Origin of the sequence: Corynebacterium falsenii (assembly GCF_020099275.1) — a bacterium.
Classification (GTDB): Bacteria; Actinomycetota; Actinomycetes; order Mycobacteriales; family Mycobacteriaceae; genus Corynebacterium; species Corynebacterium falsenii.
In genome coordinates this window covers 2,478,824-2,592,215 of record NZ_CP083646.1, presented here as the reverse complement: position 1 = coordinate 2,592,215, position 113,392 = coordinate 2,478,824, and the positions used below count along the sequence as shown (strand labels likewise).

The window sequence follows — 113,392 nt, the reverse complement described above, 5'->3', positions numbered from 1 at the left end:
GGCCTGCTCGAGCCGGGGCAATCGAGCGATAAGCTCGTGCGGCGCACCCAGTCGCTCGGCCAGCAGTGGCAAGGGAGGGGCTTTCCGGTGGAGCTCATGCGTCTCGGCGGGGACAGCTCCACCACCCTCGTGGGCACTCCCATCCGCACGTCGGTGACGGATTTCGGCCCGCTCATGCTCTCGCGCGTGCTCGGCCTCAACGAAACCCAGGAATCCGCGCTGTCGCTGATCTTCCACTGGGCCGACACCCAAGGCCTAGAGCTCATCGACCTCAACGATATTCGCGCGACCGTCGACTTCCTCACTAGCGCCGAGGGCAAGGACGAACTGCGCACGATAGGTGGCATTTCCTCCGCAACGGCCGGCGTGATCCTCCGCGAGATCGCCGCGCTGCAGGCGCAGGGTGCCGACCAGTTCTTCGGCGACCCGGCATTCGATACCGTCGATCTGCTGCGGTCCAGCGCCGACGGCATGGGAGTCATCACCGCGCTGCAGCTCCCGGAACTCACCACGCGCCCGGAGTTGGCCACCACGCTGATCATGTGGTTGCTGGCGGACCTGTTCAGTGCCCTGCCGGAGGTCGGCGACCTAGACAAGCCAAAGCTCGTGTTCTTCTTTGACGAGGCCCACCTGCTCTTCCGCGGTGCCAGCAAAGCATTCCTTGACCAGGTGATCAACACCGTCCGCCTGATTCGCTCCAAGGGTGTGGGCATCGTCTTCGTCACGCAGTCGCCCACCGATCTGCCAGCCGAGGTGCTCGCCCAGCTCGGCGCCCGCGTCCAGCACGCCCTGCGTGCCTTCACCCCGAAGGACGCGAAGAATCTGAAGGCCACGGTGGAGACGTACCCGACGTCCCCACTGGACCTCGAAGCCGTGATTCGCGGGCTGGGAACCGGCGATGCCGTGGTGACCGTGCTCAGCGACGATGGCGCCCCCACCCCAGTCGCTCCCGTCCGGTTGCGCGCACCGCAATCGGTCATGGGCCCAGCTTCCGCTGATGCACTGCAGCAGGCAGTGGCATCCAGCAGCCTCGCGCCGAAGTACGCTAACGCCGTGGATCCCCGCAGTGCCTACGAAAAGCTCGCGGAACGCACGGCCGATGCGACCGCGCGGGCGGAGCAGGAGAAAGAGCAGCAGCGCCTCGCCAAGGAAATGCAGCAGCTCGAGCGCGAACAGGCGCGCGAGGAAGCTCGGCGTGCTAAGGAAGAAGCCCGGCGCGCCGAGCAGTTCGAGCGCGAGCGCAACAGGCTCATCGGAAGCGTGCTGCGCTCGGTGGGCGGGCAGCTGGGCCGCGAGATCACCCGTTCCGTGTTCGGCACCTCCCGGCGCCGGTAAACAGGGGACTCCAGAGGAGGAGCGGCCTTAGGGGTTCGTCGGGCTGTCGCGGAGAAATTCGTCCTCCGATGCCTGCCGCAACCGCGCGGCCACCCGTTCGATGTCGGCGTTATCCGGTTGGCTGTTCACCGCGCGCCGGATGTAGTCCTCGATCTCGTTATCGGGGATGAGGAATAGCTCGCACTCATCCTCCGGCGTGAGGGGGATATCGGCCTGCTTCTTGGCCTCGATGAGCGCCCGCTGGTCCCGCATGATGGCGTGAACGACCTGGGAGACTTCGGCGTCGGTAAAACGATGCTTGAGGACCAGCATGAGTGCTTCAGCCTGATTGGCGGGAACTCCATCCGGAAATCCCTTGTAGATCCAGCGCCGGATGCGCTCGATCCAGTCCAGCGATTCATTCGGCGACTTGGGAGACTTTGACGGCTCGTTGGTGGGGGAAAAATCTTCTGGCACGGGTCACGCTCCAAAGGTGTTGTGGTGAGGGGTTGGCGGTGAGGGGTTGGCTATGGCGGACTAGCCGTCAGACTTGTTGGCGGTTCCGAATAGATCGACGCCGGTGTAGTGGGCGATGGTCGAATCCATGAGCCACAGGATACCGATGACGATCACGACCAGGCAGAAGAGGAAGAGGCCTACGGCCAGGAACTTTTGGATCGGCCTGGGCGGGTTGTCCGGCGTACCGGCTTCCAGCCGAACGCCGATGGCGAAGAGCACGGGCAGGCCGGAGCCGAGGATGATGGCGACGATGAGCACGTTGAGGAGCGCGTGCCCCATCTGCACGTACGTCTCGGCGCTAGCGGCGAGGGTCATCATGGATTATGCCTTTCCACTCGGTACAGGGGCGGGGGTGGTGGAGTCGCTCGGCGGCTCGTCGTCGGCCTTGCCGACCTTGAGCTCGTCGTCCTGCCAATCGTCGTTGACGTTTTGCGAGGTGACGCGGCGGCGCAGCGAGCGAATGTAGATCATGGCGCTGAGGACAACGAGGATGAACAGGTCCACGAGGACACCGGTGATGGTGTTGGAGTACTTCGCCACTTCGTGAGCGAGGAACCAGGTGAGCATGCCCACGATGCCCGCGGCGGGCAGGGTGAGGATCCAACCAATGGCCATACGCCCGGCCACGCCCCACCGCACCTCGGCGCCCTTGCGACCCACGCCGGTGCCCATGATGGAACCGGTGGCGACCTGCGTGGTGGACAGGGCCATGCCCGCGTGCGAGGAGGTCAAAATGATGGCGGCGGAGGCGGCCTCGGCGGCCATGCCCTGCGGCGACTCGATCTCGACTAAGCCCTTGCCCAGGGTGCGGATCACACGCCAACCACCGGAGTAAGTGCCCAGGGCGATGGCGGAGGCACACATGAAGATCACCCAGGCGGGCATGCGTGCATCCGAGGAAAGCTCGCCGGCGGCGACGAGCGCCATGAAGACCACGCCCATGGTCTTCTGCGCGTCACCCGTGCCGTGGGCGAGTGAGACGAGCGAGGCGGTGGCGATCTGGCCGCGCCGGAAGTGTTTGTTCATCTTCTGCTCGTTCACCCCGGCGGTGAGCTTGTAAATGAGGAAGGTGGATAGTGCCGAGACCGCGCCGGCAACAAACGGCGAGGCCACGGCGGGGATGATGATTTTCTCCACGATGTTTTCCCACTGCACGCCACTGGTGCCCAGGGAGGCGAAGGCGGATCCGACTAATCCGCCGAACAGGGCGAGTGAGGAGCTGGAGGGGATGCCGAGCAACCAGGTCAAGAGGTTCCACAATATGGCACCGATGAGTCCGGCGAAGACGACGAGGAGGAGATTGCTGGATTGATCTCCGCTATGAAGATCGAACTTATCGAGGTTGACGATGCCTTTGCCGATGGTGGTTGCGACGGCCACCGACAGGAAGGCGCCAACGAGGTTGAGGATCGCTGAGATTCCCACGGCAATCTTTGGTTTGAGTGCACGCGTTGCGATGGATGTGGCCATGGCATTGGCGGTGTCGTGAAAACCATTGGTGAAGTCGAAGGATACGGCGGTCACGATGACAATGATCAGGATGATTGTATCTGCCACACTTCTGATACTTCTCCCGCCGAAAGTGCTCCTCAACCGCTGCAGCAAGTGTTCAGCTGCCGTTAACGTGCAGGCAAGCGAGATATTACATGTGATTCTTCGAACATAATGTCTAATTGTGCTAGAACGGAGAGTGTGAAACCCCGTGCCTCCCGAGACAGCTACCACTTCTCGCACGGCGCCCCGCTGAGCTGGTCGCAGCTCGAACAGATCCTGTCCGGCGGGCTGCGCCGTGGTAATGGCGCGCCCGGCACACCTCTGCACGCCATCGGTGTAGCCGAGGGGACGGGGGAGTACGCCCGAGCTCGCAGCCTCGAAGAACCTGCAGAACCTGCAGAAACTACCAGTCGCCGCCCAGCCTCCGCCACTCCCTTCGCCGAACTCCACGCCTGCACGGCCTACAACTTCCTCCGCGGCGCCAGCACACCCGAGGACATGGCAGAGCACGCCGCCGCGCTGGGGCTCCACGCCATGGCATGCCTCGACCGCGATGGGCTCTACGGCGCAGCCCGCTTCGCGATGGCCGCCGCGGAACACCAGATCGATACTGTGTTTGGGGCGGAATTGGGCGTCGACGGTCAAGGAGAACCACCATTAACCGTGCTGTGCCGCGGGCAGGAAGGCTACCGGCGGCTCAGCACCACCATCGCCCAGGCACGCATGGCCGACCGGGATAAGGACGCGGTGACCTACCCCGACCTGCATCACCTCGCCGCTGCCGCGGGTGGGCAGTGGATCATCGTCATTGATTGGCCGCAGCGCCACCGCGCGGGAGAACTCGTGGCGGAGTTCGGCGCGGACAATTGCGTGGTGCAGCTGCAGCACACGATGAACCCCATCGACGCGGACTGCAACGACCTGCTCCATTCCCTGGCCCAGGACCTGGGGCTGCGCAGCATCGTCAGCGCCGTGCCCACGTGCGCTACCCCGTCCGCCGCCCGGCTCGCGGGCGTGAAAGCCGCGCTGCACGACCGCCGCGATGTCGCCGCCGCGGGCCCCACGCTGCACCCCACCGGCGGCAGCTGGTTACGCTCCGGGGACGAGATGCTGCAGCTCGCCGGCGACTGCCCGTGGCTGGCCGAGGCCGTGCAGACCTCCGTGGACGTGGCGCGCGAATGCGCGTTCACCCTCAACCTCGTGGCGCCGAACCTGCCACACTTTCCCGTGCCGGAGGGCTACACGGAAATGTCCTGGCTCCGGGAGGTGACCTACCGCGGGGCCGCGCACCGCTACGGCCCCCGCTCCGCGCAAACCAGCGCCACCCAGCGGGCCTGGGCAACAATCGACAAGGAGCTGCAGACCATCGAGGAGCTGGGCTTTCCGGGATACTTCCTCATCGTCCACGACATCGTCTCCTTCTGCCACAGCAACAACATCTTCTGCCAGGGCCGCGGGTCGGCGGCGAACTCCGCGGTGTGCTTCGCCCTCGGCATCACCACCGTGGACGCCGTGGCGGCCGGGCTGCTGTTCGAACGCTTCCTCTCCCCAGAGCGCGATGGCCCGCCCGATATCGACTTGGATATTGAATCCGGCCGCCGCGAGGAAGCCATCCAGTACGTCTACTCCCGGTACGGCCGGGAGAATGCCGCGCAGGTCGCCAACGTCATCACCTACCGCCGCAAGGGCGCGCTCCGCGACGCCGCCCGCGCGCTCGGATACGCCCCGGGCCGCGTGGACGCTTGGACTCGAGGAACAGAGGACGCCCCAGAGATCGTCCACTCCGTCGCCGACCAGCTCCGCGATCATCCCCGGCACCTGGGCATTCACTCCGGCGGCATGGTCATCTGCGACCGCCCGATTGCGGACGTGGTGCCCACCGAGTGGGCGCGGATGAAGGACCGCTCCGTGGTGCAGTGGGACAAGGACGATTGCGCCGCCGTCGGTCTGGTGAAGTTCGACCTGCTGGGGCTGGGCATGCTCGAGGCCCTCCACCACGCGGTCGATCAGGTGCAGCGCCACCGCGGCCGCACGGTCGAGCTGTGGCGCCTGGATCCGGTGGAGAAGGAGGTGTACGCCATGCTTGCCCGCGCCGATGCCGTGGGTGTGTTCCAGGTGGAATCGCGTGCGCAGATGAACACCCTGCCCCGGTTGAAGCCGCGCACCTTCTTCGACTTGGTGGTGGAGGTCGCGCTCATCCGTCCCGGTCCGATCCAGGGCGGGTCGGTGCATCCGTACATCCGTCGCCGCAATGGCCTAGAGCCCGTGACGTTCGACCACCCGTGCCTGAAGCCGGCCCTCACCAAAACCCTGGGCATTCCGTTGTTCCAGGAGCAGCTCATGCAGGTTGTGGTGGACGCCGCCGGGTTTTCCGGAGCCGAGGCCGATTCACTGCGCCGAGCCATGGGGTCGAAGCGGTCGCCGGAGAAGATGGAGCGGCTGCGCCAGCGCTTCTACCAGGGGCTGCGCGACACTCAGGGGATTACCGGGGAGGTCGCGGATCGGCTGTGGGACAAGATCGTGGCCTTCGCCGCGTATGGGTTCCCGGAGTCGCACGCGCAGTCGTTCGCCTCGCTGGTGTACTACTCCGCGTGGTTTAAGTACCACTATCCGGCGGAGTTTTGCGTGGCGCTGCTGCGGGCTCAGCCGATGGGGTTCTACTCGCCGCAGTCGCTGATCGCCGATGCCCGGCGCCATGGGGTGGGCGTGTTGCCCGTGGATGTTAATGCTTCCGATGTACACCCTGACTGTTGTCTCTCGCCTCCGGCGGATGGGTCGACGCCACCAGCATCCCCCGCCCCCGGTGCCACCAACGAGCCGCGCGGGGTCCACGGCCTGGGACGGGGAAGCGCCGAGCCGCTCGGCGCGATCCGCTTGGGCCTGGCCGGCATCACTGGCATCGGGGAGGCTGTGGCCGCGCGCATCGTGGACGTCCGCGAGCGCCGGGGACGGTTCACCCGCGTCAGCGAGCTTTCCCGCGAGGTTGGGTTGACGGTGGCGCAGGTGGAGGCGCTGGCGCGCGCCGGGGCCTTGGACTCGCTGGGGTTGAGCAGGCGCCAGGCGGTGTGGGCGGCCGGGGTGGCGGCCACGGAGCGGGCGGGGATGCTGCCCGGAACGTCCGATATCGTGGCGCCTCCGTTGCCGGGGATGAACGCCTTTGAGCTCACCGCCGCGGACCTGGCAGCAACGGGGATCACCGTGGACGGGCACCCGGTGGAGCTGCTGCGGCAGTTCTTGGAGCAATGGCACACCCGCCCGGTGACCTCTGGGGCGCGGCGGGGCCAGCCGCGTGGCGGTGCGCCGGTGATCCCCGCCGGGGACTTGTTGCGCGTGCCGGATGGGCAGCGCATCCGGGTGGCCGGTGTGGTGACGCACCGGCAGGCACCGGTGACCGCCGGGGGCGTGGTGTTTGTCGGGTTGGAGGACGAGACGGGCCTGGCGAACATCATCATCCCCCAGGGGCTATGGCAGAAGCAGCGGGTGGAAGCGCTGGGTGCGAAGATCGTGGTGATTCGCGGCATTGTGCACAACGCGGAGGGCGCGGCTTCGGTCACCGCCGACCTCATCGAACCGGTCGAGCCCGCGCTGCGCCCGGCGGCGCAGATCGCGGATGCGCAGGGGCGCTCGCGCGACTTCCAGTAACTTGCAGCCACGCCACGCCGGGCGCGCTTTCTGTTGACAACCACCCCAGGGCGCAGAACAATCAACACAGTGCAACCTCGGCAACCTCGCCCCACCCCAGAGATCTTCTACCGTAGACGGCGCATCGCCGCTGCGGTTCTCATCGTTGGGGCGGTATTGTTCGCCGCAGGCATCGGAGCAGGTGCCCAATGGCTCACGGGCTGGTCAGAAGAAGACTGGGCGGCGCACACCAGCGTGCGCGAACCGGCCGATTACGCCCCCACCTCCGCCGTGGCAATCACGGAAACCCAGACCGCTCCGCTCGCAGCGGAACCGCAAGCCCGCGTGCCGGAACACGATCGTCCGCTGCACAACCCACCCGCACCCGGGCAAACGCGGGAGGTCACGATCAACTCTGGTGGCGTCGAACGAAAAATGCTGGTGGTCGTACCCGCTGGCGCGGTGCCCGCTCACAACCAGGCGGGCAAGCCCACCCCGCTTATCCTGAGCTTCCACGGCTACCGTGAAACGCCGGAATCGATGTCCCGGTACACCGGGTTTGAGGGGGACGGTGCCATTGTGGTGTACCCCCGAGGCCTCGGTGAATCGTGGGAAGGTGCGCCCTACTCGAAGGCCAAGGACGGCCAAGATGTGCAGTTTACGAAGGACATCCTCGACGCGATGTCTTCTACCTACAGCGTGGATGTGCACCGTATCTACGCCGCAGGCATGTCCAACGGTGGCGGGTTCGCGGCGAAGTTGGCGTGCGAGATTCCGGAGCAGTTCACGGCCATCGCTGCGGTGGCAGGTGCCTACTATCCCGGCACGTGGCGCGGCTGCTCAGAGCAGAAGTCGCAACCGGCTGGTGCCGCAAATGTCTCGTTTGCGCCGGGCCCCAGTGTGCCGTTCCTGGAGATCCACGGCCGCAAGGACGATACGATCGGCTACGACGGCGGAACCCGTCACGGCACCCCCTATCTCGGTGCGATGCAGTTTTCGAGCCTGTACGCCGGACGATCCGGATGCTTCGGCGCGCCCATCACCACCCGCGTGACGGATAAGATCCTGCGCGTGCAGTGGCCCAGCTGCTACGGAAACGGGGAGGTCACCCACCTAGCCATCGCAGATGCGGGCCACACGTGGCCTGGCGAAACGACGGGTGAGGCGGGCGTGACCTCTAAGGATAGCTTCGCCAAGCGCCGCTCTAACGCCGTGACGGCCACGAGCGAAATCACAGCGTTTTTCGACCGCCACCAGTCGGCATAGCAACCAGCACGGGGCAGGCCCAGGGGGCATTTCGCCACACAGGCGTATCTAAAATGCGTGAACTCGGGTAGATTTTTCTTTCATGACTGACGCTTCTCCTGCATCCTCTGGCTCTTCTGGCTCTTCATCCGCACGCACGCCGTCGCGGCAGCCCCGCCGCTCCCTGTCCTGGCGCGGCGTGGACATCATCACCGCCGCCGTATTGGGCGTGGCCTGCGGGCTGATCTTCTGGATCTGGAACGGCGTGGGCGGCGCCGGTTACTCCGCCTTCGACGCCATCACCCCAGGCTTCGGCGGCCTATTCAATGGTGGCTGGGTCCTCGCGGGCGTTGTCGGCGGACTGATCATCCGCAAGCCCGGCGCCGCCCTGTTCGTGGAACTGCTGGCGGCAACGGTGTCTGCCCTCATCGGTAACCAGTGGGGTGTAGAGACCCTCTACTCCGGCATCGTGGAGGGCCTCGGCGCGGAGCTCATCTTCGCGATCTTCGCCTACCGCCGCTTCTCCCTGTGGGTCGCCATGCTCGCCGGTGCCGTGGCAGGTGCCGCAGAATGGGCGCTCGAGCTGGTCACCAGCGGCAACTTCGCCATGAGCTTCAGCTACAACGCGATCTACCTGGTGTGCACCGCCCTGTCCGGCGCCGTGCTGGCGGGCATCGTGGGCTACTACCTTGTTCGTGGCCTGGCCGCCACGGGCGCGCTGGATCGCTTCGCGGCCGGCCGCGAACGCCGCGAACTGGTCTAGCCCACACTCCCGTGTACCCGGTAGAGATCAACCACTTCGGCTGGCGCCACGCCGGACGAAAGAACCCCGCGATCGAGGACATCACCCTCACCATCCCGCCGGGGCAGAAAGTGCTGCTGCTCGGGGCTTCCGGGGCGGGAAAATCCACCCTGCTGGCGGGTATCGCCGGGGTCTTGGGGGATGACGACGAGGGCGAGGCCACGGGCGAGATCCTCGTGGGCGGTATGCCACCGCAGCAAGCCCGGGGCCGCGTGGGCATGGTGCTGCAGGATCCGGATTCCCAGGTCATCGCAGCCCGGGTGGGGGACGACGTTGTTTTCGGCTGCGAGAACCTCGGCATCGCCCGCGAAGAAATGTGGGAGCGCGCCGCGGCTGCGCTGCGGCTCGTGGGGCTGGACACACTGAACAGTGATGACCCCACCGAGGACGTCATGGAGCGCTCCACCGCCCGGCTGTCCGGCGGACAGAAGCAGCGGCTGGCCCTGGCCGGGGTTCTGGCCATGCGCCCCGGCGTAATCGTGCTCGACGAGCCCACCGCGAACCTCGACCCCGAGGGCGTGGAAGAGGTGCGCGAGGCCGTCATCCGCGCCGCCACGGACACCGGCGCCACCCTCGTCATTGTCGAGCACAGGGTAGAGACCTGGCAGGACTACGTCGACCGAGTCATCGTGCTGGCCCCGCCCAGCGCACCCCGGCCCATCGTGGCCGATGGTGTCCCCGCCGCCATCCTCACCCGCTATGCCGACGACCTCGTCGCCGCGGGGATCTGGGTGCCCGGCGTGCCCCTCGACATTCCCCGCCTACCCAGCAGCGCTCACGACCGCGCGCTCGTGCGCACCGAGGATCTCACGATTGGCTGGGACGCCACCACGCCCGTCCGCCGCCACCTCAACATCGGGGTGAACCAGGGCTCCACCGTGCTGCGGGGGCATAACGGCGCGGGTAAGACCACGCTGGCACTCACCCTCGGCGGGCTGCTTGCGCCCCTGGCGGGACGGGTGGACGCCAGCGCGACGATGCGCACGACCCGCCGCATCAGTCCCGCCAAGGCGCAGCCGCACACGTGGTCCTCCCGCCACCTCGTGCAACGCATTGGCTACGTCTTCCAAGACCCCGAGCACCAATTCGCCGCCCGCACCGTGGAAGAAGAACTGTTGCTGGGACCCAAGGCCGCGGGCATGGATGCCGAGCACGCCCACGCCACTGCCGAGAGACTCCTCGGCGAACTCGGCCTAGTCCACGTGGCGCGGGCCAACCCGTTCACACTCTCCGGCGGGGAGAAGCGCCGCCTATCCGTGGCCACCATGCTGGCCACGAACCCGGCGCTGCTCATCCTCGACGAGCCCACCTTCGGCCAGGACCGGCGCACCTTCAGTACCCTCGTGCGGATGCTGCAAGACCTCGTTGCCGGTGGCACAGCACTGCTGTCGATCTCTCACAGTGCCGAGTACACCGAGCTCATGGGCCAACAGATCCTAGAGCTCGGCGACGGTTCCGGAAAGGAGCACTAGCCGTGAACGTGCTGCGCTACATCGACCCCACCACGCGCATCCTGGCGATGGTGCTGCTCACCACGCCGCTGCTGCTCAGCATCGACGTGGTCTCCGCGAGCGTCGCCCTCGCACTCACTATCCTCCTGGCACCGCTGTGCGGCGTGGGGCCGAAGGCACTGATTCGCCGCGGCTGGCCCCTGCTCGTCCTCGCGCCCCTCACCGGCATCAGCATGCTGTTCTACGGCCGCGCCGGGGGAGAAGAATACTTCAGCTTCTGGCTCATCCAGGTCACCCAGAACTCCGTGAGCCTCAGCATCGCGGTCATGGTCCGCGTGCTCGCCGTGGGCCTGCCCGCCGTGATCCTCACCAACCAGCTCGACCCCACCCGGTTGGGTGACGGTCTGGCACAACTATGGCGCCTACCTTCCCGATTCGTCATCGGCGCGGTGGCGGGCGTGCGGCTCGTCACGCTCTTCCGGCAAGATTGGAACGCCGTGGACCGCGCCCGCCGGGCCAGGGGGCTCGCCGAAGATTCCCGCTGGATCCGGCTACCCAAGCAAATGTTCGCGCTGCTCGTGCTGGCCCTGCGGCGCGGCTCCAAGCTCGCCACGGCCATGGAGGCCCGGGGCTTCGGCACCACCACCGGCCCCGATGGTGAGCCCGTGCAGCGCACCTGGGCCCGGCAGGCGCACTTCGGTTGGGCGGACCTCGCTGTGCTGGGCGTGTGCCTCGCCGTCAGCCTCACAGCACTCGCCGTGGCCATCTCCACTGGGGACTTTAGGCTGCTGGGAGTGGTGGGTAGTGGTGGCTAGAGTGACGTGCGCTAACCCAGCCACCATCCTCATCGACGGGCGCAGCGGATCAGGGAAGACAACACTTGCCGCGCAACTAGCCGCCGCGATGGCCGACGTGACAGGCAGCCAGCCCCAGATCGTCCATATGGATGATGTGTACCGGGGATGGTGGGGTTTGGCGTCGGCGAAAAAGATTCTCAGCGAGAACATCCTGGCGCGCACGGACGCGGGCTTTCGCACATGGGATTGGTACGCGGAGGCGGAGGGTGATTGGCAGGCAATCGACCCGCGCCGAGACCTCATCGTGGAGGGTTGCGGGGCGCTGAACCGAGACGCGCTCGCCGCGGCCGAACAGCGATCGGGCGAGCGTGTGCTGACTGTGCTGGTCCACGCCCCGGCCGACGTGCGCAGGCGCCGGGCGCTGGCGCGCGACCCGGAGTTCGCCAGTCACTGGGCCATGTGGGCTAGGCAAGAGGATGAGCACTTCGCAGAAATGCCTGCGGCCCACATTGAGGTTGATACGGCCGGGGATGCCGGCACCGATTAGGTGGAGAGATCGACCTGGTCGAAGGGAACATCCTGAACGGTCATCCAGGCGAAGGCGCGGTGGCGCTCCAGCAGGATCGAGGATTCCACCGGCTCGATGTGCACTGCCTGATTAGCGCCGACAGTGCCGTTAGCGCCGTCAGCGCTCGGGGCGCCCGAAACGTCCTGCTCCACCGCGTACCACCGCAGCGAGAACGTGCGCTCGAACAGGTCGCAGATCTCGCTGAGATCCCGCAGGCGCAGCGCATCCGCAACGTTATCCTGGCGACCCGCGGCGCGCAGAGCCCCGCGGAGCACCGATAGGTCGGCGGGGTACAGCTGGGCCGTATCGATCTCCACGAGCCCGACCGCCCAGGCCAGCAGCTCAGCGGCGATGAAGCCCCAGTGCAGTTGGAACGCGGCTTGGTTATCAGCCTCGGTGTAGCGCGGGGCACCGGCGGCGTCCTGAACGCTTTCGATGCGGGCGATGAACTCCTGTTCCGTCTCCGTGAAGGAATCGAAGGCGAAGCGGGAGCCGCCACGCAGTTCAACGAAGTCCACCGGGCGATCCTCCAGCACGAACCCGGCCACCGTGCCGACCACAGCCAACGTGGTCGCGCGGGTGAACATCTCCTCCGGGGTGCGCAGCAGGATCTCCTTTTCCGAACGCACCGGGGGCAGCAGCGGGGAAATGCGAATGCCGCTATTCCACAGCTCGCCACGGATGCGCTGCATGCGGTTAAACGACTCCGCAGTCACCGGAGGCAGCACCGGCGGGGTGCGGTCCGCCAATGCCGGATCCAGCAAGTCCACGCCATCGGCGTTGCGGACGGTGCCATCCGGGAAGAAGAAGATGCTATTGGTCTGCGCGGCCCACGGGGCGAACTCGCGGAGATCCTCCGGGCCGAACCCATCGGGGCGCTCGAAGGCGTAATTGCAGCACACGTGGCGGATGTGCTGGCCAACGGCGTGGGTCACGGTGGTGTATTCCCCGGCCCGCTCCACGCCCTGTTCCACGGCGTAGTTGTAAAAACCGTTGAGGTGATTCTTCAGCTCGGCGGCTTCCGAAATGAGATGCGGGTCGGCATCGGGACGCACCGGGAACGGCTTGTCCGCATCTAGGTCGGCGAGGGTCCGCAGGGCGATCGCTTCCCCGGAGGAGCCGGAGCCGTGGAAGGGAACCTCCTGGCGAATGGTGGAGTAGGCGTTAACGAAGATGCTCATGCCCCTAGCCTAAGGCGTATTTTTGTGTTCGCACGGATAACATCCCTGGTATTTCTTGGCTTTTTTGCCAACGTGTGCCATAACCATTGTTGCCCCGGCCAACCGTTAGACTTGCTACGTTATGCGCCATTCTTCCGCACCGTCCATCGCCCCCAACGGCACAGCCATCGCCTACATCGTCCGCGACGGCGGCTACCCCTATGTTGTCCAAGCCCAATTGACGGACTCCGGGGTGGCAGAAGAGCGGCCCGTGCAGCTTCCCGTGGAAGGACCGGCCCTGCGCGTGCTGCATTCGCCGGATGCCCAATGGATCGCCTGCGAAGTGTCGCCGAAGGGCTCCGAGAAGCTGGAAACGTTCACGGTCTCCACGGATCCTGCCGTGCCGGGAGCCACGGCGCTGCGCACCACCTTCGATGCGAAGACCACGCTGGTGGAGTGGGACGGGCAGAACCTCGCCATGGACGCCGTGGCTTCCGACGGCATGGCCGAAGCGCGCCTGGTGAACCCCAATTCCTCGCGGTATCAGGTGATGGATCGCCGGTTGGATTCCCTACTCGTGGCCTCCGAGGCCGGGTACTGCCTCATGCGCGTGGGGCCCCGTGGCAACCGCGAGCTGCTGCTGGTCACCCCGAGCGGCCGGTGGATCCCGCTGCTGCCCCCAGAGCCGGGAGCTGCCACGGAGGTGGGGCGCATCCTCCCCATCGTGGACGATCACCTCGTGGTCTTAGTGGTGACCGATCACGGCGGCGACCGCAAGCGCATCATGCGCTTGGTCGTGGAGCTGAACTCGGAGACGGGCGCGTACCCGGTGCGCACGGAATGCGAGGAGCTCATCAGCAGCCCGGAAGCGGACGTGGACGAGTTCGTCATCAGCGAGGATCTCTCCACCGCCGCAGTGCTGTGGAACCAGGGTGGCGTGTCGCAGCTGGAGTTGTTGAGCCTGGGGGAGAATCAGCGCGTGCAGGTGCGCCGGGCGGTCGAGTTGCCCGGCATGGTCGCCGCGCACCTCTCCATTACCGACGATGGCTCCCTGCTCGCGCTCACGGTCGAGGGGCCGAACCTGCCGCCGACGGTGGAGGTGCTGCGCATCGAGGCCGGACGGGTCGAGCCCGTGGACGCGGCCCGCTCGGAGCGCCTCGAGGAACGCTCGCGCCTGGGCGAGGTTCCCGAACTGGTGCGCTACACCGCCCGGGACGGCCTGGAGCTGTCCGGGTGGCTGTATTTGCCGCCGAAGCCCGCGCCGAAGCGCCCGGTGTATGTGCATCTGCATGGCGGGCCGGAGGGGCAATCGCGGCCGAGCAACCACGACGTGCTCTCGGCCCTCGTGGACGCCGGCATCACGGTCTTCACGCCCAACATTCGCGGCAGTAAGGGCAATGGCCGCAGTTTTTCCCACGCGGATGATCGCTACGGCCGTTTCGCCGCGGTCGATGATGTTGCCGACTCGGTTCATTTTTTGCTCGACGCCGACCTCACGTCGCCCGACCAGGTCGTAGTGGGTGGTCGGAGCTACGGGGGATTCCTGGCCGCATTGGTGGGGGTGCGCCATCCGCACGTGTGCACGGGCATTATCGACGCGTGTGGCATGACGAGCTTCGAGACGTATTTTGAGTCCACGGAGCCGTGGTTGGCCTCGGCCGCGTCCCCGAAGTACGGCTACCCGATGCACGATGCCGAATTGCTCATGGAAATCTCGCCGCTGTACAAGGCCGATCAGATCAAGGCGAAGATGCTTCTTATCCACGGCGAGAATGACACGAACGTGCCGGTGCAGGAATCTCTGCAGTTCCGGGAGGCCCTGGTGGCGTCGGGCAACGAGCCGGAGTTGCTGATCGTCCCGGGCGAGGGCCACCAGTTCGTCAAGCCGGAATCGCGGGAGTTGATCGCGGAGACGATGCTGAACTTCTTCGCTCGGCTGGGCTGCATTCCCGAGCGCGACAACTAGCTGCGGCAACTAGCGCGCAGACGGAATAACCCCCTGACCACGGAGGTCAGGGGGTATCGAACCCAAGTGTGGGTTCGGTTACTGAGCCGGAACGTTCAGGTGCTCTACGGCCAGGTGCTCACGGGTGCCGTCGAAGAGGTTGAACAGCAGCGGGGAGCCGCTGGACAGGGTGCCCACCGGGTGGCGCTTGCCGTCCGCACCGGCGACGTGCAGCATGGCGCCGCTGTCACCGCTGATGGCGGGAATGAGGGCTTCGATTTCCTGGGTCTCAACGTTGACGTTGAGCACGACACCGCAGGTGCGGCCGGTCGAGGAGCCGTCCTTGCACACCGGCTGGCCGACCATATCCTGGGTCACGGGAACCGGATCGCCGACGGGGAGAGCGAAGAAGCTGGAAGCATCGACCAAGAACTGGTCAACCGGCTGGATGCCCAGGGTCGGGGAGCTGTACACCAGGTTGGAGACCTCGGTGCCCTTGACGAGACGGAAGTAGGCGAAGTCGTTCAGTCCACCGTTGCTCTCGTCCAGCATGGCCTTGCCTGCTGCGATGTCATCCTGGTTCGCGATGACCTCACCGTTGACATCGGTGATGCGGGATACGTTGCCCTGCAGGCAGTGGCCGGCGGTCACGCCGTAGTCCACGCCGTCCTTGGAGGCAACGGCGGTGAGGGAGCAACGGCCCATGCCGCGGTCGCTCTGCATAAAGATGGCGGAGCCAGCGTGAGCGGAACCTGCGGCGGCAGCGATGCCTGCGCCGCCCACGGCGGTGACTGCGGTGAGAACGGTAGCGGAGGCCACCTTGGTCAGTGTGCGCATACGTGTAGTCCTTTGCTGATGGAGCACAATCGAGATGTGGGGGCTCCATCACAGAAAGCATTTCACTGCTGTGATGTACCTCCAGAAATTGTACACGCAACCTTGGAGTAGCACTAAAAATATCAGGGAAAGGTCCCAGACGCTTTTGCACTGGAGAGCTGCTGAGCGGGGTACCTTGGAGGGCGGTACACCTATCCATTCCTATCCCTCACAACGTTCCGAGGAGGACGCGCAGACATGGCAAAAATCCCACGCCAAGTTCCCAACCCCGCAGAGATCTTTGAACTCCTCCAGTTCAAAAAGCCCACGCTGAACCTCAAGCAGCGCCGCCTTGACGATGCCCAGACCATCTGGGACTTGCGAGACATCGCCAAGCGCCGCACGCCCTCCGCCGCGTTCGACTACACCGACGGGGCCGCAGACGATGAGATCTCCATGAACCGAGCTCGCCAGGCGTTCCGCGACATCGAGTTCCACCCGTCGATCCTCCGCGACGTTTCCCAGGTCGATACCACCTGCGAGATCTTCGGCGGATCCTCCGCGCTGCCGTTCGGCATCGCCCCGACCGGCTTCACCCGCCTCATGCAGACCGAGGGTGAGCACGCGGGAGCCTCAGCCGCCGGCCGCGCTGGGATCCCGTTCAGCCTCTCCACGCTGGGAACCGCCTCCATCGAGGACGTCAAGAAGGCCAACCCCCACGGGCGCAACTTCTTCCAGCTCTACGTGATGCGCGACCGCGATATTTCCTACGGCCTCGTGGAGCGCGCAGCCAAGGCGGGCTTCGATACCCTCCTGTTCACCGTGGACACCCCGGTCGCGGGTGCGCGCTTGCGCGATAAGCGCAACGGATTCTCCATCCCGCCGCAGATCTCCCTGGGCACTGTCCTCGATGCCATTCCGCGCCCCTGGTGGTGGTGGGACTTCCTGACGACCCCGCCGCTCGAGTTCGCCTCCTTAACCTCCACCGGCGGCACCGTGGGCGAGCTGGTCAACAAGGCCATGGATCCCACGATCCAGTTCAGCGATCTGACCACCATCCGGGACATGTGGCCCGGCAAGATCGTGGTCAAGGGCGTGCAGAACCTGCCGGACGCCGTGCAGCTCGCGGAGTCCGGTGTGGATGGCATCATCCTGTCCAACCACGGTGGCCGCCAGCTCGACCGCGCTCCCGTTCCGTTCCAGCTGCTCCCCGAGGTGGTCAAGGAACTCGGCCCCGATTTCGATGTGGCCATGGACACCGGCATCATGCATGGTGCGGACATTGTCGCGGCCATCGCCAAGGGTGCGAAGTTCACCTTCATTGGCCGCGCCTATCTTTACGGCCTCATGGCAGGTGGCGAAGCGGGTGTCATGCGCACCATTCAGATCCTCGAGGAACAGATCCGCCGCACCATGCAGCTCCTCCAGGTCTCCACGCTGGACGAACTCACCCCGGAGCACGTCACCCAGCTCAACACCCTCGACCTCAACCGGGTCAACGGCGTTCCCGCCCAGGAGCAGAACTCACTGCCACGGTAGGGGAGACATCCGCATCCCCGCCTCCGCCAAGCGGCGGGCGTAAGCGAGCCCCAGCCCCGTCGCCGGGGTGAGCACCCCACCACCCGTGGGGCCTTGGTGATCGGCCGCGCACTCGTGCGGCAGATCCTCCGTATCCACGGCCAAGGTCAGCGCCGCTTCCCCCAGCATCAGCGAGGTTCCCTTGTAGCCAGGGTCGGCATCCAAGCTCATCGTGGCGCTTAGCATCGTGCCGCCCGCCGTGGTGCCGTAGTGGGTTGTGGAGAAAAAGCCGTTGTCGCGATCCTCCACGGACGGCCCCTCGCCGGGTTCGGGCACCCACCGGGACAGCACCCCGCGCAGCTTCGGAGCATTCAATGCCACCATCGCCACACCCAGCCCACCGGCGAGGGCGTAGGAGCGCGCCCTTCCCTTAAGCCCCGTGCCCGTCGCCATATACTCGCTGTAGGTGAGCTGCGGCCCATACGCGTGTGACAGCAGCGCGTTCGAGCGCCGCACCACGCGGGTGTTCGCTCCGGCCATGACGAACGGCCCGGCCCAGCCATCGGCCCGGCCGCCCACGCTATCGGTCCGAATAATCCCAAAGTCCTCCTGCTTGCCCACATCCGGCTCAGACTCCGGATCGGGCGACAGGGTGTAGGGGCGGGCCACCGCCCGAGCCAGCTCCTTATCCGCCTTCGTGACCTTGAACTGCTCCCGCATGGAATCGACCGTGCCACCGGAAACCCCACCCTTCATGCGGACGATCATGGTGGCCGATTCCAACGGTTCCCCAACCTGCTGCGCGAGCTGGTGCAGCAACAACATTCCCATGTCAGACGGGACAGAGTCGAAGCCGCACGCGTGGACGATGCGGGCACCGGAGTTCTTGGCGGCGTCGTGATAAAGACGAATGCTCTCCCTCATGAATAGCACTTCGCCGGAGAGATCCACGTAGTGCGTGCCCGCCTTCGCGCAGGCCTCCACGAGGGGCAGGCCGTAGCGGAAATAGGGCCCCACCGTGCTGATGGCCACCCGCGCGGACCCCGCCAGCGCGCGCAGCGATTCCGCATCGGAGGAGTCCGCGATGACCAGGCCGAACCGTTCCGCGCGAGGATGCGAGGCCGCGAGGTTTCGGCGCGTGTCCTCCAACTTGGCCCGATTGCGCCCGGCCAGCGCGATGCGCAGATCCTGGGGAGCATGGCCTGCGAGGTATTCCGCGGTGAGCGCGCCGACGAAGCCGGTGGCCCCGAACAGCACAATGTCGTATGTGGTGTCGTAAGTGGTGTCGTATGTGGTGCCGTGATTAGTCATGCCCCATTCCTACAGCTTTAATGGATCCCGTGAGTCGAAACGTGGAAAACCCAGCCCCAGCCCTGCCCGTGCACGTGGTGTTCGACCGCCCGGAAATCCCACCGAACACCGGCAATGCCATTCGCATGTGCGCCGGAAGCGGCGCGCACCTGCACCTCGCCGGCCCGCTGGCCTTCAAATTCGACGATAAGCACGTCCGCAGGGCGGGTCTGGACTATCACGAGCTGGCCGATGTTCACCTTCATGACAACATCGACGCCGCACTGCGCACCGTCACCGACCCCGCCATCGGGTCGGGCCGGGTGTTCGCCTTCACCGCGCACACGGACGCCTGGTTTACCGACATTTCCTATCAACCCGGCGACGCCCTGCTCTTCGGGCCGGAACCGACCGGCCTGGCCGAGGACGTGCTCCACGACCCGCGCGTGACCCAATGGGTGCGCATACCGATGCTGCCGGGCCGCCGGTCCATGAATCTTTCCAACGCGGCCGCCGTGGCCACGTACGAGGCGTGGCGCCAACTCGGCTTCGGTGGGGGTGTGTAAGCGTGCAATAATGGCTGGTATGGCTGCATTGACCCTGGATGGAAAACTGTACCGCGACGAGATCTTCGCCGACCTCAAAGACCGAGTGGCAAAGCTCAAGGACAAGGGCGTGGTTCCCGGACTCGCCACCGTGCTAGTCGGCGATGACCCCGCCAGCCACTCCTATGTGCGCATGAAGCACAAGGACTGCGAGCAGATCGGCGTGAACTCCATCCGCAAGGACCTGCCGGCGGACGTCAGCCAGGAAGAACTCAACGCCGTCATCGACGAGCTCAACGCTGACGATTCCTGCACCGGCTACATCGTGCAGCTGCCCCTGCCGAAGCACCTCGATGAGAACGCCGTACTGGAGCGCATCGACCCGGCCAAGGACGCCGACGGACTGCACCCCGTCAACCTCGGCAAGCTCGTCCTCAACGAGCCCGCCCCGTTGCCGTGTACCCCTAACGGCGCGATCAGCTTGCTGCGCCGCTTCGGCGTGGAGCTCAACGGCGCCAAGGTCGTGGTGATCGGCCGCGGCGTGACCGTGGGCCGCCCCATTGGCCTGATGCTCACCCGCCGCTCCGAGAACTCCACCGTGACCCTGTGCCACACCGGCACCAAGGATCTGGCCGCGGAGACCAAGGCGGCGGACGTTATCGTTGCCGCCGCGGGCGTGCCGCACATGCTCACCGCAGACATGATCAAGCCGGGCGCGGCGATCCTCGACGTGGGTGTGTCCCGCGGCGAGGACGGCAAGCTGGCCGGCGACGTTGCCCCCGAAGTCTGGGACGTGGCCGGCGCGGTCTCGCCCAACCCCGGTGGTGTCGGCCCGCTGACCCGCGCATTCCTGGTGCGCAACGTTGTGGAGCGCGCCGAGCAGATGGCGGGCCTGGCCTGATCGGCGCCACTGTGTCATCGGAACTCCGCCCCGACCCCCTCGGCACCGCCCGCGAGCGGCTACTCGACAACCCGCACGACGCCCACGTAGCCCCCTCAGCTGTATCCCGCCCCATTCAGCGGGTGCTCGTGGCGCTGTTCGTGGGTCTGTTGATCGTGGTTGCCCTGTTCATCGGCATGGATCGCTGGCGCCGCGGCACGTTCACCCTCGGCGTGGCGATGCTCTGGCTGGCCAGCATCCGTTGGGTAGTGGACTCCGACATCCTCGGGGTGCTCTCTGTGCGCTCCCGGAAATTCGATTCAGCCTTCTGCGCCGCCGTCGGCGCCCTCATCGTCTGGCTCGCCGTGAGTGTGGACCCGCTCGGGTCCTAAATCACGCTAGGTCGCGCTAGCTGGCACTATCCTCGCCGTCCAGCAGATAGGCCTTCGTCAGGAACTTCTGCAGCACCTGCGCCATCTGCCGTTCCTCCGTGAGGAACCCATCGTGGCCCGTGGGGCTCGTGATCTTCGATAGCCCGATGAAGTCACCGAGGTTGCGCGATAGGTGTTCTTGCTGGTGGAAGGGATACAGAATATCGGTATCCACACCCGCCACCATCGTGGGCACCTGGCTGGACCCCAGCGCGGCATTCATACCACCCCGTCCCCGGCCCACGTCGTGCCTGTTCAGGGCATCGGTGAGTACCACGTAGCTGCCGGCGTCGAACCTCTCCACGAGCTTCTCCGCCTGCCGGTCCAGGTAGCTCTCCACGGCGAATCGTTGGCCCGGATCGCGGTACGGGCCGTACGGGTTTTCGCCATGTTGGGCCTCGACGCCAAAACGTTCATCGACCTCCAGCTCGCCCCGGTACGTCAAGTGCGCGATGCGCCGGGCTTGACCCATGCCGTGGCTGGGGGTCTCCCCAGTGCCGTAATAATCCCCGCCATGCCAGTGCGGGTCCGCCTCGATGAAGCGGATCTGGCTGGATTGCAGGCCGATCTGCCAGGCGCTGGCGCGGGCGCTCACCGCGATGGGCAGGGCGGTGGCCACCATCTCGGGGTACATCAACGTCCACTCCAAGGCGCGGGCACCACCCATCGAGGCGCCAATGACCGCGTGGACGCGCTCGATCCCCAGCGCATCCAGCATCTGCTTTTCGGCCACGACCATGTCGCGGATGGACAGCCCTGGGAAGCGCGACCCCCAGGCCTTGCCGTCTGGGTGGGGTGAGCACGGCCCCGTGGAGCCCTGGCACCCGCCCAGCACGTTGGCGCAGAGCACGAGGTAGCGCGTGGTGTCGATGGGCTTGGAGGGGCCCACCATGCCGCCCCACCAGTCGGTCGCGTTGCCATCGCCGGTGAGGGCGTGCTCGATGAGGATGATCGGCCGCTGCTCAACCGGCAGGCCGGGGACCGGCCCGGCCGAGAAATCGGGGTAATCATTGTCGCCCTTGGCGGCGTCGTAAAAAGCGTAGAGGCGAAGCTGCACATCCGGGATGTGCACGCCAGCTTCCGTGACGACCTCCCCGCATGGGACCTGGATGAACTCGCCCGATGCGGGCAGGCGGGTGGGGGTGACCATGATCGTGGGCTAGATGGCGTCGAATCCGGTGGCCAGGTCGGCCAGGATATCGTTGATGTCTTCGATGCCCACCGACAGGCGGATCGTGGCCTGGGAGATGCCTGCGCGGGTCAGGCCCTGCTCGTCGGACTGGGAGTGCGTGGTCGTGGCCGGGTGAACTACCAGGGAGCGTACGTCACCAACGTTGGCGAGGTCGGAGTGCAGCTTGAGAGCGTCGATAAACGCCCACGCCTTCGTGCGGGCTTCCTCGGAGTTCGGCTCGTCCACGGCGAGGTCGAAGCTCAGCACGGAGCCGGTGAACTCGTAGCCCAGCTTCTCCTTGACCTGGTGCCACGGGGAATCCGGCAGGCCTGCGTAGTTGACCTTCGCCACCTTCGGGTTGTCGGCGAGGAACTCGGCCACGGCCTTGGCATTCTCATTGTGCTGGCGCACGCGCAGGTTCAGGGTGTCCAGGCCCTGAGCCACGACCCATGCGTTGAGCGGGGACATCGTGGCGCCGGTATCGCGCAGCAGGCCCACGCGAACCTTGAGGCCGAAGGCGGGAGCGCCGAGGTCTGCGTACTTGAGGCCGTGGTAGGCCGGATCGGGGGTGACGAAGCCGGGGAAGAGGGGCTCGCCATCCTTTTCGACGGTCCAGTCGAAGGAGCCGCCGTCCACGATGATGCCGCCCAGGCCGGAGCCGTTGCCGGTGTAGAACTTGGTCAGCGACGCAACCACGATGTCTGCGCCGAGCTCCAGCGGGCGAACGAGGGCGGCGGTGGCAAGGGTGTTGTCCACGATCAGCGGCACGTTGTTGCGGTGCGCGATCTCCGCGACCTGGGGGATGTCCAGCACGTCGGCCTGGGGGTTGGCGAAGGTCTCGCCGAAGAATGCCTTGGTGTTGGGCTGTACTGCCTGCTGCCAGGATTCCGGATCGTCCGGGTTGTCTACGAAGGTGACGTTGATGCCGAACTTCGGAAGGGTGATCTGGAAGAGGGTCTCCGTACCGCCGTAGAGGCGGGGGGAGGTGACGATGTGGTCGCCGGCGCTGGCGAGGTTGAGGATCGCGGCGGTCTCGGCGGCCATGCCGGAGGCGAAGGCAACGGCGTGCACGCCGCCTTCCAGGGAGTTGATGCGGTTTTCGATAACTTCCAGCGTGGGGTTGGTGAGGCGGCTGTACACGGGGCCCGGATCTTCCAGGGCGAAGCGCTGCTTGGCGTGTTCCGCAGAGTTGAACACGTAGCTGGAGGTGAAGTGGATGGGGAGGTTGCGGGCGCCGGTGGCGTCTACGGTCTGGCCAGCGTGGATCTGGCGGGTGGCGAAGCCCCAGTTGTCTGCGGCGGAGTTATCGTACTTTGGCATGGTCGTGTTGATCCTTCGTTGTCGGTTGTTGGGTGCAACGATAATCGCCGACGTGCCAAAAGTAAACCGCTCTGTCTACTTTCGTGGGCAACGTTTTTTATATGCCCAGTTCAGAACGTATAAAACTGAGAAAAATTGACTGTACTGCTCTGTCTGTTATTGGCTGCGCGCTCGAGTCAGTACCCAAAGAAAAAGCCTTAGATAGCTCCCTGCGAGGGGGCCATCTAAGGCTTCAGGCCTGCTGGGCCTACTTCTTCAGATCGTCGATGACCTTGTTGAAGGTCTCGGACGGGCGCATGACGGACAGCATCTTGTCCTCATCCGGCCAGTAGTAGCCACCCAGATCCACCGGGGAGCCCTGAACGTCCAGCAGCTCCTTGGTGATGGCCTCTTCCTGAGACTCCAGGGCGTCGGCCACCGGGCCGAAGATCTCCGCCAGCTCGGAGTCCTTGTCCTGATCAGCCAGCTCGCGAGCCCAGTACATTGCCAGGTAGAAGTGCGAACCGCGGTTGTCGATCTCGCCCACCTTGCGGGACGGCGACTTGCCCTCGTTGAGCAGCTTCTCCGTGGCAGCGTCCAAGGCATCGCCGAGGATCGGGGTGCGCGGGTTGTTGTCGGTTTCCTGCAGCTTGCGCAGCGACTCGGCCAGAGCCAAGAACTCGCCCAGGGAGTCCCAGCGCAGGTGGTTTTCTTCCTGCAGCTGCTGCACGTGCTTCGGGGCGGAACCGCCAGCACCGGTTTCGAACAGGCCACCACCGGCGATCAGCGGAACCACGGAGAGCATCTTCGCGGAGGTGCCGAGCTCGAGGATGGGGAACAGGTCGGTGAGGTAGTCACGCAGCACGTTGCCGGACACGGAGATCGTGTCCTCGCCCTTGCGGATGCGATCCAGGGAGAACTGGCAGGCCTCGGTGGGGGACATGATGCGGATGTCCAGACCGTCGGTGTCGTGATCCTTCAGGTAGGTCTCCACCTGCTTGCGCATGTTCTCGTCGTGCGCACGCTCCGGATCCAGCCAGAAGACAGCCGGGGTGCCGGTTGCCGATGCACGGTTGACAGCCAGCTTCACCCAGTCCTGCACCGGGATGTCCTTGGTCTGGCAAGCGCGCCAGATGTCGCCCTCGCTGACCTCGTGCTCCATGAGCACTTCGCCCTCGGAGTTGAGAACCTGTACGCGACCCTCGGACTCGATGCGGAAGGTCTTGTCGTGGGAACCGTACTCCTCGGCCTTCTGAGCCATGAGGCCAACGTTGGGAACGGAGCCCATCGTGGTGGGGTCGTACGCACCGTTCTTACGGCAGTCGTCGATGACCACCTGGTACACGCCGGCGTAGGAGGAGTCTGGGAGCACGGCCAGGGTGTCCTCGGTCTCGTTGTTCTTGTTCCACATCTGGCCCGAGGTGCGGATCATTGCCGGCATGGAGGCATCCACGATGACGTCCGAAGGTACGTGCAGGTTGGTGATGCCCTTATCGGAGTTCACCATCGCCAGATCGGGACCGTTCTTGAGGCCCTTGTCGAACGCCTCGCGGATCTCTGCGCCGTTGTCCAGCTCGTCGAGGCCATCGAGGATGGCCTTCAGGCCGTTCTCGCCGTCCAGGCCAGCGGCCATGAGTTCGTCGCCGTACTCCTTGTAAACATCGGCGAAGTATGCGCGTACTGCGTGGCCGAAGATGATCGGGTCGGAGACCTTCATCATGGTGGCCTTGAGGTGTACGGAGAAGAGGATGCCCTCGGCAGATGCGCGGGAGACCTGGGCACGTAGGAAGGTATCCAGTGCGTCCGCGCGCATCACGGTCGCGTCCACGATTTCCTTCTCCAGAACCGGCAGGGATTCCTTGAGGACCTGGGTCTCGCCATTCGGCTTGACCAGCTGAATGGTCAGCGTGTCCTCGGCGGGCATGATCACGGACTGCTCGTTGTGGCGGAAGTCGTCTGCCTCCATCGTGGCCACGTTGGTCTTCGAGTCAGCGGACCATTCACCCATCGTGTGCGGGTGCTTGCGGGCGAAGTTCTTCACGGCCTTCGGTGCGCGGCGGTCAGAGTTGCCCTCGCGCAGCACCGGGTTCACGGCGGAGCCCTTCACGGAGTCGTAACGCTCGCGGGCGTCCTTCTCCTCGTCGGTGCTCGGCTCGTTTGGGTAATCCGGCAGGTCGTACCCAGCCTTCTGAAGCTCCGCCACGGCTGCCTTCAGCTGTGGCAGCGATGCCGAGATGTTGGGGAGCTTGATGATGTTCGCATCGGGCTCCTGGGTCAGTGCGCCCAGCTCGGCCAGTGCATCGTTGACCCTCTGATCCTCCGGCAGCTTGTCGGAGAACGCAGCGAGGATGCGGGCTGCCAGGGAGATGTCCCGGGTTTCCACGTCCACGCCAGAGGTAGAAGCAAAGGCCTCCACGATCGGCTTCAAGGAGTGTGTCGCCAAAAGTGGGGCTTCGTCAGTGCGGGTGTAAATGATCTTTGCCATGTGGCTTTCGTCTCCCAGCCTCTAGTTCGTTGTTTAACTTCGTCTTGGTTTACCATCCAACAATACGTCAATTGGCGAAACTGTGAATGTTACGGGCACTCGTTGCCCTCTGCACCCACAATCAGTAAATAAAATTAGAAAATCTTAATGACTCAACACCCTAATTCCCCTCACTCCACCTCGTCCCCCACCCCGTCTCGCGAAGGTTCGGCCCTCTCGCGCCTGCCTTCTCGCCGCCCCATCCCGCGCCAAACGGAGATGGGATCCCGCCGCCGCTACATCGCTATGTTCGCCATGGCGCTGGGCGGTTTTGGCATTGGCACCACGGAGTTCGTGGCCATGGGTCTGCTCAGCCTCATCGCCGCAGACTTCGGCATCTCCGAGGATCAGGCGGGCCACATCATCTCCGCGTATGCCTTGGGTGTGGTGGTAGGAGCTCCACTCATCACGACCCTCACGGGTTCTATTCCTCGCCGCCGACTCGCCCTGATTCTCATGGCCGCGTTTGTCATCGGCAACGGGTTGAGTGTTTTTGCTCACTCTTATGAGGTGCTCCTCGTTTCTCGCTTCATCGCGGGTCTCCCGCACGGTGCATATTTCTCCGTCACGGCGCTCATTGCCGCATCCATGGCTCCTAATGGGAAACGGGGCAAGTCTGTGGCTCTTGTGGGCATGGGCTTGTCTATCGCGACGGTCATTGGTGTGCCGGTAGCGCAGTGGTTGGGCACCACGTTTGGTTGGAACACGGCTTTCGAGATGGTGGCAGCCATCGGCATCGTCACGTTCGTGGCGTTGTGGTTCACGGTGCCGCACATGACTCTCATGCCGGCCACCAAGCCGCTCACTGAGCTCGGTGCGTTGGTGAACTCACAGGTGCTGTTCACCTTGGGTATTGGCACGGTGGGCTTCGGCGGCATGTTTGCGGTCTATACCTATATTTCTTGGACCCTCACCGAGAATGCGGGGTTCAACGAGTCGCTCATGTGGATTCCCCTCATGGTGTATGGCATCGGCATGGTCATCGGCACGTATGCCGGTGGTCTCCTGGCAGATCGCAATTTGGAGTTCACGATCGTGGGCACTCTGTTGACTCTCGTGGTGGTGTTGTCGCTGTTTTATGTCAGCTCGTACCACGTGGTGTTGGGGATTATTAATTTCGGTGCGATTGGCATGTTGGGCTCGATCTTGGTGCCGAGTCTGCAGACTCGCCTCATGGATGTCGCCGGAGATGCTCAATCCCTCGCCGCAGCCCTGAATCACTCGGCGTTGAACATGGCCAATGCCGCGGGTGCTGCTGTGGGTGGTGCGGTGATCGCGGCCGGTTACGGTTTTTCCACCCCGGCTCTGGCGGGCGCGGCAATGGCTCTTGCCGGCGCCGTGTTGTGGATCCCGGCGTTTCTTTTACGCCGACGCCACCACGCATCCCACCGCTCCTAGTGCCGCCATCGGGTGGCTATCATGGGCGCATGACTGAACGGGAAACAACGCCATTTACCGTGGCAACGATCAATGTCAACGGCATCCGCGCGGCCGTCAAGGTACGCCACGAGGGGAATCAGGGGATGTTGCCGTGGCTGGAGTCCACGCCTGCGGACGTGGTGCTCATGCAGGAAGTGCGGGCGGACGAGAAGCAAACCCAGCAGGCCCTGCAGCCCGCGCTGGAGGCCGGGTGGCACCTCGTCCAAGCCCCCGCCACAGCCAAGGGCCGCGCCGGGGTGGGTATCCTGTCCAAGATTCCGCTGGAGGACGTGACGATCGGGTTCGGGCACAGCAACCCGGAGATCCCCGAGGCCCGCGAGTTCGATGATTCCGGCCGCTACATCGAGGCGACCCTGGCGGGCCACGATGTACGGGTGGCCTCTTTGTACCTGCCCAGCGGCAGTGCCAACACTGCCAAGCAGGACGAGAAGTATCGCTTCCTGGATGCCTTCGCTGAGTACTTGAATAACCGTGCCGCCCTGGTGGCGTCGGAAAACAAGGAGCTTGTGATCGGGGGAGATTGGAACATCTGCCACCGACGTGCGGATCTGAAGAATTGGAAGACCAACCGCACGAAGTCTGGTTACTTGCCGGACGAACGCGCATTCTTGGATCACCTGCTTGGTACGTTCCCGGACGAGGCAACGCAGGTGGGAGATGCCGAGGACTCCGGCCGAACGGGCAATCCCGGCGGTGCGGCGGGTGATTTCTTCGGCGCCGTGGAGTACACCCCCGGAGAGACAGCGCGGCGCAGGTTGGAGGCGGGGGCAGCCAGCGACCCACACTACTTCGATGTGGTGCGGCAGCTTCATCCCGCGGAGGATGGTCCGTATTCCTGGTGGACCTACCGAGGGCAGGCCTTCGATACGGACGCAGGTTGGCGCATCGACCTGCAGGTAGCCACGGCGGGCATGTGCGAGCGGGCACGGCGCGCCAACAATGCCTGGGTAGACAAGGCGGCGGCGTATGACCAGCGCTGGTCTGATCATTCGCCGGTTGTGGTGGAGTACTCCTAGTTTAGGAGGCTAGTGCTGGTGGCCTGATCGGTTTGCGCGATGAGGGTGGACGTATCCTTGAAAGCATGAGCGCAACTGAACAGCCCGCCGCACAGCAAGAATCCACCACCAAGCAGCGCGTCGTTTCCGGCCTGCAGCCCACCAGCGACAGCTATCACCTGGGCAACTACCTGGGAGCAGTGAAACAGTTCATCCAGCTCCAGGAGAACTACGATGCGTTTTACTTCATCCCTGACCTGCACGCCATTACCGTGCCGGGGTACAAGCCCAAGGAACTGCGCGAGCGCACCCTGGCTGGTGTAGCCCAGCTGCTTGCCCTCGGTATCGACCCCGAGAAGTCCACCCTCTTCGTGCAGTCCCACGTTCCCGAACACGCAGAGCTGGCCTGGGTCATGATGTGCATCACCGGCGATGGGGAAGCCCGCCGCATGACCCAGTTCAAGGACAAATCCGCCAAGCAAGGCAGCGACAACACCACCGCCGGCCTGTACGCCTACCCCATGCTGATGGCAGCAGACATCCTCCTGTACCGCCCGCACCTCGTTCCCGTGGGGGAGGACCAGCGCCAACACCTGGAACTCACCCGCAACCTCGCGGAGCGCTTCAACAGCCGTTACAAGAAGACGTTCGTGGTGCCAGAAGGCTTTATCCCGGAGGGCGCGGCAAAGATCTACGACCTGCAGAACCCCACCGCGAAGATGAGCAAGTCCACCGACAACCCCAAGGGGCTCATCAACCTGCTCGACGATCCCAAGGTCTCCGCGAAGCGCATCCGTTCCGCCGTCACCGATAACGATGCCCACATTGCATACGACCCGGAGAACAAGCCCGGAGTCTCCAACCTGCTGACCATCCAATCCGCCCTGAGTAACGTGCCGGTGGAACAGTTGGTCGCCAACTACGAGACCGCCGGATCTGGCTACGGTGACCTCAAAAAGGACACCGCCGAGGCGCTCGAGGAATTCTGCGCACCCCTGCGCGATACCTTCGCTACCTACATGGATGACCGGGCGGAGCTCCAACGGGTACTGCAGCGCGGCGCAGAGCGGGCCCGCGAGGTGGCCTCCCGCACCCTCGAGCAGGTCTACGACCGCGTGGGCTTTCTTCCTGCCGGAGTTTAAACCGAGCGTGGTGGAAGCGGTAAAGTGTTACCGAACTTCACTATTTTTGAGCTGACGTTGCATACACTTGCCCTTACCGGAAGGACCGGCACCTGTGGCCACCACTGACCCAGACAAAGACAAGCTGGACTACTACGGAGTGGAACGCTCCCGCAAAGACGAACCAGGCTTCATCGACAAGTATCGCGAGAAGTTTCCCTGGTTCGACCACATCATGCGGATGCAGGAGCGCTACACGGAAGGTGGCGGAAACCAATTCGCCGCCGGCATCACTTACTTCTCCGTGATGACCATCTTCCCGCTGCTCATGCTGACCTTCGCCATCACCGCGATGGTCCTGGCCGGAAACCAAGAACTGCTGGACCGCACCCTCAAGCGAGCGTCCGAGCTGGGCGATGGGCAAATGGGCGACCTGGTGCAGACCATCATCGAACAGGCCATCGCACAGCGCGCCTCCGTGTTCTCCATCGGTCTGCTGTTGGCACTGTGGACCGGGTTGAGCTGGGTCCATCACCTGCGCATGGGCATGTCCTCGATGTGGAAGGTGCCCGGTACGGCGAACAACTTCGTGATGGGCAAGCTCAAGGACCTCGTGGGACTCATCGGCATCATCATTGCACTGCTGCTGGCCTTCTTCATCACCGCCGTGGGTAGCTCCGGATTCACCGAAGACTTCCTGCGCACCGTCGGGCTCGGCGGGCTCCCCGGCCTGCGCTTCCTCATCTTCGCAGTGGCTCTGGTCATTGCGCTGATCGCAAACTACTTGGTGTTCGCCTGGATGCTGGCATACCTGCCGCGCACCAAAACCCACCGCAAGTCGGTGTTCAAGGCTGCGCTGATCGGCGCGATCGCCTTCGAGATCTTCAAGCAATTCGCCACGGTGTTCTTCTCCAACGCGCTTTCCAACCCTGCGGGTGCGGTCTTCGGCCCGATCATCGGCCTGATGGTGCTCATGTACTTCACCTGGCGCATCATGCTGTACTGCTCCGCATGGGCGGCAACCACGTACGAGTCCATGGCACAGCAGGCTCCGGACGCTCCCCCCGCAGCAGTCATTCGCGTGCGTCAGGAAGTGCGCACTGGGGCGTCGGATGCAGGAAAGGCCGGCCTGCTGGGGACCGGTGCGGCCATTGGTGTGGTCGTGGGCGGCGCGATCACCTCGTTGTTCAAGCGCTAACTGAGCACACACGGCCGGGCTGATAGCCAGCCCGGTAGGATCGGTCACCATGATCGATGTTGAAGTACTCAAGACTCTGCCCAAGGTTGAACTCCACGACCACCTCGATGGCGGTATCCGCCCAGCCACCCTGGTGGAACTGTCCGAGAAGATTGGGCACGAGCTCCCCACCACAGATCCGCAAGAGCTGGAGCAGTGGTTTTACACCGCCGCGAACTCCGGCGACCTGCCCACCTACCTCACTACCTTTGACCACACCACCGCCGTGATGCAGACCGAGGAGGGGCTCATCCGCGTCACCCGCGAGGCTGTGGAAGACCTCGCCGCTGACAATGTGGTCTACGCCGAACTCCGCTACGCCCCAGAACAGCACCAGGCAGGGGGGCTGTCCCTACAGGAGGTCGTCAACGCCACTGTCCAGGGAGTCAAGGAAGGCGAAAAGCTGGTCGCCGACCGCGGCGGTCGTGTGCATGTTCGGCTCATCCTCTGCGCTATGCGTCACGCAGATCGCGCCACCGAGATCGCCCAGCTGACGGTGGATAATTACGGCCCGCACACCCCAGGCGAAGGCTACGTGGTGGGATTCGACATCGCCGGTGCCGAGGATGGTTTCCTGCCGTCGAAGCACAAGGAAGCCTTCGATCTGCTGCGCGCCAATCTGGTGCCGTTTACCATCCACGCCGGTGAAGCTGCGGGCGTGGAGTCCTTGCGCGATGCGCTCGCCCAGGGCGCGGTGCGTATCGGTCACGGCGTGCGAGTCTACGAAGACTTCGAGGCCACGATGAGCGGCATCGAGCTTGGCCCCGTGGCCCGCGCCCTGCGCGACCGGCAGATCCCGTTGGAGATTTGCCCCACCTCCAACACTCAGACCGGCATCGCCGATGACATCGCCGATCACCCCTTCAACCTGCTGTACGAGATGGGATTTACCTGCACGGTCAACACCGACAACCGCCTCGTCTCCGGCACCACCATGACGCGCGAATTCGAGGTTTTGGCGGAGAACTTCGACTTCGAGTACTGGCAGATCCTGGAGCTGACCACTAACGCGCTGCAGGTTGCTTTTTGCGACGCCGACCTGCGCACAGACCTGGAGCAGAACGTGATCTACCCGGCCTACGCCGCCCTGGGCGACGCCATGGATAGCGCACTCGAAGGCGAGCCCGTCTCCACAGGTATGCGCGGGCTCCATGAGACCGGGCATGAAGAGGTGGAGTTGTCGATGGAGAACCTCAAGGCCGAGCTGGAAGAGCTGGGCCTGAGCCTTGACGATGATGAGGACGATCGCTAACCACCCCGAGGCGGAGACAGTGGTTGCAAAAGCCCAGTTCCAGTGATCTGAAAGGATCAAGAAGGGGCACTGACGATTGGAAAAATGCCCTGTGAACTGGCACAATGCGCGGTGCACAGGAAAAATTCACAAGAGAAAAGTAGTGGTGCATGTCTGTCTCCTCCAGCGATCACCGATCCCGCTTCATCCGCGCGATTCAAGCGCTCCTCGTCGCCGTTATCGTCTTCGGAACTGCTGGCACCCTCGCCGCTTGTTCCTCCACCGGCGGTCGCCCTCGTGACACTGGCGGCAACGGATCCGGGGGTGGCGGGGTAGACACTCCGCGCTACACGGTCGCTATGGTGAGCCACGGCGCCCCGGGCGACACCTTCTGGGACCTGGTCCGCGCAGGCGCCGAGGACGCCGCCAAGAAGGACAACATCGACCTGCGCTACAGCTCCTCTCCACAGGCGCCAGACCAGGCCAACCTTGTACAAAACGCCATTGACTCCAAAGTCGATGGCCTTGCCGTAACAATGCCCACCCCGGAGGCCATCGGCCCAGTCGCCCAGAAAGCGGTCAAGGCCGGCATCCCCGTCGTCGGGTTGAACTCCGGTATGGACTACTACAATAAGTACGGCCTGTCCTCTTTCTTCGGCCAGGATGAGTCCGTCGCGGGCCAGCAGGCCGGCGAACGCCTAGGCAAGGACGGCGCCAAGAAGGTCCTGTGCGTCATCCACGAGCAAGGCAACCCCTCCCAGGAAGCCCGCTGCGGCGGCATCAAGAAGGGGCTGCAGGAATCCAACCCGTCCGCGAGCGTGGAGAACCTCTACGTCAACGGCATGGATCTGACGTCCGTGCAGTCCACGGTGCAGGCAAAGCTGGCCCAGGACCGCAGCATCGACTGGATCATGGGGCTCGTGGCCCCCGTGGCTCTGACCGCAGTGAAGGCCAAGGAGGCCGCTGGCTCCGATGCCAAGGTAGCCACCTTCGATACGGATGCCGAACTCGTCAAGGCCATTAAGGATGGCAGTATTCAGTGGGCCGTGGATCAGCAGCCCTACCTGCAGGGCTACCTCGCCGTGGATGCGATCTGGCTCGCCAAGCGCAACGGTTCCGTCATCGGCGGCGGCAAGCCCGTGCTCACCGGCCCGTCCTTCGTCGATAAGTCCAACGTCTCCAAGATCGAGGATGCCGCCAAGGAGGGTCTGCGCTAAATGCCAGCGATTCTCAAACGCCCCGAGCTCACCTCGGTCCTCGGCGCCATCGTCATCTTCACGCTCTTCATGATCGTGGCCCCGCCCTTCCGCTCCCTCGACGCCCTCGCTACCGTGCTCTACGCCAGCTCCACCATGGGCATCATGGCGCTTGCGGTCGGCATCCTCATGATCGGCGACGAGTTCGATCTGTCCTCCGGCGTGGCAGTCACCACCGCGGCACTCGCGGCGACGATGCTGAACTACAACTTCTGGCTCAACTCCTGGGTCGGCGTGTTCCTCTCCCTCCTTATCGCCCTGGCGGTGGGCGCGTTCAATGGGTACATGGTGATGCGCACCGGCATCCCGTCATTCCTCATCACCCTCGCCACGTTCCTCATGCTTCAGGGCATCAACCTGGCCGTCACGAAGCTAGTCACCGGCCAGGTGGCCACGCCCACGATCTCCGACATGGAGGGCTTCGCCTCCGCCAAGGCCGTGTTCGCCTCCTCGGTCAACATCCTGGGCGTCAACGTAAAGGTCACGGTGTTCTGGTGGTTGCTGTTCGTCGCCATCGCCACGTTCTTGCTGTTCAAGACTCGTTTCGGTAACTGGATCTTCGCCGTGGGCGGCGACGCCGAAGCCGCCCGCGCCGTCGGTGTTCCCGTCCGGCGCGTGAAGATTATCTTGTTCATGTTCGTCGGCTTTGCCGCATGGTTTGTGGGAATGCACACGCTTTTCGCATTTGATTCGATCCAGGCCGGCCAAGGCGTCGGAAACGAGTTCCTCTACATCATTGCCGCGGTGATCGGCGGGTGCGCACTCACGGGCGGCCGCGGCACCGCGATCGGCACGGCGATCGGTGCGCTCATCTTCGGCATGACGAACCAGGGGATCGTGTATGCCGGGTGGAATCCGGATTGGTTCAAGTTCTTCCTCGGCGCCATGCTCTTGTTCGCCGTGATCACCAACAATTCGTTCTCCCGCTTCACCTCGGGAGGTAGGGCCTAAATGACCTCCGCAGTAGATACGTCAGTCACTGATTCTTTGTCCGACGCCCCCATCATCGAACTCCGGGATGCCACGAAGGACTACGGAGACGTCCACGTCCTCAAGGGTATCGACCTGGGGATCTTCCCGGCGCAGGTGACCTGCATCCTTGGAGACAATGGTGCCGGAAAGTCCACGCTCATTAAGATCCTCGCGGGCCGTCACAAGCACACGTCGGGGGAGTTTTTGGTGGATGGGGAGCCCGTGCACTTCTCCGGCCCGAAGGATGCCCTCGATCGCGGCATTGCCACTGTGTACCAGGATTTGGCCGTGGTGGATCAGATGTCCGTGTGGCGCAACTTCTTCCTCGGCCAGGAGCTGACGGGGAAGTTCGGCGTGCTTAAAGCCGACGAGATGCGCGCGATCACCGCGGAGCAGCTTGAGGCAATGGGCGTGCACCTGGATGACGTGGAGGTGCCGATCAGCACCCTGTCCGGTGGTCAGCGCCAGGTGGTTGCTATCGCCCGCGCCGTGTACTTCGGCGCGCGGGTGCTCATCCTCGACGAGCCCACGGCGGCGCTGGGTGTGAAGCAATCCGGGATGGTTCTGAAGTTCGTTAGGGCGGCCGCTGAGCGCGGCGTGGGCGTGGTGCTTATTACCCACAATCCGCATCACGCGTACTTGGTGGGCAACCACTTCATTCTCCTCAACAAGGGTGAGCAGACGTTGGATGCGCGCTACGAGGATGTGACGCTCGAGCAGCTCACCCAAGAGATGGCTGGCGGTGGGGAACTTGAATCGCTGAATCATGAGCTGAGCAGGGAAAACTAAGTTTCTTACCGCGCTATTCTCCCCCGGATGGGTGTGTACGAAAGTATCCCTCAGAAGGCCGAAAAGTAGATACTTTTGTACGTGTTCAACAGCGGGTTGGGGTTGTTACTGTGTGTCCTAGGGCAACAGCCCAACGGGAAAATGTGGAAAGGAAACACCCCTCATGATCGATCAGATCGTAGACCTCGGCGGCAACATCATCGACATCGTTTTCAGCGCCATCTCCGGCAACTGGTCTAAGCTGGCTCAGGCCATCTTGAACACGGTTGGCGGCGTTGTTGACCTCGGCTCCTCGGCAATCGACTCCTCCTCCGAGGCTGGCGACGCTGCTGCAGGTGCCGGTGACGCTGCTGCTGGTGCCGGCGATGCCGCTGCTGGCGCTGGTGACGCTGCTGCTGGTGCCACCGACGCTGCTAACGCTGGTGCTGAGGCAACCGACGCTGCTGCCGCAACTCAGGAGTAGTTCTCTCGCAACCGCCCTGCCTAGGGCGGGTTCTTCCTCTTGAGATCAGTCGAGGCCAAAGGCCCCGCAGGTTTTTCTCCCTTGAGCCTGCGGGGCCTTTGCCTATTGTGTGTCTATTCTGGGTGCGATCAGAACTTCGTGAAGCGCTTGATCAGTCCGTCTTCCAGGGCTTTCCAGCCCTTGACTTCCTTATCGAAAGGAGCAGACGGAGTTCCTTCGCTGGGGGAGCCCAGCATGTAGGCCAGGTAGTTCTGCAGCTCCGGGTAGGCCAGCAGAACCTCGTTCACGCCGTCGTCTCCGGCCCAGTCTGCGGCATCCGCTAGAAGCTCATAAGCGCGACCTAGCTGCTTGGTGTCCACGGCTTCGATGGACGTTCCAATGTCTTCCCGCAGCCCGGTGAACGAGTATTGGTTGGATTCGTGCACCGTGACTTCGAGCTCGCCGGCGTTGGCTGCAGTGAGCACATCGCCCCACGTGCTGAGCTGATCCAAATCGTGCTCGGGTGCGTCAATGAGCCAGCGCACGAGCGAGCGCGAGTTGGGGAAGGTGTTGATCTGGCCGTGGCTACCCAGGAATCGCGGTTTGCCATCCACATAGCAGCGCAGGGTGTAGACGTACTGTCCGTCCATGCTGATGCGGATCGGGTCGATGCCCACCTCCGCCCAAAGCGTGGAGTCGTAGGGATCGGCCTCCTCGGCAGCTTCCTCTTCCTTCTTGGCGAGAGCGGCGCGCTTCTCCTCGCGGGCCTTTTCCGCTGCGTCGATATCGTTCTGAGCCTGGGTGATCTTGTCTTCCTCGATCTCGGGGGAGCTCAGGTAGTCCTCAATGTCGTCGAGCATCGTGGCCCACCGGTCGACCACTGTGCGGCCCACGGCGGACCATTCCTCCTGCCCCGTTTGGGACTGGTAGTGATCGGCGCCGCGCCGGGTGTTGTTGAGGATGGAGTAGGAGCTGAACCACGTGTTGATGCTGCTGATGCCCAGCACGCTGCCGAAGGAACGAAGCAGGTCGAAACCACGCGTCACCGCCATGGTGGATTCGTAGCCAGGGCGCTGGGCCAGCTGGCGGGGTAGTTCGACCAAGCTCACGGTGGTCTTCGATGTGGGCACCACGTTGATGGCCAAGTTCTTGGCGAACTCGGGCCACTTGGGGTGATCGGCTAGTTCGTTGCGGCCACCATCGTTGATGAACGCGAGCAGGTGAGCGGGGTTGCGAAACACGAACAGGTTGTCATCGTCGCCCAGGAAAGCCTGCCATGCTTCGCCCTTGACGATCCAGTTCGGAGCCCACAGTGTGTACCAGGTTCCGCTGGTGAGCTCCATTTCTAGAGCCACGATGCCCGTTCCGAATGTTTTCATGCCTTTATCTGCTGCCATGAAGCTGAATTCTACCCGTCACCCCGTTACTTTTCTTCGACCACCTCACTGCGCTGCCGCAGTTCGTTGGTGAGAACCGCCGGTACCGTTGCCGGTTCTTCGCCCAAGAATTGGGCCAGCAGGTACTCCCGAGGCTCCGGTTGGGTCACAACCCGAGCCAGTCCACCAGTGTGACGCACCATCGCTCTGCCTCCCTATTTCCCTATGCCGCCGTTGGGCGGTAGAAGCCCCTGAATGTCATGCCGATATTGTCCTGTCGAATCGGGTTGATCTGCACCGGATCGCCCGCCTCGATCATCTGGCCGTCCTCCACGACCATGGCCACGTGGCCATCCCACACCGCCAGATCCCCAGGTTGGACCTGATCGCGGGGGATCTGCGGACCAATTGCCTGAGCTTCGGCCGTGCGGGGGATATCCACGCCGGCCTGGGCGTAGGCCCACTGCGTCAACCCGCTGCAGTCCAGACCCTGACCCGGGGTTGTCCCACCCCACTGGTACGGCGTGCCTAGAGCGGATTTCGCCGCCGCGACGGCCGCGCTCGCCTGGCCGCTGCTCGGCGGGGCCGTGTCAGTTGGCGCATCCGGCTGCGCTGCCTGCACCACCTCCGAATGCTCCACAGGAATCTCCACCCGCTCAACCAGCTGCGTCAGCTCCGTCAGCTCTGCCTCCATCTGCTGATACCGCACCTCGGCGCGTTCCCAGTGCCGGAGGGCAATTGGTAGCAGTGTCGTGCCCGCCGCCATTGGGTTCATCATTGTGGCGGGAGCCACGGAGCTCAGCTCAGCTAGGCAATCCCCGGCGATGGCCGTGAGGTCCCGGATCGCGGCCTGCACCACAGCCTCCGCCTCCCACGCCACGTCATCCACCTCGTGGCCCGCATCGAGGACTTGGCCCAGCACCGCAGCCTCGTTTCCCAGTGACGCGGTGATAGCCTCCCCGGCAGCACCCGCAATAGCCTGGGTAGCCAGCACACTCATGGATTCCAGCAGCGCCCGCCCCTCCGCCGAATCCAAGTCCGCCACCACGGCCGAAGCGCCGCCTAGCAGCGGTGACGGCACTACCTGCTCAATGGGGCGCAGCAAGGTTCCCAGATCAATCATTTACCCCACCCCCGTGGAGGCGAAGCTCCCGGAATACGCTGCTTCGTGGTCACCCAATTCGCGGCAGAGTGTGTGCAGGCCCGTGGCGGCGTCGGAGAAAAAGCTCCCCGAACGGGCCACGGCCTGCGCATGAGCCATCCGCGCCCGCTCCACCGCCGCAGCGCATGCCTGCGCAGCAGGGGAGAACGCGCCCGTCATGGGAACGGCAGCGCGGTGGGATCGTGCAGCCCAGGCAATGGATTCGGCCCGTGCCCCCAGGTGGGCAAGGTCTGTGGTGTCGGTACTTAGATAACTCATGCACCATTAGACCCCGCCGGTCGGGGAAAGGTTCACACCCCGCCACCGACGCGCTGGCATCGCAGGTTCTTTCAGTACACTGAGAACCTATGGATATTCAGGTGGTCAAGCACCCTCTGGCGGCCTCGCGCCTCACCATCATGAGAGATAAGAACAGCAACAACGCAGCCTTCCGGGCCGCCCTCGCGGATCTCGGCACCATGCTGGTCTACGAAGCCAGCGTGGACCTGCAGGTCGAGACCTTCGACGTAGACACCCCTGTCGATACCGCCGAGGGCTACCGCCTGCAAAAACCCCCGATCATCGTCCCAGTCATCCGCGCTGGCCTGGGCATGATCGACCCGGCGCTGTCCATGATCCCGGATGCGCAGGTCGGCTTCATCGGCCTCGCCCGCGATGAAGAGACCCACGAGCCCGTGCCCTACCTCGAGGCACTCCCGCAGGATCTGTCCGGCCAGCCCGTGTTCCTCGTCGACCCGATGCTCGCCACCGGTGGGTCCCTGCTCCACGCGATCCGTCTGCTGGCGGCTCGTGGCGCGGACGATATCACCTGCATCTGCATGGTCTCCGCCCAGCCGGGCGTGGATGCCCTCGTGGAGTCCGGCCTGCCCGTCAAGCGCCTCATCACCGCCACCATCGATCCGGCGCTCAACGAGGATGCCTACATCGTCCCCGGCCTCGGCGACGCGGGCGATCGCCTCTACGGCCCACGCAACATGGATCTCTAGTGGTACGTGAGCTCGTTGACGTCCGCGATCACTCGGTTGAGTACCTGCTCGACCTCGGCGCGGTCTGACCCCGAGACCTCCACGTAGAACTTCGCCTTCGTTTCCGTTCCTGAGGCCCGCGCGATGACCCGCACCGCCACCGCGTCCGTACTTCCGGTCAGGCGAACCCCGGCTCCGGTGTTGCCGGTGGAGTCCGTGAGTGGCCCCGCCGTCACGGGCACATCTCCCAGCGCCTCGGGTGGCTGCTCGGCGCACTGCGCGATGAGCTTTTCCACCTCCGCGCGCGATCCCGTGCGCACGCTGACCTGCGCCGTTCGGAACACACCGTAGGTCTCCTCGATGTCCGCCAGCTCGTCGGCGAGGCTACGGCCCTTCTCGCTCAGCTCGGCCGCCCATGCCGCCGCGATGAGGGCCGTCGCGATGCCGTCCTTGTCCGCCACCAACCACGGCGTCGGTGCCGTACCGATCGCTTCTTCGTAGGCAAACGCCAGCTCGCCGGGCCGATGATCCGCCGCCCGCGCCAGGTGTTTGAACCCGGTCAGCGTCTCCACATAGTCCCACCCTTCGGCGCGCGCCATCCGGCCGAGCAATTGGGAACTCACGACGGTCGTCGCCACCACAGGTTTTATCCCCAACGCCACCAGCCTCCCCAGCACATACTTCGCCAGTAGCGGACCAGTTTCATCTCCCCGCAGCATCCGGTAGTCCCCGTCGTGGATTCCGAGCATGCAGCGGTCGGCATCCGGGTCCAAGGCGATGAGCAGGTCCGCGCCCACCTCTCGCGCTTCGGCGAGGAGCGCGTCGGTGGCGCCGGGCTCCTCGGGGTTGGGGAAGGAAACGGTGGGGAATGTGGGGTCTGGCCAGCGCTGCGATGGGACGCAGTGGACGTTGCCGAAGCCGTTGAGGCGCAGTGCCCATTCCATTGCGTTGCCGCCCACGCCGTGCAGGGGCGTGTAGAGGATCTTGAGTTTGCGCCGCGGAGCCAGCACGCGCTGCTCGCCGGTGGCGACGAGCGAACTGATGGCGGTGACGTAACCGGACACCACGGACATGTCGAGGTTCTTGGCCTCGGACCGGGGAATGTGCGCGGGGTCCGTCGGTTGAGCGTTGATACACTGCTCGATCTCGCGATCGACGGGGGAGACGATCTGCGCACCGCCGACGAGGTAGAGCTTGTAGCCGTTATCCTCAGCCGGATTGTGCGAGGCGGTGATCTGCACTCCCGCGTCGAAGTTGCGTGAGCGCACCAGCCAGGCGAGCACCGGTGTGGGGGCTGGCTCGGCATTCAAGGTCACATCGAAGCCAGCGCCGGCGAATGTTTCCGCAGTGGCGCGCGCGAAGGCGTGGGAGCCGTAGCGGGCGTCGAATCCGACGGCGATGCGGAACACACCATCGGGGGAGAGGGCGCTGCGGTGGGTGCGCAACCACTCGGCCACCCCGGCGGTGGCGCGGGTGACGGTGCCCACGTTCATCCGATCCGCGCCGGGGCCCACGTGGGCGCGTATCCCGGCGGTGCCGAAGGTCAGCTGACTCATAGCGACTCCACGAGCTGGGCGAGCAGCTCTCCCATGTCCTGGGCGGCGGCCTTACCCGCGGCGAGCACTTCCTCGTGGTTGAGCGGCTCTCCGGTCACGCCGGCCGCGAGGTTGGTGACCAACGATATGCCGAGCACATCCACTCCGGCCTCGCGGGCGGCGATGGTCTCGTAAACGGTCGACATGCCCACCAGTCCGGCGCCGAGGGTGCGGAGCATGTGGATCTCCGCCGGGGTTTCGTACTGCGGCCCGGGCATCATGGCGTACACGGCCTCGCGCATACCGGGCCGAAGCTTGGTGACCTTCTCCCGCAAGTGCGGCGCGTAGGCATCCACGAGGTTGACGAAGTTCGCGCCCTGCAGCGGGGTGCGTGCGGTGAAGTTGATGTGATCGGCGATGAGCACGGGCTCGCCGACCTCCATGCCCTCAGTGAGGCCACCGGCGGCGTTGGTGAGAACGACGGTCTTCACGCCGGCGGCGGCCGCGGTGCGCACGGCGTGGGTGGTGCGCCACAGCTCGTGGCCCTCGTAGGCGTGGGTGCGGCCGAGAAGCACGAGGATGTGCTTGCCGCCCAGGTTGGCGTAGCGGACCGTGCCGCCGTGGCCTTCGGCGGTGGGAGGGAGGAATCCCGGCAGGTCAGACATAGGAAACTCGTGGACCGTTTCAGCCTGCGCGGTCATCACGTCGGCTGCGGGTTTCCACCCGGATCCGAGGACCACTGCCGCGTCAAAGGTGGGCACTTTGAGCGTGTCGCGCAGGGCCTCGGCGGCCTCGCGGGCCACCTCGTAGGGGTCGGTCGCCTGGGGTGATCGTTGTGTAGCGGTCATAGAGATTAAGGATACCCAAGGGCGGTAGTATGGATAGGTCAGTTCGAAAACGGGAAGAAGTGGATAAGCGTGGAAACGAGCGGGACGACAGTGCCGGTGGCTTCATTCGTCAACCAATGGTTGGGGAGGAATCACGACCGCGTGGTGGAGTGGCGCCGCCATCTGCACCGCAACCCGGAGTTGTCCCACATGGAGCACGAGACCACCGAGTTTCTGTTGGAGACGCTGCGTGGGTTCGGGCTGCACCCAGAGGCGCTGCCCTCCACCACGGGACTGACCGTTGATATCGGACCGTCCGATGAGCACATGATCGCTTTTCGTGCGGATATCGACGCCCTACCGCTCAACGAAGTCACGGGCTTAGATTGTGCCTCCGAGGTGCCGGGTGTCATGCACGCCTGTGGGCACGATATGCACACCACGATTGTCTTGGGTCTCGCGGGAGCCCTTGCGGAGTACGTGGCGACCTACGGGGAGGATTCCCTTGGGGTGCGCGTGCGATTGATCTTCCAGCCCGCCGAAGAGGTTATGGACGGGGGAGCGACCCAGGTCATCGCGGCGGGTGCCCTGGAGGGCGTTAGCCGCATCTTCGCCGTCCACTGCGAGCCGAAGCTGAAGACGGGCGAGATTGGCGTGCGCACGGGCCCCATCACCTCCGCCAGTGACGTGGTGGAGATCATCCTGCGTGGCACGGGCGGGCACACGTCGCGCCCGCACCTCACGGCCGACCTGGTGTACGCCGCGGGTCTTATTGCCACGCAGCTTCCCGGCATCCTCGCGCGCCGGGTGGATCCGCGCTCCGGCACGGTGGTGACCTTTGGCGCAATCAACGGGGGTTCCACCTTCAACGCGATCCCGCAGGAGGTGCGCCTGCTGGGAACGTTCCGCACCGCAGAGGTGGGCGTGTGGCGCAAGGGTCAGGCGCTGCTGACCGAGTTGCTGGAGCAGATCGTGGCTCCCACAGGAGCCCAGATGGAAATCCGCTACACGAAGGGCGTGCCGCCGGTCACCAACGACGACGCCTCCAGTGCAGCCATTGCCGAGGCCGTCAAGGCCGTGGATCCGAACGCCCTGCGGGAGGCCCCGCAGTCCTCGGGTGGAGAGGATTTCAGCTGGTACTTGGAGCACATCCCGGGCTCCATGGCGCGCCTGGGTACGTGGAACGGCCAGGGGGAGAAGCCGGATCTCCATCAGCCGGACATTATCTTCGATGAGCGGGCGCTGACCGTGGGCATCCGCCTGTTCGCCGGCGTGATCGATCAGTTCCGCTAGTTCTTGAACAGCCGCTTTTCCGCGTAGCTGAGCACCTGCTGTTGCAGCTGATCGGTCTTCTGCCTGCGCAGTTGGCGCTGCTGTTCCTTTTGGAAGCGGTGCTCCGCGCGGAGTGCGGCGAGGCGCTGGCGATCCAGCTGCTTCGGGCTCGGCGCGTGCCACGATTCCGGGCCGACCTTCATGACGTAGAGCAGCACGAAGACTGCAGGCGGTAGCAGCACGAATGCGGCTCCCCAGGCGTCTGCGTTGGGCATCGCGCTGGTAGCGATGATTCCCGCGAGGGCGACGATTATGCTCAATAGCGTGATTCCGAGCTTCGGCTTGGCACCGCGCTGGTGCGCCTTTTCGATTTCCGCCGCCGAGTAGAACGGAACGAGGTCCGCCTGCGCGGTGAGGGGAGGAAGGTCGTAGAAGAGCTCGTCGAGCTCGTGGCGGCTGCGCGCCGCCGTGGCGGTGGTTATGCGCTCTTCGTATTCGACGATGTCGAGCCGTCCCTGAGCAAAGTGTGCCCCCAGGGCGGACATGGCATCGGAGCGTTCTTGATCACTGACGCGGATTCCTGGCTTCTCGGCGGGCATAAGCCACAGTCTAATAGATTTCTACGTACACCGTTAGGTGTTGTCGCATGGCGTTACACGGCGACGTCGCTCTCGAGTTCCTCCTCGGTGGCGGAATCGACCTCTACTCGCTGACGGTGCCCGTCCTCCACGGCCACGCGGAGGTATTCCACGGTGTGCTGGTGGCGTTCGGTGGAGTATCCGGCTACCAGCGCAATCACGCCCAGCACCAACCAGCCGAACAGGATGGACATCTGCGCTCCCATCGTTACGTCGGGGAAGTACATCACCTTCTTGGCTGCCTCGGAGAACCCGGCGCCGATCCAGAAATCGTGCAGCCATCCGAAGAATCCCGGCTGCATGACCGGCTCGAACACCCCGCCGCTGGAGGTGAAGTTCAGGCCCACGAAGCAGGTGGCAAAGACGAGGGTGGAGAAGCGCTTGAAGATGGGGTGCATGCCGATGCCGAAGAACATCACCGCCGTGGAGTACAGCCACGTCAGCCCGAAGATGGCCAGGCGGTGCCCGGCGAACATCCCGAATCCGGCGCTGGCGATGATCGTCATAAGCGCCGAGATGCCTAGGGCTGCAGCCGCGCCGAGGAGGATGCGCTCCCAGAACGTGCGGGTTGATCCGGCGGCGGCGATGGCGATCGAGCAGGCGTAGGACGTCACGGAAAGGGCCACCAGGTAGAAGAAGGCGTTTTGCCCCACCGGGTCATTGTCGTTGAGGGGTGCTAAGTCCTTGACCTGCAGAATCTTGCCCTGTTGCGTGGAGACGGCGCGGAAGATGCGCTCCACGGCCTGGGTGGTCGACTCCGAGGAGGCGCTGGCGACCATGAGCGTGTTGCTCGTCGCACCGGGGATGAATGCCCCGGACAAGGTGAGGTGCTGCAGTTCGCTCTCCGCCTCCTCCGGGGTGGGCACGGTGGACAGTTCGACCTTGTCGTTGAGTACCGCTTGGAGATCAGCGCTGACCGGCCCTGCGACGTCCGGTGCTCCGACGACCGCCACGGGAACCTCATGTGGCTGCGGGTTGTGGAAGCCGCCAAAGTACGCCAGGGCCATCAGCACGCCCATGATGATGGGGGTAAGGGCGTGGTTCATGACCGCCGTGAGGGGCAGACGTTCAGGCGTGGTGGTGGTCACGGACTTCCTTCGGGGGGTTGGGTGAATGGTGTGCGGCGGCAACCCGCCTCTGTATTAAGTACACCTGATCAGTTAGGCTGTCAATATGTCCAGCAGTGCCCAAGAACTGTCCAAGAATATCCGTGCACTCGTCGGTGCCTACCTTCGCGCCTTCCGCACCGAGCCCTACGTGGCAGAAAAGCTGCCACCCGGGCAGGAGACCGTTCTCGCGTACCTCAACACCACGCCCGGCCTCACCAGCGCCGAGCTCGCCCGCCTCGAGCACGTACGCCCGCAGTCGATGAACAAGACCGTCAGCCAGCTCCGCGAAGCCGGCCTCGTCGACGTGCACCAGGACGCCGAGGACAAGCGCCGCCACGAACTACGCCTCACGGACGCGGGCGCGATCATGCTGCGCGACGTGCGCGCGAGCCGCAACGACTGGCTCACCCAGCAGCTCGAACGAAACCTCACCGCCGACGAGCGTCGCCAACTCTCTGAGGCGCTGCCCCTCCTCGACGCCGTGCTGCGAGACGTGCGCTAACCTCGGCGCTTCGTGGCCGTCGCCCAGCCGAACGTGCGCGTGACCGCCTCGTTCCAGTTGGCGAAGGCATGATCTCGCTCGTCTTTATCGGCCTCGGGAGTATAGGTGTGCTCCTCTTTCCACAGTGATCGGATCTCATCGAGGTCCGAGAAGAAGCCCACGGCCAAACCGGCGGCATAGGCCGCACCCAGTGCCGTGGTCTCCGACACCTTGGGGACAATCACTGGCACGCCCAGCTGATCGGCCTGGAACTGCATGAGCAGCGAGTTGGCCACCATGCCCCCATCGACCTTCAAACAGGTCAGCGGCACACCCGAATCGGCGTTTAATGCCTCCACGACCTCGCGTGTCTGGAACGCCGTGGCCTCAAGCGCGGCCCGTGCGATGTGGGCCTTGGTGACATAGCGCGTCAACCCCGCGATCACGCCGCGCGCCTCCGGGCGCCAATGCGGCGCCAGCAGGCCGGAAAACGCTGGCACCACGTAGCAGCCACCGTTATCCTTCACGGACCGTGCCAGCGGCTCGATCTCCTCGGCCTTGTTGAAGAACCCCAGGTTGTCCCGCAGCCACTGCACCAACGACCCCGTCACCGCGATCGACCCCTCCAGGGCGTAGACCGCGGGGGAGTTGCCGATCCGGTAGGCGATGGTGGTAATCAAGCCGTGCTCCGACCACTGCGGCTCCGTGCCCGTGTTGAGCAGCAGGAAGTTGCCCGTGCCATAGGTGTTCTTCGCCTCGCCCGGCTCCAAACACGCCTGGCCGAACGTCGCGGCCTGCTGGTCGCCGAGAATGCCGCTGATTGGCACGCCCTGCACCGGCCCGGTGCGCCGGATCTTTCCGACCACCTCGGAGGAACTGACAATCTCCGGCAGCATGCTCATCGGGATCCCCAGTGCCTCGCACAGCTCCGGATCCCACTTCTGGGTCTTTAAGTCCATGAGCATTGTGCGAGATGCATTGGTCACATCCGTGACGTGCTGCGCCCGCCCCTGGGATTCCTCGGCCTTCCCGCCTCTGCGCGAGCGCCGCGTGAACTCCCAGATCAGCCACGAATCGATCGTGCCAAACGCCAGCTCGCCGTTCTCCGCGCGCTCCCGCACGCCCTCCACATTGTCCAAGATCCAGCGGATCTTCGGACCACTGAAATACGTCGAGGCCGGCAGACCCGTGCGCTCGAGGAACATCTGCTTCTGCTCGTCACTGAGGCCGTCCACGATCTCGTCCGTGCGCGTATCCTGCCACACGATCGCGTTGTACACTGGCTTGCCAGTCTCGCGGTCCCACACCACCGTGGTTTCGCGCTGGTTCGTGATCCCCACCGCCGCGATCTCGTCGGCCGAGATATCGGCCCGCGCTGCGGCATCGGCCATCACGCGGCGGCTATTCTTCCGGATCTCATCCGGGTCATGCTCCACCCAGCCGGGCTCCGGAAAAATCTGCTTGTGCTCCAGTTGACTCACCGAGACGATGCAGCCTTTGGCGTCGAATATGATGCACCGCGTGGACGTGGTGCCCTGGTCAACAGACATCACGTAGCCGCGCTTGGACTTCGTCCACTTCGCGAGCGTTCCGGTGAGTTGGTTGGCCAGATGATCAACCATCGGCAGCGTCCCTGCGCGCCAGCTGCGTGAACAGCGCGATCAGCAGCATGGCGATGCCGGCGCCACCGGCGAGCATCGTGACCCACCGCAGCGCCTGCAGGGTGCCGGCAGAAAACGTGGAGATGTAGTTCGTGCCCTTATCGCACACGTAGCGAGCGCCGGGGATGTTCTTGTTGAAGGCCACCGTGGCGTACACGCCCTTGGGCGAGGCGAACGGAAGCGCGATGTTGTCGATGCTCAAGTTATCGCCATCGACCGTGGGCTGCGCATCCTCGATCGCGGAGCTGACGTCCTGGCCGTTGGCGTCCAGCGGCTGGCAGTACGTCGAGGACAGAGCCTCCTTGTTTGCCAGCAGGTAGTACTGCTTGTTCGCCTGAACGTCGTAGCCCTCGGAGAAGTTCTTTACGTTCATCGTGGCAACCAGGCCGGCGACGAAGGCAACGATCAGCAAGCCAATGCCGAGGGCAAGGGTGCTTTTCGGCAGCACACCACGGCGTTTGGTCGGGGTGGGTTCGGGGGTCTCGTGGGTCATGCGGTTTCGTCCTCTGGATCGGCAATGTCGAGCAGCGCCTGATTTTTGGTGACGCCATCGCCGGCGCTGATCGTCAGGGAAGTGATCACACCCGACTTGTGCGCCTTGACCGCGTTCTCCATCTTCATGGCCTCGAGAACAAGAATAGTGTCACCCTCGGCGACCTGGTCGCCTTCGGCGACATCCACCTTGATGACGGTGCCCTGCATGGGGGCAGCGACGGTATCGCCGGTGATGGCGATATCCCCGGCATCGGCCCGGCGCTTGCGGGCACGCTGCACGCTGCCGCGAGCCGCGAGCAACTCACCCGGCACCACGACCTCCACGCGGCGACCATCGATCTCCACCACGATGGTCTCCTTGGGCAGGGCGGCATCGGTCGCGTCAGCGATGTCCAGCGGATCCTCGTACGGGGCGATGGTGTTGTTCCACTCCTCCTCGATCCAGCGGGTGTACACCCCAAAGTGCCCCTCGGCGGCGGTGAATGCCGGATCGTTGAGTACGGCTTGGTGGAAGGGGATGACGGTGGGCAGGCCCTCGACCACGTACTCGCTGAGCGCGCGGCGGGAACGGGCCAGGGCCTCGTCACGATCCTGTCCGGTGACGATGAGCTTGGCGAGCATCGAATCGAACTGCCCGCCGATCACGGAGCCTTCCTCGATGCCAGAATCCATGCGCACGCCCGGGCCGGAGGGCTCGCTGTATCGCTGAATACGGCCGGGGGCTGGCATGAAGTCCTGCGCGGCATCCTCGCCGTTGATGCGGAATTCGATGGCATGGCCGGAGATGGCGGGGTCTTCGGTGCGGGACAGCGGCAGGCCGTTGGCGATGCGGAACTGCTCGCGGACGAGATCCCAGCCCGTGACCTGCTCCGTGACGGGGTGCTCCACCTGCAGGCGGGTATTGACCTCGAGGAAGCTGATGAGCCCGTCCGAACCCACGAGGTACTCCACTGTGCCGGCGCCGTAGTACCCGGCCTCCGAGCAGATGGCCTTGGCGGACTCGTAGATCCGCTTGTTCTGCTCCTTGGTGAGGAAGGGCGCGGGGGCCTCCTCCACGAGCTTCTGGAAGCGGCGCTGCAGCGAGCAATCGCGGGTGGAGGCCACCACAATGTTGCCGTGCTTATCGGCGACCACCTGGGCCTCCACGTGGCGAGCCTTATCGAGGTAACGCTCCACGTAGCACTCGCCGCGGCCGAATGCGGTGATGGCCTCGCGCGTGGCGGACTCGAACAGGTCTGGGATCTCCTCGATGGTGTAGGCCACCTTCATGCCGCGACCGCCGCCGCCGAACGCGGCCTTCACGGCGACCGGCAGGCCGTGGGTGCGGGCGAACTCCACCACCTCATCGGCATCCTTGACCGGCTCCTTCGTGCCGGGGGCCATGGGCGCGTCCACGGCGGTGGCGATGTTGCGGGCGGTGACCTTATCGCCGAGCTTTCGGATCGCCTCCGGGCTGGGGCCGATCCACGTCAGCCCGGCATCCTCGACGGCCTGGGCGAAGTCGGCATTCTCCGACAGGAAGCCATAACCAGGATGCACAGCGTCCGCGCCGGTGGCCTTAGCGGCGTTGATGACCTTGTCGATGTCGAGGTACGACTCCGCGGACGTCTGACCGCCCAGCGCGAATGCCTCGTCGGCCATGCGCACAAACGGGGCATCTGCGTCCGGTTCCGCGTACACGGCAACGCTGGCGATACCTTCGTCGCGTGCAGCGCGGATCACTCGGATGGCAATCTCGCCCCGGTTGGCGATCAGAACCTTCGTGATCCTGCCAGCGTTATCGGTCACCTGTTGTCCTCCAGTGTCAGTGAATTGCTTGTGGCTAACGTATAGACGCTACTACGCGCCCTATCGTATCGAATAACCCTGGTGTTTCCGCTCAATCGGCATCCGCATCATGTTGCCCCACTCCACCCACGAGCCGTCGTAGACGCGCACATTGGTCCAGCCCAACAGGTAACGCAGCACGAACCACTCCTGGGCCGCGCGGCCGCCATTGTTGCAATAGACCACGGTGGGTCGTTCGGGATCCAGGCCCTCGTGGACAGCACGGAGCTGGTCGACCGATCGGAACCGGGAGTTGGGGTGAAGTGAGGCGTCGGCGCTGATTTTCACCGCGCCGGGGATGTGGCCGCGACGGCTGATCTCCGCCGCCGAGGCAGTGTCCTCGCCGTTGAAATCGGCCGCATCGCGCAAATCGAGGATCTGCGTGGACTCCACCTGATCCCGCAGCTCATCGACGAAGATGCGGTGCGTGGCATCGTCCCGATCCGTCACCGGGTAGCCGGAGACGCGGGAGACGGGAAACTCGTAGGAGATTTCCCGCTCCTCCTGCATCCACGCATCCCGGCCACCATCGAGGAGTCGAACGTCGGGGTGGCCGAACAACTCGAAAATCCACAGGGTGTAGACCGCCCAGAGATTCGAGTAATCGCCGTAGATGACCACGGTATCGTCCCGGGAGATGCCCTTGTCATCCATGAGACGGGCGAAGTCTTCCGGGCTGATCACATCGCGAATGAGGGAATCGGACAGCTCACGATCCCAGGTGATGCGCACAGCGGTGGGGATGTGGCCAATGTCATAGAGCAGCGAATCCTCATCGCTTTCTACGACCTTCAAGCCGGGCGTGCCCAGCTTCGCGCCAAGCCACGCGTTGGTGACCAGCTTGTTTCTGTCCGCGAACTGGTCCAATTGCGAGCTCGGGTCCTGCTCAATTCCCATGGGGGCCTGCCTTTCGATCACACAAGATTGTAACCCGTGCCACGTCGAGGGGTAATAGGGGTAGCGATATTGCTCTCACACGTTCTTCTCAGAGTGCTGAAGATATTTAACAGGCATATATTTAAAAGCGTAGGAACACTCACTGGAGGAAGGACAGTTCCTTGCATAAGAATATTGTTGTTTTTGAAGTTGAGGGCGGAAATGACAAGGGGGAGGATGGGCACCGCAAGGACACCATGCCCATCGTCGAAGCCATCCGCGACAAGGGCTGGGGCGCAGAAGTAACCTACTTCGACCCGAACAAGGCCGACGAGATCTACGACGAGGTCTCGAAGAACTACGATGCCTACATTTCCCGCGTGAACCCCGGACACATCCCCGGCGGCGAGAAGGGCTACTTCGACATGCTGACCAAGCTGTCGAACGAAGCCGGCTTGGTGGGCATGTCCACTCCGGAAGAGATGATGGCATACGGCGCCAAGGATGCGCTGGTCAAGCTCAACAAGACCGACCTGGTTCCTGAGGACACCGCGGCGTACTACACCGTGGAAGAGTTCCACAAGACCTTCCCGAAGACCCTGTCCTACGGCGAGCGCGTGCTCAAGCAGAACCGTGGCTCCACCGGCTCCGGCATCTGGCGCGTGCAGCTCGAGGACAAGGAGCTGGCCAAGTCCGTTGAGCCCGGCACCGAATTGCCGCTGGACACCAAGCTGAAGTGCACCGAAGCCGTGGACAACCACACCGAGATTCGCGAGCTCGGCGAGTTCATGGACTTCTGCGACCAGTACATCGTGGGCGACAACGGCATGCTCGTAGACATGCGCTTCATGCCCCGCATCGTCGAGGGCGAGATTCGCATCCTCCTCGTGGGTCCGCACCCTGTCTTTGTGGTGCACAAGAAGCCCGCAGCCGGCGGTGACAACTTCTCCGCCACCCTGTTCTCCGGCGCGAAGTACACCTACGACAAGCCGGAAGCATGGCAGGAGCTGGTGGACATGTTCGCCGAGGCTCGCCCGGTCATCGCCCAGAAGCTCGGCGGCGACAATATCCCGCTGATTTGGACCGCCGACTTCATGCTCGCCGATGCGGATGACGGCTCCGATACCTACGTCCTGGGCGAAATCAATTGCTCGTGCGTGGGATTCACTTCCGAATTGGATATGGGAATACAGCAATTGGTGGCCGAAGAAGCCATCAAGCGCGTTGAAGAAGCCAACAAGAATTAATTAGTTGGCCTGGAGGTTTTGTGCAAAAAAGTACAAACCTCGCCCACAATTGAACGCGGATCATTAGTGTGATGGGTGTCACCTATACAAGGAGGTTTACACCCAGTGATCACACATGAGATCCGCGTTCACAAGTCTGCAGACGATTTTCCCCAGGAAGAACACTTGGCGTGGAAGATCGCCACGATGGCCGCAGACCCCGTGGCCATCGACAGCGATGTGACCGACATGGTCATCAATCGCATCATCGATAACGCCGCCGTCGCATCGGCCTCGATCTTGCGCAGGCCCGTAACCTCCGCGCGCGTCCAAGCACTATCCCGCTCCGGCGGACGCGCGGCCGTGTTCGGCTCCGGAGCCACCACCTCGCCCGAATGGGCCGCCTGGGCCAACGGCGTGGCCGTCCGCGAACTGGACTTCCACGACACGTTCCTCGCCGCCGAATACTCCCACCCCGGCGACAACATTCCCTCCATCCTCGCCGTGGCGCAGCACCGCGCGGACGACCTCCACCTCAGCGGCAAGGATCTCATCCGCGGGATCGCCACCGGATACGAGGTGCAGGTGGACCTCGTGAAGGCCATCTCCCTGCACAAGCACAAGATTGACCACGTGGCCCACCTCGCCCCCGCCGCCGCGGCAGGCATCGGCACGCTCATCGGCCTCAAGCCGGACGTGATCTACCAGGCCATCGGTCAGGCACTGCACACCAGCACCGCCACCCGCCAATCCCGTAAGGGTCTCATCAGCTCCTGGAAGGCCTACGCCCCGGCCTTCGCCGGCAAGATGGCGGTCGAATCCGTGGATCGCGCCATGCGCGGCGAGGGCGCACCCGCCCCCATCTGGGAAGGCGAGGACGGAGTCATCGCCTGGCTGCTCGACGGCCCGGATGCCGAGTACACCATCGAACTGCCCGGCTCCGGCGAACCCAAGCGCGGGATCATGGAGACCTACACGAAGGAACACTCCGCCGAGTACCAGTCCCAGGCGCCCATCGACCTGGCCCGCCGCATGCGCGAGACTATCCCCAACCTCGACGACGTGGAATCTATCGTGCTGCACACCAGCCACCACACCCACTACGTCATCGGCACCGGTAGCGGCGACCCTCAGAAGTTCGACCCGCACGCCAGCCGCGAGACTCTCGACCACTCCGTGATGTACATCTTCGCCGTGGCCCTCGAGGACGGCGAGTGGCACCACGAGCGCAGCTACGCACCCGAGCGCGCGCAGCGCCCCTCCACCGTTGAGCTGTGGCAGAAGATCTCCACCGTGGAAGACCCCGAGTGGACCCGCCGCTACCACTCTGAAGACCCCAACGAGAAGGCCTTCGGCTGCCGCGCGGTTGTCACCATGAAGGACGGCACGGTCATCGAGGACGAACTGGCCGTCGCCGACGCACACCCCCTGGGAGCTCGCCCGTTCCAGCGCGAGGACTACATCAAGAAGTTCCGCACCCTCGCCGAAGGCGTGGTTTCCGACAAGGAGCAGGAACGCTTCCTCGACGCCGCCGAATCCACCGCCGACCTCAAGCCCGAGGACCTCTACCAGCTCAACGTCTCCGTTGAGCCCTCGATCCTCGCGAAGGCGCCCTCCATCCCCCGCGGCATCTTCTAAACCTCACCCTCACTCAAAGGAGAACCTCACCATGACTAACCCACGCTCATTCAAGCCGTTCAAGGTCTCGAAGGCCGAGTTCGACCGCGGGCGCACCAAGTTCGACGCCCCGCGCCAAAAGTCCGACCCAACCCACAACGCCACAGGCACCCCAAAGAACATCAACAAGGGCCTCAACGGCGTGGTCGTGGATATCAGCGGTGTCTCCAAGGTCAACCCGGAGACCAACTCACTGACCTACCGCGGCTACCCCGTCGAGGAACTCGCCGAGCACTGCATGTTCGAAGACGTGGCCTACCTGCTCTGGCACGGAGAGCTGCCCGACTGGCGCGAGGCCGCCCAGTTCCGCGAGCGCGAGCGCGCCCTACGCACCGTGGACCGCGTCATGCTGGACCTCATCAACTCCATGCCGAAGTCCGCGCACCCCATGGACGTGGTGCGCACCGCCGTGAGCGTCTTCGGCACCCAAGACCTGGAGGCCAGCGACCGCGATCCGGAGACGGTACGCCGCACCGGCCTCAACCTCATGGCCAAGCTGCCCACCATCATCGCCTGCGACCTGCGCCGCCGCAGGAACCAGGAGTTCATCCCGCCGAGCCGCGACCGCGGCTTCGCCGAGAACTTCCTCTACATGTGCTTCGGCGACGGCGAGGACAGCCCCGCCAACAACCGGGACGACGTGGAAGCATTTGACCAATCCCTCACCCTCTACGCCGAGCACGGCTTCAACGCCTCCACGTTCACCAGCCGCGTCATCACCTCCACCATGAGCGACGTCTACTCCGCCATCACCGGAGCCATCGGCGCCCTCAAGGGACCCCTCCACGGCGGCGCCAACGAGGCCGTGATGTACAACTTCCTCGAAGTCGGCGATCCCGAGGATGCCGAACAGTGGGTCAACGACCAGTGCGACGCGAAGAACAAGGTCATGGGCTTCGGCCACCGCGTGTACAAGAAGGGCGATTCGCGCGTGCCCACCATGGAGGCCGCCATGCGCCGCACCGCGAAGGTGCACGACGGCGACAAGTGGGTGCAGATGTACGACAACATGCAGTCCGCCATGTCCGAGCGCACCGGCATCTTGCCGAACCTCGACTTCCCGGCGGGCCCCACGTACTACATGCTGGGCATCGACATCCCGTTCTTCACCCCGATCTTCGTAATGTCGCGCGTGGTCGGCTGGACCGCCCATGTGGTCGAGCAGAACGCCGACAATGCCCTCATCCGCCCGCTCTCCAGCTACAACGGCCCAGAGCAGCGCGAGGTTAAGGCCGCTTCATCACAGTAAACGGCAGGCGGGAGGTCCGCGTGAGCAGGGCCTCCATCGGGCCGCGCCGGAAGAACCAGAACCATACCGTCGCGAAGCCAATGGGCACCAGCAGGTTGATCCACGAGTAGTTCGGCTCCGCGATGTTGTGGCCTTGCTCTGCCAAATAGCCCAGGAAGATGATGTGCGCAGTGTAGGCCGTCAGCGGCATGCGTCCCAGCGCTCGCAGCGGGTAGAGCGGCCAAGTCACCCGCGAGCACAGCGCCAGGCATGCGCCGATCACGGCTGCGGACGCTCCGATGCTGGCGACAATCTCCACAATGGATCCCGAGTGAGGCACGTACACCCACAGCCATCCCGCGGTCTGTCCCGGGGGGATGCCGTAGGCGTGGTCGAACATTTCCACCGCCCCCGCCAGCCCGTTGGGGTTTGCGTCAATCACCCGCTGCGTCAAATCGCTGACCTGCAGGAACCAGCGGGAAATTCCCATGGCCACGGCAGCGAGGATCACGCCGACGGCCATGAGCCAGAGGTGCACCTCCCGCACGCGGAAGAGGCACCGGCCAATCACCATGCCGGCAGCGAAGATCGGAACCCACGTCACCACGGGAAACAGACCCGTGAAAAACAGCGTTTGCGTCGCCTCGCTCCACTCGTGCTCGGCGAGCATCTCCGGGGTCAGCGCCGTGCCGAACATCGGGGGCGCATCGAGGTGCGGCCGCACCACCCACGTGAGAATCGGTGATCCCACCGCCGTCACGCCAGTCAGCACCGCCAAGCCCCACGTGGGCAACCGATACATCCACGGGGCGAACAGCACGTACAACGCGCCATACGTCGTGAGGATCACGATCGGCCCCACCGACGGCTGCGATAGGGCAATGCCCAACGCGAACAGCAGCACACCGCGGATCGCCAGCGACAGGTCCATCGCCAGTCCGCGGCGCCTGCGGGTCAAGAACACCACGGAAATGCCCGCCAACACGGCGAACAGCACGGATGCGCGCCCATCGAACAGCGCCAACCAGTCGTTATCCGGGTAGCGGTGCGCGAATGTGTGCATGCAGAACATGCCCAGCACGGCAATGGCGCGTGCTAGGTCGATGCCCGCGAAGCGTGCGGTTGTTGTGGAGCCCATTGTGGCCAATCTAGTGACCCTCGGTGCGGTTCCAGAAATCGGATACTCCGTAGCCGAAGGCCGCCAGCCCGCGCCGCACCACGGGAAGGGACAGCCCGATCACCGACGATGGGTCGCCCTCGATGCGGTCGATGAACCAGCCGCCCAGCGCCTCTAGGGTGAAGGCTCCGGCGCAGCCGAACGGTTCCCCGGTGGCCGCATAGGCGGCGATGTCGGCATCGGTGGCGTCGGCGAAGTGGATCGTGGTGGCGGCGGTTTCTTGGTACCTATCCACCACTCGGCCACCTTCTACCAGCAGCAGCGCGTGACCGGTGATGAGCTCAGCGGTGCGACCCCGCTGCCGCTGCCAGCGCGCGATCGTTTCCTGTTCCGTGTGCGGCTTGCCCTGCAGTTCGCCGTCGATGAGCAGCATGGAATCGCCGCCGATGATCACGCCGTCCTCGCCAACCACAGCCTCGGCCTTCGCCGCGGCGAGATGCTGCACGTACTCGGCGGGCGTCGGGTCATCGAGCTCCGCGGCGGCAGCCGGCTCATCGACGTGGGAGACCCGAACTATCGGTTCCACGCCCGCGGAGCGCAGGATCGACAGCCGCGATGGGGACGAACTCGCCAACACGATGCGCATGAGCTACGCCCTGGGCAGTCGGGGGTTGCGAAAAGCCAGCGGGTTCGCGTGGTGCAGCGCGTGGTGCGTGCCGAAGTGGCCGCGGGTGTGCGGCTTGGCGTGGCGCATGGCGTGGGCCTGCTCGGCGATGCCGTCGAGGGTGCGGTGCAGGGCGCGCAGCTGGGTGTCGTCTAGCTGGCCCTTAACGACCTTGTACACAGAAGAATCAGTCATAGCTACAGGAATTCTCGGCTAGAAGGGCAGGTTGTTGTGCTTGCGAGGGTAGTGGTCCTCGGCCTTGCGCTCGAGCAACCGCAGCCCGTCGGCGATCCGCTGGCGCGTCTCCCGCGGCGGCACCACGGCATCCACGAGCCCGCGCTCGGCGGCGGCGTACGGGTTCACCAGCTTCTCCGCGATCGTGGCCTCGTCCTTGCCCGTGACGTGCGCGATGGTCTCCGCATCGGCCACGGCGATCTGCGCGGTCGGCCACGCGTACACCAGGTCGGTGCCCAGCCGCTTGGCGCCGAAGGCCAGGTAGGCGGAGCCGAAGGCCTTGCGGGTGACGATTGCGATCTTGCCCACGGTCGCCTCGGCGGTCGCGCCGATGAGCTTCGCGCTGCGGCGGATGAGCCCCGCGCCCTCCTCGTCAGGGGCGAAGCCGGGGCAGTCCACCACGCTCACCAGCGGGATGTTGAACGCGTCGCAGAGGCGGATGAAGCGCGCGGCCTTCTCGGCACCGTCGGCGTCGATGGCTCCGGCAAGCGCGTCCGGCTGGTTCGCCACGATGCCCACGCTACGGCCCTCCACCCTGGCCAGTGCGGTGAGCATGTTGGTGGCGAATTGCGGTTGCAGCTCCAGGGCGCTGCCCTCGTCGACGACCGCCGAGAGGACCTCGCGGACGCTGTAGCTGGCGGCGTCGGAATCGGGAATGATCCCATCCAGGGTGGCGGGCTCGGTTGCCGGTGCGCTCGGCTCGGCCGGGGCGGGGATGGCGCGGTTGTTGCTGGGCAGGTAGCTGAGCACATCCGCGATGAGGTCGAGGCCCGTTGTTTCATCCGACGCCACCAGATGCGTATTACCCGATGCGACATCGGTGGCGGTGGAGGCGGCATCTGCCTCGGAGAGCTGCAGGTGGCCCTCGCCCTCGACTTCGATGATGACGTCCGACAGGGACACCCCGTGCACCTGGGCCGCGGAGGTCGGCCCCGCCACGAGGGCGATCTGCGGGATCACACCGGAGGCCAGCGACTGCAGGCGGTAAATGCGCGTGAAGTACTCGAGGGCGGCCATGCCGTCCTTGATGCGCGCGCCGGCGCCATCGTAGATGGCCACTAGCGGGGTGCCGGACTTCACGGCGAGTTCCACGATCTTGAGGATCTTCTCGCCCGCGGTCTCGCCGACCTGGCCGTCGAAGATGGTGTTGTCCTGGGAGAAGATGCACACCGGGCGGCCGTCGATGGTTCCGTGACCGGCCACGATGCCATCGGTCACGGGGCGCTTGCGGTCCGCGCCGAACGCGGTGGAGCGGTGGCGGGCGAGGGCATCGGTCTCCACGAAGCTGCCGTCATCGAGCAGGTGTTCCACCCGCTCGCGGGCGCTCAAATGACCGGCCTCGTGCGTGGCGCGCACGGCATCTTCACCGACCGGGATGCGAGTCTCCGCCAGGCGTTCGCGCAGGTCTGCGATCTTGCCGGCGGTCGTGGACATGTCCGTGGAAGAAGTCATGGGGATAGTTTACGTGGAATAAGAGGCGGTAAGCTCAATGACCATGGATAAACCCACACGCACACCTCTTGACCCCGCTGCCCTGCGTGAGCGCTTGGCCGAGGCGGGGTATCGCCACGTGGAGGTGGTGGAGCAGACCGGATCCACGAACACCGATATTGCCGACCGCGTGCGCCTCAGCGACGAGCTGCCGGACATGAGCGTGCTGCTCGCCGAGGAGCAGACCGCCGGCCGCGGGCGTAAGGGCCGGGCGTTCTTCGCCCCGGCACACAGTCAGGTGATCTGCTCGGTGCTTATTCGCGTCACGGAGGTGCCGGTGGAGCGGATCAGCCTGCTGCCGCTGCTCACGGGGCTGTCGATCGCGGAGGCCGTGCGTTCCTCCAGCGGCCTGGCCGCCACGGTGAAATGGCCGAACGATGTGACCTACGAGGGACGCAAGCTTTCCGGCATCCTCGTGGAGGCAGCCCACCTGCAGCCCCACGCGGCCCTCATTCTGGGCTTCGGCGTGAACTATGACCTCCAGCCCGGCGAGATTCCCGTGGAACACGCCAGCTCCATTGCGGTTCTGTGCGATACCGTGCCCTCCCGCGAGGACTTTACCGTGGAGATCCTCACGACCTTGGCGGAAAACCTCGCTCGGTGGCGCAATCTCGGCGGGGCGCCGCAGACGATTCTGCCGCGCTACCGGGAGCTGTCCTCCACCCTCAACACTCAGGTTCGCGCCCACCTGCCGGGTAACAAGACCCTGGTGGGCAGGGCCGTGGCCATCGACGACGACGGTGAGCTCATCATCCGCACCGAGGACGGCCAACGCCACACGGTGCGCGCCGGGGAGATCGTGCACCTGCGCCCGGACGGCACAGGGGATTACGGAGGTGCCTACTGATGAGCAAGGTTGTCTTCGACCCCGACGAGCCGGTGCTCGCCGAGCTCAGCCCCACCCGCCGCTCGGTCATCTTCCCTGTGCTGGAGCTGCTGCTCATCACGGGCCTGATCTGGCTGGGTATCGGCGGCATTGACCGCTACTTCGCCTCCGTGGCCATGGCGAACGTGGGCTACGAGTTCACGCCGTTGTCCGACGTGCGCTTCTACGTGAACGATCCGCTGCTCACCCCGATGCTCTGGCTGCGCCGGGGCCTGGTGGTGCTGTGGCTGTGGCTGGCGTGGCGGCGCTGCATCCGCCACCTTATCTACCGCGCGCGCTCGCGGATGGTGCTCACGGATCGTCGGCTCATCACCGCCAGTGGGCACGTGCGCAGCCGCATCGCCGAGATTCCGATGTACGCGATCATGGATGCTCGTTCGACCGGCTCGACCGTGTCCGTCTTTGTGGTGGGGCAGCGGATGCCGGTGGTGCTGCAGTCTGTGCCGCAGGCCAAGAAGTTCGCGCGCCTGGTGCGCACTATAGTTAAGGACCGTGATGACTCCTTCCGCTGATTTTTCCCTTGCCCGCCCCCAGGCCCACGCGCCGGGGATGAATGTGGTCTCGATCATCGGCGACGGTCAGCTGGCCCGCATGATGCAGCAGGCCGGCATCGAGCTGGGCCTCAGCGCCCGCGTGCTCGCCGGCCGCCCCGATGCGTCGGCGGCGCAGGTCACCGCAGACGTGGTGCTGGGGGATTACACGAACCGCGAGCACGTCATGGCCGTTTCCGAGGGCTCGGATGCGGTGACCTTCGACCACGAGCATGTGCCCAACGACTTCCTCGATGACCTCATCGCTCAGGGTATCAACGTGCAGCCGCAGCCCGCCGCGCTCATCCACGCGCAGGACAAGCTGGTCATGCGCAAGAAGCTCCGCGAGCTTGGGGCGCCGGTGCCGCCCTTCCTGGCCATTGAGTCCACCGAGGACATCGCCGGTTTTTTCGACGCCACCTCCGGCCATGTCTGTCTCAAGGCCCGTCGTGGGGGCTACGACGGCAAAGGCGTGTGGTTCCCCGGCTCCGCCGAGGAGGCTACTCAGCTGGTCGCCGAGCTGCTCGATAAAGGCGTGCCGCTCATGGCCGAGAAGAAGGTCACCCTCGTCCGCGAGCTGTCCGCGATGGTGGCCCGCACGCCGTCCGGGGCCGTGGAGTCCTGGCCCGTGGTGGAGTCCGTCCAGCGCGATGGCATCTGCGTGGAGGCCACCGCCCCGGCTCCGGACACGGCCCCGTTCCTGCTGGAGCAGGCCGAGCGGCTGTCCCGAGAGATCGCCGCGGAGCTGGGCGTGACGGGCGTGCTGGCCGTGGAGTTGTTCGAGACCGTGGACGAGGTGGGCCAGCCGGAAATCATCGTCAACGAGCTGGCGATGCGCCCGCACAACACGGGCCACTGGACCCAGGATGGCTGCGTGACCAGCCAGTTCGAGCAGCACTTGCGCGCCGTGTTGGATCGCCCGCTGGGCTCCACGGCACCGCTGGCGCCGGTGACGGTCATGGCCAACGTCCTCGGTGCGGACGAGGACCCCCAGATGCCCATGACCGAGCGCATGGATGCCGTGTGGCAGCGCTTCCCGAACGCGAAGATCCACATGTACGGCAAGGACTGGCGGCCGCGCCGTAAGATCGGCCACGTGAACATGACCGGCGACGATCCCGCCGCCGTGCGCGCCCAGGCCCGCGAGGCCGCCCGCTTCCTCGAGACGGCGCGCTGGTCCGATAACTAAGGAGTTTCCCGATGTCTTCTGCACCTCTCGTTGGCCTCATCATGGGCTCGGATTCGGATTGGCCCACCGTAGAACCTGCTGCGGAGGTGTTCGCCGAGTTCGGCGTGCCCTTCGAGGTCGGCGTGGTCAGTGCCCACCGCACCCCGGAGCGGATGCTGGACTACGCCCGCACTGCGCACACCCGCGGCATCAAGGTCATCATCGCGTGCGCGGGCGGGGCAGCTCACCTGCCGGGCATGGTCGCCGCCGCCACGCCGCTGCCGGTCATCGGCATCCCGCGCGCGCTCGGCAACCTCGACGGCCTGGATTCCCTGCTCTCCATCGTGCAGATGCCGGGCGGCGTGCCGACCGCCACGGTGTCCATCGACGGCGCGAAGAACGCCGGCCTGTTGGCAGTCCGCACCCTCGCCGTGGCCGATGACGCCCTCATGGACAAGATGCTCGCCTACCAGGACACCATGCGTGACCAGGTGTTGCAGAAGGATCAGGCGCTCCGAGAGCGCTTGATGTGAACCTCAAGCGCTGGGACGGCGTTGGCCTAGCCGTCTGCGCCCTGGGTCTTGCCGGTTGGGGCGTGCAGTTGCTGCTGCGGCCGATGTGGTGGGCGTTTGCGGCGGCACTCGTCACGGTCGTGGTGGTGGGCGCGGTGCTGTCCCCGAAGCTCGCCTCCGGCGATCGCCGCGCGTGGGTGCACTGGACCACGGAGCTCGGTGCCACCCTCATGGTCACGTGGATCTACGGTGCTCTCGTTCTTCTGTTCGACGCCACATTCTTCCCCCTCGGCGCAGTCGGTGTCATCGGGTGGCTAGTGGTGGTCGGCAGTTTCCTCTGGTTTGTCGGTTGCGCCCTGGGGACCCAGCGCCGCACGGTTGTGCCCGGCACCGATGCCGTGGTGGTGCTCGGCGCGGGCTTGGCCGGCGACCGGCCGGGGCCGTTGCTCGCCAATCGCTGCCGCGCGGGCGCGGCGGCCTGTCCGCCGGGAACCACGCTCATCGTCAGTGGTGGTCAGGGCCCCGACGAGCCCTGCACCGAGGCAGATGCGATGTCCCGATTCCTCATCGATGAGATGGGCTATCGGGGTGGCGTCGAGAAAGAACCGCGGGCCGCCAACACGGAAGACAACATCAACTTTAGCCTCGACATGCTCGGCGATTCCCCCACGATTGCCCTGGTCACCAGCGATTTCCACGTGCTGCGCACCGAAGGGCTCGTGCGCGATACCCAGCGCGAGCGCGACTTCGAGGCTTATGTGATCGGCGCGCCCACCCCCGTGCGCGCCCGCCCCGCAGCGTTCCTGCGGGAGTTTGTGGCCTATTGGCTGTGGCGCAAGGACCGGTAGCGCAGCCAGATCAGCCACTCCACCACCACGAGCACCGCGAGCAGCACGCTGGGCAGCACTGCGGGCTCGGGCTGGAGCACATTCCAGACCGCTTGAATCGCGGCCAAGACCAGGAAGAAACCCACGAACCCTAGCGCGGATTCCCACGCCAGCTTCTTGCGGGTCACTTCACACCACCGCTGGTCAGGCCGGAGACGATGCGGCGCTGGAAGACCAGCACCATGATCACCAGCGGCACCGTGACCAGCGCGCCGGCGGCCATGGTGGCTGCGTAGGGGAACTCGAAGGCCGAGGCGCCGCTGAAGCGGGCGATGGCCACGGTCACGGGCTCGGTGGAGGTATTGGACAGCTGGTTGGACAGCATGAACTCGTTCCACGTGGCGATAAAAGCCAGGATCGCGGTGGTGAACAGCGCCGGGGCGGCCAGCGGCAGGATCACCTTGCGGAACGCCAGCCCGCGCGACGCGCCATCCACGCGCGCGGCTTCCTCCAGCTTCCACGGCAGTTCGCGGAAGAAGCTGGTCAGCGTGTACACCGTCAGTGGTAGCACGAAGCTAATGTTCGGGATGATCATGGCCCGGTACGTGCCGATCCAGCCGATGTTGGAGAACAACTGGAACAGTGGCGTGACCAGGGCGATGCCCGGGAACATGGAGGCCGCCAGGATGATACCCGTGACCGCGCCCTTGCCCGGGAACTCAACCCGCGCCAGCGCGTAGGCCGTAAACACGCCTACCACCAGCGCGATGGACGTGGTGGCCACGCCGATGATGAGGCTGTTGCCGATGGCGCGCAGGAAGTTGTTTCCGGCGTCCGTGGCGAGGGCGTCTTTGAAGTTATCCATCGTCACGTGCGAGGGGATGGGGTTCGTGGAGAACGTGTAGTCCTTGTCCCGCAGCGCGGTCACAACCATCCAATAAAACGGCGCCAGTCCCCAGATGAGGATGAGGATCACACCGATGTAGTGGCGGAGCATTTTCATCGCTGGGCTCCTTGCTTCTTACCGGACACGTCCGCGCCGAGGAATCGAATCATAATGAACGCCACCGCGAAGATCAGCAGGAAAATGAGGGTCGATAGCGCCGACGCCGAGTTGAACCTGCCCTGACGCGTGTCCTCAATGACCAGCTGGGAGATGACCGCAGTGGGGGAGTTCGAGGACCCACTGATCATGATGACCGGTAGGTCGTACATGCGCAGGGCGTCCAGGGTGCGGAACAGAATCGCGACCATGAGCGCCGGGCGGATCAGCGGCAGGGTGATCTTGGTGAACTGCTGCCACTTCGAGGCTCCGTCCACACGGGCGGCCTCGTACACGCCGCTGGGCACCATCTGCAGGCCGGCGAGGATGAGGATCGCCATGAACGGCGCGGTCTTCCACACGTCGGCGATGATCACCGCGAAGCGGGCGGCCCAGGGGTCGGTGGTCCAGTGGATCGTGGTTCCCAACAGGGAGTTGACGATGCCCTGGTCGGCGAAGATGAACTGCCACAGCTTTGCGGTCACGGCCGTGGGGATTGCCCAGGGCACGAGCACGGCAGCACGGAGCAGGCCGCGGCCGGCGAACGCGCGGTTCATGACCAGCGCCATCCACAGGCCCAGCATCGTCTCCAAGGTCACCGTGACGACCGTGAAGAACAGGGTGATCTTCAGCGCCGGCCAGAAGTCCATGGATAGCTGGCCCGGGGCGCACTCGGCCACCACGCCGGAGGGCGTCATGCACCGCTGCGTGAGCCAGTACAGGTAGTGCTGGAAACCGGCGAAGCCGCCGGTGACGAACATGCCCGTTTCCGGATCGAGGTGGCGGTCGGCCTGGAAGGACAGGTAGATCGCCCGGATGACGGGATAGCCGATGACAACGGCCAACAACAGCAGGGAGGGACCGACGAGCCATACGGCTCGCCAGTCCCTCTTCTTCCGTTGTGGCCGGGAAGCGGTGGTGGTCACGCGCTACTCCTTGTCGGAAGAGAAATGAATTACTTCGTGGTGGTGTTCTTGATCGCTGCTGCCATGTCGTCCGTTGCCTGGTCCACGGACTTGCCTGCGGTCAGGGCAGCGTAGGCGTTGTCCTGCACGGCCTTGCTCAGGGCGTCGTAGTTCGGGGACGCCGGGCGGGGCTTCGCGTTTTCCAGGGAGATCTTCAGAGCATCCAGGTAGGGGAACTTCTGCTTGAGGGCTTCGTCATCGTAGACGGATGCGAGCACTGGCGGGAAGGACTTCTCCATGAAGGACTTCTGGTTCTCGTCGGAGGTGACGAACTCGATGAAGTCCTTGGCCGTGGCCTTGTGCTTGGAGTTGGCGTTGATGCCGTTGTTGTAGCCGCCCAGGGTGGACACGCCCACGCCGTCCTTGCCGACCAGCGGGGAGACCTCGGTCTTGCCCTTCACCGCGGAGCCAGCTTCCTCAGCGTTGGTGTACATGTACGGCCAGTTGATGGCCATGGCGGTCTGACCCTGAGTGAAGGCCAGGTTGGTCTCCTCCTCGGTCGCGCCCGTGGAGGCGGAGCTGATGACCTTGTCCTTGTAGCCATCGACCATGGCCTGCAGGCCGGCGCGGGACTCCGGCGAGGTCACGGTGACTTCGCCCTGATCGTTCATGATGCCGCCGCCCCAGCTGTTCATGAAGTCGGCGGTGGAAACCATGAGCCCCTCGTACTGCTTCAGCTGCATGGTCAGGCAGTCCTGATCCTTCACGGCCTTGCAGGCGTTGACCACGTCTTCCCACTTCTGCGGGGCATCCTTGACCACGTCGGTGTTGCGGTAGAGGAGCTGGCCGTTGGTGTTCTGCGGCAGAGCGTAGAGCTTGTCCATGTACTTCGCGGACTCCACCGGGGCCTTGAGCAGCTTGGAGGTGTCTACCTTCAGGTCGCCCTCGAGTGGGGCCAGCCAGCCGTTGGCGGCGAACTGTGCGGTCCAGACCACGTCGAGTGCCATGACGTCGATATCACCGGAACCAGCCTGCAGGGACTGCACGAGGGTGTCGCGCTGGGCATCGGCCTCACCGGCCAGCTCCTGTAGCGTCACCTTCTCATCCGGGTGCTTCTCGTTCCACTTGTCGATGACCGGGCGGAGCTTGTCCGTGTCGTTCTTACCCATGGCGAAGGTGATGGGGCCACGGCCGTCGGTGTTGCCGCCGCCGTTGTCGCTTCCGCCCTTGTCATCCGAGCATCCAGCCAGAACCAGGCCGGATGCAGTCATCACGGCCAGGAGCTTCTTCGTGTGCTGAGCCACTGTAGTTGCCTTTCCTCTCAAGCAAACGTCAATCTTGTTACAGCTTAATTGATAGGGGGTGGCTCAAACGGAAAATTGGGAAAACCGGACTGTGGGTTTTGTTTACCCCACGTTCACCCGCTGTTCCGTAGTGGCGTCGAAAAAGTGCATGTGAGCACCGGGGCGGGGCATCAAGTGCACCTGAGCGCCCACTTCGGAGTTACCCCCGCGGGCGACCATCTGGCCGAGGTTGGTATCGACATAAATATACGAATCCGCGCCCAGCTCCTCGACCATCGTCACGGTGCCGGGGATGCCGTCCTCGGACAGCTCCAGTCCCTCCGGGCGCACGCCGACGATGAGCTCTTTATTCGGCACGTCCAGATTCCACCCCTGCACTCCGCCCGTAGTGCGCACCAGGTTCATCGCGGGCGAGCCGATGAATCCCGCTACGAAAGCGTTGGCCGGCTCATCGTAGAGCTTCTTCGGCGTATCCACCTGCTGCAGCTCGCCATCCTTGAGCACGGCCACGCGGTGGCCCATGGTCATGGCCTCCACCTGGTCGTGGGTCACGTACACGGTGGTTACCCCGAGGTCGCGCTGCAGCTTGACGATCTGCGCGCGGGTCTGCACGCGCAGTTTCGCATCGAGGTTCGACAGCGGCTCATCCATGAGGAACACCTGCGGCTCGCGCACGATCGCACGACCCATGGCCACACGCTGGCGCTGGCCACCGGAGAGGTCCTTCGGCTTGCGGTCGAGAAACTCCTGCAGGCCCAGGATCTCAGCGGCCTCGTTGACGCGGCGGTTGATCTCGTCCTTGGGGGTCTTCGCGACCTTGAGGGCAAAGCCCATGTTTTCGCGCACGGACATGTGCGGGTACAGGGCGTAATCCTGGAACACCATCGCGATGTCGCGTTCCTTCGGCTCCGTGCCGGTGACATCGCGGCCGCCGATGCTGATGTGTCCGCCCGACGTGTCCTCCAGCCCCGCCAGCGCCCGCAGCGTGGTGGACTTGCCGCAGCCGGACGGCCCCACGAGAACCAGGAACTCTCCATCCTGGATGTGCAGGTTCATGTTTGCCACGGTGGGCTTGTCGGCGCCGGGGTAGCGGATCTCTACGTTGTCGAACTTCACATCAGCCATGGGGGAAATCATACTTCAGGTGGACGCGCGCGTAGGCGAAAGTGCTTTATGGTGAGGTCCATGGCAACCAGCACCGTGACCCTGTGGAGAGATGGCCGCCTCTGGATGGCGCTATCCCTCTCTGCGGCGGTGGTGGTGACCGGCCTGATCGGGGTGGGAATCAACGTCTCCGGCCTGAACTCCGCGCTGATCTCGGCCTACGTGGTGGGGTTGGTGGTGTCGATCGTGGGCGTGGTGGTGCAGCAGTGGCGAGTTGTCCCCGGCATTGCGATCGCCGGCGCCGGCATGGTGCTCCAGGGAGTTTCGGCTGTGCCGTTGATGCTGGTCGGCTACCTGCTGGTGTGTTACGAGGCCTACGCCATCTCGGCGCGCATCCGGACGCGGCGTGCGTGGTGGTTGGCTGCGCTCGTGGTGGGCAGTTACGCGGCAATCGTGTGGGCCGGGGTGGTGAACCTGTGGTTGGTGTCCACGAGCCCCGTGGTGTCGCTGGAAGAGCAGCGCGAGAATGTGGCCAACGGTCTCCGCGATCCGGGGATGTGGATCGTCACCGTGGTCACCGCCCTGCTCATTGCCGTGTCGATTGCGTTGATGTGGACCATTGGGCGCAATTCGTTGCGCAAGGCGCAGGAGATCGAGGCGCTGGTCGCCCGGGCGGAGCTCGCGACCGTGAGCGAGCGCAACCGCATCGCCCGCGAGATGCACGACATTGTGGCCCATTCCCTCACCGCCATCATCGCCCAGGCCGATGGCGGCCGCTACGCCGGGCGCAAGGACGCCGCTAAGGCCATGGAATCTTTGGATATCATCGCCGCGCGTGGGCGCGAATCGCTGGGGCAGATGCGCGGTCTGTTATCCGTTCTTCGCGACGACGCCACCACGGACCCTCGAGACACCGCCTCCACTCCGGGTGTCTCGGGCATCCCGGCCTTGGTGGCGGATGCGCGCCGCAATGGTGTGCATGCCGCGTACACCGTCGCGGGGGAGCCTGGCCCCTTGGACGAGGTGCGCGGGCTGACCGTGTACCGCATCGTGCAGGAGGCGCTGACCAACGTGCTCAAGCATGCCGGCGGCGTGGAGGCGACCGTGGCGGTGGAATGGAGCGAGGACAGCCTTCGGGTGCAGGTGGATAACGCGCCGGGGGAGCAGACGTTGGAGGGCTCCGGCCGCGGGCTCACCGGAATCAAGGAACGCGTGCGCATCGTGGGCGGTTCGGCCTGGTGGGGACCCTCCGAGGTGTATCCCGGTGGCTGGTGTGTGCGAGCTGAGATTAGGAGATGATTATGACAACAGTGGGCCTGGCCGATGATCAGCAGCTTGTGCGCGCCGGTTTCGCGATGGTGCTCGATTCCCAGGACGACATCACCGTGGTCTGGGAGGCCGCCACGGGCCGCGAGGCATGCGAACGCGCCGCCGAGCAGCCCGTGGACATCATCCTCATGGATGTGCAGATGCCCGAGATGGACGGGATCGAGGCGACCCGGCGGATCCTTGCCCGCGATGCGGATGCGAAGGTGGTCATCCTCACCACCTTCGATACTGATAATTATGTTCTCGGCTCGGTGGAGGCCGGCGCGAGCGGGTTCCTGCTCAAGGATGCCGACCCCGAAGAACTCATCGCCGCCGTGCGCACGGTCGGCGAATCGGCAGCCGTGATTAGCCCCACCGCTACGGCGCGCTTGCTGCGAAGTATTCGAGATAAGCAGTCCGTGGACGTACCGCTCACCCCGCGCGAGCGTGAGATCCTGGTGCTCATGGCGCTTGGCCACACCAATCAGGAAATCGCCGACGAGCTCTTCATCTCGCTACCCACGGTGAAGACGCACGTGGGCCGCGTTCTCATGAAGACCGATTCCCGCGACCGCGTCCACGCTGTGCTCTATGCCTTCCGCAATGGATTGGTGTCCGCGGATCAGTTGCTAGAAGGGTAGTGCCTCCTCTTCCTTTTCTTTCAGAGCCTCCTCGATGATGTCCTCGACCGAGTCCCGGAATGTGAGCTCATGATGAGTGTGCAGTGCTTTCGTGCGCCGCCCATGCCTGCGCTCGAAGGTCTCCCGTCCCAACGGTCCGTAGGGGGTGGTGATGGTTTGGTGGCCGTCGCCGACGGAGGTCCAGCATTCGGAGCCATCCGGCCGAAGCTCGACGTCGAGGACACCCGCCGTCTTGAGCTTGTGGTGGTACCGGCAGAGCAGGTGGAGATTCGCCGTGCTGGTTGGGCCCCCGGCTTCCGGATTGTCGTGATCGTAGCGGTGCACGTGGTCCACATCGCAAAGGTAGGGTTCCTTCGTGCAACCTGGAGCTCGGCATCCGCCATCGCGCCCGGCCACCGCTGCCTTTACCGCCTCGGATGGGGAGTACCCTGCGGATTCCGCGTAGCCCGGCGCCGCTAGGTGCGTGACCCGCTCCAGCCAGGCCGTACCTACGGCCTTGGGCAGCCACGACCCTTCCGCAAAGATGTCTTCGGTGGGGTTCGCGGTGTTCTTGTACAGGTTGAGCGTGACCTGGACATCGAGCTTTTCTCGGATGATCGCCACGAGGGCCTCTGCCACGGAGCACCCGTGTGCGGAGGCGACGGCCCGGAGAGACTTCTCCACGAGGATGCCATCGGCTTTGGGGAGGCCGATGAAGATTGTGGTCCGGCTGTTGGCACGGTTATCGAAGCTGATCTCTGGGGCCTGGTGCTCCACGGTGTGCTCGGTACGCAGCTCCTCGCCCTCCTCGAGCGGGCGGGCGTTTGGCTGAATGCGTTCGATGATGGTGCGCACCCAGTAGCTCAGGCTCCGCACGCTCGGGAGCTGCTGGCCGGGGTGTTCCGGCGTGAGCACGGCAATGATTTCCGATTCGATCTCTGGTTGGTGCTCGTCATCGACGGCCTCGGTGAGCTCGAGGACAGCCACCATGTGCTTCACCGGAATGGTCAGAGTGTGAAATAAGCGCTGGAACCCTGGCCACCGAGCCAGAAGCCAGCCGTGTGTGGCCAAACGCGTTGCCGCATGGGCTGTAATGGACAGCTTCGCCGCAATGCCGGTCGCGACATCTGGCACGAAGTCTTCGCCGTCAGGAGCGCAGAGCTCCCACAAAGTCAGTTGAGCACGAATGCTATCCCGCTGCGCAGCCGCCAGCGGACATGTTGGGTTTGCTGTGACCCAACTGGGTTGTCCACCCTGGGTATTAGAGTCTTCTGTACTCATCGATTTCCCCCTCAGTTATCCCGCCTGTGATGTGTTGTGAGAGCACGTCCCCCGTGCTCATTCCCTTACAACAATAAGAATAGTACACAATATCGACCACTGCAAGATTTAGCTTGCAAAAAGTTTTAGAGTTAGATAACCTGTTCTATGTAGGAAAATCAGGGGAAAACAACGTGGGGGCGTCGGGATAAAAGGGACACCTCATACCTGGGTATGAGGCCACAAAATCAACCCAAGGACCGATGCGCAGACCACAAGTGACCAGTGAAGATGGGGGACATGATTACAGTTGAGAGTCTCAGTAAGAGGTACGGGAAGAAAGACGCGATCCGCGATCTCACGTTCACCGTGCCCGACGGGCAGGTCACGGGCTTTTTGGGCCCCAACGGGTCGGGGAAATCAACGACGATGCGCTGCATCCTCGGGCTTGATGCGCCGAGTGCAGGTCATGCCTTCATCGATGGCACCGCGTTCAGTCATCTTCGCGAAAAGCCCAAGCACGTGGGCGCCCTGCTGGAAGCCACGTGGTTCACGCCGGGACGCAGCGGGCGTGACCACCTGCGCGTTCTTGCCAGGGGAGCGGGCATTTCCGACAGGCGGGTTGATGAATGCCTGGATCTCGTTGGCCTCACGTCGGCTGCGCAGGGGAAGGTCAGGGGATACAGCCTAGGCATGAAGCAGCGGCTCGGTCTGGCTGCCGCGCTGCTTGGCAACCCCAAACACGTGATTCTCGATGAACCGGTTAATGGTCTGGATCCCGAGGGCGTGAGCTGGATGCGGCGCACCATCCACACCCTCGCCGACCACGGGCACGCAGTTCTCGTCAGCAGCCACCTGCTCAGTGAAATGCAGCAGACCGCCGATCGCCTCGTGGTGATCGGCAAGGGTGAGCTGATCGGGGAGTACTCCCTCGCGGACTTCCTCGCCGGCGGCACGACGGTCAGCGTGGAAACCACCGCGGTGACCAACCTCAGCCAGCTGCTCCATGCCGAGGGGCTCGGGCACGAGATCGAAGGGCAGACCCTCCGAATCCGCATTCCCGAGGGCAAGAAGGAGTCGGAGATCCGCGTCCACGCGGCGCAGATCGCCCACCGAAACGACATTCTCATCACCGGACTGCGCACCGAATCAGAAAACCTTGAACAGCGGTTCCTCGCGGCAACCAGCGGGGCACAGGAATACACGTCTCAGGAGCAGCAACGATGAACTCACTTCGCAGCGAAATCACCAAACTCACCAGCGTACGGTCAACCTGGATCTACCTCATCCTGCTCACCGGAGCGCTTTACGGCCCCGTCGTGCTTCTCGGAGTGTTCGGGGAAACGAGCAACGGTCCAGCCCGGGGATGGGACAGCCTCCTCCAAGGAGCGCAGATCTTCCAGATGATCGCGATCATCATGGCAGGCAGCTGGGTGGGCAGCGACATCAAGCACAACATGAATGCGCACGCGTTCCTCACCCAACCGCGGCGTAGCAACTGGCTCGTTGCCAAGATGGTCGTGGTGGGACTATTCACCTTCTCCGCCTTCGTCGTCGGTTGTGCGTTGGCGTGGGTTGCGGCCACCGTCGTGGGGATCGATGTAGATGCCGGGGAGGGGCTGGGTTATCTCACCACAACTGCAATTGGCTTCCCGCTGTGGGCCGTGGCGACCGTGGGACTCGCGGCGCTGGTTCGCTCCCAGGTGGCGGCCATTTCCCTGCCGCTGGTGTGGATCCTCGTGCTCGAACCACTCATCAATACGGGCGCAGGATCGGTCAGTGCTATCCGTCCGCTCGCCACGATCCTGCCGAACAGCACCATGGTCAACGTCGCCTACGACAACGCGATCTTCGAGCATGCATCGCTGGGGGCCACGGGCATCATCGTTCTCATTGCCTGGCTCGGCGCCCTGATAACAATCGGCCTGTGGGCCAACACCTCCCGGGACGTGCGCTAGCTGGTGGCGTCGACGGAAAGAAAGATGTGACACACTTAAACCCATGATCACCGTAGAGAACCTAAGTAAACGCTACGGGGACACGCAGGCCTTCGACGACCTCACGTTCTCCGTGCCCGACGGGCAAGTCACCGGCTTCCTCGGGCCCAACGGCTCGGGCAAGTCATCCACGATGCGCTGCATCCTGGGCCTCGACAACCCCTCCCAAGGAACCGTCAGCTTCGATGGAAAAGACCTGGACAGCTACGGTTCCGAACGGCCACACGTGGTCGGCGGGCTCATGGAACCTACGTGGTACATCCCCAACCACACTGCCTCCACGCACATCAATTCCATCGCTGCTGCGGCAGGCATCAGCCTAGACCGCGCTGAAGAATGCCTAGCGTTGGTCGGCCTCGAGACGGTTGCTAAGAAGAAGATCAAGGGCTTCTCCCTCGGTATGAAGCAACGCCTTGGCCTCGCCATCGCGCTGCTCGGCGACCCCAAGCACCTGATCCTCGATGAGCCCGTCAATGGCCTGGATCCGGAGGGCGTGCACTGGATGCGCCAGCTCATCCGCTCCAACGCAGAACAGGGGCGCGCCGTGCTGGTCAGCTCCCATCTGCTCAACGAGATGGAACTCACCGCCGATCGCCTCGTGCTCATCGGCCGCGGCAAGCTCATCGGCGAGCACAGCATGGACGAGTTCCTCAACAGCGGCAGCGCGACCGTACGCGTGCGCGTGGCCGATCCCGCTCCTTTTTTCGACGCCGCAGCGGCCAACTCTGCCTTCACCATCGACGCGAAGCCCAACGGAATCATGGACATCACTGCGGACATGGCCGGCGATGACCTTGCCCGCGTCATCGGCGAGCTCGCGCGCGACACCAACGCGGTGGTGCTGGAGCTCTCGCAACAGCGCCAAGGCTTGGAGCAGCGATTCCTCGATACCACCAACGCTGCTGTGGACTACCGCATGGGAGGCAAGTAGATGCTCGGGATCATTAACTCAGAATGGCTGCGCACCAAGTCGCTTAAGGGCACGTGGATCCTGCTGGGCTTCGCGGTACTGTCCCTCGTACTGCCCGCAGCGCTCACGCTCAACGCAGTGCAGAATCTGCAGAGCCAGGGGCTCGATCTTGCTGAACTGGGCGCGATCAACGCGTCCCAGGCGGGCGGCGGGCTCGTGCCGGCGCTCATGTTCATCATCGCCCTATCGGCGGTGCGGGTATCCAGCGAACGGGCACATAACCTGCACGCGCAATCCTTCTTGGTGATCTCTGCCCGCTGGAAGCAGGTGGCGGCGAGCATGCTCGTCAACATGCTGCTGTCCGTGGTGGCGGGCGTGATCGGCCTAGCCATCGCGCTGGTGCTTCTGTCCAGCACGCCGCTGCCGCTCATGACGAACGACGCGGGCAAGATCGGCTGGATGGTTCTCGCCATCGCCGCCATCAGCGTTATGGCCTCCGCATTGGGCGTGCTGATCCCGTCGGTGGCCGGTGCTGTGGCGCTGCCGCTGATCTGGGCAACGGCGTTCGAGGGGATCCTCGTGAGCACCAGCCAGTTCCTCGCGGACAACGTGGCGCCCTACCTGCCGTTCAATAATGTGCTCATGCTCACCAGCACCCAGCCCACGGTTCATACGCCGGCCATCAGCGGCATCATTCTGATCCTGTGGGCTGGCCTGCTGGCCGCCGCCGCGTTCTTCGTCAACGAATCGCGGGACGTGAAGTAGGGGGAGTTAGTAGCCCGTCTGGGTGGTCTTTTCGGCCTGGGCGAGCTCAGCCACGCGGTCGGGGGAGGTGTCCGTGGTCATCACCACGGAGCCGTCCGCGAACAAGGGGGCAATGACCTGAGCGAGACCCAGCTCATCCTGCCAGCCGCCCACGATGACTCGGGCGCCGGCATCGAGTGGCTCGGCGAGACGCGCCACGTCGTCCCAGTCGAGGGAGCCAGAGGCCGTGCGGAACAGATCGTGACCATCATTATCGGAGCCCAGGTAGGCATCCGGCTGCACGCGCAGCTCGGGGGAGAAGTCCTGAATGCCGAACGGCACATCCCCGCCCGATTCCTCCACGCCGCGGCCGAAGGGGTCAGTAGACACCAGGAACACGGTATCCACCGCGACACCACCTACGCCGTCGATGAGGTTCTCGGCGGTGGCGAGGTCGTCGCAGAAAGCCACCATCGGCTCCGCTGACTCCGCTGACTCTGCAGAACCCGCCGAGCACGTCACGGACACTCCCGCGCGCCAGCAACCCAGCGTGATGGCAATGGGCTGCCAACTGGGGGCACAATCCACGAGCGCAACATCGCCAGGTTCGGCGCCGACCTCGGCCAGGAGGTTGGCAACTTTGTTCATCCAATTGCCCAGGGTTTGGGCGGAGAGCTCCATGCGGCCCGCATCCGTGTAGGTGGTCAGGCGGGGAGCCGCTGGGTCAGTGGCCAGCAAAGGCGCGATCAAGTCCATGGTGGACTAGTCTAACCGGACTTTAGTTCACACACATCGGGGCGTTGCTGCCCGCGTTGATCGGCTTCGTCATGTCCGGGCCACCGTCGATCTCGCCCGGCGTGCCCACCACGGATTCCTTCGGCGCATCGGTGGCGGTGCCGGTGGGGGCTGCGGCAGTACTGTCGTCCGGGACACCGTCGCCATCGAGGTCCTTCATGCCCGGCGTGATCGTGCCAACATTCGGATCGTTGGGATCGGTGAGCGGCGCGGAGCCAGCCTGCAGGCCCGGACCCTTGTACGTGCCGGCCAGCGTGACGGAGATTTCCTTGTCCTTGAGGCTGGAGTCCTCGACCACCTTGAGACCGCCGAGCTGGCGCGCCAACGCGCGAGCGGCGGGGTCGTTGGGATCCTTGGCGTTGACCTGGGACTCGGAAACGCCCGTCTCGTTGTGGTTGCCCACCTCGCCTGGCCGGTAGCCGTAGGTCGTGGTCAGTTCCGCCACGCGGCCCGCGAGACCGCCGATATCGCTGGCGTTGAAAACATTGACCTTGTAGGACCGCGCGTCGAAAGCCTCGATGGGGGCATTCGGATCGGCCGTCTCGGTGGGCTTGTCCTCTTCCTGCTTCTTGTCTTCGCCGAGTAGATGGCTGAAGAAGTCGTGCACCTGCTTCTTGTTCACCGTCACCACGGATTCGCCGTAGTCGCCGGTGCCGTCGATGCTGGTCACCGGGATGGTTTGGAAGCTCACGTTGCCGCCGGCCAGGTTCTGCATCTGCGAGGCCATGCTCATGACATCCCAGCCATCATCCAGCACCACGGACCGCTGCACGGCGGAGTTGATGCGCCCCAGCGAGCCAGGGTCGGTGAGGGTCTTGGAAGACAGGATGTGGTTTGCCAGGCTCGCCATGTAGGCCTGCTGGCGGGTGATGCGGTCCAGGTCGCCGCGTGGCAGTTGGTGGCGCTGGCGCACGAAGCTCAGGGCATCGGGGCCGTTGAGCGTCTGGTAACCGGCGGGGAACTTGGCACCGGACAGCGGCTCGTCCACGGGGTTGTTGAGGCACACGTCCACGCCACCAACGGCGTCGGTGAGCAGCACGAAGCCGAGCAGGCCCACCTCTGCGTAGTGGTCCACGGTGATGCCCGTGAGATCTGCCACAGTCTTGATGAGCGCCTGCCGGCCCGCCTCGGTGGAGTCCTTGTCGATGGTGGCCTTGTCGGTCACGCCGCTCTGCTCTAGCTGCTGCGCCTTTTCGAACTTCGCCGTGCCGTACACGCCGTTGAGCTTCATGTTGCCCTGGTCGGGTGTCTTCGCATAGGTATCGCGCGGCAGAGACACAGCCGTGGCCGAGGAGCCATCGTTGGGCACGCGGATGAGGATCATCGTGTCTGTATTCGCCACGTTTTCCTCGCCAGCGCGCAGCATGTCGATTTCCTGCTGGCTCAGCGGATTGCCCTTGGCATCCGTGCGGGAATCCACACCGACCAGCAGAATGTCCGTGGCGCCGTCCTTTTGCTGGCCGAGGTTGAGGTTGTTGGCTTGGGCCAGGTCATTGCTGAGGTTGCCGACCGTGAAGTAGCCCATGCTCATCACGCCGAGGGCCAGCGCCGAGACAGCAGCGAGCACGCCACGCCCGGTGCGGGAGCCAATTTGCTTGGCCTCCGGCCCACTCGGGGCGGCTTGGATGTGGCGGGATCGGCGCGGTTCCGTGCGCCGGGAGCGCCGGGAGCGATTAGCATCAGTCATCGATCGTTAAACTCACTGCCATATATATCGTGCTGTTGTTGTACTGCGAACACTCTACGCCGTTTCCGCGAATATCGGCAGTCACCAACCAGGAGGAATGTCGCCGTGGCCGAAGAACACACGCCGAAGCTCATCGTCGTCGGCGCGGCAGGTCAGGTCGGCTCGGCCATTGTGCGCCTCGTTCCGGACGCCGTGGCCGTGACCCGGGCTGAGGTGGATCTGGCGGATCCTGGCTCTCTATCCTCTCTGCCTTCTCTTTACTCGACGCCACCAGCCGGCCCAGCCCCCATCCTCATTAATGCCGCAGCCTTCACCGCCGTGGATGCAGCCGAGGACGCGGATAAGACCGACACAGTGTGGGCCGTCAACGCTGAAGCCCCGGCCCGGCTGGCGGCACTTGGCATACCGATAATCCACATCTCCACCGACTACGTGTTCAACGGTGAGCTGCCCGTGGGGAGGGAGAACGGGGTGGATGCGCCCACGGACCCGATCAACGCCTACGGCCGCAGCAAGCTGGCGGGTGAGCAGGCGGTGCTAGAGCAGGGCGGCCATGTGGTCCGGACGTCCTGGGTGTACAGCGGCCCGGCGCATCCCTCCCGTGACTTCGTGGGCACAATGTTGCGCCTCGCCGAGAACGGCGTAGATCCGGGCGTGGTGGATGACCAGTATGGCCGCCCGAGTGAGGCGGGCATGGTGGCGTCGGCGATAGTCAACCTGGCCCAGCACATCGCGCAGGGTAAGGACGTGCCGCGGATCCTCCACGCGGCGGGGGCGGGGCCGGTGATCACGTGGTATGAGTTCGCGCGGCGGATCTTCGCCCTGGGCGGGCACGACCCGGACCGGGTGCGCCCCATCCCGACCAGCGAGTACCCCACGCAGGCGCCACGACCGGCCAACAGCGCGTTGGACATCAGCGAGTGGGAACGCGCGGGTTTGCAGCCCCTCCCAGCGTGGCAGGGCAGCCTGGAGCGGGCTCTGCGGTAGTGTTTTTGCCCATGGCACCGATAGCGATCATTACCGTGACGTATTCGCCGGGGCAATACTTACGGGATTTTTTGGACTCAGTACCGCAGGCCACCACCGCTGGCGCGGAGGTACTGATGGTCGACAACGGTTCCACCGACGGCGCACCAGAGGCCGCGGTGGGGCCGGGCGTGCAGCTGCACTACAGCGGCGGCAACATCGGCTACGGCGCGGCGATGAACCTGGGTGTGCGCACCCTGGCACAGCGGCGCGCGGCCGGCGAGATCGATAGCGAGTTCTTCATCATCTCCAACCCCGACGTGGTGTTCAGCCCGGGCAGCATTGATCGTATGGTCGACGCCGCCAGGCGGCATCCCCGCGCGGCGTGTGTGGGGCCGAAGATCGTGGAGGCCGACGGCAGCGCCTACCCCTCGGCGCGGGCCGTGCCAAAGCTGGGCTCGGGCATCGGCCACGCCCTGTTGGGCACGGTGTGGCCGAAAAACCCCTGGACCAAGCGCTACCTCGACGATGCCAATATGGACACCGAGCGGGCCGCAGGGTGGCTCAGCGGATCGTGCCTGCTGGTGCGCTGGGACGCATTCGAGGCCGTGGGAGGCTTCGACGAGCGCTACTTCATGTACATGGAGGACGTGGACCTGGGCGACCGGCTGGGCCGCAGCGGGTGGCTGAACATCTTCACCCCATCCGCCGAGATCCGGCACGCGAAGGGGCACGCCGCGGGCAAGCACCCCGAGATCGTTCTGAAGGCGCACCACGACAGCGCCTACCGCTTCCAAGCCGATCGGCTGACGGGGTGGAGGTACCTGCCGGTGCGCATGGTGCTGAAACTCGGGCTGGCGGTGCGGGGGAAGCTCGCCGTGTGGTTGAACAAGGTTTCTTAACAAGACAGAAAGGGTGCGAACACACCGTGACCAATGCAGAGAACGGCGCGGCGCTGGCCGCTGAGACGGACGCAGTGATCCTCGTGGGTGGCAAGGGCACGCGCCTGCGGCCGCTGACCAACACCATCCCGAAGCCGATGCTGCCCGTGGCTGGGCGGCCGTTCCTGGAGCACCTGCTGGGCCGCATCAAGGCGGCGGGGATGACGCACGTGGTCCTGGGGACGTCGTTTAAGGCGGAGGTGTTCGAGGAGCACTTCGGCGATGGCTCCGAGCTGGGCCTGGAGATCGAGTACGTGGTGGAGGACGAGCCGTTGGGCACCGGCGGTGGCATCCGCAACGTGCTGGATCACCTGCGGTTTGAGCGCGCGATGGTGTTCAACGGCGACGTGCTGGGCGGCACGGATCTGCAGTCCGTGCTGCAGACGCACGTGGAGCAGGAGGCGGACGTGACGCTGCATCTGCTGCGCGTCGCCGACCCGCGGGCGTTCGGCTGCGTGCCCACGGATGCCGACGGGCGCGTGAGCGCGTTCTTGGAGAAGACCGAGGACCCGCCGACGGACCAGATCAACGCGGGCACGTACGTGTTCAACAAGAAGATCATCGCGGAGATCCCAGCGGGGCGTGTGGTGAGCGTGGAGCGCGAGGTGTTCCCGGGCCTGCTGGACCGCGGGGCGCGCGTGTTCGGCCACGTGGATCAGTCCTACTGGCGCGACATGGGCACCCCGGCGGATTTCGTCCGCGGGTCGTCCGACTTGGTGCGCGGCATTGCTCCGTCGCCGCTGTTGGAGGGGCGCCATGGCGAGGCGCTAGTGGATGATTCCAGTGCGATCGCCGGTGGGGCGCTGCTGCTCGGCGGCACGGTGATCGGCCGGGGCTCCGAGATCGGGGCCGGCGCCCGCGTCGACACCTCCGTGGTGTTCGACGGCGTGGAGATCGAGGCCGGCGCCACCGTGGAGCGCTGCGTGATCGGCGCCGGTGCGCGCATTGGGGCGCGGGCTCATTTGACCGACGCCGTCATCGGTGAAGGTGCCGTAGTGGGCGCTCGGTGTGAACTGCAGGGTGGTGCCCGGGTGTGGCCCGGGGTAACCCTGCCGGATGGCGGCCTGCGCTTCTCGTCGGATATCTAGCTGAACTCGGGCACGTTGAGCGAGCGCTGATCGGGGAGGTCGGCGAGGGAATCGAGGACGAGAGCGTGGGGCTCGGCCTCGAGGGTCTCGCGGGATACGGATCCCGTGAGCACACCGATGCCGCGGACACCGGCGTTAGCTGCGGCGCGGAGGTCTGCCACTGTATCGCCGACGGAAATCACGTGAGCCACGGAATCCGTTTCTGTGAGCTGCATGGCGTTGTGGATGAGGTAGGGGGCAGGGCGACCGGCCGGCACAGTATCGCTGGTCACGAGGGCATCGACGATAAGGCCAGGCGCGCTGGAGGATCCGCGCACTCCCCACCCTGCGGCCTGCAGGACGATATCGGCGATGGACCGTTGAAAGCCCGTGGTGAGGGCGACCTTGCCGCCGGCTTGTTGGAATCGTTGCAGGACCTCTTCGACGCCAGCGATCGGGCGCGGTGGGGTGGCGGCGTATTCCCGCTGCAGCCCCTCGAGGAAGGCCGCATGGGCGCGATCGACTGTTTCTGTGGAGGGAGTGGAGCCGTCGGCGGAGAGCAAGGTAATGATGGCGTTGCGCTTTTCCGTTCCCTTGACTTCGTTGACTTGGTCGGCGGTGACGGTTGCGCCCTGTTCTTCGACACACGCGCGGAGTTGGCGGTAGACGATGCCGTCTTCGTTGATGGTTGTTCCTGCGATATCGCAGACGAGGAGAGTCATGGGGGAATCCTTAGGGGGTCGTCGGGGAGGCATCCCGAGTGTTGACGATGGTGAAAGAGGTGTGTTTGGGGAGGTAGCGGTCGTCGGCGACTTCGAGGACGCGGCCTCGGGTGTCGGTCGTCCGGCGACGAACACGGAGGAGGGGGGAGTGCGTATCGACATCGAGCTGGGTTGCATCCGATTCCGATGCAGCGAGGGCGTCGATGCGGTTTTCGGCGCGGTACAGTTCCACTCCTTGCGAGGTGAGATATTCGTAGATCGACCCGGAATCCGTGTCGAAGTCGAACAGCAGGCGACCGACATGGAGGGGGAACGCTGCGCGTTCCAGCATGGCGGGGCGATCGTTCATGAACCGGAGTCGGAGCAGATGGACGAAGTTATCCTCCGGGCTTAGACCCAGTTCCGCGGAGGCGGAGGCCACGAATGGATCGGGGCTTTCGGATGCTGCCGTCGCTGATGTACGGGACAGCAGGAGAGTCCGCTGGCCGGGGGTGACCTCAAGCGAGCGGCACCATTCCGTAAAGGAAATGAGGGTTCCGAAGCTTTGGGTGGCCGCGGGGGATTGCACAATGGAGCGCCGGCCCTGACCGCCGGAGATCAGGCCCTCTCGGCGAAGGGTAGTGATGGCTTGTCGAACAGGGCTACGCGAACTGCTGAATTTGCGGCACAACTCAGCTTCGCTGGGGAGCGTATCCCCAGGTTGCAGATGCCCCTCCGCGATGAGGTCGCGGAGGTAATCAGCAAGTTGTTCGTGCAAGTGGTTATCGCCAGCAGAACGCATGATCTGAACTTTAGCAGGTGGGAGCGCTGTTTATCTTGTCTAAGAGATTGGATTTGGGTGACATCTGGGTAAACAAGTGAAGTTTAGGGAAACTTGTACGTACAAGTGTGGACAAGCGGATGTGCAGCCTTCAGTATTGGAAACATGAGCACAGCTTCAACCCCAGACCTTATCGTTGTCGGTTCCGGAATCATCGGCCTTGCCACGGCGTGGAGAGCATGGCATCGCGGCATGTCCGTACAAGTCATTGACGCGGCGGCGCGGCCGACCGGTGCATCCATCCAAAACTTCGGCCACGCGTGCTTCACGGCACAGGCCGATGCCATCCAGACGGTGGCCAGCCTATCCCGGCAGGGGTGGGTGGACGCCGCTGCTGAGGTGGGACTGTGGGCGGCGACCCCGGGAACGATCCTTCCCGCCACCACGGAGATCGAACTCGAGGTGCTTCGCGAGTTCGCGTCGCACCGTGGGGAGCGCGAGGTCCTTCTGCTCAACGCCGAGGACACGTGTGCTCGGTTGGGAGTGTCCGGCATGTCGTCCGGCATCATCGGCGGAGCTCATCTTCCCCGAGACATGCGGGTCAATCCCCGTGAAGCCGCACCCGCGTTGGCGGAATGGCTTGCCTCCCACGGAGTGACGTTCACCTGGAACACCAGCGTGTTCTCGGTGTCCGATGGCTGTGTTCATACCTCACGCGGCGAGTTTCGCGCCGCCGAGGTGGTGGTCTGCCCAGGCCACCACCTGTCCACGATCTTCCCCGACCTGGCCAACGACCAAGGCGTACGAACGTGCGTCCTCACGATGGCCAGCATCGACCGACCCGACCACATTTCCGCTGATCTGGCAATGCTGACCGGCACGTCCATGGCACGTTATGACGGCCTCGCAGCCATGCCCTCTGCCACTGCGCTCCGCGCGGAGTTGGCTGACCGGGAGCCCGAACTCGTGGACTGCGTGGCCAACCTCATGGTCACTGGTATGCCGGATCCCCGAGGGGGGCTTTTCATCGGGGATTCGCATTCGTACAGCGACAGCCCAGAGCCTTTCATCGAGGAATCCACGGCATCCCTGCTTCTCGATCGGGCCAGCCGACTTCTCGGCATCGACCGGCCCGTCGTTCGCCAACGCTGGCAAGGCAGGTACGCCGACAGCTCGTCCACCAACCTTGTCCTCCACCGACCCGATGACCGCACCACGGTAGCCGTGGTGACCTCCGGCATCGGCATGACCCTGTCCTTCGGAATCGCATCGTTGATCATCAATCACGACGATGCGCCGACCTTCTAACTACCCCGTTGCACCGCACTACGAGAGATCGAGAGAACCATTGTCGTGAAACACCACGTCACCCGTGCTCGTCGTACCCTACTAGCCCTGACCACCGTCCTGTCCCTCGGCGTCACAGCCTGTGCGCCCGGCGGAGAATCCGCTGATAGTGACACCTGTCCCTACGGCAAAATCGCCTTCGGAGTGGAACCCTTCGAAGACCCCACCGCACTGGAACCCGCCTATCGAACCATCGCTGACGATCTGAGCCAGAGCCTCGAGTGCAAAGTCGAGGTCCAAATCGTCGAAGACTATGCCGCCGAGGTGCTCGCCATGCGCAACGGCTCGCTCATCCTCGGGCAATTCGGCCCCCTGGGATATGTCTTCGCGAGCTCCGAGGCTCACGCAGAACCTGTGGTGTCCTTCGGCAACGCCGACGGAAAACTCTCAACCTACACCGCCGGAATCTGGGTCAAAAAAGACAGCGGGATCACTAACCTCACCGAATTGCGCGGGAAGCAACTCGCGCTGGGTGGGGTGGGGTCTACCTCTGGCGACGCCCTACCTCGCATGGCCGTGAAGAATGCCGGTTTGAGCGACAGCGATCTCACCATGGACTACGCGGGAGGCCACCCCGAAGCCCTCCTTGCGCTCACCAATGGCGCCGTCGACGCGGCAGAGATCAACTCTCAAACGCTCGCCACCGCTCAGGCTGACGGCCGCTTCAACCCCAACGACTACCGACAGATTTGGGAGTCTGCTCCCATCCCCAACGACCCCATCACCGTGGCCGGCGATGCCAACCCGGAGCTGAAAAAGCGCATCCGGAAGGCACTGCTGAGTCTGAAACCAGAGACAGTCAAGGCTGTGGCCAGCTACCTCGACGTAGACCCGCCCGGCCCCATGGTCCCCGTCACCAAGAAGGACTACCAGCAATTGTTCGAGCTCCGGGACAGCCTGGGCCTAACCACCGAGGACGTGCAGTAATGAACACCACCCAAGATACTCACTCACAGGCAAGAAACGTGTCGTCAACAAAGAACGAACCATTCACGACCGAGGAGCTCGTCAGCGTCAGCGGACTGGCCAAGGCTTTCGGCTCCCACCGGGTGCTACACGACATCAACCTCGACGCGCACCGCGGTGAGATGGTAGCTCTGCTGGGCGCGAACGGATGCGGAAAATCGACCGCGCTGTGCATCGTGGCGGGATTGGAGACCGCCGATCAGGGAGAGATCGCTGTTCCCGGGTTCACTGGAACGGCCATGATCTTCCAAAAGATTCATCTGGTTCCCCGCCGGAGTGCGCTCGACAATGTCTGCGCCGGCGGCCTTGCCCACATCCCCCGATGGCGTTCCTACACACCGCTGACTTTCCCCAAGCTTCTGCGCGAAGAGGCAATGGGTTGCCTGCGCCGCGTTGGCCTGGCAGATCGCGCCCACGAGCGGTGTGGATCGCTATCTGGAGGGCAGCAACAGCGAGTCGCGGTGGCCCGAGCCCTGTGTCAGCAGGCCCAGGTGATCCTGGCGGATGAACCCACCTCTGCTCTCGACCCGACTGCCGCGCACCAGGTCATGGAATTGCTCCGAGACATCTGCAAGACGGCGGGCGTGGCCTGCATCTCCGTGGTGCACCAGCCAGAGCTGGCCCTCGAATACTGCGACACCATCATCGGAGTGCGACAAGGACGGATCGCCTTCGACCGCCCCGCCGCTCAATGTACGCATGAGCTCATCAACACCCTCTACGCACTGGATTAAGGAGTTTCACCCATGAGCCCAAAGACTGCCCAACGAATCCCCTCGGAACCCCTTGTCTATCGAGTTCCCGTCCCCAAGCAGAATCGCGCCCGGCGCTACCTTATCTGGGGTGTTGCCCTCACGCTTCTCGTCATCGTTCACCTCATCGCGGTGTACAGCACCGAGTTCTACGTGGAGAAACTGGCCGCAGACTGGTCCAACATGGTGCACTTCTTCTCCGAGGCCTTTCCACCCGACCTTCGATGGTCCGAGGTTGTGAAGCCAGGTCTCAACGGACTTCTCACGACGCTGTGGATCGGCTTGCTGGGCACCACGCTATCCGTTCCCCTCGCCTTTCTCCTCGCTCTCGGCGCCGCCGAAACCGTGAGCCCTCATCGCGGGGTCTACCAGATCTGCCGAGCCATCTTGTCCTTTTTCCGAGCCGTTCCAGACATTGTCTTCGCCTTGATCTTTGTCACCGCCGTGGGGCTTGGACCATTTGCAGGCGTGATGGCCCTCATCTTGCACAACACCGGCGTCATGGGAAAGTTGTGGGCAGAGGCGCTGGAAGAAGTCGACAACGGACCGCAGATCGCCCTGAAGACATCCGGGGCGAATAGGCTGCAGCAGGTGGCACATGCCACCTTGCCTATGACGCTGCCGCAATTGACCGGATTGCTGCTGTACCGCTTCGATGTCAACGTCCGAAGCTCACTCGTCCTGGGTCTGGTGGGCGCCGGTGGCATCGGCCTGCTCATCAACCGCGCGATCAAGACCTTTCAATTCGATCAGATGATGACCTACATCATCATGGTGCTCATCCTGGTCATCGCGGTGGATCAGTTCAGCGCCTGGCTCCGACGCCGCCTCCAGCGCCCCCTTTGCTCATTGGCCCTCGAGGTGTCTCGATACACCTCGGGGGTCTCTGTGTCACTTCGACGCCCCGGTTCGGAGGGCGGCAAAAAAATTCTCCGAAATTCACAACATCTTGCGGTCGTTCAAGCCAGAGTTGACAATAACGCCCACATATTGTGGTCGGACGCAGGGAAAAGTGGATATGTCGTGGTCAAACAAATTTTGCTTCCGTAAATACGTTCAGTCTCGCGTGGCGCATGTGACTGAGTGATACTCGTGTGACGCAAAGGATTTGCGCAAAGTTTGACGCGGTGTAATTACCAGTGTGTAATCTTGCTATAGCGAAAAAACGAGAACGGTCAAGCACCGCACCCGCCGCGTCGCTACACACCATCACTCACAATCCAATTTCTGCGGAAACGAATCGAAGGAGGCCTCAGTGGACGAGTCAGTTGATACTGCGTACCAGGGTCTGTCTACGCGCGGTTCCGCTGCCCCGGCGCGGGAAGGAAATGTGGACAACAACGCACGTCGCACGAACCTCTTCGATCTGACCCAAGACTTCGATCTCCTCTTCGACGCAGTCGAGCAGGATTGGCAGGAGCAGGCCCTCTGTGCGCAGACCGACCCCGAGGCATTCTTCCCAGAAAAGGGAGGCTCCACCCGGGAGGCAAAGCGCATCTGCCAGGCCTGCCAGGTGCGTGATGAATGCCTCGAGTTCGCGCTCGAGCACGATGAGCGCTTCGGCATCTGGGGCGGACTCTCCGAGCGTGAGCGCCGTCGCCTGAAGAAGCGACTCGGCTAATCATTCCTCCCACGTGAACGTGGGATCTATGGTCTCGGGTGTGACGTTGAGATAGACCGCGACGAGCCGCGTGAGGATATACGTCAGCATCTCCGACAACTCCGACCTGTTATCCACCCGGGACTCGATCGGTCGGCGAAAAATGATAATCCTCGGCCGGGTTGGGAGACCATCGGCGTCGACGCCAGCGGGCACCAATCGACCCAGTGGAACCTGGCCAGCAGCCACCACGTCATCGGGCCACTGCCGGTAGCCTGTGTTCAGGCGCATTCGCGGCACCACATCCACCGCCACGTCAACGGCGGCGAGCTCATCCGCGTAACGCTCGGCGATCGGTTCAAAGGCCTCGATCACGGCGTCATCGAACTTCTGCGAGCGGGTCTTATACCGCGGCACATCGGGGAGGAAAATCCCGCGCAGGCCGCGACCACGCGGATCTTGCCTCATGCGCGCCTTGTATCCCATAGGGGCTAAGTGTAGCCCCCGAACCAGGCCACGCGCGGCTTCGACATACCGGCCCGCGACGGTGCACCATCGAGTAAAGTATTCCGCGTGACTTTCCACCGACCCTGTTCCCGGCCCGGGTGCCATAACCCCGCCGTCGCCACGCTGACGTACGATTACGCCCAGCAAATCGCGACCGTGGGGCCACTGCACATCCACGCGGATCCCCACCGCTGGGACCTGTGCGCCGAGCATGCACGCCGCACCACGGTGCCCGTGGGATGGACGCTCGAGGTCAACGACAACCCCGACACGGTGGATGCAGCCGATGCCGACGATGACGACCTCATGGCACTCGCAAAAGCGGTGCAGGAGGCGGCAGAAGCGGCAGAGGTGGTGGAACCGGAACCAACGCCATCGCGCATCGTGCGCAGGGTGGACGTGCCGGCACCGACCGGGCGGCACCCGTCCCGCCGAAACCTGCCCACCAAAGGGCCCCGCCGGCATCTGCGCGCCGTGAGAGACACCGGCCCCGCGGGCAACTAAGATCTATAGAAATTACCCAAAATAAGGAGTTCCCAAACACATGCCAACGTATGCCAGCGAAGACGTAGCCGCGGCGATCAAGGCCTATGACGTTCGTGGAGTCGTTGGTGAGGAGCCTGGGCAGATCAGCCCCGACTTCGTCCGCGACGTCGGAGCCAGCTTCGGCCGCCTCATGCGTGAGGAATGCGCCGAGAAGGTCGTGGTGGGCCACGACATGCGCGATAGCTCCCCGACACTGGCCGCAGCCTTCATCGAGGGCGTCAACAGTCAGGGCTTGGACACTATCCGCCTCGGCCTGACCAGCACCGACGAGCTGTACTACGCCTCCGGCGCCCTGGACTGCCCCGGAGCCATGTTCACCGCCTCCCACAACCCGGCGAAATACAACGGCATCAAGATGTGCCGCGCCGGAGCGCGCCCCGTGGGCCAGGAAACCGGGCTTAACCGCATCTCCGAGGAACTCGTCACCGGCGTGCCGGACTACGACGGCGAGCCTGGCACCAACACCGACAAGGATGTGCTGCAGGACTACGCGGACTACCTCAACTCGCTGGTCCCGCTCGACATTCGCCCCCTGTCCGTGGCCGTGGATGCAGGCAATGGCATGGGCGGGCTCACCGTCCCCGCGGTGTTCGAGAAGGCCCCGCTGACGGTTCACCCGCTCTACTTCGAACTCGACGGAAACTTCCCCAACCACGAAGCCAACCCGCTGGACCCGAAAAACCTCGTGGACCTGCAAAAGTTCACCGTGGACAAGGGCGCGGATCTGGGCATCGCCTTTGACGGAGACGCCGACCGCTGCTTCATCGTCGATGAGAAGGGCGAGGCCGTCTCTCCCTCGACGATCTGCGCCATGATCGCCGAGCAGTACCTCACCACCAACCCCGGCGCCACGATCATCCACAACCTCATCACGTCGAAGTCCGTGCCTGAGCTCGTAACCAAGCTCGGCGGCACCCCGGTGCGCACCCGCGTGGGCCACTCCTTCATCAAGGCTCAGATGGCCGAGCACCACGCCACGTTCGGCGGCGAGCACTCCGCGCACTACTACTTCGCTGATTTTTTTAATGCGGATTCCGGCATGCTGGCCGCCCTCCACGTCCTCAACACCCTGGGCAGCCAGGACCAGCCGCTCAGCGAGCTGAAGAAGAAGTACGAGCTCTACCAGGCCTCCGGCGAGATCAACTCCGAGGTTGCCGACCAGGCCGGCCGCACCGAGGCCGTGGTGGAGCACTTCGCCGACCGCACCGCGTCCGTCGACCGCCTCGACGGCGTGACCATCGAGCTCACCGACGGGGCGTGGCTCAACGTGCGCGCCTCCAACACCGAGCCCCTGCTGCGTCTCAACGTGGAGGCCAAGACAGCCGACGAGGTGCAAGCGATCGTGGATGAGGCGCTGGCCATCATCCGGGCGTAACCGGGAAGGACGGCGATTGTTGTGCAACCCATCGCAGGTAGCATCCGCAACTACGCTTGGGGATCCCGCACTGCTCTAGCGCAGATGCGCGGTCTCGAGGCTCCCTCCGAGCATCCGGAAGCCGAAATGTGGTTCGGCGCGCATCCTGGTAGCCCCAGTGCGTTGGTGTCAGCGGGGGAGGCTGGTGGCGTCGATACGCTCGAAGACCTCATCGATGCCGATCCTGAGGCGCAGGTCGGACAGGCTGAGGGGCGCTTGCCCTTCCTACTCAAACTGCTGGCCGCGGCCCAGCCCCTGAGCATCCAGGTGCACCCCACGAAGCTGCAGGCAGAGGAGGGTTTCGCGCGCGAGAACGCCGCGGGGATCCCCGTGGACGCGTTCGAGCGCAATTATCGCGACGACAACCACAAACCCGAACTCCTCGTGGCCCTCACCCCGTTCGAGGCGCTGGCCGGGCTACGACCGGTGGCGCAGACACAGGCGCTGTGCACCGCCCTCGACGTGCCGGAGTTACGCCCGTACCTGGGCCTGCTCGGCAGCGGCGACGATAGTGGCGACCTCCGATCGCTGCTCACCACGCTCATCACGTTGCCCTCCTCGGTGCTGGGGCCGTTGCTCGACGCCCTCACGCGGCGCTGCGCCGCAGTCCGCGCGGGTGCATCGCTGGGGGAGCAATGGATGGATGACGTCGCTGCGATGATCTGTGAACTCGCGGATCAGCACCCCGGCGACAGTGGCCTGCTGTGCGCGCTGCTGCTCAACTACGTGGTGCTGGAGCCGGGCGAGGCGATGTTCCTCGATGCCGGTCAGCTCCACGCCTACGTCAAGGGCGTGGGTGTCGAGGTGATGGCGAACTCGGATAACGTGCTGCGCGGCGGGCTGACGACCAAGCACATGGACGTGCCGGAGCTCATGCGCATCGTGCGGTGTGCGCCGCTGGAGGATCCCACGTTTGAGCCTGATGAGCAGGGCGTATACCGAACGGCGGCTGACGAGTTTCAGCTGCAGAAGCTCAGCTCGGAGACCGTGACCGAATCCCAGGTGGCCGGGCCGGCGATCATCCTCGGCGTGTCCGGAGACACCGAGGTGGCACAGGATGGAGAAAAGGCCACCCTGCACGCCACTGAGGCTGTGTGGGTGGCCGCTGCCGAAGCCTCGGCGACGGTGCGTACCGGGGGCGTGGCCTTTATCGCGCGGGTTGGTTAGGCGCGTCGGTGGTGGTGTCCGTCGGAGCCTGCTGAGCCTCGGCTCGCCAGCGTGGGGGGATGATGTCCAGCAGGGGGTGATCAGCGGCCGTAGTGGTCTGCGCGGACTGATCGCTGGAGCCCATTCCGCCCAAGTTGTGTCCAGGATTCGGGACGTTCTCGGGGAGAGCTGGTACCTGGGTGGGCACCTGAGTGGGGAGAGGCGGGATGAAGTTGGGGGAGGTGGGCTTCGCCGTGGTCGGCCCGGTCTGACCGGTCGGCCCGGTCGTGTCGGTGCCGTTCGGGTCGATGGCATCGGCCACGAGGGTGGCGGTGGGCTGAGCCAGCCCGGTTTCCGTTCCGCCCCACGAGTTCGGGGGCAAGTAGGGATCGGCACCCAAGGGTGCCACGTTGTTCTTGGTGGACTCGTCGGTCGGACGGGTGCGGGAAACGCTCGGCTGGCGGGAGGGTGACGTGGAGGGGGTGTCCTTGGCGGAGCTGGTGGTCGGTGAGGACTCGGCGAGATCGTCGTCCGTGACGGACACGTTGCTGCTGGACGCCGAACCTTTGCTGGTGGCTTGCCACGTCCACACGCCGATGATGCCCGCGAGGATGAGTCCGATGACGGCAAATCCAACGACGAACCGCTTGGCGTGCCCTTGGTCGCTCATGGCGTTGCCTCCTGCCTGGCAGTGTTGTGTGGTGAACCCGTGGTGACGGTGTCCCCCGCGTCCATACGAGTTGAGGTGAAAGCCGGATGTGGTGACCGCGGCCTTATCGAACCAAATATAACAATTCAGTTACATATCTGGCTGTACTATAACAGTTCGTTACTCTCTTAGCTAGCCCACGCGCTATGGGGTGTCCCACACGTACGTAGGGCGTCACGTGGGGATACAGTCGAAGTGAGGAAGTACGACACAACTGCTGCGGGCGAAAAGGAGAAGACCGTGAGCACGTGGGACGAAAAGATTTTCAACGACGAGGACAATCAAGAATTCCTCGACGAATTGATCGACCTTGACCACCGCGAAATCGAAGAGGCCCTGGAAGCGCGATCAACATCGCCCTGTTGCACGCCGATCAGGGAAGCTCCGATTATCGGGTGGGGTTGTGCGCGGCTACGGTGGCGGCGATTTGGGCCGGGGCGCCGTTCAGCTCCGCCAACACTGCGGATGAGCACGAGTTCATTCGGCGCTACATCGGCTCGCTGGAGCCGAAGCTGCAGGAGCTGTCCTTGCAGCTACTCGACCGCGAGCTGGAACGCGGCGGCAGCGATGCTCCGGAGGGACTGGAGACGTGCGTGGAGGCCCTCAGCTAGGGTGACTGTCCGGTCGAGCGGTTAGACTATTGACAACCGCTTACGACTAAGGAGACTTAAGATCCCCATGGCTGAATTGACCGTCGATCGTTCCGGAGACCTGGAATACAAGGTGCGCGACCTGTCCCTAGCAGAGTCCGGCCGGCACCAAATCCGCTTGGCCGAGCACGAAATGCCTGGTCTGATGGAGCTTCGCCGGGAATACGCCGATGAGCAACCGCTCGCCGGAGCACGCATCGCCGGTGCCATTCACATGACGGTGCAGACCGCCGTGCTCATCGAGACCCTTACCGCTCTGGGGGCCGAGGTCCGCTGGGCGTCCTGCAACATCTTCTCCACTCAGGACGAGGCCGCCGCGGCGGTCGTCGTGGGCTCCGGCACCCCGAACGCACCCGCGGGCGTGCCCGTGTTCGCCTGGAAGGGCGAGTCGCTGCCGGAGTACTGGTGGTGCATCAACCAGATCTTCGCCTGGGGTACCGATGAATCCGGTTCTCCCATCGACGCGAACATGATCTTGGACGACGGCGGCGATGCCACCATGGCCGTCATCAAGGGCGCGGAATTCGAAAAGGCCGGCCTCGTTCCCGAGCCTACCGCCGAGGATTCCGATGAGTATCAGGCCTTCCTCGGCATGCTCTCTCAGGTATTCGACGCCGACAGCTCCCGCTGGTCCAGGGCATCCGAGACCGTCAAGGGCGTGACCGAGGAGACCACCACGGGTGTGCACCGCCTGTACCACTTCGCCGAGCAGGGCGCGCTGCCCTTCCCCGCGATGAACGTCAACGACGCGGTGACGAAGTCCAAGTTCGATAACCGCTACGGCACCCGCCACTCCCTGCTTGACGGCATCAACCGCGCCACGGACATGCTCGCCGGCGGCAAGAACGTGCTGGTGTGCGGCTACGGCGACGTGGGCAAGGGCTGTGCCGAGGCGCTGGCGGGCCAGGGAGCCCGCGTGAAGGTCACCGAGGTGGATCCCATCAACGCGCTGCAGGCGCTCATGGATGGATTCCCCGTGGTCACGGTGGATGATGCCATCGCTGAGGCGGACATCGTCATCACCGCTACCGGCAACCTGGGCATCATCACCTTCGAGCAGATGCAGAAGATGAAGGACCACGCCGTGCTCGGCAACATCGGCCACTTCGACAACGAGATCGATATGGCCAGCCTGCTGCACCGCGATGATGTCACCCGCGTGACTATCAAGCCCCAGGTGGACGAGTTCACCTTCCCCAACGCGGACGGCGAACCGGTGAGCATCATCGTCTTGTCCGAGGGTCGCCTGCTCAACCTCGGCAACGCCACCGGCCACCCCTCGTTCGTGATGTCCAACAGCTTCGCGGATCAGACCATCGCGCAGATCGAGCTGTTCACGAAGGGCGATCGCTACGAGAACATGGTGTACCGCCTGCCCAAGAAGCTCGATGAGAAGGTGGCGAAGATCCACGTGGAGGCCCTGGGTGGTCGGTTGACGACCCTCACCAAGGAACAGGCCGAGTACATCGGCGTGGATGTGGAAGGCCCCTACAAGCCGGAGCACTACCGCTACTAATGATTATCGCATTCGAAGGAGTAGACGGGGCGGGCAAGAACACGCTGGTCAGCGCCGTGGAGCAGGAACTGATCGCCCGCGAGGTGGCCGTGGCGCGGGCGGGATTCCCACGCTACGAGGAATCCGTGCACGCCCAGCTCGCCAGCGCGGCGCTGCATCGCAATATGGGCGATCTCATCGATTCGACCTACGGCATGGCCACCCTGTTCGCGCTCGATCGCGCGGAGGTGGGCGAGCAGCTCCAAGAGCTCTCGGACGACGGTTACGTGGTGCTGCTTGACCGCTTCACCGCGTCCAACGCCGCCTACTCCGCGGCGCGCGAGCCGGACACGAGCGAGCAGGTTATTCAGTGGGTCGCCGACCTTGAGTTCGACTCGCTGGGTATCCCGGTTCCGGATCTCCACATCCTCGTGGACGTTGCTGCGGACGTCGCGGCCGAGCGGGCCGAGCAGCGCGAGGCCGAGGATGCGTCCCGCGCGCGCGATGCCTACGAGACCGACAATGGGCTTCAGCAGCGCACCGTGGAGGCGTACCGCCAGTTGGCGCACGCGCAGTGGTACAGCCCTTGGGAGGTCGTGGACTCGACCGATGACAATGTCTCCGCCCGCGCGGAGGCTATCGCAAACTTGATCACCGATATGAGACGATAAGAACCATGGCAGCGAAAATCCTGGTGGTCGATGATGACCCCGCAATCTCCGAAATGCTCACCATCGTCCTGCAGGGCGAGGGCTTCGACACCGTGGTAGTCGGCGACGGCCAGGAGGCTGTGGTGGCTGCCCGGGAACACAATCCCGACCTCATCCTGCTCGACCTCATGTTGCCGAGCATGAACGGCATCGACGTGTGCAAGGCGATCCGCGAAGAATCCACCGTGCCGATCGTCATGCTCACCGCCCGCACGGACACCGTGGACGTGGTGCTCGGCCTCGAATCCGGCGCCGATGACTACGTGCACAAGCCCTTCAAGCCGAAGGAGCTCGTGGCCCGAGTTCGTGCCCGCCTGCGCCGGAGCCCGGAGGAGCGCCCAGAGAACATCGACATTGCCGATCTGAAGATCGACGTTCCCGGCCACCAGGTGCTGCGTGACGGCAAGGAAATCTCGCTGACCCCCATCGAGTTCGAGCTGCTCGTCACCCTGGCCTCCCGCCCCCGACAGGTCTTCTCCCGCGAGGAGCTGCTGGAGCAGGTGTGGGGCTACCGCAAGTCCAACGACACCCGCCTGGTCAACGTTCACGTGCAGCGGCTGCGCGCGAAGATCGAGCACGATCCCGACGACCCTCAGATCATCCTCACCGTCCGTGGCATCGGCTACAAGACGGGGGAGTAGTCAGGGGAATAATCAACCGTGGATTCTGAGAAGGCTCGTTCCGGGCAGGACGAGGCCGTCGCACCGGTGGGGGCGACACTCCAAGAAGGATGGACGATCAAGTCCCTTGCCCAGGACTTGTTCCGGCGCCCGATGGATACCCTCCGGCGCATCGGAAACTCCATCATGTGGCGCTGGAGCACGTCGATCCAGATGCGCGTCATCGGCAGCGTGCTGCTGTCCAGCTCCATCGTCATTCTGCTGCTGGGCTTCGTGCTCATCAGCTTCCTCGGCCAGCAGTTACTGAACTCTAAGTACACCACCGCCACCGAGGAGATCGACCGCGCCCGCATCGCGGTGGAGGAACAGATCAACGCGACCGACTCGTCCAACCCGATCAATGTGCGGCTCACCTCCGCCCGGGCGGTGCTCGTCGACCGCAGCGGTGGAGTGGAGAACTCCAACGCCACCGTGTACGACCCGGTGCTCATCGCCTCGGACGCCAACTCCACCGAGACCGTCGTGCCCAGCAACGCACACATCCCCGACGAGCTGCGCCGTTTCGTGCAGCAGGGCAAGGTGGCTTACCAATACTCCACCTTCACCAACGACCAGGGCCGCTACAAGGCGCTCGTCATCGGAACCCCCGTCGCCGCGGACATCCCCGGGCTGGAGCTCTACCTCATCATGCCCCTGAACTCGGAGGAGGCCACGCTCTCGCTCATGCGCGGCCTGCTGCTGGCCGGCGGCATCGTGCTGCTCGTGCTCCTCGTGGTCATCGCGTGGGTGTTCTCCCAACAGCTCACCGTTCCGGTCCGCACGGCCAGCCGCACCGCCAAGCGGTTTGCGGACGGCCACCTGCGCGAGCGCATGGTCGTCGACGGACGCGACGAAGTCGCCACGCTCGCCATCAGCTTCAACGACATGGCCGAGAAGCTGTCCACCCAGATCCGCAACCTCGAGGAATTCGGTTCACTACAGCGCCAATTCACCTCGGACGTCTCGCACGAGCTGCGCACACCGCTGACCACGGTGCGCATGGCCGCGGACCTCATTCACGACAACGCCGACAACCTCGACCCCATGACCCGCCGCGCCAGCGAGCTCATGAACAGGGAACTCGATCGGTTCGAAACCCTACTCGGCGATCTGCTCGAGATTTCTCGTCACGACGCCGGAGTCGCGAACCTCTCGGCGGAGCGCGTGGACATCCGAGGGGCGGTCCGCTCCAGCCTGGAACAGGTCCGCGCCATCGCCGACGAAGTCGGCACAACCTTCGACATCGACATGCCGGACGAGCCCGTGCCGGTGGAGATCGACTCGCGCCGCGTGGAGCGCATCCTGCGCAACCTCCTCGCCAACGCGGTGGACCACTCCGAAGGCAAGCCGATCAACGTCACCCTCAAGGTCGAAGGGGACGCGGTGGCCATCACGGTCGTCGACCATGGTGTGGGCCTCAAACCCGGCGAATCCGACATGGTGTTCAACCGGTTCTGGCGCTCCGACCCGTCCCGTGAGCGCCGCACCGGCGGCACCGGACTGGGGCTCGCCATCGCCAAGGAGGACGCGATCCTCCACGGCGGTGACCTTGAGGCCACCGGCGAACCCGGAAAGGGAGCCTGCTTCCGCCTCACGCTGCCGCTCGTGGCCGGGCACGAGATCTCTGGATCCCCGCTGCCCCTGACCATCGATGATGGAACCGAGGCTGAGGAGGCTGGTGGCGTCGACGATGAAGGCAACCCCACGAGCGGGAAGGATGAGGGATGAGAATCACATCAACCCGGGCCATGACGATCTCCGCAGTGCTGACGGCAACGAGCCTGTTCGCGGCGTGCACAACCCTGCCCGACAGCTCCAACCCAGAGGCCATCAGCACCTACGCGCCCACGCCGACCCAGGACAACGTGCCGGAGCCGGTGCAAAACCAGCCGTCCGACCTCATGCTGCGAGACTTCTTCGCCGCGAGCGCGCATCCCTCGTCCGACCACCAGGCCGCGAAGAAATTCCTCACCGATAAGACCGCGCAACGGTGGCAGGGGACGGGGTCGGCGATGATCCTCGACCGCATGGACATCGCCAGCGAAGGCGAAGCGAGCCGCGACAAAATCACCTACCGAGTGCGCGGAAACATCATCGGAACGCTCGGCATCGGCGGCGTGTTCAACCCCGAATACACGGCCTTCGAGACGACGTACGAGCTCACAAGGGTCAACGGCGAATGGCGCATCTCCAACCTCCCCGACGCGGTGGTGCTCGACCGGCAAGACTTCATGGGGGCCTACCAGCCGCGTGATATCTACTTCCTCGGCAGCCAGACGAAGGAGCTGGTGCCGGATCGCCGGTGGGTGTACAACCGGCAACAATCCATGGCGGCTTCGCTGGTGTCGCTGCTCGTCGCAGGCCCCAACCCACGCCTGGCTGGGGCGATCACGCGCACCCTGCCGAAGGACGCGACCGCGCAGGTCGAGCAGGGCGAATCGGGTGGCTACAATGTGGAATTCTCCGGGCTCAAAGACCTCAACGCGCAGCAGCGCCAGGAGCTTGCCGCCCAGGTCATCTGGACACTCGTGGGCGCGGATATCCGCGGCCCCTACGGGCTGTTTGCCGACGGCGCACCCCTGAGCGACCAGGACGCGGGGAAGTGGCGCGTCCAGGACGTCAGCCAGTTCAACCCCACCGCCGAGGCCGATGTGCCGCTGCGCATGCTCGCCAGCGGCGTGCTCTATGAAGAGGACAACGGGCAGTCGCGGCGGATGAGCGGGTGGATCAACAACCAGTACCTGGAGTCCGTCGCCGTGAGCCCGCAGGAAAACATCTTTGCGGCCGTGGTGGGCCGTGGCGAGGAGAAGCGGACGCTGGAAGTCGGCGGGGCCAACGACCAACCGCAACGGGTCGTGGAAGCCGACGCGCTCACGCGGCCGAGCTGGAGCAGCGACGCCACCGCGCTGTACACCGTCGCCGACGGCAAACGTGTGATCAGGCTCAACCGCACGCCCAACACTGGGGAAGTGACCGCGCAGGCGGTCGATACCAGTGCAGTCGACAACCTGCAGGCGGATGATCAACGCATCAGCGTGTTCCGCGTCTCCCACGACGGGGCGCGCGCCGTCATGCTCATCCAGGGCAAGATCTACGTCTCGGTCATCAGCCGAAACTCCAAGGGCGACGTGTCGCTGGGCAAGCCCGAGCAGGTCGGTCACCAGCTGGGCGATACCGCCGTGAGTGCGGACTGGACTGCGGATGGCACCATCCTCGTCGGCACGCGCGCCAACGATGCGCCCATCTGGTCGGTGGCACTCGACGGATCGGTCTCCAACCAGCTCTCCGGGCGCAACCTCAGCGCCCCCGTGGTGGCGGTGGCCAGCAATGGCCGAGTCATTTACGCCACCGATGCCAGGGCGTTGATGCAGTTCAACTACGACAGCCAATCGGCGCGCTTCTGGCGCGAAGTGCCGTCGATGCAGGGACAACGCGCGATGCCGGTGCTCGGTTACTGATCAGACCATGTGGGGGCTCGTTGATCTGGTGTGGCGCACCGACTGCATGTGCTGCGGGCAGGGGCTGCCCCCCGCGCTGGCGAGGCGGGAGGTCTGCGACGACTGCGCGCTGGATCTGGCGGAGCCGTGGCAGAGGTGGAACCCGCCAACCTCGTTGGTGCCCGTGTACACGGCAGGAGCCTACGGAGGAGCGCGGAGGTCGCTGATCATTGCGGCCAAAGAACGGTTGCGCGGGGCGGCTGCGGTCGTGGGAGGCAGGATGCTTGCCGCCGGGTTGGAGTCGGTGGCGGGGCGGGGATTGATCGCGCACCCGCGGCTGGCTCCCGTCATCCTTGTGCCAGCACCCACCCGAGCCAGCGCGGCGCGGGCGCGCGGCGGGGATATCGTCACGGCGATGGCCCGCGAGGTGAGCCGAAAATTCCCCTTGGTGCAGGTGGCGCCGTGCCTGCACTTGGCCGAGGGGAGCCGTGACTCCGTGGGGCTGGGGCGCGGCCAGCGGCGGGAGAACGTAGCTGCGGCGGTCAGGGTGAACTCGAAGTCCGTGGAATCCGTGCGGCGGGCGGGGGAGCAGCACGTGGTTGTGGTGGATGATGTGTGCACGACTGGGGCGACCATCACCCAGTCGGCGCTCGCTCTGGCGGCCCACGGGGTGCGCGTCTCGGTGGCCCTCGCCATCGCCGGGGCGTAGGGGTGGGGCAAAAGGGGGTGGAGATGACCTCGGGTTTGGTGGAGCATTCCTGGGAGATTGCTGAACGATCGCGTTGGATATGGGCAGGCTCGCCCCCGGCGAAAAAGTTGAAGGTAAACTCGAGGTGGAACGATCACCGGGACAAGGTGAGTAATCCGGCTCATCCCGCACCGGTGAACAACACCCGGGAGGTTGAGAATGTCGACCGTCAACAACACGTCCGCCGGCGCGCAAGAGGAAGTTGCCGCCCCCGAAGCTCAGGTGGAAATCACCGGACGCAACGTTGAGGTACCAGACCACTTCGCTGAGCGCGTCAACGCGAAGCTCGCGAAGATTGAGCGCCTGGATCCGACCCTGAACTACTTCCACGTGGAGCTCAAGCACGAGCCCAACCCTCGCCGCTCGGATGAGTCCGATCGCATTCAGATCACCGCTACCGGTAAGGGTCACATTGCCCGCGCAGAAGCGAAGGAAGATTCCTTCTACGCTGCGCTGGAAGTTGCCCTCGGCCGCATGGAGCGTTCCCTGCGCAAGGTGAAGGCTCGCCGCAAGATCGCCCGCTCCGGCCACCGCGCACCGCTGTCCATGGGCGAGGCCTCCGCCGTGCTCGTGGAGGAAGCCCACGAGGATCAGAAGCAGCCCGGCCCCTTCGACGTGGATCCCTACGAGGATCAGTTCAAGCCCGGCCAGGTCGTGCGCCGCAAGGTGCACAAGGCCACCCCGATGAGCGTGGATGAGGCTCTGAGCGAGATGGAGCTGGTGGGCCACGATTTCTTCCTGTTCATTAACGAAGAAACCGACCTGCCATCCGTGGTCTACCGCCGCCACGCCTACGACTACGGCCTCATTGCACTCAAGGAAGTGCATGACATCGAAGGTTAAGAAGGGCTAGCGCAAGCCCAGCCGGCGAGTTCCACGCAGTGGAGGTCGCCGGTTTTCTCTATGCGCTAGTGGTTCCCTCTCACCGGTTGCGGGTAGGATAGTCGAAGCGATAGGTGACGCTCGTCTACCCGAGCGCGCCGAGATACACGACAGATCCCAAGAAAAAGGACAGGCAGCAACGTGCTAGGACTTTCCAAGCTTCTCCGACTCGGTGAAGGCCGCGCAGTAAAGCGTCTCGAAAAGATCGCCGACCAGGTCATCGATCTCGAGGACGAGTACTCGAAGCTCACGGACGAGGAACTCAAGGCCAAGACCGACGAGTTCAAGAAGCGAGTCCAAGAAGACGGCGAGGACCTCGACGACATCCTGCTCGAAGCCTTCGCCACCGCCCGCGAGGCATCGTGGCGCGTGCTTGGCCAGAAGCACTACAAGGTCCAGATCATGGGCGGTGCCGGCCTGCACTTCGGCTACGTGGCCGAGATGAAAACTGGTGAGGGCAAGACCCTGACCTGCGTGCTCCCCGCCTACCTCAACGCCCTTTCCGGTAAGGGCGTGCACGTGGTTACTGTCAACGACTACCTTGCCAAGCGCGACGCGGAGTGGATGGGCCGCGTGCATCGCTTCCTGGGGCTCAGCACGGACGTGATCCTCAACAACAAGCGCCCCGACGAGCGCCGCGAGGCCTACAACGCGGACATCACCTACGGCACGAACAACGAGTTCGGCTTCGATTACCTCCGCGATAACATGGCCCACTCCCTCGATGACCTCGTGCAGCGTGGCCACAATTACGCCATCATCGACGAGGTCGACTCCATCCTCATCGACGAGGCACGTACCCCGCTCATCATCTCCGGCCCCGTCGCCGGCTCCAGCCGCTGGTTCGAAGCCTTCGCGCGCATCGCCCCGAAGATGACCCGTGACATCCACTATGAAATTGACGAGCGGAAGAAGACTGTTGGCGTCAAGGAAGAGGGTGTGGAATACGTCGAGGATCAGCTCGGCATCGAAAACCTCTACGCGCCTGAGCACTCTCAGCTGGTGAGCTACCTCAACAACTCCATCAAGGCGAAGGAGCTGTTCACCCGCGATAAGGACTACATCGTGCGCAACGGTGAGGTCATCATCGTCGACGAGTTCACCGGCCGCATCCTTGATGGTCGCCGCTACAACGAGGGCATCCACCAGGCCATTGAGGCCAAGGAAGGGGTGGAGATCAAGAACGAGAACCAGACCCTCGCCACCGTTACGCTGCAGAACTACTTCCGCCTCTACGACAAGCTAGCCGGCATGACCGGTACCGCCGAGACCGAGGCCTCCGAGCTGAAGAACACCTACAAGCTGGATGTCGCCGCGATCCCGACGAACAAGACCAACCAGCGCAAGGACAACGTGGACCTGATCTACAAGACTCAGGAAGCGAAGTTCGAGGCCGTGGCCGATGACATCGCCGAGCGTGTGGAGAAGGGCCAGCCCGTGCTGGTCGGTACCACCTCCGTGGAGCGCTCCGAGTACCTTTCCCGCCTGCTGCAGCGCCGGGGCATCAAGCACAACGTGCTCAACGCGAAGTTCCACGAGAAGGAAGCCGAGATCGTGGCCCAGGCCGGACGCCTCGGCGCCGTGACCGTGGCGACCAACATGGCCGGCCGTGGTACGGACATCGTGCTGGGCGGCAACCCAGACATCATCGCGGACATCAACCTGCGCGAGCGCGGCCTGGATCCCGTGGAGGACCCAGAGGCCTACGAGGCAGCGTGGGACGACGAGATCGAGAAGGTCCGCGCCGCATCCAAGGAGGAAGCCGAGAAGGTCATCGAGGCCGGTGGCCTCTACGTGCTCGGCACCGAGCGCCACGAGTCGCGCCGCATCGACAACCAGCTGCGCGGCCGTTCCGCCCGTCAGGGTGACCCGGGTGAGACCCGCTTCTACCTGTCTATGCGTGACGACCTCATCGTCCGTTTCGTGGGCCAGACCATGGAAGCGATGATGACGCGCCTCAACATCCCGGACCACGAAGCCATCGACTCCAAGATGGTCACCAACGCCATCAAGGGCGCGCAGTCTCAGGTGGAGGCCGCGAACTTCGAGATGCGCAAGAACGTGCTGAAGTACGACGAGGTGCTCAACCAGCAGCGCAAGGTGATCTACGGCGAGCGCCGCCAGATCCTCGAGGGTGAGGACGTGGGGCAGCAGATCCGCAACATGCTGGAGGACACCATCGAGGCATACGTCGATGGCGCCACCCGCGAGGGCTACGTGGAGGACTGGGACCTCGACCAGCTGTGGAACGCGCTGGATTCCCTGTACGGCCCCACCTTCACCCACGAGTCCCTCGTGGAGGGTAGCGAGTACGGCCAGCCGGGCGAGCTCAGCAGCTCCCAGTTGCTCGACGCCCTGCTCAAGGACGCCAACGCCCAGTACGACAAGCTCGAAGACGCCGTGATCTCCGTCGGAGGCGAAAAGCAGATGCGCGGCATGGAACGCGCAGCGCTGCTCAACGTCGTGGACCAGAAGTGGCGCGAGCACCTCTATGAGATGGATTACCTCGAGAAGGGCATCGGTCTGCGCGCCATGGCTCAGCGCGATCCGCTGGTTGAGTACCAGCGCGAGGGCGGCGACATGTTCAACCGCATGAAGGACGGCATCAAGGAGGAGACCGTCCGCCAGCTGTTCCTCGTGCGCAAGCAGCTCGAGCAGGCGGGCCAGATCTCCGTCGAGGACCCCGCTGCCCACCACGAGGGTGTGGCCACGGACCGCCCGACCCGCACCATCACCGGTGGTTAAATAAGCAGCATGCTATCGACCCGCCAGCGGTATTCCCGCTTGGCGGGTTTTCCTATGTGCAGCTCGTGCAGCGCGCGGGTGGGCCGCACCCGCAGCTTCTGCAGGCTCCCGCTGATGGCTCGCACGCGCTCGCCCGCTTCGATCGTGGCGGTGAAGCGGATCTTGCCGACTTCGCAGGGCTGTAGGTGCACGCTTTTGAGTATCGACGCCGCTACGGTTCCCCGCATTTGCCATTCCGACACTCGCGACCGCAAGTGGTCGATGACTTCTGCGGTGAACGGGCCGCGGCGCAGGCTTTCCACGGGTCTGCGCCCATCGAGTGCCTCCACCCAGATCTGTACCAGAGCGCGCAGCTGGGGCGGGGCCTGCGGCGGCGGGTTGGTGGCGATCCGCGCCGGGAGCCGCACGGTGGCGGCTGCGTCTGTTTCTTCCCGCGGCGCGGCAGGCGTTCGCAGGTATACGAATCCAGTGGTGTGCGTCGGTGCATGAGTGTCTTGTGTTATCACGGCTGAGCCGTCCCCATTTCCCCTTGATGGTGCTTATCCCCTTGCGTGGATAATTATGCCAGAATGTAAGCATGCGTGGACTAGTTGTAGATTATTGCGGTGTTTTGGATGGCGCGGAGGAAGACCGTCGCCGCTGGCGGAAGCTGTTGACCGCTGCGCGGGCGGAGGGTATTTCCACCGCCATCTTGTCCAACGACCCCGGGGGGGAGGGTGCCGCGCCGATCCGGCAGTGGCAGGAAAACGGCTACGTGGACACCGTGGTGCTCTCCGGCGAGGTGGGGGCGGAAAAGCCCAGTGAGGAAGTCTTTGCCATTACCGCGGAGAAGCTGGATCTACCGCAGAACGACCTGGTGCTCGTCGACGATTCCATCGTTAACGTGCGCGGTGCCGTGGATGCCGGTCTCATCGGCGTGTACTACCAGCAGTTCGATCGCGCGGTCGTGGAGATCACGGGCCTGTTCGGCCTCGAGGGGGAGTTCTAACCCATGCGCGTCTACATCCCGGCAACGTTCGACATGCTCAAGACCCTCGCTGAGGAGGGGCAGCACCCGGCTCGCTCGGGCGTGGGCTTCGCCCTCACCCCGGCGGTGCGTGAGTTTTACACCGGCGGGGACGAAGAGGAGCTGGCATACACGGCGTTTCTGGATGCCGCGCGAGCATCGCTGCGCCTGCTCACCATCGGGGACGAGCAGAGCTTCCCGCACCGCCGAGTGGTCATCAGTGTGGACCTGGATGATTCCGCGATTAACTACGCCCCGGAAGATGGGGAGTCCGTGGTGCGCCTGGATCCTCCCGTGTTCACGGTCAAGCAGCTCGCCGCTATTCATGTGGACGACGCCGCAGCTGAAGAGGCCACTCGAGCGGCAATGGAGGTCATCGACGCCGCTGACTTGGGTGACGAAGACGCGGAGATGGCGCTGGGGGATTGCGAAGACAACCTAATGAGTTGGTACGACGCGAAGGAGCTCCCGTTCCTCGTTGACCTCATGTGAGGGGTCTAGAAGAGCTTGATGATCTCGTTGACGCAGATGGCTACGTACGCCAACGAGATGACAGCCATCATGAGGTTTGCGAACCATCCGTTGCGCCATTCCTTGGGAGTTGCTTTGGTGTTGAGGAGAAGGAGCAGCGTGAAACCGAGGAAGGGCATGAAGAGGGCCCCGAGCACCCCGTACAGCAATACGATGGCAACGGGCTTGTTCATGAACAGCAGGATCATGGGCGGGAAGGTCAACCAGATGAGGTACCACTTGTAGTAGCGCCCGCCCACGCGGGTGGACTCGTCGTTTTCCGGCAGTTTCTTGAGGTGGCCAATGTAGTCCGCAAACATGAGGGATACACCGTTCCATACGCCGAGAACGCTGGAGAATGCTGCGGCCCAGAATCCGATGAGGAAGATGTTTCCGATGGTCTGCCCGTAGCGGTCGGCGAGCACGTTGGAAAGCCCGAGGAGGGCTTTATCCCCCTTTTCCAACGCGATGTTGCTGCTGTAAAGGAGGTCAGCTCCCAGGATGAGCATGGCGACAACGAAGATTCCGGTGACGATGTAGGCCACGGAGTTGTCGAGGCGCATGACGCGCATCCACGCGGGGGAGCGCCAGCCCTTTTCGCGGCACCAGTAGCCGTAGGCGGCCAGGGTGATTGTGCCGCCCACACCGCCGGCCAAGCTCAGGACGTAGACACCGGCGCTGTGGGGAACCCGTGGAACGAGTCCACCGATGATCTCGGGGAAGTGGCTCAGGGATAGTGTGGCGATGCCGACGACGGTGAGGAACATGATGCCCACGAGGACGGCGATGAGCTTTTCGAAGAAAGAGTAGCGCCCCACCCAAGTGAGGACGAATCCCAGTAGTCCAGTGAGGATGGCCCAGACCTTGAGATCGATGGCGGGAAAGAGTGCTGCGAGCGGCATGGCTGTGGCGGACATAGCCGCGGCACCATAGACGAAGCCCCAGATGACGATGTAGGGGGCGAAGTACCAGGACGTCCATGGCCCGAGCTTGCGCCAGCCGGTGTAAATGGTGTGACCGGTGGAGAGGCTGTAGCGGCCTACGCCCTCTACGAGCAGATCTTCATAATCGCGCCCACGATGGCCGCCCACAGCAGGGCGTATCCGTAGCGTTGACCGGCGATGAGGGTGGCAACGAGGTCTCCGGCGCCCACGCCGGTGGCAGCGGCAACGAGGCCTGGGCCAATGACCTTCCACTTCTTAATGCTTTCCGGGTGCTCAGTGGTGGTCGCCACGGTCGCCTCCATTCCCAATTAGTAAACGTCAGGTACCAGGAACGTAGCGAACAGAGGCGGGGCATGTGGTTGTTTTGGATAAAAAACGAGATGGGTGTTGTGTTACATCTCCCACTCATTGTTGCTGCGTAGCGCCTCCAGGAGCTTGCGCACGGCCGTGACGCGGCGGGCGGACGCACCTTCGAGGGTGTCGAGCTTGCACTCCGGATCTGCGGGCGGGCCCATGTGCGTGCAGCCGCGCGGGCAATCCTCGGCGACCTCGCGGAGATCCTCGAACACGTCGATGATCGTGTCCGGCTCCACGTGTGCCAGCCCGAAGCTCCGGATACCGGGGGTGTCGATGATCCAGCCGCCCTCGGGCAACCGTAGCGCCACCGATTGTGTTGATGTGTGCCGACCTTTTCCGACGCCGCTCACTTCCCCCGTCGCACGGTCGGCGTCGGGCACCAAGCGGTTGACCAGCGTGGACTTGCCGACGCCGGAGTGTCCCACGAGGGCGCTGACGTGATCGGTAATGTACTCGTTGAGATCCTCGAGGGGGTTGTCCACACCAGTGAGGAGCACCTTCACGTCGAGGTCGCTGAATTCTGCGGCGAAGGACTGCGGATCGGCGAGGTCTGATTTCGTGAGACAGACCAGCGGAGTGAGCCCGCCGACGAACGCGGCGATGAGGGCACGCTCCACGAACCCGGCCCGGGGCGGGGGATCGGCCACGGCGGTGACGATCAGAAGATAGTCGGCGTTCGCGACGACGACGCGCTCGTAGGCATCCGTGTCGTCCGCCGTACGGCGCAGCACGCTGCTGCGCTCTTCCAGTTTGACGATGCGCGCCAACGTGTCCTTGCGCCCTGAGGTATCGCCCACGACGCCCACGCGGTCGCCCACGACCACGGGGGTGCGGCCCATCTCGCGGGCGCGCATGCACGTCACCTGGGTGCCGCCATCCGCGTCGTCGAGCACCACACCCCAGCGCCCCCGGTCCTTTGAGACAACCATGCCGAAGCGGGCGTCTTTGTGCTTGGGGCGCTCCTTGGTGCGCGGGCGCGAGCCCTTGCCCGGCCGCACCTTAATGTCTGATTCGTCCCAGTTGCCGCGTCCTCGAGCCATAGGCGCTACCGCTCCTGGCCCAGGAACTGCGCCCAGCGGCGACGGAATCCAGGCAGGGTCTTAGCTGTGGTGTCGATATCCTCGACCTCGATGCCATGGACGCGCAGGCCCAGGATGGCGCCTGCGGTTGCCATGCGGTGATCAGCGTACGATGCCCAGCGGCCGCCCTCTAGGGGAACGGGCTCGATGATCAGCCCATCGTCCGTCTGGGTGACGTTGCCGCCGAGAGCGTTGATGTTATCCGCGAGGGCCTGCAGCCGGTCCGTCTCGTGCCCACGCAGGTGAGCAATGCCGTATAGGTGGCTGCGTGTCTTCGCTAGCGCGGCCACTGCCGCGACGGTGGGGGTCAGCTCGCCGATATCGTGCATGTCCCACGTCACGCCCTGCAGCGACTTGTTTCCGCGCACGATGAGCTCGTTGGTGTGTGCATCGAACTCCACGTCCGCGCCCATATCCTGCAGAATCTGGCGGAACTGGTCACCGGGCTGAGTAGTGGACTGCGGCCAATTCTCCACCCGCACCGTGCCCGCAGTGACAGCCGCGGCGGCCATGAACGGCGTGGCATTGGACAAGTCCGGTTCCACCCGCCAGTCACGAGCCTTGATGCTGCTGGGGTGGATCGTCCACGAATTAAAGGAGGTATCCACCAGCACCCCGGCCTCGCGCAGCATCGCCACGGTCATCTCCACATGTGGCTGGCTGGGCAACGCGTTGCCCTCGTGCACCACATGCACCCCCTCGTCGAAGCGGGCCGCTGCCAACAGCAAACCGCTGACGAACTGCGAGGATGCGGAAGCGTCGATCGTTACCGCCCCGCCCTTAATCGAACCCGTGCCGCGCACGAGGAACGGCAGCCCCTGCGGGTTCGATTCCGTGGAGACCTCCACATCCGCCCCCAGCGCACGCAAGGAATCCAGCGTGGTGGCCATCGGGCGGCGCCGCGCCTGCGGATCGCCATCGAACTCCACCGTTCCCTTCGCCAGCGCCGCCACAGGAGGCATGAACCGCATCACCGTGCCGGCGAGGCCACAATCGATCTGGCCGCCGTGCAGCTCATCGGCCGGGACCACATGGATCTGGGTGCCGTCCTCCCTGACCTGCGTGCCCAAAGCACGCAGCGCCTGCATCATCAGCTCCGTATCACGGCTGATTAGCGCATCGTGGATCGTCGATGGCCCATCGGCCAACGCTGCCAGAATCAAAGCCCGATTGGTGATGGACTTCGAGCCAGGTATCGATACCGACGCCTCTACGGGCTCAGCGACCACTGGGGCAGGCCAAAGTAGTTCAGTCATGCTTCCTATTCTGTCACTTGTGCGACCGCAAAGGCGATCACAGGGCTATCACAGGGGGATAATGGATCACTATGTGTGGCCGATACGTATTATTCTCCGCCCCGGAACAGATCATCGCGGCCATAAAAAGCCGCACTCACGCCGAACAAGTGAACACAGTCGGCGCCGACCGGGGCGCACCGAAACCAAATTATAATGTGGCCCCCACCCACGTGGTGCCCATCGTGCGCACGTTCAAAGACGTGCCCACCATCGGCCCCGCAACCTGGGGCTATCCACCAAAAACCGTGTTTAATGCCCGCGGGGAAACGGCCTACGACAAACCCCTGTTCGCCGGTTCCCTCCCGTGCGCTTTCCCCATGGACGGTTGGTACGAATGGACCAAGGATGGCACCCGCAAGCAGCCCTGGTTCACCGCCAACAAGGACGGCTCGCCGCTGTTCATGGCGGGCCTTTGCACAGCCATCGACGGGGTACTGTACGGCACGATCATCACCACGGAGGCGCTGCCTGATCTGCAGTGGCTCCACCACCGCATGCCACGCATCCTCGTGGGAGACGAAATGGATTTCTGGCTGTCCGACGCACCGGATGCTGAACGGAAGGGGTTCGTTGCGGCGTCGAATATGGAGGCGACCCGAACGCTCACCAGCCGGAAGGTCAGCACAGCGGTGGGCAACGTGGCGAACAATAGCCCCGCGCTTCTGGAATAAGCTGGCGGGATCACCCGTTGGAACCGAGTAGGACCCACCCGTAGAGAGGAGACCATGGCTCCCACACCCAAGCGCAGCAACGATAGCGACGCGCAACTGTTGGCCAGGTTCGAAGCAGAAGCGCTGCCGCTGCTGGACCAAATGTATGGTGCAGCGCTGCGGATGACCCGCAACCCCGCGGACGCGCAGGACCTGGTTCAAGACGTGTACATGAAGGCCTACCAAGCCTTCGGAAGCTACAAGCCAGGGACCAACCTCAAGGCGTGGATGTATCGCATCCTCACCAACACGTACATCAACAACTACCGCAAGGCACAGCGCCGCCCGGCGGAATCCAGCGCCGAAGACATGACCGATTGGCAGCAGGCCGAAACGGCCAAGCACGACTCGGTGGGCCTGGAATCCGCCGAGGTCGAAGCGCTGCGGCACATCCCGGACCAGCGTATCCAGGATGCGCTCATGAGCCTGGGCGAGGACTACCGCATGGTGGTCTACTACGCGGATGTCGAGGGCCTGCCGTACAAGGAAATCGCCGAGATCATGGACACGCCCATCGGCACCGTGATGAGTCGGCTGCACCGCGGGCGCAAGCAACTGCGAGCCAAGCTCAAGGACGTGGCAGCCGAGCACGGCATTGACACGGGCTTGGGCGCGCAGCCGGGGCGTTCCACGGCGAAGAAACCGGCACAGAAGAAGGCTCAACCGGTCGCAACAGCAGACAGCGGACAGAAAGGATAGGTCAACGCGATGCTAGAAGATCCAAAAAACGTCTCGAAGGTCCGCTGCGAGGACCTGTTAGACGCACTCTATGAATATGTCGACGGCGGGGGATCGCCGGAGGCTCGTGCGAAACTACAGGCCCACGCGGATGCATGCCCGGCATGCCTGCAGCAGCTGGGAATCGAGCAGCAGGTGCGGCAGTTGCTGCGCAGCTGTTGTTCCCAGCAGGCGCCCGTGGAGCTGCGCACGAGAATCACGCGGCAACTCCGGGTGCAGTACCGAGTGGAGCGCGGCTAGCGCGCTAGCGAACAAAGCCCCATCATCACTGGAATCGAGCCAGTGGTGATGGGGCTTTGCTGGTACCTGGTCAACGCTTAAGCGTTGGGGCGACGACCGTGGTTAGCCTTCTTCTTGCGACGGTCCTTGCGCTTGCGGCCACGCTTGCTCATTGCAGCTCCTTTGGGTGGGTGGGGGACATCTTTTAACCGCTTTAGTCTAACGGTCAAGGGAAACAATTGCGAAAACCGCGCCCCGTGGTGTGCGGGGCGCGGTTGAAGCGTCGTGAAAGTGGTTGAGTTGTCCTTAGACAGTCACGCGGGTGCGGGTGCGACGGCCGCGGTTGTTGCGACGCTTCAGTGCGCGGCGCTCGTCTTCAGCCATGCCACCCCACACGCCGGCGTCCTGGCCGGACTCGATAGCCCAGCTCAGGCACTCGCGAGAAACGGGGCAGCGGTTGCAGACCAGCTTGGCCTGGGCGATCTGAGCCAGGGCCGGGCCGGAGTTTCCGACGGGGAAGAACAGTTCGGGGTCTTCGTCGCGGCAAATTGCCTTGTGGCGCCAATCCATGGTGGGGTCCCTTCTAGTGGTAAGTCAGTCGAGTTAATCGGTTCAGTCGGTGCGAACATCGTCTTTCCACGCGCAGTGCTGGGCGCAGTGCAGCGATGTTCTGGCAGTTGCTTGTCACGTAAATCCACCCTGGGGCCGGCTGTCACCCGTTTTTCGAGCGCACAAGACCCAACCTCGAATTCGAGGTGAGAAAATGGCATGCGCCAGAGGATGCAGCTGGTGAGCGTGGTGGTTGACGACGTGGTGGGCTTATTCCCGCAGGAAATCAAGCGGCAGCTTCTCGTCAAGGTTAAGGGGCCGTTTAGATTGTGTTAACCTGCCGGTCCCTTAGCGGTTACTTGGACGATAATGGCACGATTCTGGGAATCGCGCTAGACCTAGGGGAAAAAAGTGACGAACGTCACACAAAAACGATTTGGTGAAAGTGTTGTGTCAGCTTTACCCTGCCACGTTATGAATTAGGGGAACCTAACTTGGTGGCTAGCGGCGGCGTCGGAAACGCCGGGTTGGCACCGCGACCGGGGCAAGAAGCTCAATGCCCTCCGGATATACCCCCAGCTCCACCTGCGGATGCTCCGGATCTCCGCCATACTCCTCAAGGTCCACATATTCGCCGTCCACCTGGAACCCGCGAATCGGATCGTCTTCGGAATCGGAATGCTTCAGCGCCAACCGTGCCGTGCTCGCCCCCGCGAAGCTCACAAATTGCGAGGAGGAAACTCTCCGCAGCGAGGGGAACAACAGGCTCATGATCGCCAGTAGCGGCCGCACCCCCACAGTATTGCGCAGTGCGTACAATCCCAGACCGTCATCGAAACCACACCCCGGGTTGGTTCGCACAGGGAAAGGGCCCAGATACGTCCACGGATCCGAGTGTGAAACAAACACCACCGGCATGTCCGTCAGCTCCAACGAATCGGAGCTATTGCGCGCCGAGACCGCAATCTTCGGCGGATAGCGCAGCAGCTGTGCCCACATTTTCAGCGACGCGATCATGTACTGCAATGGCGTGGCCGCGCTGCCGTCCGAGCGGTATTCCTCCATGTAGCGGATCACGTCTGCGTCCAGGCCAAACCCGGCATTAACCACGAAGAAGCGGCGCTTGCCCTCGGTGGACTCCGGCACCTTCCACGTTCCCAGCGCCACGCGGCGCACCGAACGTTGCTTGATGGCCTCGGCGAGCTGCTCTACGGCATGCCGGGGCGTGGCCGAGAACCCGAGCGCGCGGGCAAACACATTCGCGGATCCCGTGGGCACCACGCCCAGCAGGGGCATGTGCTCTGAATCTGATGCGGTATCCGATTCTGCTCCGGGCGTCGCTTCCGCGTCCACGAGCCCATTGATGGCCTCGTTGACGGTGCCATCACCGCCGATGACCACCACCACGTCGCGGCCATCTTTCTTCGCCTGGGCCGCGAGCTCCTGCGCGTGGCCCTTGTACTGCGTGAAATGCGCGGTCACGTGCACCCCGGGTATCGATACCAGCGTGGGAATGACCCGGCGCATCGAACGCTCCGTGATGCTGGTCGAATTGAGGTTGGAGATGACTAGAAGGTCCACCCGGATCATCCTAGACCACCGCACCACCACCGCGCGGCCTTACGCGATTGCTCGGAGCGCCACGATCTGCTCCCCGCGCTGCTCCACAAGGGTCTTTCCGGCAACGCGCAGTGTCACCGGGCCTGCGTAGCCGCCGCGATCCACCGGAATGGTTCGCTCGGTCTTGCCCGTAGTCCAGTTCACCACCGCGATACCCTCCGCCGTGGGTACGAGCAGCCGCTGGCCCATCGACGCACCCGTGCCCAAGGCGCCCTCCACCACATAATCTGGCTCCATCGAGCCGGGCTTGAAGGCCACGAGCCGTGCGCCGTCGAACCAGGTCATATTGTGTGCCAGGTCGGCGGTCTGCGGCTCGTAGATCCCCTCCGGGCCACCGGGGGTCGGCTGCAAGGGTGGGGCGACCTGTGCCGGATACTGCTGGAACGTGCCGTCCTTGTTGAGCACCTGGAAGCGCGCGCCGAGGTTATCGGCGGGGTCCCGTGCGGGTTGGCCGTTGCCGGGAATGTAGATCACCGCCGCTTGCTGGCCAATGGCCACCAGTTCGCTGCCGGCGGGCACGGTGAATTCGTGGATTTTCTCCGGTTGATCGGATTCCTTCGGGACCGTCTTGAGCAGACGCACGAGCTTCTTTTCCTGGCCCGGGCAGGTCTGGGCGGTCGCGAGCAGCGACGTGCGGGTTAGTGCCGAGGTGAACGTGCACTCCGGGTGCTCCTGCAGGTTAGGCTTCGCGGGTGCTTCCTGGTTACCAACGATCACGGTCCGCACCAGATCCGAGCGCCACAGCTCCACGGTCTTCGGGGAGATAAGCCCCAATTTGTCCCGGCTGTGGAACACGTCCACTGATTGGGGCGCGAGCGCGTCGCGGGTCGCCTCGTACTCGCCGGTCGCGGCCTTGATGCTCACCGCTTGGCCGCAGCCCTTCGGTCCCTCGTACACGAGGTTGGCTTGGTCCCACACGATGGCGGCCGCGCACAACGCCTCGGACCGGTGGTAGGACCAGAGCGGGGTGCCGCTGTCGGCGTCGAGCATCTCAAACGTCCCGTCGGCCTTTTCTATCCCGACGCCACCCCGAGCATCCACCAACAACCCACGGGTCTTCGTGGGGGCTGACCAGGCCTGTTCGACCGCAGTCGGCATCGGCTGGGCGCTGGCCGAGACGTTGTCTGACCACTGGGTCCTGGGGGAGTAGACCTGCAGGTCCGCATCGCGGGCGTCCGATCCCCACCATGTGGCGAGGCCAAGGCCCACGGCACCGATCGCGATTGCCGCAGTGACCGCGAGATCCGCGCGCGTGCGACGCTCCGGGGGCTGGAAGAGGCTGCGGTGGTGCTTGCTCACCGGGGTGGGCGCTTTCGTGCGGGGGCGGTGGCGGATTGCGCGCCGCGGACGTGCCGGCGCGGTCCCACCCGATCGGTGATGTCCTCCGGCAGGTCGAAGCGGTCAAGGAACTCCGGGCTCGAGGAGAACCACTGCGGGGGATTGGCAAGGTTAAGGTTCAGCGCATCGTCGATGGCGTTCCAGCGCTGCACTTCGTCCCAGCCGACGAGGCTCACGGCGGTTCCCGTGTGCCCAGCGCGGCCCGTGCGGCCAATGCGGTGCACGTAGGTGCGCTCGTCGTCGGGGACCTGGTAGTTGATGACGTGGGTGACATCGTCCACGTCGATGCCGCGCGCCGCAACGTCCGTGGCCACCATGATGTCGATCGAGCCGGTGCGGAACTCGTTGAGCGAGATTTCACGATCGGGCTGTTTCATGTCGCCGTGCACTGCGCCGACCTTAAACCCGAGGGCCGCGAGGTCCTGGGCCACCGTTGCTGCTTGCCGCTTGGTTCGCGCAAATACGATGGTGCGCCCACGCCCGGGGGATTGCAGGATGCGCGACAAAGCGGACATGCGATCCATCTTGTGCGACTGGAAGGCGATCTGCGTGGTGGTGGAGTGCGTGGCCTCCGTGGCCGCGTTATCGGCCTGGATCATCACCGGGTGGTTCATGAACGTGCGGGTCAAAGCGAGGATGGGGCCGGGCATCGTTGCGGAAAACAGCATCGTCTGCCGCTGCGGGTTTGTTAGAGCCAGGATGTCCTGCACATCCTCGAGGAATCCTTGGGCCAGCATCTCGTCGGCCTCATCGAGCACCACGATCTCGACTGTCGAGAGATCGAGGAGCTTCTGGCGGGAAAGATCCAGCAGCCGGCCGGGGGTGCCCACGATGATGTCCACGCCCGCGCGGGTGGCCTCCACTTGCCTGTCGAAGCCCACGCCGCCGTAGGTGGAGAGCACCGACAGCGGACGGGTTTTCTCGCCGGAGCCCTCAGGAGTATGCACGCCCGGGGCGTTGGGATCGACCGGGACTGTGGCATAGCGCGCTGCCAGTGCGATGTCGTCGGTAACCTGCAGGCAAAGTTCCCGGGTGGGTACCACCACGAGGGCCCGTGGCGTGCCGTTGGGTGCGGAGACTGTGGCGTCGTCGAAAACCCGATCAACAACGGGGATGCCGAAACCGAGAGTTTTGCCCATACCCGTGCGAGCCTGGCCGATGAGATCCTGTCCGCCGAGGGCGATCGGCACCGCGTACTCCTGGATGGCGAAGGGACGAAGGATGTCCTTTTCCGCCAGCGCATCGACGATTTCCGCAGCTACACCCAGCTCAGCGAATGTCGGGGGAGCCCCCGCCGAGGAGCCCTGAGGATCATGAGCGCCGTGGGCCACGTGCAACCGCCTTTCCGTCACGGTCGGTAATTACAGCTATGATGGTCACATTACTGCACTCTGAAAAGTAAAGGACAGGTAGCGCCTCTCATGCAGATCAAAATTGGCTTTGCGCGTAGTACTCGTGAGCTCGTCATTAGCACCGAGAACACCGAACAAGGTGATGGCAAGAGCCAGGACGAGATCGTGCGCCAGCTGGAAGAATTTCTGAGCCAGACCGACGATCACGCCACCACCGTGCTGGAGGGGGCCAAGGGCTCTCGCTACATCCTGGTGCGTTCCGAGGTGGCCTACGTTGAGGTGGGCCCGGAGACGAAGCACTCCGTGGGCTTCATCCGCTAAGCACGTTCGAGAGTTTTCCCCGACGCAAGGTACATAGAGCACTTCATGGCCACGAACCGACGCTCCGACAACGGCAAGCACGAGGCCCCTCGGGTATCGCGGCGCCCCCTGCCACCGAGCAGAGAGGGCGCTTCTTCGCGTGGCCGTGATCCGTACTCAGGCGGGCGGGGATACCAGGGGCGGCGTCGGCGAAGCAGCGCGAATGGTAGCGGTGGCGGTGGCTGGAGCCGGGGCACCTTGGTGATGGCCGGCGCGATTGCCGTGGTCACGCTGCTGGTGCTCACCACGCTGCTGCGGGGGCTCGGGGATTCCGACGCGACCGCGGATAACACCGCAACACCGGCTGCTGCGGGCAACTCTGACGCGCCGCAGCGCAGCGACAGCCCCACGCCCAAGGGCGACTATTCGCACCTCAAAATCGGCGAGCTGCCTCCAGGCGGGCCGTTCACCAGTAAGGGAACCGGCAAGTACCGCACCGTGGGCGCGCCCGGCCCGAAGGTGGGCAAGGGTAAAGAGGAATACACCTACGTCATCGAGGTGGAAGAGGGCATCAACCCGGGGCAGTTCGGCGGCGACGATGCGTTCGCTTCGGTGGTTGATGCCACGCTGGCGAACCCGAAATCGTGGATCGGTGACCCCCGGTTTTCCTTCCGGCACATCGCTGCGGATTCGAAGGAAAAGCCCGATCTGCGCATTCAGCTGAGTTCCACCCAGACCACGCACGAGGTGTGCGGTAACTCCTACCAGATGGAGACCAGCTGCTACATGCCGATCGGCAACCGCGTGGTGCTCAACGAGTCTCGGTGGATCCGGGGCGCTTCGCCCTTCGATGGGGACATCGGGGCCTACCGCCAGTACATGGTGAACCACGAGGTGGGTCACGGCATCGGCTACGCGGCGCACCAGCCCTGTGAGAAGGCAGGGGCGCTGGCACCGATCATGATGCAGCAGACCTTGAGCTTGAACAACAAGCAGCTGTACGACATCAACCCGGAGGAGTCCTACGCCGACAACGACCTCACCTGCCGCCCGAACTCATGGGTGTTCCCGTATGGGGCGGGCAATGGCAACGGTCAGCGCGAGGCGCAGGAGGCCGGTGTGTCTCCCTCCAATCGGCCGAACGATCAGCGATAGTAGACAGCCATGAGTGTCCGTTCGTCTCGCCCCACTGGCTTTTTGACCGATGCGCCACCCGCCCACATTCTGGCCGGTTTTCAGGTGCCCGGTGCCAAGGCCGTGCAACTCGGCGAGGAATGGAGCCACGGGTGGCGCTGCGACCGGGCCGTCATTTCTCGGGCCGATGAGCCGGGGCGGGCGGCGTGGGTTGCCTCCATCATGTCGAAGATGCGGCCGGCGGGAGTGTCGGTCTCGCGACCGATCTATTCCTCCGATGGCCGCTTCAGTGTGAGCGGGTGGCGCGCCCGGACGTTCATCTCCGGACACCCTGCCCCACGATTCGATGAGATGGCGGCTGCGGCACTGCGCCTCAACGAGGCCCTACGTGGGGAGCGGCGCCCTGATTTCTTGCGCCCGCCCGCGCTGAGTGGGCGGTGGACGGAAGCCGACATCTACGCAGCAGCCGACGCGGCTGCCTTCGACGACGACCCTACGCGCTGGGTATCCCCGGCCCTCGATCCGGAATCCGTGCCACGCGAGGACGTGGGGCGGGCGTTGGCCAAGGCTGCCGAGATGGTGGAGCTGCGCCAGCCGATTGACGACGCCGACCAGCTTGTCCACGCGGACATGGCCGGCTGCACGATGTTTGACGGCACTGCGGACCCGATTGTCACGGACTTCGTTCCGGCATGGCACCCGACCGGCTGGACGGTCGCGCTGCTCATCGTGGACACCATGGCCTGGGGCAATGCACCGGATGCCATGCTGGATCGGTGGTCGCATATTCCCGACGCCGACCAGCTGGCCCTGCGCGCCGTGCTGTATCGGTTGTTCCTGCACGCGATGCTTCCCAATTCCAATCCCCGGGCGTGGCAGGGCCTGGCGCGTGTGGCCGACGTGGTGGCCGCGCGGATTGAAGCTGCGGGCGCTGGGGATGAGTCCGTTGGGGAGGCGGACGATGCCGCTGAGGCTGGTGCAGGCGGCGATAGCGCTGATGCCGGGGATGGCGCAGATGACTCGGGTGGCTCAGGCACCGAACGCGGGTAAAAATCCGCAGAAATCGAACACCTGCGGACGATCCGCGGGACGGTGTCTCATTGACATGACACACTAGAACCATGACTGCGACGAAC

The 113,392-nt window shown here is 64.3% G+C and carries 114 protein-coding genes (2 of these 114 cut by a window edge); 67 read left to right on the top strand and 47 right to left on the bottom strand.

Translation table 11 applies throughout. The annotated features are described in order from the left end of the window. Window positions 1–1,335 carry the 3' portion of a helicase HerA-like domain-containing protein gene (locus tag LA343_RS11220; protein WP_025403428.1) on the top strand. The gene continues 429 nt to the left of window position 1, outside the view, so the window shows 1,335 of its 1,764 coding nt (coding positions 430–1,764); its start codon lies off the left edge, out of view; its stop codon occupies window positions 1,333–1,335. Between the two features lie 27 nt (window positions 1,336–1,362). On the opposite strand, the gene LA343_RS11215 is transcribed toward LA343_RS11220, so the two are convergent. From LA343_RS11215 to LA343_RS11205, 3 genes are read right to left on the bottom strand one after another with little or no spacing between them, the layout of a single operon-like run. Continuing rightward, window positions 1,363–1,791: a DUF3349 domain-containing protein gene (locus LA343_RS11215; RefSeq protein WP_025403427.1), complete on the bottom strand. Its 429-nt coding sequence runs from the start codon at window positions 1,789–1,791 to the stop codon at window positions 1,363–1,365. A 60-nt stretch (window positions 1,792–1,851) separates the two neighbouring features. Next, the gene (locus LA343_RS11210) at window positions 1,852–2,151 is read right to left on the bottom strand and encodes a hypothetical protein (protein ID WP_052337582.1); all 300 of its coding nucleotides are present in this window, start codon (window positions 2,149–2,151) and stop codon (window positions 1,852–1,854) included. Window positions 2,152–2,154: 3 nt separating this feature from the next. Beyond that, window positions 2,155–3,390, bottom strand: coding sequence for an inorganic phosphate transporter (locus tag LA343_RS11205; RefSeq protein ID WP_025403425.1), 1,236 nt, complete (start codon window positions 3,388–3,390; stop codon window positions 2,155–2,157). Between the two features lie 135 nt (window positions 3,391–3,525). Here LA343_RS11205 and LA343_RS11200 point away from each other — a divergent pair, with 135 nt between their 5' ends. The 6 genes from LA343_RS11200 to LA343_RS11175 all read left to right on the top strand — a co-directional run bounded on the left by LA343_RS11200 (window position 3,526) and on the right by LA343_RS11175 (window position 11,790). Continuing rightward, the gene (locus LA343_RS11200) at window positions 3,526–6,969 is read left to right on the top strand and encodes an error-prone DNA polymerase (RefSeq protein ID WP_025403424.1); all 3,444 of its coding nucleotides are present in this window, start codon (window positions 3,526–3,528) and stop codon (window positions 6,967–6,969) included. A 69-nt stretch (window positions 6,970–7,038) separates the two neighbouring features. Next, entirely contained in the window at window positions 7,039–8,214 is a 1,176-nt protein-coding gene (locus LA343_RS11195; RefSeq protein WP_039910972.1) for a CE1 family esterase, read from the top strand. A gap of 82 nt (window positions 8,215–8,296) precedes the next feature. Beyond that, window positions 8,297–8,956 (top strand): ECF transporter S component, encoded by a 660-nt coding sequence (locus tag LA343_RS11190; protein ID WP_025403422.1) that lies wholly within the window; start codon window positions 8,297–8,299, stop codon window positions 8,954–8,956. A gap of 11 nt (window positions 8,957–8,967) precedes the next feature. After that, window positions 8,968–10,467 (top strand): ABC transporter ATP-binding protein, encoded by a 1,500-nt coding sequence (locus tag LA343_RS11185; protein WP_052337580.1) that lies wholly within the window; start codon window positions 8,968–8,970, stop codon window positions 10,465–10,467. 2 nt (window positions 10,468–10,469) lie between these two features. Next, the gene (locus tag LA343_RS11180) at window positions 10,470–11,261 is read left to right on the top strand and encodes an energy-coupling factor transporter transmembrane component T family protein (protein WP_025403420.1); all 792 of its coding nucleotides are present in this window, start codon (window positions 10,470–10,472) and stop codon (window positions 11,259–11,261) included. Between the two features lies 1 nt (window position 11,262). Continuing rightward, a complete protein-coding gene (locus LA343_RS11175; RefSeq protein WP_039910971.1) occupies window positions 11,263–11,790 on the top strand; it encodes an AAA family ATPase in 528 nt (175 codons plus the stop codon). Here the strand turns inward: LA343_RS11175 and LA343_RS11170 are convergent. Next, window positions 11,787–12,992 (bottom strand): DUF4272 domain-containing protein, encoded by a 1,206-nt coding sequence (locus tag LA343_RS11170; RefSeq protein WP_025403418.1) that lies wholly within the window; start codon window positions 12,990–12,992, stop codon window positions 11,787–11,789. The two genes, LA343_RS11175 and LA343_RS11170, sit on opposite strands and share 4 nt — an antisense overlap. A 121-nt stretch (window positions 12,993–13,113) precedes the next feature. On the opposite strand from LA343_RS11170, the gene LA343_RS11165 reads away from it, so the two are divergent. Beyond that, the gene (locus LA343_RS11165) at window positions 13,114–14,937 is read left to right on the top strand and encodes a S9 family peptidase (RefSeq protein WP_025403417.1); all 1,824 of its coding nucleotides are present in this window, start codon (window positions 13,114–13,116) and stop codon (window positions 14,935–14,937) included. 78 nt (window positions 14,938–15,015) lie between these two features. Here LA343_RS11165 and LA343_RS11160 read toward each other — a convergent pair whose 3' ends face one another. After that, complete coding sequence (locus LA343_RS11160; protein WP_025403416.1) at window positions 15,016–15,753, bottom strand: chymotrypsin family serine protease; 738 nt, start codon at window positions 15,751–15,753, stop codon at window positions 15,016–15,018. A 237-nt stretch (window positions 15,754–15,990) separates the two neighbouring features. On the opposite strand from LA343_RS11160, the gene LA343_RS11155 reads away from it, so the two are divergent. After that, entirely contained in the window at window positions 15,991–17,271 is a 1,281-nt protein-coding gene (locus LA343_RS11155; protein ID WP_039910970.1) for an alpha-hydroxy acid oxidase, read from the top strand. On the opposite strand, the gene LA343_RS11150 is transcribed toward LA343_RS11155, so the two are convergent. Beyond that, window positions 17,257–18,561 carry a saccharopine dehydrogenase family protein gene (locus LA343_RS11150; protein WP_025403414.1) on the bottom strand — a complete coding sequence of 435 codons (1,305 nt, stop codon included), beginning with the start codon at window positions 18,559–18,561 and terminating at the stop codon, window positions 17,257–17,259. The two genes, LA343_RS11155 and LA343_RS11150, sit on opposite strands and share 15 nt — an antisense overlap. A gap of 29 nt (window positions 18,562–18,590) precedes the next feature. On the opposite strand from LA343_RS11150, the gene LA343_RS11145 reads away from it, so the two are divergent. Genes LA343_RS11145 through LA343_RS11135 form a run of 3 tightly spaced genes read left to right on the top strand, consistent with a single transcriptional unit; the run spans window position 18,591 to window position 20,357 of the window. Further along, complete coding sequence (locus LA343_RS11145; protein ID WP_224208374.1) at window positions 18,591–19,106, top strand: tRNA (cytidine(34)-2'-O)-methyltransferase; 516 nt, start codon at window positions 18,591–18,593, stop codon at window positions 19,104–19,106. A gap of 19 nt (window positions 19,107–19,125) precedes the next feature. Next, window positions 19,126–19,986 (top strand): bifunctional methylenetetrahydrofolate dehydrogenase/methenyltetrahydrofolate cyclohydrolase, encoded by an 861-nt coding sequence (locus LA343_RS11140; RefSeq protein WP_025403412.1) that lies wholly within the window; start codon window positions 19,126–19,128, stop codon window positions 19,984–19,986. Window positions 19,987–19,997: 11 nt separating this feature from the next. Beyond that, the gene (locus LA343_RS11135) at window positions 19,998–20,357 is read left to right on the top strand and encodes a DUF3017 domain-containing protein (RefSeq protein WP_025403411.1); all 360 of its coding nucleotides are present in this window, start codon (window positions 19,998–20,000) and stop codon (window positions 20,355–20,357) included. A gap of 16 nt (window positions 20,358–20,373) precedes the next feature. Here the strand turns inward: LA343_RS11135 and metX are convergent, their stop codons facing one another. The 3 genes from metX to LA343_RS11120 all read right to left on the bottom strand — a co-directional run bounded on the left by metX (window position 20,374) and on the right by LA343_RS11120 (window position 25,351). After that, a complete protein-coding gene (gene metX / locus LA343_RS11130) occupies window positions 20,374–21,546 on the bottom strand; it encodes a homoserine O-acetyltransferase MetX (RefSeq protein ID WP_039910968.1) in 1,173 nt (390 codons plus the stop codon). Window positions 21,547–21,555: 9 nt separating this feature from the next. Next, entirely contained in the window at window positions 21,556–22,887 is a 1,332-nt protein-coding gene (locus LA343_RS11125; protein WP_025403409.1) for an O-acetylhomoserine/O-acetylserine sulfhydrylase, read from the bottom strand. Between the two features lie 247 nt (window positions 22,888–23,134). Then, the gene (locus LA343_RS11120; protein WP_025403408.1) at window positions 23,135–25,351 is read right to left on the bottom strand and encodes an NADP-dependent isocitrate dehydrogenase; all 2,217 of its coding nucleotides are present in this window, start codon (window positions 25,349–25,351) and stop codon (window positions 23,135–23,137) included. A gap of 147 nt (window positions 25,352–25,498) precedes the next feature. Between LA343_RS11120 and LA343_RS11115 the strand changes: the two genes are divergently transcribed. The 9 genes from LA343_RS11115 (at window position 25,499) to LA343_RS11075 (ending at window position 34,894) form a co-directional block, all read left to right on the top strand. Then, the gene (locus LA343_RS11115; protein WP_224209169.1) at window positions 25,499–26,788 is read left to right on the top strand and encodes an MFS transporter; all 1,290 of its coding nucleotides are present in this window, start codon (window positions 25,499–25,501) and stop codon (window positions 26,786–26,788) included. A 29-nt stretch (window positions 26,789–26,817) separates the two neighbouring features. Next, window positions 26,818–27,846 (top strand): exodeoxyribonuclease III, encoded by a 1,029-nt coding sequence (locus LA343_RS11110; protein ID WP_025403406.1) that lies wholly within the window; start codon window positions 26,818–26,820, stop codon window positions 27,844–27,846. A gap of 65 nt (window positions 27,847–27,911) precedes the next feature. Next, window positions 27,912–28,967, top strand: coding sequence for a tryptophan--tRNA ligase (gene trpS / locus LA343_RS11105; protein WP_025403405.1), 1,056 nt, complete (start codon window positions 27,912–27,914; stop codon window positions 28,965–28,967). Between the two features lie 94 nt (window positions 28,968–29,061). Beyond that, a complete protein-coding gene (locus LA343_RS11100; RefSeq protein WP_025403404.1) occupies window positions 29,062–30,144 on the top strand; it encodes a YhjD/YihY/BrkB family envelope integrity protein in 1,083 nt (360 codons plus the stop codon). Window positions 30,145–30,193: 49 nt separating this feature from the next. Beyond that, window positions 30,194–31,435: an adenosine deaminase gene (locus LA343_RS11095; RefSeq protein WP_025403403.1), complete on the top strand. Its 1,242-nt coding sequence runs from the start codon at window positions 30,194–30,196 to the stop codon at window positions 31,433–31,435. Window positions 31,436–31,584: 149 nt separating this feature from the next. Next, window positions 31,585–32,631, top strand: a complete 1,047-nt coding sequence (locus tag LA343_RS11090) for a sugar ABC transporter substrate-binding protein (RefSeq protein WP_039910967.1) — start codon at window positions 31,585–31,587, stop codon at window positions 32,629–32,631. After that, a complete protein-coding gene (locus LA343_RS11085; protein ID WP_025403401.1) occupies window positions 32,632–33,621 on the top strand; it encodes an ABC transporter permease in 990 nt (329 codons plus the stop codon). Beyond that, entirely contained in the window at window positions 33,622–34,431 is an 810-nt protein-coding gene (locus LA343_RS11080; RefSeq protein ID WP_052337578.1) for an ATP-binding cassette domain-containing protein, read from the top strand. Between the two features lie 163 nt (window positions 34,432–34,594). After that, the gene (locus tag LA343_RS11075; RefSeq protein ID WP_025403399.1) at window positions 34,595–34,894 is read left to right on the top strand and encodes a beta-class phenol-soluble modulin; all 300 of its coding nucleotides are present in this window, start codon (window positions 34,595–34,597) and stop codon (window positions 34,892–34,894) included. Window positions 34,895–35,022: 128 nt separating this feature from the next. Here LA343_RS11075 and LA343_RS11070 read toward each other — a convergent pair whose 3' ends face one another. From LA343_RS11070 to LA343_RS11055, 4 genes are read right to left on the bottom strand one after another with little or no spacing between them, the layout of a single operon-like run. Continuing rightward, the gene (locus tag LA343_RS11070; protein ID WP_025403398.1) at window positions 35,023–36,270 is read right to left on the bottom strand and encodes a hypothetical protein; all 1,248 of its coding nucleotides are present in this window, start codon (window positions 36,268–36,270) and stop codon (window positions 35,023–35,025) included. Between the two features lie 26 nt (window positions 36,271–36,296). Further along, the gene (locus LA343_RS11065; RefSeq protein WP_182840894.1) at window positions 36,297–36,452 is read right to left on the bottom strand and encodes a hypothetical protein; all 156 of its coding nucleotides are present in this window, start codon (window positions 36,450–36,452) and stop codon (window positions 36,297–36,299) included. 20 nt (window positions 36,453–36,472) lie between these two features. Next, window positions 36,473–37,372: a C40 family peptidase gene (locus LA343_RS11060; RefSeq protein ID WP_025403397.1), complete on the bottom strand. Its 900-nt coding sequence runs from the start codon at window positions 37,370–37,372 to the stop codon at window positions 36,473–36,475. After that, window positions 37,373–37,669: a hypothetical protein gene (locus LA343_RS11055; protein WP_025403396.1), complete on the bottom strand. Its 297-nt coding sequence runs from the start codon at window positions 37,667–37,669 to the stop codon at window positions 37,373–37,375. Between the two features lie 89 nt (window positions 37,670–37,758). Here LA343_RS11055 and upp point away from each other — a divergent pair, with 89 nt between their 5' ends. Further along, on the top strand, window positions 37,759–38,397 hold the full coding sequence (gene upp / locus LA343_RS11050; protein ID WP_025403395.1) for a uracil phosphoribosyltransferase: 639 nt from the start codon (window positions 37,759–37,761) through the stop codon (window positions 38,395–38,397). Here upp and LA343_RS11045 read toward each other — a convergent pair. After that, window positions 38,394–39,932 carry a phospho-sugar mutase gene (locus tag LA343_RS11045; RefSeq protein WP_025403394.1) on the bottom strand — a complete coding sequence of 513 codons (1,539 nt, stop codon included), beginning with the start codon at window positions 39,930–39,932 and terminating at the stop codon, window positions 38,394–38,396. The genes upp and LA343_RS11045 overlap by 4 nt on opposite strands. Then, on the bottom strand, window positions 39,929–40,759 hold the full coding sequence (locus LA343_RS11040) for a purine-nucleoside phosphorylase (protein ID WP_025403393.1): 831 nt from the start codon (window positions 40,757–40,759) through the stop codon (window positions 39,929–39,931). The genes LA343_RS11045 and LA343_RS11040 overlap by 4 nt, the downstream gene beginning before the upstream one ends. 96 nt (window positions 40,760–40,855) lie before the next feature. On the opposite strand from LA343_RS11040, the gene LA343_RS11035 reads away from it, so the two are divergent. Continuing rightward, window positions 40,856–42,031: an amidohydrolase gene (locus LA343_RS11035; protein WP_224208383.1), complete on the top strand. Its 1,176-nt coding sequence runs from the start codon at window positions 40,856–40,858 to the stop codon at window positions 42,029–42,031. Here LA343_RS11035 and LA343_RS11030 read toward each other — a convergent pair. Then, a complete protein-coding gene (locus LA343_RS11030) occupies window positions 42,028–42,609 on the bottom strand; it encodes a DUF1707 SHOCT-like domain-containing protein (RefSeq protein WP_025403391.1) in 582 nt (193 codons plus the stop codon). The two genes, LA343_RS11035 and LA343_RS11030, sit on opposite strands and share 4 nt — an antisense overlap. Window positions 42,610–42,662: 53 nt before the next feature. Beyond that, on the bottom strand, window positions 42,663–43,736 hold the full coding sequence (locus LA343_RS11025) for a hypothetical protein (RefSeq protein ID WP_025403390.1): 1,074 nt from the start codon (window positions 43,734–43,736) through the stop codon (window positions 42,663–42,665). Window positions 43,737–43,821: 85 nt separating this feature from the next. On the opposite strand from LA343_RS11025, the gene LA343_RS11020 reads away from it, so the two are divergent. Continuing rightward, a complete protein-coding gene (locus tag LA343_RS11020) occupies window positions 43,822–44,259 on the top strand; it encodes a MarR family winged helix-turn-helix transcriptional regulator (protein ID WP_025403389.1) in 438 nt (145 codons plus the stop codon). Here LA343_RS11020 and glpK read toward each other — a convergent pair. From glpK to LA343_RS11000, 4 genes are read right to left on the bottom strand one after another with little or no spacing between them, the layout of a single operon-like run. Then, a complete protein-coding gene (glpK, locus tag LA343_RS11015) occupies window positions 44,256–45,860 on the bottom strand; it encodes a glycerol kinase GlpK (RefSeq protein ID WP_025403388.1) in 1,605 nt (534 codons plus the stop codon). The two genes, LA343_RS11020 and glpK, sit on opposite strands and share 4 nt — an antisense overlap. Further along, window positions 45,853–46,392, bottom strand: coding sequence for a hypothetical protein (locus tag LA343_RS11010; RefSeq protein WP_025403387.1), 540 nt, complete (start codon window positions 46,390–46,392; stop codon window positions 45,853–45,855). Before LA343_RS11010 ends, glpK begins: the two co-directional genes overlap by 8 nt. Beyond that, a complete protein-coding gene (locus tag LA343_RS11005; RefSeq protein ID WP_025403386.1) occupies window positions 46,389–48,182 on the bottom strand; it encodes an acetyl/propionyl/methylcrotonyl-CoA carboxylase subunit alpha in 1,794 nt (597 codons plus the stop codon). The genes LA343_RS11010 and LA343_RS11005 overlap by 4 nt, the downstream gene beginning before the upstream one ends. Before the next feature lie 60 nt (window positions 48,183–48,242). Then, window positions 48,243–49,118 carry a sulfurtransferase gene (locus LA343_RS11000; protein WP_025403385.1) on the bottom strand — a complete coding sequence of 292 codons (876 nt, stop codon included), beginning with the start codon at window positions 49,116–49,118 and terminating at the stop codon, window positions 48,243–48,245. A gap of 161 nt (window positions 49,119–49,279) precedes the next feature. On the opposite strand from LA343_RS11000, the gene LA343_RS10995 reads away from it, so the two are divergent. From LA343_RS10995 to LA343_RS10985, 3 genes are all read left to right on the top strand, one after another. Beyond that, complete coding sequence (locus LA343_RS10995; protein ID WP_025403384.1) at window positions 49,280–50,344, top strand: Cj0069 family protein; 1,065 nt, start codon at window positions 49,280–49,282, stop codon at window positions 50,342–50,344. Window positions 50,345–50,449: 105 nt separating this feature from the next. Next, complete coding sequence (locus LA343_RS10990; RefSeq protein WP_025403383.1) at window positions 50,450–51,961, top strand: MmgE/PrpD family protein; 1,512 nt, start codon at window positions 50,450–50,452, stop codon at window positions 51,959–51,961. A 31-nt stretch (window positions 51,962–51,992) separates the two neighbouring features. Beyond that, a complete protein-coding gene (locus LA343_RS10985; RefSeq protein WP_025403382.1) occupies window positions 51,993–53,249 on the top strand; it encodes a bifunctional 2-methylcitrate synthase/citrate synthase in 1,257 nt (418 codons plus the stop codon). Here the strand turns inward: LA343_RS10985 and LA343_RS10980 are convergent. Genes LA343_RS10980 through LA343_RS10965 form a run of 4 tightly spaced genes read right to left on the bottom strand, consistent with a single transcriptional unit; the run spans window position 53,227 to window position 56,695 of the window. Further along, window positions 53,227–54,366, bottom strand: a complete 1,140-nt coding sequence (locus tag LA343_RS10980) for a DUF418 domain-containing protein (protein ID WP_025403381.1) — start codon at window positions 54,364–54,366, stop codon at window positions 53,227–53,229. The two genes, LA343_RS10985 and LA343_RS10980, sit on opposite strands and share 23 nt — an antisense overlap. 10 nt (window positions 54,367–54,376) lie before the next feature. Beyond that, the gene (locus tag LA343_RS10975) at window positions 54,377–54,991 is read right to left on the bottom strand and encodes a nucleoside triphosphate pyrophosphatase (protein WP_039910966.1); all 615 of its coding nucleotides are present in this window, start codon (window positions 54,989–54,991) and stop codon (window positions 54,377–54,379) included. Window positions 54,992–54,994: 3 nt separating this feature from the next. Beyond that, window positions 54,995–55,204 carry a hypothetical protein gene (locus LA343_RS10970; protein ID WP_025403379.1) on the bottom strand — a complete coding sequence of 70 codons (210 nt, stop codon included), beginning with the start codon at window positions 55,202–55,204 and terminating at the stop codon, window positions 54,995–54,997. A gap of 18 nt (window positions 55,205–55,222) precedes the next feature. Further along, entirely contained in the window at window positions 55,223–56,695 is a 1,473-nt protein-coding gene (locus tag LA343_RS10965) for an acyl-CoA carboxylase subunit beta (protein WP_025403378.1), read from the bottom strand. 43 nt (window positions 56,696–56,738) lie between these two features. Between LA343_RS10965 and LA343_RS10960 the strand changes: the two genes are divergently transcribed. From LA343_RS10960 to LA343_RS10940, 5 genes are read left to right on the top strand one after another with little or no spacing between them, the layout of a single operon-like run. After that, window positions 56,739–57,581, top strand: a complete 843-nt coding sequence (locus LA343_RS10960) for a biotin--[acetyl-CoA-carboxylase] ligase (protein ID WP_025403377.1) — start codon at window positions 56,739–56,741, stop codon at window positions 57,579–57,581. Then, window positions 57,581–58,132, top strand: a complete 552-nt coding sequence (locus LA343_RS10955) for a hypothetical protein (RefSeq protein WP_025403376.1) — start codon at window positions 57,581–57,583, stop codon at window positions 58,130–58,132. The genes LA343_RS10960 and LA343_RS10955 overlap by 1 nt, the downstream gene beginning before the upstream one ends. Further along, a complete protein-coding gene (locus tag LA343_RS10950; protein WP_039910965.1) occupies window positions 58,116–59,339 on the top strand; it encodes a 5-(carboxyamino)imidazole ribonucleotide synthase in 1,224 nt (407 codons plus the stop codon). Before LA343_RS10955 ends, LA343_RS10950 begins: the two co-directional genes overlap by 17 nt. 11 nt (window positions 59,340–59,350) lie before the next feature. After that, window positions 59,351–59,851 carry a 5-(carboxyamino)imidazole ribonucleotide mutase gene (purE, locus tag LA343_RS10945; RefSeq protein WP_025403374.1) on the top strand — a complete coding sequence of 167 codons (501 nt, stop codon included), beginning with the start codon at window positions 59,351–59,353 and terminating at the stop codon, window positions 59,849–59,851. After that, on the top strand, window positions 59,848–60,678 hold the full coding sequence (locus tag LA343_RS10940; RefSeq protein WP_025403373.1) for a YdcF family protein: 831 nt from the start codon (window positions 59,848–59,850) through the stop codon (window positions 60,676–60,678). The genes purE and LA343_RS10940 overlap by 4 nt, the downstream gene beginning before the upstream one ends. On the opposite strand, the gene LA343_RS10935 is transcribed toward LA343_RS10940, so the two are convergent. The 5 genes from LA343_RS10935 to LA343_RS10915 form a co-directional block, all read right to left on the bottom strand. Beyond that, window positions 60,651–60,845: a hypothetical protein gene (locus tag LA343_RS10935; RefSeq protein WP_025403372.1), complete on the bottom strand. Its 195-nt coding sequence runs from the start codon at window positions 60,843–60,845 to the stop codon at window positions 60,651–60,653. The genes LA343_RS10940 and LA343_RS10935 overlap by 28 nt on opposite strands. After that, window positions 60,842–61,660 (bottom strand): carbohydrate ABC transporter permease, encoded by an 819-nt coding sequence (locus tag LA343_RS10930; protein ID WP_025403371.1) that lies wholly within the window; start codon window positions 61,658–61,660, stop codon window positions 60,842–60,844. Before LA343_RS10930 ends, LA343_RS10935 begins: the two co-directional genes overlap by 4 nt. After that, the gene (locus LA343_RS10925) at window positions 61,657–62,625 is read right to left on the bottom strand and encodes a carbohydrate ABC transporter permease (protein ID WP_025403370.1); all 969 of its coding nucleotides are present in this window, start codon (window positions 62,623–62,625) and stop codon (window positions 61,657–61,659) included. The genes LA343_RS10930 and LA343_RS10925 overlap by 4 nt, the downstream gene beginning before the upstream one ends. A gap of 29 nt (window positions 62,626–62,654) precedes the next feature. Further along, window positions 62,655–63,908: an ABC transporter substrate-binding protein gene (locus LA343_RS10920; RefSeq protein ID WP_025403369.1), complete on the bottom strand. Its 1,254-nt coding sequence runs from the start codon at window positions 63,906–63,908 to the stop codon at window positions 62,655–62,657. 102 nt (window positions 63,909–64,010) lie between these two features. After that, complete coding sequence (locus LA343_RS10915) at window positions 64,011–65,033, bottom strand: ABC transporter ATP-binding protein (RefSeq protein ID WP_025403368.1); 1,023 nt, start codon at window positions 65,031–65,033, stop codon at window positions 64,011–64,013. A 60-nt stretch (window positions 65,034–65,093) separates the two neighbouring features. Here LA343_RS10915 and LA343_RS10910 point away from each other — a divergent pair, with 60 nt between their 5' ends. Further along, window positions 65,094–66,311: a sensor histidine kinase gene (locus tag LA343_RS10910; protein ID WP_025403367.1), complete on the top strand. Its 1,218-nt coding sequence runs from the start codon at window positions 65,094–65,096 to the stop codon at window positions 66,309–66,311. A gap of 2 nt (window positions 66,312–66,313) precedes the next feature. After that, window positions 66,314–66,961 (top strand): response regulator transcription factor, encoded by a 648-nt coding sequence (locus LA343_RS10905; protein ID WP_025403366.1) that lies wholly within the window; start codon window positions 66,314–66,316, stop codon window positions 66,959–66,961. Here LA343_RS10905 and LA343_RS10900 read toward each other — a convergent pair. Further along, the gene (locus tag LA343_RS10900) at window positions 66,950–68,074 is read right to left on the bottom strand and encodes an HNH endonuclease signature motif containing protein (protein ID WP_224208392.1); all 1,125 of its coding nucleotides are present in this window, start codon (window positions 68,072–68,074) and stop codon (window positions 66,950–66,952) included. The genes LA343_RS10905 and LA343_RS10900 overlap by 12 nt on opposite strands. Window positions 68,075–68,491: 417 nt before the next feature. Between LA343_RS10900 and LA343_RS10895 the strand changes: the two genes are divergently transcribed. From LA343_RS10895 to LA343_RS10880, 4 genes are read left to right on the top strand one after another with little or no spacing between them, the layout of a single operon-like run. Continuing rightward, entirely contained in the window at window positions 68,492–69,427 is a 936-nt protein-coding gene (locus LA343_RS10895) for an ABC transporter ATP-binding protein (protein WP_039910964.1), read from the top strand. After that, window positions 69,424–70,158 (top strand): ABC transporter permease, encoded by a 735-nt coding sequence (locus LA343_RS10890; RefSeq protein WP_025403363.1) that lies wholly within the window; start codon window positions 69,424–69,426, stop codon window positions 70,156–70,158. The genes LA343_RS10895 and LA343_RS10890 overlap by 4 nt, the downstream gene beginning before the upstream one ends. Window positions 70,159–70,201: 43 nt before the next feature. Then, window positions 70,202–71,128, top strand: a complete 927-nt coding sequence (locus tag LA343_RS10885; RefSeq protein WP_025403362.1) for an ATP-binding cassette domain-containing protein — start codon at window positions 70,202–70,204, stop codon at window positions 71,126–71,128. Next, on the top strand, window positions 71,129–71,872 hold the full coding sequence (locus LA343_RS10880) for an ABC transporter permease (protein WP_025403361.1): 744 nt from the start codon (window positions 71,129–71,131) through the stop codon (window positions 71,870–71,872). A 6-nt stretch (window positions 71,873–71,878) separates the two neighbouring features. Here the strand turns inward: LA343_RS10880 and LA343_RS10875 are convergent, their stop codons facing one another. Beyond that, window positions 71,879–72,607: a TIGR03089 family protein gene (locus LA343_RS10875; protein WP_025403360.1), complete on the bottom strand. Its 729-nt coding sequence runs from the start codon at window positions 72,605–72,607 to the stop codon at window positions 71,879–71,881. Window positions 72,608–72,629: 22 nt separating this feature from the next. Further along, window positions 72,630–74,333 carry an LCP family protein gene (locus tag LA343_RS10870; protein WP_025403359.1) on the bottom strand — a complete coding sequence of 568 codons (1,704 nt, stop codon included), beginning with the start codon at window positions 74,331–74,333 and terminating at the stop codon, window positions 72,630–72,632. 105 nt (window positions 74,334–74,438) lie between these two features. On the opposite strand from LA343_RS10870, the gene LA343_RS10865 reads away from it, so the two are divergent. Genes LA343_RS10865 through manB form a run of 3 tightly spaced genes read left to right on the top strand, consistent with a single transcriptional unit; the run spans window position 74,439 to window position 77,328 of the window. Continuing rightward, entirely contained in the window at window positions 74,439–75,320 is an 882-nt protein-coding gene (locus LA343_RS10865) for an SDR family oxidoreductase (protein ID WP_025403358.1), read from the top strand. Window positions 75,321–75,331: 11 nt separating this feature from the next. Further along, window positions 75,332–76,201, top strand: coding sequence for a glycosyltransferase family 2 protein (locus tag LA343_RS10860; protein WP_025403357.1), 870 nt, complete (start codon window positions 75,332–75,334; stop codon window positions 76,199–76,201). 26 nt (window positions 76,202–76,227) lie between these two features. Then, window positions 76,228–77,328, top strand: a complete 1,101-nt coding sequence (gene manB / locus LA343_RS10855; protein ID WP_025403356.1) for a mannose-1-phosphate guanylyltransferase — start codon at window positions 76,228–76,230, stop codon at window positions 77,326–77,328. On the opposite strand, the gene LA343_RS10850 is transcribed toward manB, so the two are convergent. Next, complete coding sequence (locus tag LA343_RS10850; protein ID WP_025403355.1) at window positions 77,325–78,029, bottom strand: HAD hydrolase-like protein; 705 nt, start codon at window positions 78,027–78,029, stop codon at window positions 77,325–77,327. The two genes, manB and LA343_RS10850, sit on opposite strands and share 4 nt — an antisense overlap. 10 nt (window positions 78,030–78,039) lie before the next feature. Next, complete coding sequence (locus LA343_RS10845; protein WP_025403354.1) at window positions 78,040–78,810, bottom strand: GntR family transcriptional regulator; 771 nt, start codon at window positions 78,808–78,810, stop codon at window positions 78,040–78,042. A 144-nt stretch (window positions 78,811–78,954) separates the two neighbouring features. On the opposite strand from LA343_RS10845, the gene LA343_RS10840 reads away from it, so the two are divergent. From LA343_RS10840 to LA343_RS10820, 5 genes are all read left to right on the top strand, one after another. Next, on the top strand, window positions 78,955–80,097 hold the full coding sequence (locus tag LA343_RS10840) for a TIGR03364 family FAD-dependent oxidoreductase (protein WP_025403353.1): 1,143 nt from the start codon (window positions 78,955–78,957) through the stop codon (window positions 80,095–80,097). Window positions 80,098–80,142: 45 nt separating this feature from the next. Then, a complete protein-coding gene (locus LA343_RS10835; protein WP_025403352.1) occupies window positions 80,143–81,063 on the top strand; it encodes a phosphate/phosphite/phosphonate ABC transporter substrate-binding protein in 921 nt (306 codons plus the stop codon). A 38-nt stretch (window positions 81,064–81,101) separates the two neighbouring features. Then, window positions 81,102–81,836, top strand: a complete 735-nt coding sequence (locus LA343_RS10830) for a phosphonate ABC transporter ATP-binding protein (RefSeq protein ID WP_052337678.1) — start codon at window positions 81,102–81,104, stop codon at window positions 81,834–81,836. A gap of 12 nt (window positions 81,837–81,848) precedes the next feature. Continuing rightward, the gene (gene phnE, locus LA343_RS10825; protein ID WP_025403350.1) at window positions 81,849–82,904 is read left to right on the top strand and encodes a phosphonate ABC transporter, permease protein PhnE; all 1,056 of its coding nucleotides are present in this window, start codon (window positions 81,849–81,851) and stop codon (window positions 82,902–82,904) included. Window positions 82,905–83,184: 280 nt separating this feature from the next. Beyond that, complete coding sequence (locus LA343_RS10820) at window positions 83,185–83,475, top strand: WhiB family transcriptional regulator (RefSeq protein ID WP_310648493.1); 291 nt, start codon at window positions 83,185–83,187, stop codon at window positions 83,473–83,475. Here LA343_RS10820 and LA343_RS10815 read toward each other — a convergent pair whose 3' ends face one another. Then, window positions 83,476–83,940, bottom strand: a complete 465-nt coding sequence (locus LA343_RS10815; RefSeq protein ID WP_025403348.1) for a metallopeptidase family protein — start codon at window positions 83,938–83,940, stop codon at window positions 83,476–83,478. Between the two features lie 87 nt (window positions 83,941–84,027). Between LA343_RS10815 and LA343_RS10810 the strand changes: the two genes are divergently transcribed. From LA343_RS10810 to manA, 3 genes are read left to right on the top strand one after another with little or no spacing between them, the layout of a single operon-like run. Continuing rightward, window positions 84,028–84,465: a DUF3499 family protein gene (locus LA343_RS10810; protein WP_025403347.1), complete on the top strand. Its 438-nt coding sequence runs from the start codon at window positions 84,028–84,030 to the stop codon at window positions 84,463–84,465. A gap of 40 nt (window positions 84,466–84,505) precedes the next feature. Beyond that, entirely contained in the window at window positions 84,506–85,882 is a 1,377-nt protein-coding gene (locus tag LA343_RS10805; RefSeq protein WP_025403346.1) for a phosphomannomutase/phosphoglucomutase, read from the top strand. A 21-nt stretch (window positions 85,883–85,903) separates the two neighbouring features. Further along, complete coding sequence (manA, locus tag LA343_RS10800; RefSeq protein WP_025403345.1) at window positions 85,904–87,088, top strand: mannose-6-phosphate isomerase, class I; 1,185 nt, start codon at window positions 85,904–85,906, stop codon at window positions 87,086–87,088. Here the strand turns inward: manA and LA343_RS10795 are convergent. Further along, window positions 87,069–87,737 (bottom strand): hypothetical protein, encoded by a 669-nt coding sequence (locus LA343_RS10795; RefSeq protein WP_025403344.1) that lies wholly within the window; start codon window positions 87,735–87,737, stop codon window positions 87,069–87,071. The two genes, manA and LA343_RS10795, sit on opposite strands and share 20 nt — an antisense overlap. A 401-nt stretch (window positions 87,738–88,138) precedes the next feature. On the opposite strand from LA343_RS10795, the gene LA343_RS10790 reads away from it, so the two are divergent. The 9 genes from LA343_RS10790 (at window position 88,139) to secA (ending at window position 99,102) form a co-directional block, all read left to right on the top strand. After that, window positions 88,139–88,387: a hypothetical protein gene (locus LA343_RS10790; protein ID WP_224208403.1), complete on the top strand. Its 249-nt coding sequence runs from the start codon at window positions 88,139–88,141 to the stop codon at window positions 88,385–88,387. A gap of 67 nt (window positions 88,388–88,454) precedes the next feature. Further along, a complete protein-coding gene (gene ahcY / locus LA343_RS10785) occupies window positions 88,455–89,942 on the top strand; it encodes an adenosylhomocysteinase (protein ID WP_025403343.1) in 1,488 nt (495 codons plus the stop codon). Next, the gene (locus LA343_RS10780; RefSeq protein WP_025403342.1) at window positions 89,942–90,592 is read left to right on the top strand and encodes a dTMP kinase; all 651 of its coding nucleotides are present in this window, start codon (window positions 89,942–89,944) and stop codon (window positions 90,590–90,592) included. The genes ahcY and LA343_RS10780 overlap by 1 nt, the downstream gene beginning before the upstream one ends. Before the next feature lie 5 nt (window positions 90,593–90,597). After that, window positions 90,598–91,272, top strand: coding sequence for an MtrAB system response regulator MtrA (gene mtrA / locus LA343_RS10775; protein WP_025403341.1), 675 nt, complete (start codon window positions 90,598–90,600; stop codon window positions 91,270–91,272). A gap of 132 nt (window positions 91,273–91,404) precedes the next feature. Next, window positions 91,405–93,018 (top strand): MtrAB system histidine kinase MtrB, encoded by a 1,614-nt coding sequence (gene mtrB / locus LA343_RS10770; protein WP_081737436.1) that lies wholly within the window; start codon window positions 91,405–91,407, stop codon window positions 93,016–93,018. Continuing rightward, complete coding sequence (lpqB, locus tag LA343_RS10765) at window positions 93,015–94,748, top strand: MtrAB system accessory lipoprotein LpqB (protein ID WP_025403339.1); 1,734 nt, start codon at window positions 93,015–93,017, stop codon at window positions 94,746–94,748. The genes mtrB and lpqB overlap by 4 nt, the downstream gene beginning before the upstream one ends. 7 nt (window positions 94,749–94,755) lie before the next feature. Then, on the top strand, window positions 94,756–95,436 hold the full coding sequence (locus LA343_RS10760) for a ComF family protein (protein ID WP_025403338.1): 681 nt from the start codon (window positions 94,756–94,758) through the stop codon (window positions 95,434–95,436). 198 nt (window positions 95,437–95,634) lie between these two features. Next, window positions 95,635–96,318 (top strand): ribosome hibernation-promoting factor, HPF/YfiA family, encoded by a 684-nt coding sequence (gene hpf, locus LA343_RS10755; RefSeq protein WP_025403337.1) that lies wholly within the window; start codon window positions 95,635–95,637, stop codon window positions 96,316–96,318. A 180-nt stretch (window positions 96,319–96,498) separates the two neighbouring features. Then, window positions 96,499–99,102, top strand: a complete 2,604-nt coding sequence (secA, locus tag LA343_RS10750; protein ID WP_025403336.1) for a preprotein translocase subunit SecA — start codon at window positions 96,499–96,501, stop codon at window positions 99,100–99,102. On the opposite strand, the gene LA343_RS10745 is transcribed toward secA, so the two are convergent. Next, window positions 99,099–99,608: an Rv3235 family protein gene (locus tag LA343_RS10745; protein WP_144084512.1), complete on the bottom strand. Its 510-nt coding sequence runs from the start codon at window positions 99,606–99,608 to the stop codon at window positions 99,099–99,101. The two genes, secA and LA343_RS10745, sit on opposite strands and share 4 nt — an antisense overlap. 71 nt (window positions 99,609–99,679) lie before the next feature. Between LA343_RS10745 and LA343_RS10740 the strand changes: the two genes are divergently transcribed. Next, window positions 99,680–100,090, top strand: a complete 411-nt coding sequence (locus LA343_RS10740) for an HAD family hydrolase (protein ID WP_025403334.1) — start codon at window positions 99,680–99,682, stop codon at window positions 100,088–100,090. Window positions 100,091–100,093: 3 nt separating this feature from the next. Further along, a complete protein-coding gene (locus LA343_RS10735; RefSeq protein WP_025403333.1) occupies window positions 100,094–100,600 on the top strand; it encodes a DUF6912 family protein in 507 nt (168 codons plus the stop codon). A 5-nt stretch (window positions 100,601–100,605) separates the two neighbouring features. On the opposite strand, the gene LA343_RS10730 is transcribed toward LA343_RS10735, so the two are convergent. From LA343_RS10730 to aroA, 4 genes are all read right to left on the bottom strand, one after another. Then, a complete protein-coding gene (locus LA343_RS10730; RefSeq protein ID WP_224209168.1) occupies window positions 100,606–101,709 on the bottom strand; it encodes an Nramp family divalent metal transporter in 1,104 nt (367 codons plus the stop codon). Next, window positions 101,667–101,852 carry a hypothetical protein gene (locus tag LA343_RS10725; RefSeq protein ID WP_224209167.1) on the bottom strand — a complete coding sequence of 62 codons (186 nt, stop codon included), beginning with the start codon at window positions 101,850–101,852 and terminating at the stop codon, window positions 101,667–101,669. Before LA343_RS10725 ends, LA343_RS10730 begins: the two co-directional genes overlap by 43 nt. Window positions 101,853–101,954: 102 nt before the next feature. Then, a complete protein-coding gene (rsgA, locus tag LA343_RS10720) occupies window positions 101,955–102,959 on the bottom strand; it encodes a ribosome small subunit-dependent GTPase A (RefSeq protein ID WP_025403332.1) in 1,005 nt (334 codons plus the stop codon). A gap of 5 nt (window positions 102,960–102,964) precedes the next feature. Further along, window positions 102,965–104,254 (bottom strand): 3-phosphoshikimate 1-carboxyvinyltransferase, encoded by a 1,290-nt coding sequence (aroA, locus tag LA343_RS10715; RefSeq protein ID WP_025403331.1) that lies wholly within the window; start codon window positions 104,252–104,254, stop codon window positions 102,965–102,967. A 71-nt stretch (window positions 104,255–104,325) separates the two neighbouring features. On the opposite strand from aroA, the gene LA343_RS10710 reads away from it, so the two are divergent. The 3 genes from LA343_RS10710 to rsrA are packed head-to-tail and all read left to right on the top strand — an operon-like array spanning window position 104,326 to window position 105,984. After that, window positions 104,326–104,967, top strand: a complete 642-nt coding sequence (locus tag LA343_RS10710) for an SOS response-associated peptidase (protein ID WP_025403330.1) — start codon at window positions 104,326–104,328, stop codon at window positions 104,965–104,967. A 54-nt stretch (window positions 104,968–105,021) separates the two neighbouring features. Continuing rightward, the gene (locus tag LA343_RS10705; RefSeq protein WP_025403329.1) at window positions 105,022–105,705 is read left to right on the top strand and encodes a sigma-70 family RNA polymerase sigma factor; all 684 of its coding nucleotides are present in this window, start codon (window positions 105,022–105,024) and stop codon (window positions 105,703–105,705) included. Between the two features lie 9 nt (window positions 105,706–105,714). Further along, window positions 105,715–105,984 carry a mycothiol system anti-sigma-R factor gene (gene rsrA, locus LA343_RS10700; protein ID WP_025403328.1) on the top strand — a complete coding sequence of 90 codons (270 nt, stop codon included), beginning with the start codon at window positions 105,715–105,717 and terminating at the stop codon, window positions 105,982–105,984. Between the two features lie 77 nt (window positions 105,985–106,061). Here the strand turns inward: rsrA and LA343_RS11880 are convergent, their stop codons facing one another. The 5 genes from LA343_RS11880 to LA343_RS10680 all read right to left on the bottom strand — a co-directional run bounded on the left by LA343_RS11880 (window position 106,062) and on the right by LA343_RS10680 (window position 110,801). Beyond that, window positions 106,062–106,136, bottom strand: a complete 75-nt coding sequence (locus LA343_RS11880; RefSeq protein WP_374957137.1) for a 50S ribosomal protein bL37 — start codon at window positions 106,134–106,136, stop codon at window positions 106,062–106,064. Window positions 106,137–106,269: 133 nt separating this feature from the next. After that, on the bottom strand, window positions 106,270–106,533 hold the full coding sequence (locus LA343_RS10695) for a WhiB family transcriptional regulator (protein WP_025403327.1): 264 nt from the start codon (window positions 106,531–106,533) through the stop codon (window positions 106,270–106,272). A 480-nt stretch (window positions 106,534–107,013) separates the two neighbouring features. Then, complete coding sequence (locus LA343_RS10690; RefSeq protein WP_025403326.1) at window positions 107,014–108,093, bottom strand: diacylglycerol/lipid kinase family protein; 1,080 nt, start codon at window positions 108,091–108,093, stop codon at window positions 107,014–107,016. Window positions 108,094–108,132: 39 nt separating this feature from the next. Beyond that, on the bottom strand, window positions 108,133–109,431 hold the full coding sequence (locus LA343_RS10685) for an Rv3212 family protein (protein ID WP_025403325.1): 1,299 nt from the start codon (window positions 109,429–109,431) through the stop codon (window positions 108,133–108,135). Then, window positions 109,428–110,801: a DEAD/DEAH box helicase gene (locus tag LA343_RS10680; protein ID WP_025403324.1), complete on the bottom strand. Its 1,374-nt coding sequence runs from the start codon at window positions 110,799–110,801 to the stop codon at window positions 109,428–109,430. Before LA343_RS10680 ends, LA343_RS10685 begins: the two co-directional genes overlap by 4 nt. Window positions 110,802–110,891: 90 nt before the next feature. Between LA343_RS10680 and LA343_RS10675 the strand changes: the two genes are divergently transcribed. From LA343_RS10675 to LA343_RS10660, 4 genes are all read left to right on the top strand, one after another. Further along, on the top strand, window positions 110,892–111,143 hold the full coding sequence (locus LA343_RS10675) for a DUF3107 domain-containing protein (protein WP_025403323.1): 252 nt from the start codon (window positions 110,892–110,894) through the stop codon (window positions 111,141–111,143). A gap of 45 nt (window positions 111,144–111,188) precedes the next feature. Beyond that, on the top strand, window positions 111,189–112,277 hold the full coding sequence (locus LA343_RS10670; RefSeq protein WP_224209166.1) for a DUF3152 domain-containing protein: 1,089 nt from the start codon (window positions 111,189–111,191) through the stop codon (window positions 112,275–112,277). 9 nt (window positions 112,278–112,286) lie between these two features. Further along, window positions 112,287–113,306, top strand: coding sequence for a TIGR02569 family protein (locus LA343_RS10665; protein WP_039910962.1), 1,020 nt, complete (start codon window positions 112,287–112,289; stop codon window positions 113,304–113,306). Between the two features lie 71 nt (window positions 113,307–113,377). Next, a protein-coding gene (locus tag LA343_RS10660) for an ATP-dependent DNA helicase (protein WP_025403320.1) crosses the window boundary here: on the top strand, window positions 113,378–113,392 show its 5' end (the start). Its footprint extends 3,327 nt past the window's final position; only the first 15 of its 3,342 coding nucleotides appear in the window; its start codon is at window positions 113,378–113,380; its stop codon lies beyond the right edge, outside the window.

Excerpts from the sequence above, each read along its gene's own strand:
- LA343_RS11210 (WP_052337582.1), bottom strand. The coding sequence starts at position 2,151 with ATGATGACCCTCGCCGCTAGCGCCGAGACGTACGTGCAGATGGGGCAC.
- LA343_RS11190 (WP_025403422.1), top strand. The coding sequence starts at position 8,297 with ATGACTGACGCTTCTCCTGCATCCTCTGGCTCTTCTGGCTCTTCATCC.
- LA343_RS11170 (WP_025403418.1), bottom strand. The coding sequence starts at position 12,992 with ATGAGCATCTTCGTTAACGCCTACTCCACCATTCGCCAGGAGGTTCCC.
- LA343_RS11165 (WP_025403417.1), top strand. The coding sequence starts at position 13,114 with ATGCGCCATTCTTCCGCACCGTCCATCGCCCCCAACGGCACAGCCATC.
- LA343_RS11160 (WP_025403416.1), bottom strand. The coding sequence starts at position 15,753 with ATGCGCACACTGACCAAGGTGGCCTCCGCTACCGTTCTCACCGCAGTC.
- LA343_RS11155 (WP_039910970.1), top strand. The coding sequence starts at position 15,991 with ATGGCAAAAATCCCACGCCAAGTTCCCAACCCCGCAGAGATCTTTGAA.
- LA343_RS11150 (WP_025403414.1), bottom strand. The coding sequence starts at position 18,561 with ATGACTAATCACGGCACCACATACGACACCACTTACGACACCACATAC.
- LA343_RS11140 (WP_025403412.1), top strand. The coding sequence starts at position 19,126 with ATGGCTGCATTGACCCTGGATGGAAAACTGTACCGCGACGAGATCTTC.
- metX (WP_039910968.1), bottom strand. The coding sequence starts at position 21,546 with ATGGTCACCCCCACCCGCCTGCCCGCATCGGGCGAGTTCATCCAGGTC.
- LA343_RS11125 (WP_025403409.1), bottom strand. The coding sequence starts at position 22,887 with ATGCCAAAGTACGATAACTCCGCCGCAGACAACTGGGGCTTCGCCACC.
- LA343_RS11120 (WP_025403408.1), bottom strand. The coding sequence starts at position 25,351 with ATGGCAAAGATCATTTACACCCGCACTGACGAAGCCCCACTTTTGGCG.
- LA343_RS11115 (WP_224209169.1), top strand. The coding sequence starts at position 25,499 with ATGACTCAACACCCTAATTCCCCTCACTCCACCTCGTCCCCCACCCCG.
- LA343_RS11110 (WP_025403406.1), top strand. The coding sequence starts at position 26,818 with ATGACTGAACGGGAAACAACGCCATTTACCGTGGCAACGATCAATGTC.
- trpS (WP_025403405.1), top strand. The coding sequence starts at position 27,912 with ATGAGCGCAACTGAACAGCCCGCCGCACAGCAAGAATCCACCACCAAG.
- LA343_RS11095 (WP_025403403.1), top strand. The coding sequence starts at position 30,194 with ATGATCGATGTTGAAGTACTCAAGACTCTGCCCAAGGTTGAACTCCAC.
- LA343_RS11090 (WP_039910967.1), top strand. The coding sequence starts at position 31,585 with ATGTCTGTCTCCTCCAGCGATCACCGATCCCGCTTCATCCGCGCGATT.
- LA343_RS11085 (WP_025403401.1), top strand. The coding sequence starts at position 32,632 with ATGCCAGCGATTCTCAAACGCCCCGAGCTCACCTCGGTCCTCGGCGCC.
- LA343_RS11080 (WP_052337578.1), top strand. The coding sequence starts at position 33,622 with ATGACCTCCGCAGTAGATACGTCAGTCACTGATTCTTTGTCCGACGCC.
- LA343_RS11075 (WP_025403399.1), top strand. The coding sequence starts at position 34,595 with ATGATCGATCAGATCGTAGACCTCGGCGGCAACATCATCGACATCGTT.
- LA343_RS11070 (WP_025403398.1), bottom strand. The coding sequence starts at position 36,270 with ATGGCAGCAGATAAAGGCATGAAAACATTCGGAACGGGCATCGTGGCT.
- LA343_RS11065 (WP_182840894.1), bottom strand. The coding sequence starts at position 36,452 with ATGGTGCGTCACACTGGTGGACTGGCTCGGGTTGTGACCCAACCGGAG.
- LA343_RS11060 (WP_025403397.1), bottom strand. The coding sequence starts at position 37,372 with ATGATTGATCTGGGAACCTTGCTGCGCCCCATTGAGCAGGTAGTGCCG.
- LA343_RS11055 (WP_025403396.1), bottom strand. The coding sequence starts at position 37,669 with ATGAGTTATCTAAGTACCGACACCACAGACCTTGCCCACCTGGGGGCA.
- upp (WP_025403395.1), top strand. The coding sequence starts at position 37,759 with ATGGATATTCAGGTGGTCAAGCACCCTCTGGCGGCCTCGCGCCTCACC.
- LA343_RS11045 (WP_025403394.1), bottom strand. The coding sequence starts at position 39,932 with ATGAGTCAGCTGACCTTCGGCACCGCCGGGATACGCGCCCACGTGGGC.
- LA343_RS11040 (WP_025403393.1), bottom strand. The coding sequence starts at position 40,759 with ATGACCGCTACACAACGATCACCCCAGGCGACCGACCCCTACGAGGTG.
- LA343_RS11030 (WP_025403391.1), bottom strand. The coding sequence starts at position 42,609 with ATGCCCGCCGAGAAGCCAGGAATCCGCGTCAGTGATCAAGAACGCTCC.
- LA343_RS11020 (WP_025403389.1), top strand. The coding sequence starts at position 43,822 with ATGTCCAGCAGTGCCCAAGAACTGTCCAAGAATATCCGTGCACTCGTC.
- glpK (WP_025403388.1), bottom strand. The coding sequence starts at position 45,860 with ATGGTTGATCATCTGGCCAACCAACTCACCGGAACGCTCGCGAAGTGG.
- LA343_RS11010 (WP_025403387.1), bottom strand. The coding sequence starts at position 46,392 with ATGACCCACGAGACCCCCGAACCCACCCCGACCAAACGCCGTGGTGTG.
- LA343_RS11000 (WP_025403385.1), bottom strand. The coding sequence starts at position 49,118 with ATGGGAATTGAGCAGGACCCGAGCTCGCAATTGGACCAGTTCGCGGAC.
- LA343_RS10985 (WP_025403382.1), top strand. The coding sequence starts at position 51,993 with ATGACTAACCCACGCTCATTCAAGCCGTTCAAGGTCTCGAAGGCCGAG.
- LA343_RS10980 (WP_025403381.1), bottom strand. The coding sequence starts at position 54,366 with ATGGGCTCCACAACAACCGCACGCTTCGCGGGCATCGACCTAGCACGC.
- LA343_RS10975 (WP_039910966.1), bottom strand. The coding sequence starts at position 54,991 with ATGCGCATCGTGTTGGCGAGTTCGTCCCCATCGCGGCTGTCGATCCTG.
- LA343_RS10970 (WP_025403379.1), bottom strand. The coding sequence starts at position 55,204 with ATGACTGATTCTTCTGTGTACAAGGTCGTTAAGGGCCAGCTAGACGAC.
- LA343_RS10965 (WP_025403378.1), bottom strand. The coding sequence starts at position 56,695 with ATGACTTCTTCCACGGACATGTCCACGACCGCCGGCAAGATCGCAGAC.
- LA343_RS10960 (WP_025403377.1), top strand. The coding sequence starts at position 56,739 with ATGGATAAACCCACACGCACACCTCTTGACCCCGCTGCCCTGCGTGAG.
- LA343_RS10955 (WP_025403376.1), top strand. The coding sequence starts at position 57,581 with ATGAGCAAGGTTGTCTTCGACCCCGACGAGCCGGTGCTCGCCGAGCTC.
- LA343_RS10950 (WP_039910965.1), top strand. The coding sequence starts at position 58,116 with ATGACTCCTTCCGCTGATTTTTCCCTTGCCCGCCCCCAGGCCCACGCG.
- purE (WP_025403374.1), top strand. The coding sequence starts at position 59,351 with ATGTCTTCTGCACCTCTCGTTGGCCTCATCATGGGCTCGGATTCGGAT.
- LA343_RS10930 (WP_025403371.1), bottom strand. The coding sequence starts at position 61,660 with ATGAAAATGCTCCGCCACTACATCGGTGTGATCCTCATCCTCATCTGG.
- LA343_RS10915 (WP_025403368.1), bottom strand. The coding sequence starts at position 65,033 with ATGGCTGATGTGAAGTTCGACAACGTAGAGATCCGCTACCCCGGCGCC.
- LA343_RS10910 (WP_025403367.1), top strand. The coding sequence starts at position 65,094 with ATGGCAACCAGCACCGTGACCCTGTGGAGAGATGGCCGCCTCTGGATG.
- LA343_RS10905 (WP_025403366.1), top strand. The coding sequence starts at position 66,314 with ATGACAACAGTGGGCCTGGCCGATGATCAGCAGCTTGTGCGCGCCGGT.
- LA343_RS10895 (WP_039910964.1), top strand. The coding sequence starts at position 68,492 with ATGGGGGACATGATTACAGTTGAGAGTCTCAGTAAGAGGTACGGGAAG.
- LA343_RS10890 (WP_025403363.1), top strand. The coding sequence starts at position 69,424 with ATGAACTCACTTCGCAGCGAAATCACCAAACTCACCAGCGTACGGTCA.
- LA343_RS10885 (WP_025403362.1), top strand. The coding sequence starts at position 70,202 with ATGATCACCGTAGAGAACCTAAGTAAACGCTACGGGGACACGCAGGCC.
- LA343_RS10880 (WP_025403361.1), top strand. The coding sequence starts at position 71,129 with ATGCTCGGGATCATTAACTCAGAATGGCTGCGCACCAAGTCGCTTAAG.
- LA343_RS10875 (WP_025403360.1), bottom strand. The coding sequence starts at position 72,607 with ATGGACTTGATCGCGCCTTTGCTGGCCACTGACCCAGCGGCTCCCCGC.
- LA343_RS10870 (WP_025403359.1), bottom strand. The coding sequence starts at position 74,333 with ATGACTGATGCTAATCGCTCCCGGCGCTCCCGGCGCACGGAACCGCGC.
- LA343_RS10860 (WP_025403357.1), top strand. The coding sequence starts at position 75,332 with ATGGCACCGATAGCGATCATTACCGTGACGTATTCGCCGGGGCAATAC.
- LA343_RS10850 (WP_025403355.1), bottom strand. The coding sequence starts at position 78,029 with ATGACTCTCCTCGTCTGCGATATCGCAGGAACAACCATCAACGAAGAC.
- LA343_RS10845 (WP_025403354.1), bottom strand. The coding sequence starts at position 78,810 with ATGCGTTCTGCTGGCGATAACCACTTGCACGAACAACTTGCTGATTAC.
- LA343_RS10840 (WP_025403353.1), top strand. The coding sequence starts at position 78,955 with ATGAGCACAGCTTCAACCCCAGACCTTATCGTTGTCGGTTCCGGAATC.
- phnE (WP_025403350.1), top strand. The coding sequence starts at position 81,849 with ATGAGCCCAAAGACTGCCCAACGAATCCCCTCGGAACCCCTTGTCTAT.
- LA343_RS10815 (WP_025403348.1), bottom strand. The coding sequence starts at position 83,940 with ATGGGATACAAGGCGCGCATGAGGCAAGATCCGCGTGGTCGCGGCCTG.
- LA343_RS10805 (WP_025403346.1), top strand. The coding sequence starts at position 84,506 with ATGCCAACGTATGCCAGCGAAGACGTAGCCGCGGCGATCAAGGCCTAT.
- LA343_RS10795 (WP_025403344.1), bottom strand. The coding sequence starts at position 87,737 with ATGAGCGACCAAGGGCACGCCAAGCGGTTCGTCGTTGGATTTGCCGTC.
- ahcY (WP_025403343.1), top strand. The coding sequence starts at position 88,455 with ATGGCTGAATTGACCGTCGATCGTTCCGGAGACCTGGAATACAAGGTG.
- LA343_RS10780 (WP_025403342.1), top strand. The coding sequence starts at position 89,942 with ATGATTATCGCATTCGAAGGAGTAGACGGGGCGGGCAAGAACACGCTG.
- mtrA (WP_025403341.1), top strand. The coding sequence starts at position 90,598 with ATGGCAGCGAAAATCCTGGTGGTCGATGATGACCCCGCAATCTCCGAA.
- mtrB (WP_081737436.1), top strand. The coding sequence starts at position 91,405 with ATGGATACCCTCCGGCGCATCGGAAACTCCATCATGTGGCGCTGGAGC.
- lpqB (WP_025403339.1), top strand. The coding sequence starts at position 93,015 with ATGAGAATCACATCAACCCGGGCCATGACGATCTCCGCAGTGCTGACG.
- LA343_RS10760 (WP_025403338.1), top strand. The coding sequence starts at position 94,756 with ATGTGGGGGCTCGTTGATCTGGTGTGGCGCACCGACTGCATGTGCTGC.
- hpf (WP_025403337.1), top strand. The coding sequence starts at position 95,635 with ATGTCGACCGTCAACAACACGTCCGCCGGCGCGCAAGAGGAAGTTGCC.
- LA343_RS10740 (WP_025403334.1), top strand. The coding sequence starts at position 99,680 with ATGCGTGGACTAGTTGTAGATTATTGCGGTGTTTTGGATGGCGCGGAG.
- LA343_RS10735 (WP_025403333.1), top strand. The coding sequence starts at position 100,094 with ATGCGCGTCTACATCCCGGCAACGTTCGACATGCTCAAGACCCTCGCT.
- rsgA (WP_025403332.1), bottom strand. The coding sequence starts at position 102,959 with ATGGCTCGAGGACGCGGCAACTGGGACGAATCAGACATTAAGGTGCGG.
- aroA (WP_025403331.1), bottom strand. The coding sequence starts at position 104,254 with ATGACTGAACTACTTTGGCCTGCCCCAGTGGTCGCTGAGCCCGTAGAG.
- LA343_RS10710 (WP_025403330.1), top strand. The coding sequence starts at position 104,326 with ATGTGTGGCCGATACGTATTATTCTCCGCCCCGGAACAGATCATCGCG.
- LA343_RS10705 (WP_025403329.1), top strand. The coding sequence starts at position 105,022 with ATGGCTCCCACACCCAAGCGCAGCAACGATAGCGACGCGCAACTGTTG.
- rsrA (WP_025403328.1), top strand. The coding sequence starts at position 105,715 with ATGCTAGAAGATCCAAAAAACGTCTCGAAGGTCCGCTGCGAGGACCTG.
- LA343_RS10695 (WP_025403327.1), bottom strand. The coding sequence starts at position 106,533 with ATGGATTGGCGCCACAAGGCAATTTGCCGCGACGAAGACCCCGAACTG.
- LA343_RS10675 (WP_025403323.1), top strand. The coding sequence starts at position 110,892 with ATGCAGATCAAAATTGGCTTTGCGCGTAGTACTCGTGAGCTCGTCATT.
- LA343_RS10670 (WP_224209166.1), top strand. The coding sequence starts at position 111,189 with ATGGCCACGAACCGACGCTCCGACAACGGCAAGCACGAGGCCCCTCGG.
- LA343_RS10665 (WP_039910962.1), top strand. The coding sequence starts at position 112,287 with ATGAGTGTCCGTTCGTCTCGCCCCACTGGCTTTTTGACCGATGCGCCA.